This window comes from Bradyrhizobium sp. HKCCYLS3013 (genome assembly GCF_051167615.1).
GTDB lineage: Bacteria > Pseudomonadota > Alphaproteobacteria > Rhizobiales > Xanthobacteraceae > Bradyrhizobium.
Genome location: NZ_JBNPTK010000011.1, coordinates 1 through 112,066, shown reverse-complemented (window position 1 = coordinate 112,066; position 112,066 = coordinate 1). Strand labels below are relative to the sequence as shown.

General features: G+C 66.4%; 111 protein-coding genes, 2 pseudogenes and 1 riboswitch (1 of these 114 cut by a window edge). Of the genes and pseudogenes, 54 read left to right on the top strand and 59 right to left on the bottom strand.

From position 1 onward, the window contains the following. Positions 1-747: the 5' portion of an outer membrane protein gene (locus tag ACQR1F_RS20370; protein ID WP_316217483.1), read on the bottom strand. Its footprint begins 96 nt before the window's first position; only the first 747 of its 843 coding nucleotides appear in the window; its start codon is at positions 745-747; its stop codon lies beyond the left edge, outside the window. Positions 748-1,144: 397 nt separating this feature from the next. Beyond that, the gene (glmM, locus tag ACQR1F_RS20365) at positions 1,145-2,497 is read right to left on the bottom strand and encodes a phosphoglucosamine mutase (RefSeq protein WP_315803317.1); all 1,353 of its coding nucleotides are present in this window, start codon (positions 2,495-2,497) and stop codon (positions 1,145-1,147) included. A 404-nt stretch (positions 2,498-2,901) separates the two neighbouring features. Here glmM and ACQR1F_RS20360 point away from each other — a divergent pair, with 404 nt between their 5' ends. Continuing rightward, positions 2,902-4,038, top strand: a complete 1,137-nt coding sequence (locus ACQR1F_RS20360; protein ID WP_316237586.1) for an alpha-hydroxy acid oxidase — start codon at positions 2,902-2,904, stop codon at positions 4,036-4,038. A gap of 57 nt (positions 4,039-4,095) precedes the next feature. On the opposite strand, the gene ACQR1F_RS20355 is transcribed toward ACQR1F_RS20360, so the two are convergent. From ACQR1F_RS20355 to ACQR1F_RS20320, 8 genes are all read right to left on the bottom strand, one after another. Further along, positions 4,096-4,674, bottom strand: coding sequence for a hypothetical protein (locus ACQR1F_RS20355; RefSeq protein ID WP_316237658.1), 579 nt, complete (start codon positions 4,672-4,674; stop codon positions 4,096-4,098). Positions 4,675-4,818: 144 nt separating this feature from the next. Beyond that, a complete protein-coding gene (locus tag ACQR1F_RS20350; protein ID WP_316177613.1) occupies positions 4,819-5,661 on the bottom strand; it encodes a shikimate dehydrogenase in 843 nt (280 codons plus the stop codon). A gap of 117 nt (positions 5,662-5,778) precedes the next feature. Continuing rightward, the gene (locus ACQR1F_RS20345) at positions 5,779-7,542 is read right to left on the bottom strand and encodes a SulP family inorganic anion transporter (RefSeq protein WP_316177611.1); all 1,764 of its coding nucleotides are present in this window, start codon (positions 7,540-7,542) and stop codon (positions 5,779-5,781) included. Positions 7,543-7,635: 93 nt separating this feature from the next. Then, positions 7,636-7,938, bottom strand: coding sequence for a helix-turn-helix domain-containing protein (locus ACQR1F_RS20340; RefSeq protein ID WP_315757334.1), 303 nt, complete (start codon positions 7,936-7,938; stop codon positions 7,636-7,638). A gap of 203 nt (positions 7,939-8,141) precedes the next feature. Next, positions 8,142-10,190 carry an elongation factor G gene (locus ACQR1F_RS20335; RefSeq protein ID WP_434913725.1) on the bottom strand — a complete coding sequence of 683 codons (2,049 nt, stop codon included), beginning with the start codon at positions 10,188-10,190 and terminating at the stop codon, positions 8,142-8,144. A gap of 176 nt (positions 10,191-10,366) precedes the next feature. After that, positions 10,367-10,840 carry a DUF992 domain-containing protein gene (locus ACQR1F_RS20330; protein WP_315803312.1) on the bottom strand — a complete coding sequence of 158 codons (474 nt, stop codon included), beginning with the start codon at positions 10,838-10,840 and terminating at the stop codon, positions 10,367-10,369. 183 nt (positions 10,841-11,023) lie between these two features. Then, positions 11,024-11,548 carry a DUF992 domain-containing protein gene (locus ACQR1F_RS20325; RefSeq protein WP_315803311.1) on the bottom strand — a complete coding sequence of 175 codons (525 nt, stop codon included), beginning with the start codon at positions 11,546-11,548 and terminating at the stop codon, positions 11,024-11,026. A 121-nt stretch (positions 11,549-11,669) separates the two neighbouring features. Then, positions 11,670-12,872, bottom strand: a complete 1,203-nt coding sequence (locus ACQR1F_RS20320) for a pyridoxal phosphate-dependent aminotransferase (RefSeq protein WP_434913724.1) — start codon at positions 12,870-12,872, stop codon at positions 11,670-11,672. A 192-nt stretch (positions 12,873-13,064) separates the two neighbouring features. On the opposite strand from ACQR1F_RS20320, the gene ACQR1F_RS20315 reads away from it, so the two are divergent. From ACQR1F_RS20315 to ACQR1F_RS20295, 5 genes are all read left to right on the top strand, one after another. Further along, positions 13,065-14,297, top strand: a complete 1,233-nt coding sequence (locus tag ACQR1F_RS20315) for a glycosyltransferase family 87 protein (protein WP_434913723.1) — start codon at positions 13,065-13,067, stop codon at positions 14,295-14,297. Positions 14,298-14,490: 193 nt separating this feature from the next. Beyond that, a complete protein-coding gene (locus tag ACQR1F_RS20310) occupies positions 14,491-15,141 on the top strand; it encodes a glutathione S-transferase family protein (RefSeq protein ID WP_315803309.1) in 651 nt (216 codons plus the stop codon). A gap of 194 nt (positions 15,142-15,335) precedes the next feature. Beyond that, the gene (locus ACQR1F_RS20305) at positions 15,336-15,587 is read left to right on the top strand and encodes a hypothetical protein (protein WP_434913722.1); all 252 of its coding nucleotides are present in this window, start codon (positions 15,336-15,338) and stop codon (positions 15,585-15,587) included. A gap of 67 nt (positions 15,588-15,654) precedes the next feature. Further along, complete coding sequence (locus ACQR1F_RS20300) at positions 15,655-15,855, top strand: hypothetical protein (RefSeq protein WP_316217490.1); 201 nt, start codon at positions 15,655-15,657, stop codon at positions 15,853-15,855. A 61-nt stretch (positions 15,856-15,916) separates the two neighbouring features. Continuing rightward, positions 15,917-16,378 carry a GNAT family N-acetyltransferase gene (locus ACQR1F_RS20295; RefSeq protein WP_434913721.1) on the top strand — a complete coding sequence of 154 codons (462 nt, stop codon included), beginning with the start codon at positions 15,917-15,919 and terminating at the stop codon, positions 16,376-16,378. 263 nt (positions 16,379-16,641) lie between these two features. Here ACQR1F_RS20295 and ACQR1F_RS20290 read toward each other — a convergent pair whose 3' ends face one another. From ACQR1F_RS20290 to ACQR1F_RS20275, 4 genes are all read right to left on the bottom strand, one after another. Further along, complete coding sequence (locus tag ACQR1F_RS20290; protein ID WP_315803305.1) at positions 16,642-17,085, bottom strand: endonuclease domain-containing protein; 444 nt, start codon at positions 17,083-17,085, stop codon at positions 16,642-16,644. Between the two features lie 103 nt (positions 17,086-17,188). Beyond that, positions 17,189-17,509 (bottom strand): antibiotic biosynthesis monooxygenase family protein, encoded by a 321-nt coding sequence (locus ACQR1F_RS20285; RefSeq protein ID WP_316217492.1) that lies wholly within the window; start codon positions 17,507-17,509, stop codon positions 17,189-17,191. Between the two features lie 135 nt (positions 17,510-17,644). Then, positions 17,645-18,868, bottom strand: a complete 1,224-nt coding sequence (locus ACQR1F_RS20280; protein WP_434913720.1) for a DUF1501 domain-containing protein — start codon at positions 18,866-18,868, stop codon at positions 17,645-17,647. Further along, positions 18,865-20,376, bottom strand: coding sequence for a DUF1800 domain-containing protein (locus ACQR1F_RS20275; protein ID WP_434913719.1), 1,512 nt, complete (start codon positions 20,374-20,376; stop codon positions 18,865-18,867). Before ACQR1F_RS20275 ends, ACQR1F_RS20280 begins: the two co-directional genes overlap by 4 nt. Before the next feature lie 145 nt (positions 20,377-20,521). Between ACQR1F_RS20275 and ACQR1F_RS20270 the strand changes: the two genes are divergently transcribed. The 4 genes from ACQR1F_RS20270 (at position 20,522) to ACQR1F_RS20255 (ending at position 22,761) form a co-directional block, all read left to right on the top strand. Beyond that, positions 20,522-20,743, top strand: a complete 222-nt coding sequence (locus ACQR1F_RS20270) for a cysteine-rich CWC family protein (protein ID WP_315803301.1) — start codon at positions 20,522-20,524, stop codon at positions 20,741-20,743. Beyond that, positions 20,740-21,423, top strand: a complete 684-nt coding sequence (locus ACQR1F_RS20265; RefSeq protein ID WP_434873897.1) for an HAD family hydrolase — start codon at positions 20,740-20,742, stop codon at positions 21,421-21,423. The genes ACQR1F_RS20270 and ACQR1F_RS20265 overlap by 4 nt, the downstream gene beginning before the upstream one ends. Positions 21,424-21,765: 342 nt before the next feature. Further along, positions 21,766-22,263 (top strand): hypothetical protein, encoded by a 498-nt coding sequence (locus tag ACQR1F_RS20260; RefSeq protein ID WP_316217496.1) that lies wholly within the window; start codon positions 21,766-21,768, stop codon positions 22,261-22,263. A 15-nt stretch (positions 22,264-22,278) separates the two neighbouring features. Further along, positions 22,279-22,761, top strand: a complete 483-nt coding sequence (locus ACQR1F_RS20255; protein WP_316177588.1) for a hypothetical protein — start codon at positions 22,279-22,281, stop codon at positions 22,759-22,761. On the opposite strand, the gene ACQR1F_RS20250 is transcribed toward ACQR1F_RS20255, so the two are convergent. Further along, positions 22,736-23,365 (bottom strand): TetR/AcrR family transcriptional regulator, encoded by a 630-nt coding sequence (locus ACQR1F_RS20250; RefSeq protein WP_434899475.1) that lies wholly within the window; start codon positions 23,363-23,365, stop codon positions 22,736-22,738. The two genes, ACQR1F_RS20255 and ACQR1F_RS20250, sit on opposite strands and share 26 nt — an antisense overlap. Before the next feature lie 92 nt (positions 23,366-23,457). Here ACQR1F_RS20250 and ACQR1F_RS20245 point away from each other — a divergent pair, with 92 nt between their 5' ends. Next, positions 23,458-24,246 (top strand): crotonase/enoyl-CoA hydratase family protein, encoded by a 789-nt coding sequence (locus ACQR1F_RS20245; RefSeq protein ID WP_434913718.1) that lies wholly within the window; start codon positions 23,458-23,460, stop codon positions 24,244-24,246. On the opposite strand, the gene ACQR1F_RS20240 is transcribed toward ACQR1F_RS20245, so the two are convergent. Genes ACQR1F_RS20240 through ACQR1F_RS20230 form a run of 3 tightly spaced genes read right to left on the bottom strand, consistent with a single transcriptional unit; the run spans position 24,243 to position 25,977 of the window. Beyond that, positions 24,243-24,938 (bottom strand): glutathione S-transferase family protein, encoded by a 696-nt coding sequence (locus tag ACQR1F_RS20240; protein ID WP_434913717.1) that lies wholly within the window; start codon positions 24,936-24,938, stop codon positions 24,243-24,245. The genes ACQR1F_RS20245 and ACQR1F_RS20240 overlap by 4 nt on opposite strands. 30 nt (positions 24,939-24,968) lie before the next feature. Further along, complete coding sequence (locus tag ACQR1F_RS20235) at positions 24,969-25,208, bottom strand: hypothetical protein (RefSeq protein ID WP_434840248.1); 240 nt, start codon at positions 25,206-25,208, stop codon at positions 24,969-24,971. A gap of 7 nt (positions 25,209-25,215) precedes the next feature. After that, positions 25,216-25,977 carry a sulfite exporter TauE/SafE family protein gene (locus ACQR1F_RS20230; protein ID WP_316237597.1) on the bottom strand — a complete coding sequence of 254 codons (762 nt, stop codon included), beginning with the start codon at positions 25,975-25,977 and terminating at the stop codon, positions 25,216-25,218. Between the two features lie 90 nt (positions 25,978-26,067). On the opposite strand from ACQR1F_RS20230, the gene ACQR1F_RS20225 reads away from it, so the two are divergent. The 5 genes from ACQR1F_RS20225 (at position 26,068) to ACQR1F_RS20205 (ending at position 32,151) form a co-directional block, all read left to right on the top strand. Next, a complete protein-coding gene (locus ACQR1F_RS20225; RefSeq protein ID WP_315803292.1) occupies positions 26,068-26,991 on the top strand; it encodes a LysR substrate-binding domain-containing protein in 924 nt (307 codons plus the stop codon). Positions 26,992-27,057: 66 nt separating this feature from the next. Further along, positions 27,058-27,270, top strand: a complete 213-nt coding sequence (locus tag ACQR1F_RS20220; protein WP_315803493.1) for a hypothetical protein — start codon at positions 27,058-27,060, stop codon at positions 27,268-27,270. 203 nt (positions 27,271-27,473) lie between these two features. Next, positions 27,474-27,656 (top strand): hypothetical protein, encoded by a 183-nt coding sequence (locus tag ACQR1F_RS20215; RefSeq protein WP_315714095.1) that lies wholly within the window; start codon positions 27,474-27,476, stop codon positions 27,654-27,656. A 164-nt stretch (positions 27,657-27,820) separates the two neighbouring features. After that, a complete protein-coding gene (uvrB, locus tag ACQR1F_RS20210; RefSeq protein ID WP_434913716.1) occupies positions 27,821-31,225 on the top strand; it encodes an excinuclease ABC subunit UvrB in 3,405 nt (1,134 codons plus the stop codon). 140 nt (positions 31,226-31,365) lie between these two features. Next, positions 31,366-32,151: a DpnI domain-containing protein gene (locus ACQR1F_RS20205; RefSeq protein ID WP_434913715.1), complete on the top strand. Its 786-nt coding sequence runs from the start codon at positions 31,366-31,368 to the stop codon at positions 32,149-32,151. Between the two features lie 1,201 nt (positions 32,152-33,352). On the opposite strand, the gene ACQR1F_RS20200 is transcribed toward ACQR1F_RS20205, so the two are convergent. Both ACQR1F_RS20200 and ACQR1F_RS20195 read right to left on the bottom strand, forming a co-directional pair. Then, complete coding sequence (locus ACQR1F_RS20200) at positions 33,353-33,745, bottom strand: hypothetical protein (protein ID WP_315803285.1); 393 nt, start codon at positions 33,743-33,745, stop codon at positions 33,353-33,355. Between the two features lie 138 nt (positions 33,746-33,883). After that, the gene (locus ACQR1F_RS20195) at positions 33,884-34,105 is read right to left on the bottom strand and encodes a hypothetical protein (RefSeq protein ID WP_316217552.1); all 222 of its coding nucleotides are present in this window, start codon (positions 34,103-34,105) and stop codon (positions 33,884-33,886) included. A 327-nt stretch (positions 34,106-34,432) separates the two neighbouring features. Between ACQR1F_RS20195 and ACQR1F_RS20190 the strand changes: the two genes are divergently transcribed. The 6 genes from ACQR1F_RS20190 to ACQR1F_RS20165 all read left to right on the top strand — a co-directional run bounded on the left by ACQR1F_RS20190 (position 34,433) and on the right by ACQR1F_RS20165 (position 37,833). Continuing rightward, positions 34,433-34,879, top strand: a complete 447-nt coding sequence (locus tag ACQR1F_RS20190; RefSeq protein WP_316217508.1) for a nuclear transport factor 2 family protein — start codon at positions 34,433-34,435, stop codon at positions 34,877-34,879. A gap of 134 nt (positions 34,880-35,013) precedes the next feature. Then, a complete protein-coding gene (locus tag ACQR1F_RS20185; protein WP_315803283.1) occupies positions 35,014-35,280 on the top strand; it encodes a hypothetical protein in 267 nt (88 codons plus the stop codon). 192 nt (positions 35,281-35,472) lie between these two features. Next, complete coding sequence (locus ACQR1F_RS20180) at positions 35,473-35,913, top strand: nuclear transport factor 2 family protein (protein WP_315803282.1); 441 nt, start codon at positions 35,473-35,475, stop codon at positions 35,911-35,913. Positions 35,914-36,043: 130 nt separating this feature from the next. Beyond that, complete coding sequence (locus ACQR1F_RS20175) at positions 36,044-36,973, top strand: hypothetical protein (RefSeq protein ID WP_434913714.1); 930 nt, start codon at positions 36,044-36,046, stop codon at positions 36,971-36,973. 151 nt (positions 36,974-37,124) lie between these two features. After that, positions 37,125-37,538 (top strand): hypothetical protein, encoded by a 414-nt coding sequence (locus tag ACQR1F_RS20170; RefSeq protein ID WP_315714086.1) that lies wholly within the window; start codon positions 37,125-37,127, stop codon positions 37,536-37,538. A 157-nt stretch (positions 37,539-37,695) separates the two neighbouring features. After that, complete coding sequence (locus ACQR1F_RS20165) at positions 37,696-37,833, top strand: hypothetical protein (protein WP_315803280.1); 138 nt, start codon at positions 37,696-37,698, stop codon at positions 37,831-37,833. Positions 37,834-37,889: 56 nt separating this feature from the next. Here the strand turns inward: ACQR1F_RS20165 and ACQR1F_RS20160 are convergent, their stop codons facing one another. The 3 genes from ACQR1F_RS20160 to ACQR1F_RS20150 form a co-directional block, all read right to left on the bottom strand. Continuing rightward, entirely contained in the window at positions 37,890-38,039 is a 150-nt protein-coding gene (locus ACQR1F_RS20160) for a hypothetical protein (RefSeq protein WP_315714401.1), read from the bottom strand. Between the two features lie 109 nt (positions 38,040-38,148). Beyond that, complete coding sequence (locus ACQR1F_RS20155) at positions 38,149-38,628, bottom strand: MaoC family dehydratase (RefSeq protein WP_434847890.1); 480 nt, start codon at positions 38,626-38,628, stop codon at positions 38,149-38,151. After that, the gene (locus ACQR1F_RS20150; RefSeq protein WP_315803278.1) at positions 38,628-39,089 is read right to left on the bottom strand and encodes a MaoC family dehydratase; all 462 of its coding nucleotides are present in this window, start codon (positions 39,087-39,089) and stop codon (positions 38,628-38,630) included. The genes ACQR1F_RS20155 and ACQR1F_RS20150 overlap by 1 nt, the downstream gene beginning before the upstream one ends. Before the next feature lie 221 nt (positions 39,090-39,310). Between ACQR1F_RS20150 and ACQR1F_RS20145 the strand changes: the two genes are divergently transcribed. Beyond that, positions 39,311-39,601: a DUF4282 domain-containing protein gene (locus ACQR1F_RS20145; RefSeq protein WP_315714083.1), complete on the top strand. Its 291-nt coding sequence runs from the start codon at positions 39,311-39,313 to the stop codon at positions 39,599-39,601. A 14-nt stretch (positions 39,602-39,615) separates the two neighbouring features. Here the strand turns inward: ACQR1F_RS20145 and ychF are convergent, their stop codons facing one another. From ychF to ACQR1F_RS20125, 4 genes are all read right to left on the bottom strand, one after another. Continuing rightward, positions 39,616-40,713, bottom strand: coding sequence for a redox-regulated ATPase YchF (gene ychF / locus ACQR1F_RS20140; RefSeq protein ID WP_315803277.1), 1,098 nt, complete (start codon positions 40,711-40,713; stop codon positions 39,616-39,618). Positions 40,714-40,751: 38 nt separating this feature from the next. Further along, complete coding sequence (gene pth, locus ACQR1F_RS20135) at positions 40,752-41,357, bottom strand: aminoacyl-tRNA hydrolase (protein ID WP_316177557.1); 606 nt, start codon at positions 41,355-41,357, stop codon at positions 40,752-40,754. A gap of 72 nt (positions 41,358-41,429) precedes the next feature. Then, the gene (locus ACQR1F_RS20130; protein ID WP_315803275.1) at positions 41,430-42,119 is read right to left on the bottom strand and encodes a 50S ribosomal protein L25/general stress protein Ctc; all 690 of its coding nucleotides are present in this window, start codon (positions 42,117-42,119) and stop codon (positions 41,430-41,432) included. A gap of 195 nt (positions 42,120-42,314) precedes the next feature. Further along, entirely contained in the window at positions 42,315-42,605 is a 291-nt protein-coding gene (locus tag ACQR1F_RS20125; protein WP_315714079.1) for an accessory factor UbiK family protein, read from the bottom strand. Positions 42,606-42,861: 256 nt separating this feature from the next. Between ACQR1F_RS20125 and lgt the strand changes: the two genes are divergently transcribed. The 5 genes from lgt (at position 42,862) to ACQR1F_RS20100 (ending at position 47,509) form a co-directional block, all read left to right on the top strand. Then, complete coding sequence (gene lgt, locus ACQR1F_RS20120; RefSeq protein WP_315803274.1) at positions 42,862-43,719, top strand: prolipoprotein diacylglyceryl transferase; 858 nt, start codon at positions 42,862-42,864, stop codon at positions 43,717-43,719. Then, complete coding sequence (locus ACQR1F_RS20115) at positions 43,716-44,843, top strand: class I SAM-dependent methyltransferase (RefSeq protein ID WP_434840239.1); 1,128 nt, start codon at positions 43,716-43,718, stop codon at positions 44,841-44,843. The genes lgt and ACQR1F_RS20115 overlap by 4 nt, the downstream gene beginning before the upstream one ends. A 20-nt stretch (positions 44,844-44,863) precedes the next feature. After that, on the top strand, positions 44,864-45,610 hold the full coding sequence (gene pgeF, locus ACQR1F_RS20110; protein ID WP_434913772.1) for a peptidoglycan editing factor PgeF: 747 nt from the start codon (positions 44,864-44,866) through the stop codon (positions 45,608-45,610). Between the two features lie 126 nt (positions 45,611-45,736). Next, entirely contained in the window at positions 45,737-46,369 is a 633-nt protein-coding gene (locus tag ACQR1F_RS20105; protein ID WP_316177552.1) for a hypothetical protein, read from the top strand. A gap of 186 nt (positions 46,370-46,555) precedes the next feature. Then, positions 46,556-47,509: a ribose-phosphate pyrophosphokinase gene (locus tag ACQR1F_RS20100; RefSeq protein ID WP_315803270.1), complete on the top strand. Its 954-nt coding sequence runs from the start codon at positions 46,556-46,558 to the stop codon at positions 47,507-47,509. Between the two features lie 1,052 nt (positions 47,510-48,561). Here ACQR1F_RS20100 and ACQR1F_RS20095 read toward each other — a convergent pair. Then, a pseudogene (locus ACQR1F_RS20095) lies at positions 48,562-49,092 on the bottom strand (REP-associated tyrosine transposase). A gap of 241 nt (positions 49,093-49,333) precedes the next feature. On the opposite strand from ACQR1F_RS20095, the gene ACQR1F_RS20090 reads away from it, so the two are divergent. The 5 genes from ACQR1F_RS20090 (at position 49,334) to ACQR1F_RS20070 (ending at position 55,128) form a co-directional block, all read left to right on the top strand. Further along, complete coding sequence (locus ACQR1F_RS20090; protein WP_434913713.1) at positions 49,334-50,563, top strand: benzoate/H(+) symporter BenE family transporter; 1,230 nt, start codon at positions 49,334-49,336, stop codon at positions 50,561-50,563. 124 nt (positions 50,564-50,687) lie between these two features. Beyond that, positions 50,688-52,007: an ABC transporter substrate-binding protein gene (locus ACQR1F_RS20085; protein WP_434913712.1), complete on the top strand. Its 1,320-nt coding sequence runs from the start codon at positions 50,688-50,690 to the stop codon at positions 52,005-52,007. Beyond that, entirely contained in the window at positions 52,004-52,939 is a 936-nt protein-coding gene (locus ACQR1F_RS20080) for a carbohydrate ABC transporter permease (protein ID WP_434913711.1), read from the top strand. The genes ACQR1F_RS20085 and ACQR1F_RS20080 overlap by 4 nt, the downstream gene beginning before the upstream one ends. Further along, positions 52,936-53,760 carry a carbohydrate ABC transporter permease gene (locus ACQR1F_RS20075; protein ID WP_434840237.1) on the top strand — a complete coding sequence of 275 codons (825 nt, stop codon included), beginning with the start codon at positions 52,936-52,938 and terminating at the stop codon, positions 53,758-53,760. The genes ACQR1F_RS20080 and ACQR1F_RS20075 overlap by 4 nt, the downstream gene beginning before the upstream one ends. A 273-nt stretch (positions 53,761-54,033) precedes the next feature. After that, a complete protein-coding gene (locus ACQR1F_RS20070; protein ID WP_434913710.1) occupies positions 54,034-55,128 on the top strand; it encodes an HWE histidine kinase domain-containing protein in 1,095 nt (364 codons plus the stop codon). 6 nt (positions 55,129-55,134) lie between these two features. On the opposite strand, the gene ACQR1F_RS20065 is transcribed toward ACQR1F_RS20070, so the two are convergent. The 8 genes from ACQR1F_RS20065 to ACQR1F_RS20030 form a co-directional block, all read right to left on the bottom strand. Continuing rightward, the gene (locus ACQR1F_RS20065) at positions 55,135-55,950 is read right to left on the bottom strand and encodes an XdhC family protein (RefSeq protein WP_434913709.1); all 816 of its coding nucleotides are present in this window, start codon (positions 55,948-55,950) and stop codon (positions 55,135-55,137) included. A gap of 214 nt (positions 55,951-56,164) precedes the next feature. Next, complete coding sequence (locus tag ACQR1F_RS20060) at positions 56,165-57,370, bottom strand: vWA domain-containing protein (protein ID WP_316217520.1); 1,206 nt, start codon at positions 57,368-57,370, stop codon at positions 56,165-56,167. Next, a complete protein-coding gene (locus ACQR1F_RS20055; RefSeq protein WP_316217521.1) occupies positions 57,367-58,236 on the bottom strand; it encodes an AAA family ATPase in 870 nt (289 codons plus the stop codon). The genes ACQR1F_RS20060 and ACQR1F_RS20055 overlap by 4 nt, the downstream gene beginning before the upstream one ends. Positions 58,237-58,515: 279 nt before the next feature. After that, positions 58,516-60,936 (bottom strand): aerobic carbon-monoxide dehydrogenase large subunit, encoded by a 2,421-nt coding sequence (locus tag ACQR1F_RS20050; protein WP_434913708.1) that lies wholly within the window; start codon positions 60,934-60,936, stop codon positions 58,516-58,518. Then, on the bottom strand, positions 60,933-61,433 hold the full coding sequence (locus tag ACQR1F_RS20045; RefSeq protein ID WP_008961550.1) for a (2Fe-2S)-binding protein: 501 nt from the start codon (positions 61,431-61,433) through the stop codon (positions 60,933-60,935). The genes ACQR1F_RS20050 and ACQR1F_RS20045 overlap by 4 nt, the downstream gene beginning before the upstream one ends. Positions 61,434-61,718: 285 nt before the next feature. Then, entirely contained in the window at positions 61,719-62,582 is an 864-nt protein-coding gene (locus ACQR1F_RS20040) for an FAD binding domain-containing protein (RefSeq protein WP_434913707.1), read from the bottom strand. 328 nt (positions 62,583-62,910) lie between these two features. After that, positions 62,911-64,119: an MHYT domain-containing protein gene (locus ACQR1F_RS20035; RefSeq protein WP_316177536.1), complete on the bottom strand. Its 1,209-nt coding sequence runs from the start codon at positions 64,117-64,119 to the stop codon at positions 62,911-62,913. A gap of 296 nt (positions 64,120-64,415) precedes the next feature. Continuing rightward, on the bottom strand, positions 64,416-65,021 hold the full coding sequence (locus tag ACQR1F_RS20030) for a 6,7-dimethyl-8-ribityllumazine synthase (RefSeq protein WP_315803257.1): 606 nt from the start codon (positions 65,019-65,021) through the stop codon (positions 64,416-64,418). Between the two features lie 77 nt (positions 65,022-65,098). Further along, a riboswitch (FMN riboswitch) is annotated at positions 65,099-65,292 on the bottom strand. A 394-nt stretch (positions 65,293-65,686) separates the two neighbouring features. On the opposite strand from ACQR1F_RS20030, the gene ACQR1F_RS20025 reads away from it, so the two are divergent. Both ACQR1F_RS20025 and proC read left to right on the top strand, forming a co-directional pair. Continuing rightward, positions 65,687-66,187 (top strand): YbjN domain-containing protein, encoded by a 501-nt coding sequence (locus ACQR1F_RS20025; RefSeq protein ID WP_315714059.1) that lies wholly within the window; start codon positions 65,687-65,689, stop codon positions 66,185-66,187. Between the two features lie 163 nt (positions 66,188-66,350). Then, positions 66,351-67,178 (top strand): pyrroline-5-carboxylate reductase, encoded by an 828-nt coding sequence (gene proC / locus ACQR1F_RS20020; RefSeq protein WP_434913706.1) that lies wholly within the window; start codon positions 66,351-66,353, stop codon positions 67,176-67,178. A gap of 19 nt (positions 67,179-67,197) precedes the next feature. Here proC and ACQR1F_RS20015 read toward each other — a convergent pair whose 3' ends face one another. Both ACQR1F_RS20015 and ACQR1F_RS20010 read right to left on the bottom strand, forming a co-directional pair. Further along, the gene (locus ACQR1F_RS20015; protein WP_315803255.1) at positions 67,198-68,514 is read right to left on the bottom strand and encodes a TAXI family TRAP transporter solute-binding subunit; all 1,317 of its coding nucleotides are present in this window, start codon (positions 68,512-68,514) and stop codon (positions 67,198-67,200) included. A 309-nt stretch (positions 68,515-68,823) separates the two neighbouring features. Continuing rightward, a complete protein-coding gene (locus ACQR1F_RS20010) occupies positions 68,824-70,062 on the bottom strand; it encodes an MFS transporter (protein WP_434913705.1) in 1,239 nt (412 codons plus the stop codon). Positions 70,063-70,229: 167 nt separating this feature from the next. On the opposite strand from ACQR1F_RS20010, the gene ACQR1F_RS20005 reads away from it, so the two are divergent. From ACQR1F_RS20005 to ACQR1F_RS19965, 9 genes are all read left to right on the top strand, one after another. Further along, entirely contained in the window at positions 70,230-70,694 is a 465-nt protein-coding gene (locus ACQR1F_RS20005; protein WP_434913704.1) for a hypothetical protein, read from the top strand. Positions 70,695-70,764: 70 nt separating this feature from the next. Beyond that, on the top strand, positions 70,765-71,055 hold the full coding sequence (locus tag ACQR1F_RS20000) for a hypothetical protein (RefSeq protein WP_316177528.1): 291 nt from the start codon (positions 70,765-70,767) through the stop codon (positions 71,053-71,055). A 10-nt stretch (positions 71,056-71,065) separates the two neighbouring features. After that, a complete protein-coding gene (locus ACQR1F_RS19995; RefSeq protein ID WP_434913703.1) occupies positions 71,066-72,478 on the top strand; it encodes a TolC family protein in 1,413 nt (470 codons plus the stop codon). 13 nt (positions 72,479-72,491) lie between these two features. After that, positions 72,492-73,826: a multicopper oxidase family protein gene (locus ACQR1F_RS19990; protein WP_434913702.1), complete on the top strand. Its 1,335-nt coding sequence runs from the start codon at positions 72,492-72,494 to the stop codon at positions 73,824-73,826. 43 nt (positions 73,827-73,869) lie between these two features. After that, entirely contained in the window at positions 73,870-74,328 is a 459-nt protein-coding gene (locus tag ACQR1F_RS19985; RefSeq protein WP_434913701.1) for a cupredoxin domain-containing protein, read from the top strand. Between the two features lie 133 nt (positions 74,329-74,461). Beyond that, positions 74,462-74,758, top strand: coding sequence for a copper-binding protein (locus ACQR1F_RS19980; protein ID WP_434908240.1), 297 nt, complete (start codon positions 74,462-74,464; stop codon positions 74,756-74,758). Positions 74,759-74,922: 164 nt separating this feature from the next. After that, a complete protein-coding gene (locus ACQR1F_RS19975; RefSeq protein WP_434913700.1) occupies positions 74,923-75,216 on the top strand; it encodes a DUF1330 domain-containing protein in 294 nt (97 codons plus the stop codon). 356 nt (positions 75,217-75,572) lie between these two features. Beyond that, positions 75,573-77,804, top strand: a complete 2,232-nt coding sequence (locus ACQR1F_RS19970) for a tetratricopeptide repeat protein (protein WP_434913699.1) — start codon at positions 75,573-75,575, stop codon at positions 77,802-77,804. A gap of 350 nt (positions 77,805-78,154) precedes the next feature. After that, a complete protein-coding gene (locus ACQR1F_RS19965) occupies positions 78,155-79,324 on the top strand; it encodes a TAXI family TRAP transporter solute-binding subunit (RefSeq protein ID WP_434913698.1) in 1,170 nt (389 codons plus the stop codon). An 83-nt stretch (positions 79,325-79,407) separates the two neighbouring features. Here ACQR1F_RS19965 and maiA read toward each other — a convergent pair whose 3' ends face one another. Next, positions 79,408-80,079, bottom strand: a complete 672-nt coding sequence (gene maiA / locus ACQR1F_RS19960; RefSeq protein ID WP_316177508.1) for a maleylacetoacetate isomerase — start codon at positions 80,077-80,079, stop codon at positions 79,408-79,410. A gap of 33 nt (positions 80,080-80,112) precedes the next feature. Next, complete coding sequence (locus ACQR1F_RS19955) at positions 80,113-80,460, bottom strand: MerR family transcriptional regulator (protein ID WP_316177507.1); 348 nt, start codon at positions 80,458-80,460, stop codon at positions 80,113-80,115. A gap of 85 nt (positions 80,461-80,545) precedes the next feature. Between ACQR1F_RS19955 and ACQR1F_RS19950 the strand changes: the two genes are divergently transcribed. Beyond that, positions 80,546-81,556, top strand: coding sequence for a zinc-dependent alcohol dehydrogenase family protein (locus ACQR1F_RS19950; protein WP_316177505.1), 1,011 nt, complete (start codon positions 80,546-80,548; stop codon positions 81,554-81,556). A gap of 225 nt (positions 81,557-81,781) precedes the next feature. On the opposite strand, the gene ACQR1F_RS19945 is transcribed toward ACQR1F_RS19950, so the two are convergent. Beyond that, entirely contained in the window at positions 81,782-82,297 is a 516-nt protein-coding gene (locus tag ACQR1F_RS19945; RefSeq protein ID WP_434913697.1) for a cytochrome family protein, read from the bottom strand. 1,256 nt (positions 82,298-83,553) lie between these two features. Between ACQR1F_RS19945 and flhA the strand changes: the two genes are divergently transcribed. Next, positions 83,554-85,686, top strand: coding sequence for a flagellar biosynthesis protein FlhA (gene flhA / locus ACQR1F_RS19940; RefSeq protein WP_434874740.1), 2,133 nt, complete (start codon positions 83,554-83,556; stop codon positions 85,684-85,686). A gap of 359 nt (positions 85,687-86,045) precedes the next feature. Beyond that, positions 86,046-86,246, top strand: coding sequence for a hypothetical protein (locus ACQR1F_RS19935; RefSeq protein ID WP_315803233.1), 201 nt, complete (start codon positions 86,046-86,048; stop codon positions 86,244-86,246). Positions 86,247-86,377: 131 nt separating this feature from the next. On the opposite strand, the gene ACQR1F_RS19930 is transcribed toward ACQR1F_RS19935, so the two are convergent. From ACQR1F_RS19930 to fliI, 4 genes are all read right to left on the bottom strand, one after another. After that, the gene (locus ACQR1F_RS19930) at positions 86,378-87,427 is read right to left on the bottom strand and encodes an anti-sigma factor (protein ID WP_316177500.1); all 1,050 of its coding nucleotides are present in this window, start codon (positions 87,425-87,427) and stop codon (positions 86,378-86,380) included. A 53-nt stretch (positions 87,428-87,480) separates the two neighbouring features. Continuing rightward, positions 87,481-88,029: a sigma-70 family RNA polymerase sigma factor gene (locus tag ACQR1F_RS19925; protein WP_315714037.1), complete on the bottom strand. Its 549-nt coding sequence runs from the start codon at positions 88,027-88,029 to the stop codon at positions 87,481-87,483. 153 nt (positions 88,030-88,182) lie between these two features. Beyond that, positions 88,183-88,602: a flagellar export protein FliJ gene (gene fliJ / locus ACQR1F_RS19920; protein WP_315714036.1), complete on the bottom strand. Its 420-nt coding sequence runs from the start codon at positions 88,600-88,602 to the stop codon at positions 88,183-88,185. Positions 88,603-88,711: 109 nt separating this feature from the next. Next, positions 88,712-90,034, bottom strand: a complete 1,323-nt coding sequence (fliI, locus tag ACQR1F_RS19915) for a flagellar protein export ATPase FliI (RefSeq protein WP_434913696.1) — start codon at positions 90,032-90,034, stop codon at positions 88,712-88,714. Positions 90,035-90,474: 440 nt separating this feature from the next. Between fliI and ctrA the strand changes: the two genes are divergently transcribed. Next, a complete protein-coding gene (gene ctrA / locus ACQR1F_RS19910) occupies positions 90,475-91,176 on the top strand; it encodes a response regulator transcription factor CtrA (protein ID WP_012046382.1) in 702 nt (233 codons plus the stop codon). A gap of 1,180 nt (positions 91,177-92,356) precedes the next feature. On the opposite strand, the gene ACQR1F_RS19905 is transcribed toward ctrA, so the two are convergent. The 6 genes from ACQR1F_RS19905 to ACQR1F_RS19880 form a co-directional block, all read right to left on the bottom strand. Then, the gene (locus ACQR1F_RS19905; protein ID WP_434913695.1) at positions 92,357-94,483 is read right to left on the bottom strand and encodes a phospholipase D-like domain-containing protein; all 2,127 of its coding nucleotides are present in this window, start codon (positions 94,481-94,483) and stop codon (positions 92,357-92,359) included. A 526-nt stretch (positions 94,484-95,009) separates the two neighbouring features. Then, a complete protein-coding gene (gene hydA / locus ACQR1F_RS19900) occupies positions 95,010-96,413 on the bottom strand; it encodes a dihydropyrimidinase (protein WP_434913694.1) in 1,404 nt (467 codons plus the stop codon). A gap of 19 nt (positions 96,414-96,432) precedes the next feature. After that, entirely contained in the window at positions 96,433-97,161 is a 729-nt protein-coding gene (locus ACQR1F_RS19895) for a maleate cis-trans isomerase family protein (RefSeq protein WP_316177496.1), read from the bottom strand. Positions 97,162-97,501: 340 nt separating this feature from the next. Next, the gene (locus tag ACQR1F_RS19890) at positions 97,502-98,272 is read right to left on the bottom strand and encodes an ABC transporter ATP-binding protein (RefSeq protein WP_434913693.1); all 771 of its coding nucleotides are present in this window, start codon (positions 98,270-98,272) and stop codon (positions 97,502-97,504) included. 2 nt (positions 98,273-98,274) lie between these two features. Next, positions 98,275-99,084, bottom strand: a complete 810-nt coding sequence (locus ACQR1F_RS19885; RefSeq protein ID WP_434913692.1) for an ABC transporter permease — start codon at positions 99,082-99,084, stop codon at positions 98,275-98,277. A gap of 1 nt (position 99,085) precedes the next feature. Beyond that, on the bottom strand, positions 99,086-100,087 hold the full coding sequence (locus tag ACQR1F_RS19880) for an ABC transporter substrate-binding protein (RefSeq protein WP_434913771.1): 1,002 nt from the start codon (positions 100,085-100,087) through the stop codon (positions 99,086-99,088). A 204-nt stretch (positions 100,088-100,291) separates the two neighbouring features. Between ACQR1F_RS19880 and ACQR1F_RS19875 the strand changes: the two genes are divergently transcribed. From ACQR1F_RS19875 to ACQR1F_RS19850, 6 genes are all read left to right on the top strand, one after another. Beyond that, a complete protein-coding gene (locus ACQR1F_RS19875) occupies positions 100,292-101,047 on the top strand; it encodes a GntR family transcriptional regulator (RefSeq protein WP_434881236.1) in 756 nt (251 codons plus the stop codon). 69 nt (positions 101,048-101,116) lie between these two features. Beyond that, positions 101,117-101,521 (top strand): DUF350 domain-containing protein, encoded by a 405-nt coding sequence (locus ACQR1F_RS19870; protein ID WP_315757399.1) that lies wholly within the window; start codon positions 101,117-101,119, stop codon positions 101,519-101,521. Between the two features lie 2 nt (positions 101,522-101,523). Further along, the gene (locus ACQR1F_RS19865) at positions 101,524-101,919 is read left to right on the top strand and encodes a hypothetical protein (RefSeq protein WP_434913691.1); all 396 of its coding nucleotides are present in this window, start codon (positions 101,524-101,526) and stop codon (positions 101,917-101,919) included. A gap of 369 nt (positions 101,920-102,288) precedes the next feature. Then, entirely contained in the window at positions 102,289-103,449 is a 1,161-nt protein-coding gene (locus tag ACQR1F_RS19860; RefSeq protein WP_434913690.1) for a glutathionylspermidine synthase family protein, read from the top strand. Positions 103,450-103,557: 108 nt separating this feature from the next. Further along, positions 103,558-103,950: a hypothetical protein gene (locus tag ACQR1F_RS19855; protein ID WP_316237634.1), complete on the top strand. Its 393-nt coding sequence runs from the start codon at positions 103,558-103,560 to the stop codon at positions 103,948-103,950. A gap of 36 nt (positions 103,951-103,986) precedes the next feature. Next, on the top strand, positions 103,987-105,099 hold the full coding sequence (locus ACQR1F_RS19850) for a DUF2252 family protein (RefSeq protein WP_316237635.1): 1,113 nt from the start codon (positions 103,987-103,989) through the stop codon (positions 105,097-105,099). A gap of 31 nt (positions 105,100-105,130) precedes the next feature. Here the strand turns inward: ACQR1F_RS19850 and ACQR1F_RS19845 are convergent, their stop codons facing one another. The 8 genes and pseudogenes from ACQR1F_RS19845 to ACQR1F_RS19810 form a co-directional block, all read right to left on the bottom strand. Beyond that, positions 105,131-106,618 (bottom strand): HWE histidine kinase domain-containing protein, encoded by a 1,488-nt coding sequence (locus ACQR1F_RS19845; protein WP_434840207.1) that lies wholly within the window; start codon positions 106,616-106,618, stop codon positions 105,131-105,133. 11 nt (positions 106,619-106,629) lie between these two features. Further along, entirely contained in the window at positions 106,630-106,926 is a 297-nt protein-coding gene (locus ACQR1F_RS19840) for a circadian clock KaiB family protein (protein WP_315803219.1), read from the bottom strand. Continuing rightward, positions 106,923-108,677, bottom strand: coding sequence for a circadian clock protein KaiC (gene kaiC, locus ACQR1F_RS19835; RefSeq protein ID WP_434913689.1), 1,755 nt, complete (start codon positions 108,675-108,677; stop codon positions 106,923-106,925). The genes ACQR1F_RS19840 and kaiC overlap by 4 nt, the downstream gene beginning before the upstream one ends. Before the next feature lie 222 nt (positions 108,678-108,899). Continuing rightward, entirely contained in the window at positions 108,900-109,769 is an 870-nt protein-coding gene (locus ACQR1F_RS19830; protein ID WP_316237638.1) for a CheR family methyltransferase, read from the bottom strand. Next, a complete protein-coding gene (locus tag ACQR1F_RS19825; RefSeq protein WP_316177476.1) occupies positions 109,766-110,956 on the bottom strand; it encodes a protein-glutamate methylesterase/protein-glutamine glutaminase in 1,191 nt (396 codons plus the stop codon). Before ACQR1F_RS19825 ends, ACQR1F_RS19830 begins: the two co-directional genes overlap by 4 nt. A 74-nt stretch (positions 110,957-111,030) precedes the next feature. Next, the gene (locus ACQR1F_RS19820; protein ID WP_006613312.1) at positions 111,031-111,396 is read right to left on the bottom strand and encodes a response regulator; all 366 of its coding nucleotides are present in this window, start codon (positions 111,394-111,396) and stop codon (positions 111,031-111,033) included. A 68-nt stretch (positions 111,397-111,464) separates the two neighbouring features. Next, the gene (locus ACQR1F_RS19815; protein WP_315714012.1) at positions 111,465-111,935 is read right to left on the bottom strand and encodes a chemotaxis protein CheW; all 471 of its coding nucleotides are present in this window, start codon (positions 111,933-111,935) and stop codon (positions 111,465-111,467) included. A gap of 26 nt (positions 111,936-111,961) precedes the next feature. Next, positions 111,962-112,066, bottom strand: a pseudogene (locus tag ACQR1F_RS19810) (response regulator); the annotation flags it as partial.

The following is a 112,066-nucleotide window of genomic DNA, read 5'->3' as shown; positions in this document are numbered from 1 at the left end:
GAACTTGAAGACGTTGCCGGTGGTGTTGCCGACATAGTCGGACAGGACGCCGGTCTGGCCTTGGCCGAGATCGACGTAGCTGTAGGCCAGCTCCAGCACCAGGTTGGGATTGACGTTGTAAGCCAGACCGGCATGGGCCGCCCAGGCGAAATTCCATTTCGAGGAGGTCGGCGCCGTTGCGAAACTGGTGGTCGTGAACGGCAGGTTGTTGATGCCCGTGTCGGTGAAGTTCGAGACCGTCACCCGCGCACCGCCGACGCCCGCGCCGATGAACGGCGTCACGCACCACCAGGTGCCGAGGTCGACATAGGCGTTGGCGAGCACCAGCCATTCCGACTTGCTGCCACTGTAATTGTCGATGCCGCTATAGGGCACGCCGCCCGCCGTCGCATTGAAGCGGTCGGTGGCCTTGAAGTTCGAATTGCCGCGATACTGGCCGGTCACGTCGGCGCGGAACCAGCTGTTGAAGCGATAGCCGACGCCGACGCCGTAGATGCCCGCGGTATCGAACGCCGAGGTCTGATTGAACGACGTCATCGGCGTATAGGCCGACTCGCGCGAATAATGGACGTCCTTGACCTTCTGATTGCTGAAGCCGATGTCGCCGCGCAGATACCAGCCGCCGAAATCTGCCGCCGGCGGCGGCGCGTAGACCGGAGGCGGCATGATGGGCATGTCGGCCGCAAAGGCCAGAGTGGAAAACAGAGAGGCCGCTCCGGCGGCGATCAAAGACATAACGCTACGCATTGGCTTCGTCCCTTTGGCCGGTGAGGCAATCGAGAACCTGGCCCCACATCACAACTGACGGCCCTACAATCGCACCAAATGCTTAAGCGGCGCTTAACCCTAATAATTAAGGTTGATTTTCCATGAGCGAGTGGGAACCGTTAACGGCCGAACAACTCATCCTAACAGATCGTTAGCGGCTGCGCCGGGCGATGCAGGCAATGCGAACTAATTAGTCGACCGACCCGGCTCATGGCGAAGCCATGCCTTCCAAATACCGATCCGCCGTACGAAATGGTTGAACGACGCGATCAGAAGCATCCTGGCGACGTACTCGGACGCGAGAAGATCGTGAGCCAGCAAAAAGGCCTGCCATCTGACGATGACAGGCCACAATCGAAAATATGATCGCCGGTGATCAGGCGGCAGCAGCAGCCGCATTGCCCACCGCGGCCACGATCTCGTCGACGACCTCCTCGACCAGGTCGCGGTCGTCGCCCTCACCCATCACGCGGATCACCGGCTCGGTGCCGGAGGAGCGCACGAGCAGTCGGCCATGGCCGTTGAGGCGCTTCTGTCCGGTATCGATCGCCGACTTCACCTCGTCCGCGTCGAGCGGCTTGCCGCTGCGATAGCGCACATTCTTGAGGATCTGCGGCAGCGGATCGAAGCGGTGGCAGACCTCGGACACCGGACGGCGCAGCCTCTGCACCGTCGCCAGCACCTGCAGCGCGGCGACGAAGCCGTCCCCCGTGGTCGCGTAGTCCGAGAGAATGATATGGCCCGACTGCTCGCCGCCGAGATTGTAGCCGTCGGCCAGCATGCGCTCGAGAACGTAGCGGTCGCCGACCGGCGTGCGCACCAGTTCGAGCCCCTGCCCCTGCAGGAAGCGCTCGAGACCGAGATTGGACATCACGGTCGCGACGATACCGGCGCGCGCCAGGCGGCCGTCCTCCTTCCAGCTCTGCGCGATGACGGCAAGCAGCTGGTCGCCATCGACGATGTGGCCGCGCTCATCGACCAGGATCACGCGATCCGCGTCGCCGTCGAGCGCGATGCCGATGTCGGCGCGCATCTCACGCACCTTGCGGCACAGCGCCTCCGGCGAGGTCGAGCCGCATTCCTTGTTGATGTTGAAGCCGTCCGGATCGACGCCGATCGAGATCACGTCGGCGCCGAGCTCCCACAGCGCCTCGGGCACGACCTTGTAGGCCGCGCCATTGGCGCAATCGACCACGACGCGCAGGCCGTCGAGCGAGAGGTCGCGCGGCAGGGTGCGTTTGGCGAATTCGATGTAGCGATCGTGCACGCCGTCGATGCGGCGGGCGCGGCCGAGGCTCGCGCTCTGCGCCAGCTTCTTGTCGAGCGATTCATCGAGCAGTTGCTCGATCTGCCTCTCGACATCGTCGGACAGCTTGAAACCCTGCGGCCCGAACAGCTTGATGCCGTTGTCCTCGAACAGATTGTGCGAAGCCGAGATCATGACGCCGAGATCGGCGCGCATCGACTTGGTGAGCATCGCGACCGCCGGCGTCGGCATCGGGCCGACCAGCAGCACGTCCATGCCGACCGAGGTGAAGCCGGCCACCATGGCGTATTCGATCATGTACCCGGAGAGGCGCGTATCCTTGCCGATCACCACGCGGTGGCGGTGCTCGCCGCGCTGGAACAGAAGACCTGCGGCCTGCCCCACCTTGAGCGCGAGTTCCGGCGTGATCAGGCCGTTGGCGCGGCCACGAATCCCATCGGTCCCGAAATAGTTACGGCTCATATGACCCCCAGCAACGGCTTCTGGATTTCGTTACCGGCGGGTGCGAATCACGGGAGCCGCCCTGCCGGTCAGCCCGCGGGTTATAGTCGCCTTAAGGCTAAGATGGCTTCAAAAAATATGATGAATCATTACCACGAAACCGCCATAGCCTCTGTAAGCCGTTGTTAAGGCTAATTTTTCATTCGACCTGACGGCTCCGGAGGGCTCGCCCGCCGGAGCCCGCCGCAGCCGGAATGTGCTCGCTCCGGCAGCCCCGACGTCGTGTTGCGTGACGCGCGCAGTTTGCCCTGCCTTGCCCAGACGCCGTTGCGGTTCCCAAGTTGGATTTGGCAGGCGCCGCAAAGATGCTAGATGACTGCCCCAGCCTTAAGAAACGAGACGCCGGTGGGGAGCCGAAGACCGCGATGAAACACGTCACCTGCATTGAAGACCTGCGCCTGCTGCACAAGCGCCGCGTGCCCAAAGCCTTCTTCGACTACGCCGATCGCGGCTCCTATGCCGAGGAGACGCTGCGCGCCAACCGCGACGATCTGCAGAAGATCAAATTCCGCCAGCGCATCCTGGTCGACGTGTCCAAGCGCGATCTGTCGACGACGATCCTCGGCGAGCCCGCGTCGATGCCGCTGATCCTGGCGCCGGTCGGCCTCCTGGGCATGCAGCATGGCGACGGCGAGATTCACGCCTGCCGCGCGGCGCAGGCCGCCGGCATCCCGTTCACGCAGAGCACGATGTCGATCTGCTCGATCGAGGACATCGCTGCTAGCGTCGAGAAGCCGTTCTGGTTCCAGCTCTACGTCATGAAGGACCGCGGCTTCATTAAGGCCCTGGTCGAGCGCGCGATCGCCGCGAAGTGCAGCGCACTATGCCTGACCGTCGACCTGCAGGTGATCGGCCAACGTCACCAGGACATCAAGAACGGCATGAGCGTGCCGCCGGAATGGACGCTGTCGAAGCTGTTCGATTTCGCGATCAGGCCGGCCTGGGTGCAGGGCGTGCTGCAGGGCAAGCGCCGGACGTTCGGCAACATCGCCGGCCACGTAAAGAACACCGAGGATCTCACCAAGCTCTCGGCCTGGACCGCGGCGCAGTTCGACACCTCGCTGAACTGGAAGGACGTCGACTGGATCCGCTCGATCTGGCCAGGCAAGCTGATCATCAAGGGCATCCACGACATCGAAGACGCCAAGCTCGCGGTCGAGACCGGCGCGCAGGCGATGGTCGTCTCCAACCACGGCGGCCGCCAGCTCGACGGCGCGCCGTCCTCGATCCACGTGCTGCCCGGCATTGCGGAAGCAGTCGGCGACAAGATCGAGATCATGTTCGATGGCGGCATCCGCTCCGGCCAGGACGTGATGCGCGCGCTCGCGCTCGGTGCCAAGTCCTGCATGCTCGGCCGTGCCTATGCCTACGGCCTCGGTGCCGGCGGCCAGGCCGGCGTCGCCAAGGCCATCGACATCATCCGCAACGAGCTCTTGACGACGATGGGCCTGTGCGGCGTTAACACGGTGGCCGAGATCGACCGCAAGGTGCTGGCGGATTAGGCGGAGTTGGGTCGAGGGTCTAAGGGGAGAGGGAGCGCACCGTGCTCGCGGCGCCGCCTACATCGGCGGCGTCAGCCCGTCGCGGCCGACGCTGACGCGGCTGGTCTCGAGCGAACCATCAGGCAACGGCTTGACGATCGCAATCACCTTGGCGCCGGCTTTCAGCTCGGTCTTGTCGCCCGGCACGAAGGTGACGATCGGCGTGTCCGGCGCGATGTCGACGCGCTTCTCGCCGCCCTTGTACTTGACCAGCAACGTATGACCGTCGGTCGAGACCGAGCTTTCGGATACGGTGGCGTTGGTCATGCTCGAGTTCGGCTTCAGGTCCCACGACCGCGAGCCTTCGCCCGTGCCGCGCATGTCCTCGGGAAAAATGTGGATCTCGACCGCCTTCGGCGCGCCGTCCGGACCGGGCACCGTGGTGGCGCCGATGAACGAGCCCAGCTTGATGTCGGAAAGCTGCGCCTTGACGACACCCGAGACGCGCAGATCACCGGCCATGCGGAGCTTGAAGATCTCGCCGCTGCGGGCTTTCACCGTCATGGTATCGGCGTCGACGCTTTCGATGGCGCCGCGCACGCGCGTCGGCACTGGCGCCTGCTGCGCGATGGCGGTCAGCGACGCCGCCGCAACCATTGCGAGCGCGGCGACCGGACGGATCAGAACGAGACGGGCAGACATGCTGAAAACTCCGAGGGCTCGAGAGACGCGTTCCGCGCTCGTATCGGAGACGCGGGCATCTGACGAGTGAAACGCCGGAGAGGGCCGCTCATTCCACACTCAAGCCCTTGTGAGATCAGCCTCGACCAACGCGCGCAGTTCGGGCGTGACCTGGGGGCGGCGGTGGAACCACAATTCGAAGCCGCGCACCGCCTGGTGCAGCAGCATGCCGAGCCCATCGGCGGTGCGCAGGCCCCGCGATCGCGCGGCGCCGAGCAATCGCGTCTCCAGTGGCACGTAGACGAGGTCGGCGACCACGGCGTGCGGCGACAGCAGATCGACGTCGAGCTCGAGCGGCGGCTGGCCGTGCATGCCGAGCGAGGTGGTGTTCACGAACAGGCCCGCGCGCGGCAGCAGCGCGCCGACGCGATCCCAGCCTTCGGCAACGACCCGGTCGCCGAACTGATCGGCCAGCGCCTGCGCGCGCGCAGCGGTGCGGTTGACCACATGGACGCGGCCGATGCCGCGCTCGAGCAGACCGAACACGACGGCCCGCGCCGAGCCGCCAGAGCCGAGCACCAGCGCCTCGTCGGTGCGGTCCCAGCCCGGGGCGGCGGCATCCAGGTTGCCAATAAAGCCTTCGACGTCGGTGTTGGTGGCCCGCAGGATGCGGTCCTCGTACCACAACGTATTCGCGGCGCCGACGGCACGGGCGCGCGCGTCCGGCTCGGTCAGCTCCAGCACGCGCTCCTTGTGCGGAATGGTGACATTGGCGCCGACGAAGCCGCGGCGGTCGAGATGCGTGACGAAATCCGCAAGCTCTTCCGGCGGCACCGCCTCGATGGTGTAGCCGCCGGCAATGCCGAGCTCGTGCAGCCAATGATGATGGATCAGGGGCGAGCGCGAATGCGCGGCAGGCCAGCCGATCAGGCACGCGGCGCGGGGTTTGGCGGCGACGGTCATGGCCGTGACATCGGACAAGCTCCGGCCGGAGTCAATGCTGCGGGCCGGTCGAACCGGCCGCGACGACGAAGCCGGCCGTCGGTGCGCCTCGGTGGAGACCGGCGCGCGAGGCCGGACTCAGCTCGCCGCCAGCCCGTCGGAGATGTCCTCCTGCGGCGTCTCCTTGCCCTTGATGTCGGCGACCGCGCGCTCGATGGTCTCGCGGAAGCGCACCAGCGGCGGCCGCACGCCGTGGGTCAGCAGCGCCCGGCGCACGGTCGGTGATGCGCCGGTGATGAACAGGCGGATGCCCTGGCGCCTGGCCTTGGCGGCGACGCGGCTCATGGCGTTGGCGGCTGTCGAATCCAGGAACGGCACCGCTGCGAAGTCGACCACGAAGGCCTTGCGGCGGTCCGCGATCGAGTCGAGCACGGTGCCGACGGTCGAGGCGGCGCCGAAGAAGAACGCGCCGGTGATGCGATAGACCAGCACGTCCTTGTCGGCGCTGAGCTTCGGATTGTACGGCACCCGCGCCTCATCCTCGAAGTCGGCGCGGTCCTTTGCGGCCAGAGGCGACCCGCCCTCGACGCCGGTCATCTGCGCCATGCGGTTGATGAACAGCACGGCGCCGAGCGCGAAGCCGACCAGGATGCCCTCGGTGAGATCGCGGAAGATCGTCAGCCCGAAGGTTGCGAGCAGCACCGTGGCATCGCCCCAGGACGATCGGATCAGGGTGGCGAACTCGTGCTTCTCGGCCATGTTCCAGGCGACAACGACGAGCACCGCGGCAAGCGCCGACAGCGGGATGTAGCTCGCCAGCGGCGCTGCGATCAGCATGAACACCAAAAGAAACAGCGAATGCAGCATGCCCGACACCGGCCCGCGCGCGCCGGCGCGGACGTTGGTCGCGGTGCGCGCGATGGTTCCGGTGACGCAGATGCCGCCGAACAAGGCCGAGCCGATATTGGCAAAGCCCTGCGCCACCAGCTCGCAGTTGGAGCGATGGCGGCGGCCGGTCATGCCGTCGGCGACCACGGCCGAGAGCAGCGACTCGATCGCCCCGAGCAGCGTGAAGGCAATCGCATCGGGAAACACCGCCTGGATCTTGGCAAGCGAAAACGCCGGCAGCGCCGGTGCCGGCAGCTCGCGCGGGATGCCGCCGAAGCGGGTGCCAATGGTCTCGACGGGAAGCTGCAACGCGTAGGTGATGATGGCGGCGACCACGACCGCGATCAGGATGCCGGGCCAGGTCGGCCGCAGATGCTTGAGGCCGACGATGATCGCGATCGACAGCGCGGCCGTCGCGACCGCAGGCATGGTCGCGGTCGGCGCGCCATGCGCGAGCGCCGCGAGCTTCGGAATCAGCTCGCCCGGCTCCTTGCCCGCAAGCGTGATACCGAACAGATCCTTCAGCTGGCTGGCAAAGATGATGACGGCGATGCCCGCGGTGAAGCCGACCGTGACCGGATAGGGAATGAACTTGATGTAGGTGCCGAGCCGCAGATATCCGGCGATCACCAGCATTACGCCGGACATCATCGCCGCGATCAGCAGGCCATCGAGACCCTGGCGATCGACCGTCGCAGCGACCAGCACGATGAAGGCACCCGCGGGACCGCCGATCTGAAAGCGGCTGCCGCCGAGCAGCGAAACCAGGAAGCCGCCGACCACGGCGGTGTAGAGGCCGCGCCCCGGCGAGACACCGGAGGCGATCGCGATCGCCATCGACAGCGGCAGCGCCACGATCGCTACCGTCAGGCCCGCCAGCGCGTCGGCACGAAAGTCGCTGAGGCCGTAGCCCTCGCGCAAGACCGTCAGGAGCTTGGGGGAATAAAGCTCGGCGAAGGTCGGCTCATGATGTCCGACCCGCCCGTGCGAACGGTGTTCGTTTGCGATGCTCATGCCGACCACGCTCCCGTCGCCTCATCGGACCGCGGCGCAGCCGACGATGCGTCCCACACGAAGCGCTCAGGAGCCCCGTGGCGCGCGATGAGCCTAGCTCGCGTCATCGCGCACAATGTCAGTTTGACGGCCCATGCGGCGAGGCGGCCCCGGGTCCTTCAGGCGAACACCACGCCCGCCATTCTCACTGCGGGAATGCTCACCGATCAGATCCACGCCCGCACGATTGAGCGCATCGACGACCTTGGTCAGCGAGTCCACCACGCCGCGGACGTTGCCCGTGGAGGCTTCCATCCGCTGGATCGTCGGCAGCGACACGCCGGCCAGCTCGGCCAAGGTTCTCTGATCTATCCCGAGCAGCGCTCGCGCTGCCCGCATCTGGAACGACGTGATCACAATGGCCTCACGTGGGAGACACCATAAATGATGTCTGAAACAAAGACAATGATGTAAAATACATCATAAATCGATTTCGGGCGCAAGCTGGAACCCGACCTTCGCCGTTGTTCCCTGCGCGCGAGCGGAGGCCGTGACGCAATCCGGCCCGCCATCCTGAGAGAGGATGACGGGCCGGTGCTGTTCGGCGCGGTGCGTTCCGCTCAGGCGGCGTCGCGGTGGGACGCGATGATGTGATCGGCGGCGCGGCCGGTCACCTCGGCCATATGGTCGAACTGGCGGGTGAAGCTGCCGGCGCCGGCGGTGGCCGAGCGCAGTTCGACGATCAACTCGCCGATCTCCGCCTCCGGCATCATCGCCCGCACGCAGTCCCAGCCCGGCCAGCCGTCACGGGTATCGAAGGACAGGATCTGGCCGCGCCGCGCCGACAGGATCGCGTTGATCCTGGCGGTCGCTTCCGTCGGGCAGACGATCTCGACGGTATGGATCGGCTCCAGCAGCACCGGCGCGCATTGCGGCAGGCCTTCGCTGACGCCGGCCCGCGCCGCGGTGCGGAACGCGAGGTCGGACGAATCGACGCTGTGATAGGAGCCGTCGGTGAGCGTCACCTCGACGTCGATCACCGGAAAGCCCAGGGGGCCGCGGGCCATTGCGTCGACGACACCCTCCTCCACCGCCGGGATGTAGTTGCGCGGCACCGCGCCGCCGACCACCTTCTCGGCGAAGCGGAAGCCTACGCCGCGCGGCAGCGGCTTGATGTCGAGCACGACGTCGCCGAACTGGCCGTGCCCGCCGGACTGCTTCTTGTGGCGGCCGCGCTGCGTGATCGGCTTGCGGATGGTCTCCTGATAGCCGATCGCGGGCTGGTGCGATTTGACGTTGACGCCGAAACGGTCGCGCAGCCGCTCCAGCGCGACGCGCAGATGCATCTCGCCCTGCCCCCACAGCACGGTGTCGTGGGTGCGCGGGTTCTGCACCATGGTCAGCGACGGATCCTCCTCATGCAGCCGCTGCAAGGCCTGGCCGAGCTTGACGTCGTCCTTGCGGTCCACGGCGGCGATCGAGAGCGCCAGCACCGGCGGGCACGCCTCCACCTTTGCCAGCGGCGGTGGCGCCGTCTTGCCGGTCGCAACCGTATCGCCGGTCTTGACCGCATCGAGCTTGCCGAGCGCCACCGTGTCCCCGGCCTCGGCGCCCGCGCGCTTGCTGTCATAGGCGCCGGTGGCAGCCAGGATGCCGGACACGCGCGCCGCCTCGCCCGAGGCGGCATGCAGCGTCGCGCCGTCGTCGAGATGGCCGGACAGCACCCGCGTCAATGACAGCTTGCCGCCATGCTGCAGATGCAGCGTCTTGAAGACATAGCCGAGCGCCTCCTTGGTGTCCTTCACACCGAGCCGCCGCGCGGTCTCGGCGATTCCGGGCGCCTCGTGGCGCAGCGCCTTCATCAGCCGCAGCACGCCGTTCTCGCGCAACGCCGAGCCCAGCAGCACCGGGCAGATCAGTCCCTCGCGCAATTCGCGCGCGAGATCATCGAACACGGCGTCGCGCGGCGGCGGGATGTCCTCCAGCAGCTGCTCCATCAGCGAATCGTCGTGATCGGCGAGCTTCTCCAGCATCGAGAAGCGCGCCTCCTTCTCACGGTCGAGATCGCCGCCTTCGAGCGCGATCACCTCGCTGGCCTTGTGCTCGCGATAGATGAAGGCGCGCTCCAATGCGAGGTCGACGAAGCCCTCGATCAGCTCGCCGTTCCAGATCGGGATCTGGCGCAGCACCAGCGGCACGCGCGAGGCCGGCTGCAAGGTCGCGAGCGTCTCCCTGATGCGCGCATTGGCGCGGTCGATCTTGTTGAGGAACAGGAAACGCGGGATGCGCAGCTCCTCGAGCTCGCGCAGGATGATCTGCAATTGCGGCAGCTTCTTCTCATCGGCCTCGCAGACCACGATCGCGGCATCGACCGCCGGCAGCGCGGCGCGCATGTCGTGGATGAACTCGATCGAGCCGGGACAGTCGAGGAAGGTGTAGCTGTCGCCCATGAAGGTCGTCGTCGCCGCCGTCATGGCGACGCTCATCTTGTGCTGGCGCGCCTCCGGGCTGGCATCGCCGACGGATGTGCCGGCGTCGACGCTGCCCGCGCGCGCGATCGCGCCCGTCCGCGCCAGGATCGCCTCCAAGAGAGTGGTTTTACCGCTTTGGAAAGGGCCCACCAGCGCGATGCACCGTGGACCTCGGGGACTTCTCAGGTCTTGTCCCATTCGCCGCCTCCTCGTTGTGGAGCTCGGCCCTTGATTGGGTCGGCAAAGCCGAATGCTCTGCCTCGGCTGCCGCTTTGGCAAGCAGGCGGCCTGCGAAAAACGTTGCTGCAGTGCGGGGGATCCCACCGTCTTCCCGCACGATGGCGGGAAGAGCGCTGTTCACGGCAAAGGGAAGATCACCGACCCGGGCGCAATTCGAGGCTTTGCAGCCCCGCCGCGACGCTGATGCCGACCTGGCCCTGGACGCTGAGCGGCTGCAGCGCGATCGAGTTGGCGGAGCCGCCGACCAGCACGTTGCCGCCGACACCGACGCCGACCGCGGCCGAACCCTGCGCACCGGCATAATCGCCGGAGAGATCGCCCGGCCCGAGCCGCGCGACCGGCGCATAGACCACCCAGGCCAGCAGCGATTCCTGGGTGATGCCGAGATCGAGGCCGACCTTGCGGATGGTCGCGACGTAACGATCCTCCGGCAGCCCGTCGGCGCGCAGCACGCAGCCGAGATGGGTGACCGAGCCGACGATGAAGCCGACGCTGGCGCCGCCGCGGCATTCGAGGACGCCGACCCGCACGCGATCTTGCGCCTGGGCAGCGCCGCCGATGCAGAGGACGGCCGCAGCGGTGAGCCCGGCGAGGATGGTCGAGCGCATGAATAAAACTCCGGCTGAAATGAACATGTGATGCGGCGCTCGGTGATCGGGACTGATGATCACGAGCCATCACATCTATGCCACAAGGCTTACAGCCGCACCAGAAGCGGCGCGCCGTTCATCTGGCTGAACGACTCACGGCCTCGACCAGCGCAGCGCGGCTGCGAGGCATTGTCGCCGTGCTCAGCGATAGTAGCGCGAGAAGTAGGACGAGGGCTGGCTCGGGCTCGGATGGATCGGCAGCAGCGGCACCAGCTCGACCTCGGTGATTCCCGCGGCGAGGTTCATGCCGGTCTGCCCCTGCAGGCTGATCGGCTGCAGTTGGGTGGCGCGATCGGTGTCGCGCACCAGGAAGCTGCCGCCGAAGCCGACCAGCGCGGCGGCGTTGGCCGACAATCCGCCATAGCGCCCGCGCAGCTCGCTGCGGCCGAAATCGTTGACCGGCGCGTACACCGCCCACGCCATCCGGGTCTGATCCGTCAGTCCGAGATCGAGACCGTAGCGGCGGACCTTGGCGACATAACGCTCCGGCGCGCGGCCCTGGCTGCGGAAGACGCAGCGCAGACGGGCCTGTGACATCACGAGCTTGCCGGCCGTCCGGCGGCCCTCGCACTCCAGAACCCCCGCACGCATCGGGCGGCCCTGATGGGCCTGCGCGAGCGGCACGAGCATCACCATCGCCACGATCGACAGCACAAGCAGCCGCATCGAACTCCAACCTTACGCCACGCAACTTGATCCCGGACAAAAGAAAGGCGCCATGTTCAAAACATGGCGCCTTTCTGTGCGGAAATTGACCTTTAGAGATTCAAAGGTCGCTGTTGCCCGATTACCTCAAATTGCCGCAGAAGCGCTGGATGCGCTTGCAGGCGTCCTCGAGGTCGGAGGTCTTGGTCGCGTAGGAGATGCGGAATGCCGGGCCGAGGCCGAATGCCGAGCCGTGCACGACAGCGACGCCCTCGGTCTCCAGCAGCTCGGTGACGAAGGCCTCGTCATTGTCGATCACCTTGCCCGACGGCGCGGTCTTGCCGATCGTGCCGACGCAGGACGGATAGACGTAGAACGCGCCCTCGGGGCGCGGGCATTCGATGCCGCTGGCCTGGTTCAGCATCGACACCACGAGGTCGCGGCGCTCCTTGAACACCTTGTTGTTGGCCGGGATGAAGTCCTGCGGACCATTCAAGGCTTCGACGGCAGCCCATTGCGCGATCGAGCACGGGTTGGAGGTCGACTGCGACTGGATCGTCGCCATCGCCTTGATCAGGTGCGCCGGGCCGCCGGCATAGCCGATGCGCCAGCCGGTCATGCAATAGGCCTTGGAGACGCCGTTCACGGTCAGCGTGCGGTCGTACAGCGACGGTTCGACCTGTGCCGGCGTGGTGAACACGAAGTCGTCATAGACCAGATGCTCATACATGTCGTCGGTCATGATCCAGACATGCGGATGCTTGACCAGCACCTCGGTGAGCGCCTTCAGCTCGGCCTTGGTGTAGGCCGCGCCCGTCGGGTTCGACGGCGAGCACAGGATCAGCCATTTGGTCTTCGGCGTGATCGCCTTCTCCAGCGCCTCCGGCTGCAGCTTGAAGCCATGCGCGGCTGTGCAGACCACCGGCACCGGCTCGCCGCCGGCGAGCGCCACCATCTCGGGATAGCTGACCCAGTACGGCGCCGGGATGATCACCTGGTCGCCGGGATTGATGGTCGCCATCAGCGCATTGTACAGCACCTGCTTGCCGCCGACGCCGACGATCACCTGGTTCGGCTTGTAGGTCAGGCCGTTCTCGCGCTGGAACTTGCCGATGATGGCTTCCTTCAGCTCGGGGATGCCGTCGACCGCGGTATACTTGGTTTTGCCGTCCTGGATCGCCTTGATCGCGGCCTGCTTGATGTTGTCGGGCGTGTCGAAATCCGGCTCGCCGGCGCCCAGCCCGATGACGTTGCGCCCCGCCGCTTTGAGGACGCGCGCTTTGTCCGTGACCGCGATGGTCGCGGACGGCTTCACACGGTCGAGCGCAGCGGCGAGAAAGGACATCATCAGCTCCTATGCAGGCGTCGTGGATCACCCTTTTCGGGCCACGACCAGTCATGTCAGGGAAACGCCTGCTTTTAAGGCCCCGGGCGCTGCATCGCAAGAAGCTTGGGCACATGGCTCCCAAGACTTTAGGGAACGTTAAAGCGGCCCCGCTAGCGTAGACCCCACGATTGTCCAGAGTTTCAGGCCGAAATGACCAATATCGGGTACGCCCTGCGATCCGGCGACTGGCTGACGGCCACGCGGATCAAGTCCTACAGTTGGATTCTGCTCGCGGTCACGATCGCGGCCATCGCCGGCTGGATCGCGCTGGCCGATGGCCTGATCGACCGCAACGGCAAGCCGATCGGCACCGACTTCTCCAACGTCTATGCGGCAGGCGTGCTGACCCTTCAGGACAAGGCGGCCGACGCCTATGATCCGCCGCTGCAGCATGCGATGGAAAAGGCGGTGTTCGACGGCCGCGACGTGCCGTTCTTCGGCTGGCACTACCCGCCCTTCTTCTTCGCGATCGCCGCCATCACCGCCCTGCTGCCCTATGCCGGCGGGCTCGCGCTCTGGGTCGTGTCGAGCCTGCTCGCGTACCTCGCGGTCATGCGCGCGATCCTGCCGCGTTCCGAGACCCTGCTGGTCGCAACCGCGTTTCCCGCCGTGTTCGTCAACATCGGTCACGGCCAGAACGCATTCTTCACCGCGGCGCTGCTCGGCGGCGCGCTGCTGTCGATGGAGCGCGGCCGGCCGTGGACGGCCGGCATCCTGATCGGCCTGCTCGCCTACAAGCCGCAATTCGGCGTGCTCATTCCCGTGGCGCTGCTCGCAGGCGCGCGCTGGCCGACGGTTGCTGCGGCAACCGCCACGGTGGCCGCGCTGGTCGCGATCAGTTTCGCCGCGCTCGGCAACGACGTCTGGCACGCCTTCTTCCAGTCGATGACCTTCACACAGAGCGTCGTGCTCGAGCAAGGCGGCACCGGCTGGGAGAAGATCCAGTCGGTGTTCTCGGCCGCGCGTCATTGGGGCGCCGATATCAGATCCGCCTATGCGCTGCAGAGCCTGCTGGCGCTGTCGCTCGCGGCCGGACTTGCCTGGCTGTGGCAGAGCGAGGCGGCGTTCGATCTCAAGGCATCGGCACTGGCGAGCGCGAGCCTGCTGGCGACGCCCTATGTGCTCGACTACGACCTCGTCGTCGTTGCGGTCGCGATCATCTTCTTCGTCCGGCACGGCCTCGCGAACGGCTTTCGCGACTACGAGCTCAGCGTGCTCGCGGCCGCCTGGATCGTGCCGCTGCTCTCGCGCAGCGTCGCCGGGCTGACGACGATACCGCTGGGCCTCATCGTTCTGATGACCCTGTTCGCGCTGACCTTGCGCCGCGCACTCACCGATCGCGCGGTCGAGATCGGTGGAAAGGCGCGCATCGCGCAGGCGTGATCTCGATTGTTTGAACCTATTGGAAAGTTGTTATTCGAGAGTGCAGTGCAGTAGCGCATTTCGACTTTTTCCATCCGCCGGCTCTTGCAGCCTGCGCCCATCGGCATCATTGTCTGGCCGCATTGCGGGACGATCTGGCGTCCGGATGCGCGATGCGTCCAACCCTTGATTCCTCGAACTCGAAACCGGCCGGATGTACAAGCTCTATTCGATGCAGCGGTCAGGCAACAGCTACAAGGTCCGCCTTGCGCTCGCGCTTCTGAACGCGCCCTATCAGGCGATCGAGATCGACATCCTGCGCGGCGAGAGCCGCACGCCGGATTTTCTCGCCAAGAATCCCAGCGGCCAGGTGCCGCTGCTGGAGGTCGGCGAGGACCGCTTCATCGCCGAATCGAACGCGATCCTCTGGTATGTCGCCGGCGGCACGCCGCTGGTGCCGGAGCAGCGCATCGAGCGCGCCGAAGCGCTGCAGTGGATGTTCTTCGAACAGCATGCGCTTGAGCCGAACATCGGCGCCGCCTATTTCTGGCTGCTGCTGGTCAAGGGCGGGCGCGACCTGCAGACCCATGCGCTGGAGGACTGGATGGAGCGCGGCTATGCCGCGCTGCAGGTGATGGAGAATCATCTCAAGAGCAACGACTACTTTGCCGCGAAGCAGCTGACGGTCGCCGACATCGCGCTCTACGGCTACACCCATGTCGCCGATCGCTGCGACTTCGATCTGTCGACCTTCCCGAAGATCCGCAGCTGGCTGCGCCGCGTCGAGCAGACGCCCGGCTTCGTCGCGATGGACTGGCAGCCGGCGCTGATCGATTCGGCAGGCATCGCCGCCGATTACGGGTGAGGTCTTCACCGTAAGACTACCGACTGCCCGTAGAACAGCGGGGAAAATACACGCGATGGCGGGAACGATCACCGCCAGCGCCATGTTTGCGCCTTTTTTTCCGATTTGCCGCCGCAATCCTGCCCAGCGCGACCTTAGAATTTACCTCTGCGAGTGATTCGCTCGCGGATGTATGGGTAAGGGATTTCGACTTCATGTCCGGGTGGCGTCTTGCTTCCGTTCCGAGGTTCAGTTGGGTCCGCGGCCATGCATCGCCGCAGCCGTCGGACCGTCGTCGAGGGCTCCTCACGCCGATCAGCGGCTTTCATGACGACGCGACGCTCACCCTTTCGCCCAGCCTGACCACTGCCGTGGTCGCAACGATCGCGGCCAGCACGCTCTCATTGGGTGTCAGCGTCACCATCGCGGTGGTGTCGATCCGCGCCCTCTTGTCGATGCCCGCTTAGCAGGAAGCCATTTTGACAACCCTTCGCGGTTTTCGCGACAACAGGCGATGATTGTCTCGCGCACAAAATGGCGATGAAATCAACGGTCGTAATCGTTGCCGTGACCCTGGCACTCGCGATCCTGCTGGCGGCGTCACTGCTGATCCTGATCGAGCGGCGGGGCGAGCTTTCGTTCTCGCCGCTGACCGAGGAGGATCGGTCTGTCTATGTCGAGCTGGTGCGGCCGCCCGCCGCCGAACCGGTGCCGCCGCTGACCGTCTCGGATTGATCGCGAGCGCGGCTGCGCGTATCGAAGGTCCGTCGAGATTCAAACGGACGGCGAAGCCTTCATGCACGAAGCCCTCACTGTGCGCGCCATCGCGCGCGACGATCATGATCGCTGGTTGCCGCTCTGGGACGGCTACAACGCCTTCTACGGCCGTTCGGGGCCGACGGCGCTGCCGAGCGAGGTGACCGCCGTGACATGGTCGCGCTTCTTCGATGCCGACGAGCCGGTGCATGCCCTGGTCGCCGAGAGCGGCGGCGAGCTGATCGGCCTGGCGCACTACCTGTTTCATCGCGCCACCACCACGATCGGGCCGCTCTGCTATCTCAACGACCTGTTCACGAGCGAGGCCGCCCGCGGCAAGGGCGTCGGCCGGGCGCTGATCGAGGCGGTCTACCGCGAAGCGCGTCAGGCCGGTGCGCCGCGGGTCTATTGGCAGACGCATGAGACCAACACCACGGCACAGGCGCTCTACGACAAGATCGCCGAGCGCTCGGGCTTCATCGTCTACCGCAAGACGCTGTAACGGGCGGTGTCACGCCGCCGTCACGGGGCAGGCCTACGCTCCATCGAGCGCCTGATCATCCCCCGTCACCGGTCACGCGTTTCAGCGGTCCCCGTCAGTCGCCGTCTCTGACCGGGGCCGCATTTTTTTGGCGTGGCCACCTCTGAGAGCGGAAAGCGAGATGCTGCCGTGCGATCGGTGGGCTCCCTCTCCCCGTTCTTCACGGGGAGAGGGCTGGGGTGAGGGGCAGCGGATCGGGCGGTGCAGCCTTGCCAGAGCGCCCACTACGCACGCGTCAGCTCATCTTGAATCAGCGTCAGAACGCCTTCGATATTTCCTAGGACATCGTTGTTCCAAAAGCGAAGAACCCGATAGCCTTCCTCCGCTAAACGGCGATCGCGAACAACATCCTGCTTAGACTCGCTGTGTTGTCCCCCGTCAATTTCAACGATGAGGCGCCTCTCTCGACAAACGAAGTCGCAGATATATTCTGCGACCGGGAGCTGCCGAACAAACTTGTGACCATCCAGCCGACGGCTGCGTATCTTATCCCACAGCGTGTTCTCCGCGTTCGTCTGGGCAGTGCGGAGCCGCCGAGCAAGACCGACGGATTTCAGATCTGGTCCTCGCATGTGCCGTACCTCATCGCAGGTCTTCATCGTGCTGAAGCCGTTGAGACTGCAATACAGCACGAGCTGACGAGACCGGGCGAGCGCGACGACCACCACCCGTGCCGCTGCCCCTCACCCCAACCCTCTCCCCGTTCTTCACGGGGAGAGGGAGCATACCGGCTACGCAGCGGCAGCTCGAATCCAAATCCCGAGCAACGTCCTACTTCTTCCCACCCACCGTCTGCCTCACCTCGAAGCCCTCGAACTGCGGCGGGCCGAGATAGAGCGGCTTGTTGTCGCCGGCGCCCTTGTGGGCCATGCGGAAGGCTTCGGACTTGGTCCAGTCCTCGAACGCCGCCTTCGACGCCCAGATGGTGTGCGAGGCGTAGAGCGTATGGTCCTCGGCTTCCGGTCCCTTCAACAAGTGAAACTCGACGAAGCCCGGCACCTTGTCGAGATGGCTGTCGCGCGACAGCCAGACCTGCTCGAAGGCGGCCTCCGAACCCTTGGCAACGCGAAAACGATTCATGGCGATGAACATGCTGATCTCCTGAGGGATGAATGCCGCAGGCCAGGGAGTAGCAGACTTCGCGATGCAATGCGCCTGCGGCAATCGCCGCTGATGCCGCGATGTTGAACGCTGCGGGACCCGATCAGGACATGGCGCGAGCGAGCCCTACGCCACGAGCCCCTTGATCGGCTTCACGGCCGCGCTGTCCGGAAACACCGCGCGGCCGAGGGCGTGCTCACCGATGCCGAGATGATCGGCGAGCACGCCCTTGAACACCGCGCGCAGATCCGTGGTCGGCGCAAGATCGCGTCCCTGGTAGAGGCTGGCCATCTTCAGCGTCGGCCAGTCGGCGATCACCCGCCCGCCCTTCACCGCACCGCCGGCGAGCAGGGCGACGGTGCCGGTGCCATGATCGGTGCCTTGCGTGCCGTTGATCTTCGCGGTGCGCCCGAACTCGGTTGCGACCATCACGACCGTATCGCGCCAGCGCGGGCCGAGCCCGCTCTCGAACTCGGCGAGCGCACCATCGAGACCCGACAGGAGTTGCGCCAGCCGGCCGACCGCGCCGCCTTCATTGGCATGGGTGTCCCAGCCGTCGAACGCCAGCGCCGCGATGCGCGGACCATCATCCGCCGCGATCAGCTTCGCCGCGCCGCGCGCGACCTGGCGCATCGCCGCGATCTGGTTGCCGCCCGGCTTCGGCTTCATGTCGTCGCCGAACGCGACCTTGTCGAGCTTGAGCCCCTGCGACAGCGCAGCCGCCAATGCGGGATCGCGATGCGCATAGAGGTCCACCAGCCGCGTCGCGGTGTCGTCATCGGCCTGCGGCAAGGTCACCGGCGCCCAGCCGACGGTGGGCGCTGCGCCGCGTAGCACCAGCGGTGCCGTCGGACCGACCGCGAGCGCGCCCGTGACGCGGGGGCCGCGTGGCAGAGCCTCGACTGCGCGGTTGAGCCAACCCGATTGCACGCGGCCGGGACCGGCGAAGCCGCTTTCGAGCACGTCCTGGCCATCGAAATGCGAGCGTTCGCGATACGGTGTCGCGACCGCGTGAACCACCGCCGCCTGCTTGTCGCGATACATGCGTGCGAATTCCGGCATCGCCGGATGCAGCGCAAAGAACGAGTCGAGCGGCAGCGCCGGATTCGGTCCCGCCGTCGTCAGCGCAATCGCGCCATGCAGCCCGGCGTAGTCGGGATCGCCGACCGGCGCCACGGTGGCGAGCCCATCGAGCGCGCCGCGCAGGATCACGACGATCAGCCGTGGATCACGCCGATCGGCGGCCCGCGCGAATTTCGGCAGATAGCCCCAGGCGGCAAAGGACGCGCCTGCCAGCAGCAGGTGGCGACGCGAGGTCAACAGCGAGGTCGCGATCCGGTCCATCGTCATCTCCTCTGGAATTCCGGCGACATCAGCAGCAGCGCCAGCGCCTGCTGGCGCGATTCCGCACGCTCGATCGTGCGCCGCGTCTCCGTCGAAGTCGCGTCTCCCGCGGCGAGATCGAGCAGATCACGGGGATCGAGATTGTTGCCGAGACGCGCGGCGAGTTGCGCGGAGATGTCCAGCCGCAGCTTCATGCCCTCGGGGGCGGCCCACATCGCGATGGTATCGGCGAATCCGTTCGGCCCTGCGGGCGCCCACAGCGGCTGTCCCAGCATGTTCAGGGAATTGAGATAGAAGCCGGGATCCTCGGGCACGCGCGCCAGCAGCCGGCCGCCCGCGACCAGGAACTCATAAGGCGAGCGGATCTTGGCCAGCGGTGCCGACCAGGCTTCATCGGCATCGACGAGCGCCAGCGTCACCGCTCTCAGATCGCCGTCGCTCTTCTTGAATACGGCCTCGAGCCGCGCGACCAGCGCGGGCGGCGGATCATCGGCGACGAAATGGCGCGCGAGCTTGGTGGCGATGAACTTCGCAGTCGACGGATGCCGCGCGATGTCGGCGAGCGCAGCCTCGCCCTGGGCGAGGCCATCATCCCCGTAGACCTTGCCGAGCAGAGTCTGCGGCCCCGGCTGATGCGCATTGGCATTGAACACGAAGCTGCCGGGCGCCGCGTTGCGGGCGGCGAAGCTCCAGCCGGTGATGATGCGCGCCAGCGACGTCACGTCCTCCTGGCTATAGCCGCCGCCGACACCCAGCGTGTGCAGCTCCATGATCTCGCGCGCGAGATTCTCGTTGAGGCCGCGCTTGCGGTTCTGGCCGGCGCGCGAGTCCGGTCCGAGCGATTCCTGGTTGTCGAGAAAGAACAGCATCGCCGGATGCTGCTCGACCGCCTTCAGCATGTCGGCGAAGCGCCCGAGCACGTGCGGCCGGATCGCCTCGCGCTCGAACGCGCCAGCCCACATCCGCGCCAGTTCGCCCTTGCCCGCGGAGATGCAGAAATGATTCGACCAGAACGCCACCAGCCGCTCGGTGAAGCCGCAATCGGCGAGCACGGCGCGCTGCAGCCGCGCCAGCGCTTCAGCACGGAACGTCTTCTGGACGACGTTGGGCGGCTGCTGAGCCTGCGCGGGCTTTGCCGGCGCTCCCTGCATCGCGGGTGCGGGGTCGGCACCGGCCGCCGGGGCTGCCGAGGGCGGCGCGGCCATGGCTTTGTCCGCGCCGTTCGTGGACAAGCCGCGCGTCTGACTGGATGGCTCCTGCGGCGCGGCCTCGGACTTCGCGGCCTCGCGCGCGCGCTTGACCTCGTCCTGATAGGCAAAGACGGCAGCGGCGAGCGCTGATGTCGGCTGCAGGCCCGGCGTCTCCAGCAGCGCTCCGCTGGGACGGCCGAGCTCGGCCTTGACGAAGCCGCGCGGGTCTGACGCCGCATTGACGAGATCGCCCGAGGCGCCGCCACGCGCGCCGAAGCCGAAGCGATTCAATGCGACAAGAGCCGCCTGGGCATCACGCGCCATGCCTCATCCTCACCAGCGGCCCGTCATCACGGGAGCTCCCGAAGCAGTTTGCTGCCGCGACCGCAGACTGCGATGGCGCGGCAGATTGTCACGCACTATACTTGCCCGCGCAGATGAACCGGACATGAAAAGAGGTGGATCGGACGTGGTTCCGAAGGTGACAAATCGTTTAGCAGACGTGGCCGCGCGGCAACTCATCTGCGAGTCGTGCGGCGCGGAGTTCAGCTGCGATCCCGGCGGCTCCTGCTGGTGCTTCGAAGAGGCCGTGCGCCTGCCGCTGCCCGAGACCGGACAGACCCGGTTCAAGGACTGCCTGTGCATCAATTGCCTCAAGAGGCTGGCCGGCGAACCGGAGCCGGGCTCGTGACACGCTGGCACGTCGAAGCCGTCCTGCTCGACATGGACGGTACGCTGCTCGACACCGAGAAGGTCTATCTCGAAGCGGCAATCGCAGCGCTGAATGCGCTCGGCTATAGTGATGGCGTCGTCGAGCTCTGTCACGCGATGATCGGCATTCCCGGACCCGACAACGAGCAGACCCTGCGCGACCATTTCGGCGACGATTTTCCGCTGCTCGAAGTCAACCGCCTGTTCGCGGCCAAGACCATCGAGATCCTGCAGGCGGGCATGCCGCTGAAACCCGGCGTCATCGCGCTGCTCGACGCGATCGACGCGGTCGGGCTGCCCAAGGCCGTCGTCACCTCCTCCTCGCGCCGCACGGCGGCGGAGCATCTTGGCCTCGCCGGCATCGACCACCGCTTCGATGCGGTGCTGACGCGCGACGACGTGACCCGTGCCAAACCGCATCCGGACCTCTATCTGCTCGCCGCGGAACGGCTACGGACGCGTGCGCCGGCCTGCGTCGCGATCGAGGATTCCAATCCCGGCGTCGCCTCGGCGCACGCCGCCGGCGCGATCACCTTGATGGTGCCGGACATCGTGGCGCCGAACGATCATTCGCGGGCGAATGCGGCGGCCGTGCTGCCGGATCTCGACGCCGCCATCGCGCTGCTCGCACGCCGTTCGGTGCTGCCCGCCAGGATGTGACGTCAGATCCGCGGCCTGTGAAACGGCCGTACAGCTTTGCCATTGTCTTCAAACGCGACCGAACATGGTCACAATCGGTTCACGTCGTTGCGCCGGTGCCCACGGCCCTATCGGATACATTAACCCGCACGCCCTACCGTGCACGGCGTTGGTGGATGGGCTTATTTCATGTTGCGATTCATTGGCGCCGCGGGTGCGGCATTCTTGGCTGCGTTCGCTGGTGTGAGTTGGGCGGTCAGGGGGTTTCCGCTTCCGGATGGACCGTGGCGGGGCATGATGCAGACAGCTTCGATTGAAGCCGCATCAAATCTCGCTGCGCCGACGCCCGGGACCGTGGCGGTCGTGGCTCCCCTCTCCCCGACGGTCGACAGGACCTTCGGCGGCCCAGAATCGAAGGAGTTCGAGCGCAAGGCGTGGCTCGCGCAGCACACCTCGCAGAGCGACAAGAATCCCAAGCTGGACGTTTTGCGCATGGACGCGTTGCAGGCCGCGACGGCCTACAAGCTGTCGCCCTGCGACACAACCATGAAGCAGAACCTGGTCGACGCACTGACGGCCTACACGCGGGCCTATGTTGCCAAGCTGGACTGCAAGCGGCAGTTCTGGGGCGCGAAAATCTGCACCGACAAATCGCTTCGGGAGGCGGCCGACAGCGTCGGCACGCCGCTCGATCAGCGCGTGAAGGAGGCGTTGTTCGAAGCCTTCGAGGAGAAGGGCATCACCAAGGCGGACTTTCCGGCTGATGTGCGCGAGGAGGTCCCGCACTTCGCCGGACCCGCTTTCTGGTCCGACGAGTCGGCGGTGTGCCGGACGAGGCAGGCGCAACGGGACCGGCGATAGCAAACGGGCGCTGCCATGAACCGGCTGATCTTCATCATTGCGGCCATCGTCGTCTGGCAGGTCGGCGGACGGCTGTTCCTGACAGACGCGCCGACCGCGGCGGCGTTTCCGCCCGTCACCGGCGCGGAGTTTCAGGACCACGAGAAATACACCGAGGACGCCCGGCGCTCGCAGCGCGAAGACGCGCTGAAGTCGCTCGACCTCGCCTGGAGCGACCGCTGCGGCGCCAAGCGCGACAACTTCATCAGCGGCCTCAACCACTACTACTATCATCGGCAGAACCAGAACGAGCGCTACCCCGAGACCTATGGTCCGGCCGGCGCCGCCTATATCGCCGGCGTATGGACGACCGCCGAGGATCGAAGGATCGAACGGCTCACGCAGGAAGCCTACGCCGCCGGCTACATCAAGCCATCCGATTTCGACGGCATGGCGAGCCAGATGGTCGCCACGGTCGTCCGCGGTGAACAGGTCAGGGGACGCGGCTGCGCCGGCTGACGGTTGCGCGCGACGCGGATCGCTTGCCCTTCGGCAGGGCCGCGGCGACCAGCGTCCGTGCCGCCGCGCCCGCGGTTTCCATGTAGCTGGCGTCACGATGCAGCAGCACGACGGCGAACGCGCCGTCGAGCAGCAGCAGCATCTGGCGGGCGAGCACGCCCGCTTCGGCAATTCCCTGCTCTGCGAAGATCGCCTGCAGCCAGGCCTCGAACTTCTTCTTGTGGGCGGCGCCGATCCTGATGGCGGGATGGCCGGGCAGATTGGCGAGCTCCGCGGTGGTGCGCAGGAAGCCGCAGCCGCGCCATTTCGGATGCCGCGCGGCGCGGGCGAGCTGGTTGAAGATCCCGGCGATCTTGTCGGGCAGCGCGCCGTCGGTCTCATCGAACCAGCGCTTGAACAGCGCCAGGTTCGGCTGGTCGCGCGCGGCGAGATAGGCCGCGACGAGATCGTCCTTGCTGCGGAAATGATAGTACAGCGTCTTCTTGGTGACCCCCGCCTTCTCCGCCACCGCATCGACGCTGACGGCGCGGATGCCCTCGGCATAGAACAGCCGGCTCGCGGCGGCGACGATGCGGGCGGGCGTGGGATCGGAGGAACGGGGCATGGCGGCGTCCAATGTATACTAACCAGTGAATATACCTCGGCGGCCGCGGCGCCTAGTCTCCGCCTGCTCCACCCTTCAGCCTGCGAGACGCCATGACCGACCTCATCCTGCTCGACATCTCCGACCGCATCGCCGTGATCACGCTGAACCGGCCGCAGCGGCTGAACGCGCTCAGCTACGCGCTGATCGACCGGTTGATGGCCGCGCTCGACCGCATCGAGACCGATGCCGGCGTCAGGGCCGTGATCCTCACCGGCGCCGGGCAACGCGCCTTCTCAGCCGGCGCCGACATCGACGAATTCACCGCGAGCGTCCGCCAGGGGCGTGCCGCGGCGCTGCGCGACTTCGTCCGGCGCGGCCAGGCGATGACGGCGCGGCTTGAGGCGTTCCGCAAGCCGGTCATCGCGGCGGTCAACGGGCTCGCCTTCGGCGGCGGCTGCGAGATCACCGAGGCGGTGCATCTGGCGGTGGCGAGCGAGCGCGCCAGCTTCGCCAAGCCCGAGACCAGGCTCGGCATGCCGCCGACCTTCGGCGGCACGCAGCGGCTGCCGCGGCTGGTCGGCCGTAAGCGCGGGCTCGAGCTGCTGCTGACCGGCGATTCTGTCCCGGCGCAGCGCGCGCTGGAGATCGGGCTCGTCAACGCCGTCGTGCCGCATGACGAGCTGTTGCCGGCGGCGCGGGCGCTGGCACAGCGCATCATCCGCCATGGGCCGGACACGGTCGGGAGCATCATCACCGCCGCGACGCGCGGGCTCAACATGACGATTGGCGAAGGGCTGCAGGTCGAGAGCGAGCAGTTCGCGAGCCTGGTCGGCAGCCGCGATCTCGCCGACGGGCTGGCGGCCTGGCGCGAGCGCCGGCCGCCGCGGGTCCCCAGCTAGACCGGATGGCCGGGCGACTTGCGCGCCAGCCCGTCGAACGCATCGAGCAGCCGCTCGCGCCAGGCATGGACGCTGTCGCTCTCCTCGAGCAGCCGGAACGGGCTCACCACGCGCGCCCACTGGAAGCCGCCGAACACGATGTAGTCGGCATAATCGGGCGCATCGCCGCCGATGAAGGCCTGCGTCTTCAAGGTCTGGCGCAGCGGCTCCAGCGACCTGCGGAAGCCGATGACCGCCTGGTCGCGTGCGGCCATGACCTCCTCGAGGCTCTTGCCGAACCGCGCCTCGCGCGACTTGCGGAAGTAGTCGGCATCCGCGGCGGCAAGGTTCTTCGGGATGTCGGCGATGATCAGCGGAAAGATGCCGCCGACGATGGCGATGTCGCCCCAGGCATTCATGAAGCGCGCCATCGCGCGGCCGCCGGCGCCGCCGAACAGCGACGGCCGGTCCGGATAGGTGTCCTCGAGGTAGTTGGCGATCGCCCAGGAATCGGCCACCGCGCGGTCGCCGTCGAGCATGACCGGCACCTTCTCAGAGCCATGCGGCGCGATCGCGCCCTTCTCGGTGAAGCGCCACGGAATCGTATCGGTGCTCAGCCCCTTGTGCGCCAGCGCCATCCGCGTACGCCAGCAGTACGGGCTGAACGGGCGGCCCGCATCGGTCCCGACGAGTTCATACAGCTTCACGGCCATTCCCGGTCCTTCCTCCATCTCCGGCCCGTTCTAGCGCACGACGCGGCCGTTGTCGCGCAGCAGCTCCGCGCCGGCATCGGTGGCTACGATGAAGATGCCTGCGCCCGCGATCGCCTCGCGCGTGACGTAGCCGAGATCGGCGGCATCCTCCCACACCGTCAGCCGCGGGCAGCTCGTCCGCCAGGTCGCCACCACCTCGGCATGGCTGCGCGGCGCGCGCGCGATCCACTCGACGAAGTCCAGCACCAGGGGATCTGCCGATCCGGCCATGCTCGCCTCACTCCGCCGCCGAGCTCTGCGCGGCCAGCAGCAGCCAGCCGCCATAGAGGATGTAATAGCTCGCCACCGCCGTGATGATGCGGTTGGCCCAGGTGCGGAACTGCTGCTCGCTCATCGCCTCCAGGAGCCGCCGCGCCAGGCTGGTGCCGAGCATCGACGCCCCGACGGCGACGAGCGCGAGCACCGGATCGAGACCCGCGGCCTGGTCGATGATGCCGCCGAAATAGATCAGCTTGGTGAGATGGCTCGCGACCTGGCACGTCGCCTTGGTGGCGACGATCGACCTGCGATCGAACCGCGCACCGAGAAAGAACGTGTCGAGCAGCGGCCCGGACACGCCGGTCATCAGCATCAGCCCCATGCAGATCGTGCCGTAGATCGCGCCCTGCCAGACACTGTCCGGATCGGGCTTCAGGCTCGGCGGCATCAGCCGCGCCATGAACGGCGTGATGCCGAGCAGCAGCAGCGCCATCGGCGTGTCCGGCACGTAGCGGATCAGCGACCACAGGCCGAGCGCCAGCGCGCAGCCGACCAGATACACCGCGACCGGCCGCCAGCGGATGTGCCGGCGCCACAGCACCGCGCGCCAGCCGTTCGACGCCATCTGCGTCGCCGCGTGCAGCACCATCGCCGCCGGCAGCGGCATGATCGCCAGCAGCACGCCGATCAGGATCAGCCCGCCCGCCATGCCGAACAGGCCCGACAGGAACGCCGTCGCCACCATCAGCAATCCGAGCGCTGCAATCAGGGCGGGTGTCATGGCTGAGCTCCTCGCCATGCAATTTGTCGCACTGGCGATATCGGCACAAACCGAGTTATCTTGCCCTCCATCAGTTTTCCTGAGGGCGCGATGAGACGGCTGCTGTTCCTCAACGGCATCAAGGCGTTCGAGGCGGCGGCGCGCACCGGCAGCTTCGCCGCGGCAGGCAGCGAGCTCAACGTCTCCGCGGCTGCGATCAGCCGCATGGTCAACCTGCTCGAGCAGCGGCTCGGCGTGGTGCTGTTCGAGCGCAAGGCCAACCGGCTGGCGCTGACCGCCGCCGGCCGCGCCTATCAGAGCGGGCTGACGCCGATCTTCGACGCGCTGTCGAGCCTGACCGCGCAGATCATGGCGCCGTCGTCGATGCGGGTGCTGACGCTCGGCGTCGGGCCGACCTTCGCGATGAAATGGCTGATCCCGCGGCTCGCCGATTTCAGCACCGAGCAGCCGGACATCGAGGTGCGCATCACCACCGGCGGAGCGGCGGTGCCGTTCGGCGACGATTGGAGCTGCGGCATCAAGCTCGGCGACGGCGCCTGGCCGGGCCTCGTCGCCGAGCCGCTGTTCGCCGCCGATCTCGTGCCGGTGTGCACGCCGCGGCTCGCCGCGACCTTGAAGAAGCCGGCGGATCTCAAGGGACCGAGCCTGCTGCGGGTGTCGCACGCCGCCGAGGACTGGGCGCTGTGGCTGAAGGCCGCGGGCATCACGCGCGTCAGCGCGCGCGGCACCGAGTTCCAGTACTATGGACATGCGCTGCAGGCCGCAATCGACGGTCTCGGCGTCGCCATGGGCATCCGGCCCTATATCGACGACGATCTCGCCGCGGGACGCCTGGTTGCACCGTTCGCACTGACCGTCCCGAAAGGCGAGCGCTGGTATCTTGTCTACCGACATTTCCAGGCCGGCCAACGTGATTTCGCCGCGTTCCGGCGCTGGATCATGCGCGCGGCGTCACAGCCCGCGACCCGGAATTCTCAACGCAGGGACGCGATCAAAAAAGACGCGGACGTGTGAACCTGTTCACAAATGATCGGACCAATTCATGCTGTCGTTGCCGTTCGGGACATCCAGGACTGCGCAATGACGTATTTGTACGAGGACTTCGCCATCGAGCCGTTCGAAGCAGGACGCGGCTTGTGGCACGCGCGGATCCGCCGCGCGGACATGACCCCGGTGGTGATCAATGGCGTTTCGTTCCCCTCGCTCGAAGTCGGCTTCGCCTGGTCCGATGCGGACATGGCGATTGCCGACGCGAAAAGCCATATCGACCGCTTTCGCAAGCGGTGGGGCTGACACCTGCAAACCGATTCGGCGCACTTTGAGGCACGCGACGGAGGATATCGACCGAACCCCGGGAAAAGACGGATAGCGCGACGTGGAACAATCTCCGAGAGTGAAGTCCCCGAGAGTCCACCCGCGCGGCCAGACGGTTCCAAGCCAACATTCCAAACGCCAATTCGAAATGCCGAGTGTATTCGTAATGCGGACTGCAATTCATGGCTGAGCCTGCCGTCAAACACCTCGCTTTTTCGGTGCGTACGCGATGCCCGGACTGCGATGCAGAGCTGAGCGTCCTGAGCGTCATCAACGGCCGCGGCGGTTCCGAGTACTGGGCCCTGCAATGCGTCGCCTGCCACGGCGTGCATCTCGACATCGTCGAGCAGCCGACCCGGCATTGACCGTCGGCACGGCGTCGCGGGAACGCCATCGCGCTCATTGAACGCGCGTGGTCGTCCGCGCGCATGCGCATCGCCGCGTCCTGCTGCCACCATGCTGTCAGCAGGGCTGGAGGGGGCGCCCGATCACTCTTTCAAGTCGGCCTCATCCGTCCCATATTCGGGCGATGGCGAAGACCCCCGACACCCCCAAGAAGCCCGGCCGAACTCCGAAATCGAAAGCGCACCGGCCCGACGTGCAGCCGATCGGGCCCGCGCTCGCCGAGCTGCTCAATCCCGCCATCAACCGCGGCGAGAGCGGCATCGGTTCCTCAACGGGACTGCAGCCTCCGCCGGATAATTCCTGGGACCGCCGCAGCGGCGGCGAAGCCGCCGCGCACCGCGCGCGGGCGTCGACGAAGGGCAGGAGCGCCGAGGTCGCGACGGGCGACGCCTCGGCGCGACCCATGCCGCTGCGGCCGAATCCGCAGCCGGCGGGGGGGCGGTCGTCCGTCCGTGACACGTCACGAGCTTCAGCCCAGCAGGACGCTGCGCTCCCTCCCCCCTTGTGGGGGAGGGCTGGGGAGGGGGGTGCCCCAAGCAACACTGCCCGTGAGTCCACCCCCGCCTCCTCCCCGCAAGGGGGAGAGGAGGAGAGCGTGGCAGCGCGACCTGCGCCGCCTCCCGCGCTGGCTGACGACTCAGACACAGCTCGTGCCGGAGTGCCCCCCTCCCCACCCCTCCCCCACAAGGGGGGAGGGAGCGCCGCAGCGCAAGCGGACGCGCCCTTTGACAACGCTGGCGAGTCAGGCCTCGCCGAAGCGCCGCAAGCCAATTACGGCACCGCCGCCACCATCCCGACGCTCGATCCCGAGCTGGCGCGGCAGCTCGGCCTGCCCACCGCCGAGGACGACGAGGAAGCGCTCGCCCGTCCGCCGCGCAGCAAGATGGAGGCGCTCGGCGTCAAGGCCACGGCGGAAGCGTTGGAGTCGCTGATCCGCGAGGGCCGTCCCGAGTTCCGCAAGGACGACGGCTCGCTCAAGGTGTGGACGCCGCACCGGCCGCCGCGCCCGGAGAAGTCCGAAGGCGGCGTCCGCTTCGAGATCAAGTCGGCCTATGAGCCGAAGGGCGACCAGCCGCAGGCGATCAAGGAGCTGGTCGAGGGCATCCAGCGCAACGACCGCACCCAGGTGCTGCTCGGCGTCACCGGCTCCGGCAAGACCTACACCATGGCCAAGGTGATCGAGGCGACGCAGCGCCCGGCCATCATCCTGGCGCCGAACAAGACGCTGGCCGCGCAGCTCTATGGCGAGTTCAAGAGCTTCTTCCCCGACAACGCCGTCGAGTACTTCGTCTCCTATTACGACTACTACCAGCCCGAGGCCTACGTCCCACGCACCGACACCTATATCGAGAAGGATTCCTCGATCAACGAGCAGATCGACCGCATGCGCCACTCGGCGACGCGGGCGCTCTTGGAGCGCGACGACGTCATCATCGTCGCCTCGGTGTCGTGCATCTACGGTATCGGCTCGGTCGAGACCTACACCGCGATGACCTTCGCGCTGAAGAAGGGCGAGCGCATCGACCAGCGCCAGCTCATCGCCGACCTCGTCGCTTTGCAATACAAGCGCACCCAGCACGATTTCACCCGCGGCACCTTCCGCGTCCGCGGCGACGTCATCGACATCTTCCCGGCGCACTATGAGGACCGCGCCTGGCGCGTGAACCTGTTCGGCGACACCGTCGAGAATATCGAGGAGTTCGATCCGCTCACCGGCCACAAGCAGGACGAGCTGGAGTTCATCAAGGTCTACGCCAATTCGCACTATGTGACGCCGCGCCCGACCCTGGTGCAGGCGATGAAGTCGATCAAGTCCGAGCTGAAGGTGCGGCTCGACCAGTTGCACGCGCAGGGCCGCCTGCTCGAGGCGCAGCGGCTGGAGCAGCGCACCACCTTCGACTTGGAGATGATGGAGGCGACGGGGAGCTGCGCCGGCATCGAGAACTACTCGCGGTATCTGACCGGACGCCTGCCCGGCGAGCCGCCGCCGACCCTGTTCGAATACGTCCCCGACAACGCGCTGGTGTTCGCCGACGAGAGCCACGTCACGGTGCCGCAGATCGGCGGCATGTTCCGCGGTGACTTCCGCCGCAAGGCGACGTTGGCCGAATACGGCTTCCGCCTGCCGTCCTGCATGGACAACCGCCCGCTGCGGTTCGAGGAGTGGGACATGATGCGGCCGCAGACCGTGGCGGTGTCGGCGACGCCCGGCGGCTGGGAGCTGAACGAGGCCGGCGGCGTGTTCGTCGAGCAGGTCATCCGCCCCACGGGCCTGATCGATCCTCCCGTCAACATCCGGCCCGCCCGCACCCAGGTCGACGATCTCCTCGGCGAGGTCCGCGCCACCGCGCAGGCGGGCTATCGCTCGCTGATCACGGTGCTGACCAAGCGCATGGCCGAGGACCTCACCGAATATCTGCATGAGCAGGGCATCCGCGTCCGCTACATGCACTCGGACATCGACACCATCGAGCGCATCGAGATCATCCGCGATCTCCGCCTCGGCGCCTTCGACGCGCTGGTCGGCATCAACCTGCTGCGCGAGGGCCTCGACATTCCCGAATGCGCGCTGGTCGCCATCCTCGACGCCGACAAGGAAGGTTTTCTGCGCAGCGAGACCTCGCTGATCCAGACCATCGGCCGCGCCGCGCGCAACGTCGACGGCAAGGTGATCCTCTACGCCGACCAGATGACCGGCTCGATGGAGCGCGCCATCGCCGAGACCAACCGCCGCCGCGAGAAGCAGGTCGAGTACAACACGATCAACGGCATCACGCCGGAGAGCGTCAAGAAGTCGATCGGCGACATCCTCAACTCGGTCTATGAGCGCGACCACGTCCTGATCGAGACCGGCGGCGGCACCACCACCGACGACGTCATCTCGATCGGGCACAATTTCGAGGCCGTGCTGGCCGACCTCGAAACCCGCATGCGCGAAGCCGCCGCCGATCTGAACTTCGAGGAAGCCGCCCGCCTCCGCGACGAGGTCAAGCGCCTCCGCGCCACCGAGCTCGCCGTCGTCGACGACCCCACCGCCAAGCAGCGCACCGTGCAAGGCAAGGCCGGCGCCTACGCGGGCGCGAAGAAATACAGCGACGCCGCCAATTTGCCGACGGCGGCCTTGAAGGGCCGGGGTGGCTCCAGCCGCAGTTCATCAAGCCGCGCCGGCGGTCCCTCCGTTCCCTCCCCCCTCGTGGGGGAGGGTCAGGGAGGGGGGCCCGCGAGTCGCGGCGGTCGTGGCGGCGCAAAGTCTCGCGACCACGATCCACTGCTGCCCTCGGTCGACGAGATCACCGGCGGCGCCTCACGCAGCACCAGCTCCAAAGTCCACAAGCCCCATCTTGACGAGATGCACGGCCCGGAATCCCTGCCCTACCGCCCCAACGCCAAGCTGCCGGCAAAGCCGTTCGGCAGCAGCAGCAAGATCATCCAGCCGACCAACTCCCGCGAATCCGGACCCGAATTCGGCCCGGCCCCACGCTCGACCGGCGGCGCGCCGGGGAAGCGGGGCGGGTGGAAGAAGCGGTGAGGTGTAAATCTTTTCGCCGCGTCGTTGCGAGGAGCGACAGCAACGAAGCAATCCAGTCTCTGCACTTGGTCTGATCTGGATTGCGTTGCTTCGCTCGCCATGACGTCTGGTTTGCGATCTCAACTGGAAAACGTATCTTGTTGAGCTACTCTGCTCACATGAAACTCGGCTTCGAAGAACCTCAAACCGCCTACACCAGCGGCACGCAGAAGGCGCGGGCGTGGACCGAGGCCTGGGTCGGTGCGCAAGCCTATTGTCCGAACTGCGGCCGATCGAACATGGCGCAGTTTCCCAACAACAGCCCGCTGGCCGACTTCTTCTGTACGAGCTGCCGCGAAGAGTTCGAGCTGAAGAGCCAGAAGAAGGCATTCGGCGCCAAGATCGCCGATGGCGCCTATGGAACGAAATGCGAGCGGCTCGCCGCCAGCAACAACCCCAATCTCCTGCTGATGAACTACGACCGTGACACCCGGTCGGTCATCAACCTGTTCGTCGTGCCGAAGCACTTCTTCATCCGCGACATCATCGAACAGCGCAAGCCGCTGGCGGCGACCGCGCGCCGCGCCGGTTGGATCGGCTCGAACATTCTGCTCGACCGCGTTCCCGAGTCGGGCAAGATTCACATCGTCCAGAATCGCGTCGTCCGCGCCAAGGAGCTAGTGCTGCAGGAATGGCGCAGGACGCTCTTCCTCCGCAAGGAAACCCTAGATGCACGCGGATGGCTGATCGAGGTCTTGAAATGCGTGGAGTCGCTCGGCAGAGCGGAATTCACGCTCGATGATGTCTACGCCTTCGCCCGCCATCTCAGCCAGCTCTATCCCGGCAACCAGAACGTCCGGCCCAAAATCCGCCAGCAGCTCCAGTTCCTGCGCGACCAGGGCTTCCTGGAGTTCGTCGCGCGCGGCCGCTATCGTTTGAAGACATGAGGTCCGGCAATGGCGTGGTTCTTGAACTTCTATCGCTGTGAACGCTGTGCTCACGCCTGGACCGACGAATGGTCGTGCATGTGCGACGACGAGTGTCCTCACTGCGGCGCCCGCGACATGTCTCCGTCCCGAAGCGATGACCTGACGGAGCTGATCCTGAGCAACGAGGATTGCTTCGTCGTCCTCCGCTCGCCTGATGACGCAGAGGACGAGCCTGCCTATGAAGAGCTCGGGCGATTCTCGAGCCGAGCCAAGGCGGAGGAATTTCTTGCGGCGTCCGCTCCCAGTTAGGTCGGCATCGACGACGACGATCTTCGGCTTTGCGACGCGCATAGCCCTCAACCAGTTGCTCGTCATGCCAGCAGAGAGCCTGCCTGACAGCGCGTGAGACGCAGTATTCGTTCCGAAAAATAAAAACATCTTGCGCTTTATCGGAAATCATGATTATCTCCCCCGCATCCCGCCTCACCGCAGAGGGGCGTAGCGCGCGATCGTCACGACACGCGAGGCGGGGATGCGATGGCCGCGATCAAGCCGCAGCGTGTCTTCGGATGCGCCGACGAACGGCGGGGCCGCGGACGTGAAGTCGCAGCGTCCTGATACCCCGACGCTGGTATCAACCTGGCGCAATGCTAGCGCATTGCGCTGGGGATGGTGGCCAACAAGCCCGGCGCACCAGGGAGACTGCGTATAAGCGTGAAGACCGTCGCGCAGGGAATGCCGGTTGAATCGGCTTTGCCTGTGGTACCTGCCGCCTGCACTTTTTTCGCAGGCGGGCCATGGGTGAGGCCTTCAACCGGCATTCCCTGCGCCCTCTGCATGATTTGCGAGGGACGTGTTCGATGCATCACTCGGGCGAATCTCGCCGCGAGATCACGTCCTCATGTCTTCAACTCGATCGCTGTTTGAATCGTAAATCCGCCAAACCCACCGCTGTCGTCCCGGACAAGCCGTGACGCGCGCCAGCGGGTCGCGGCGCCGATCCGGGACCCATACGCCGCGGCGGACGTGATGGGCAAAATGCCCATGACCAATTTGCCTCAAACCGCTCCCTGGGGGTATGGGTCCCGGCGTTCGCCGGGACGACGATGGAGTTGGTTGAGACAGACACCCGCTATCCTCGCCGACGTGTCGGACGAGCCGCGGCGCACACGAGCGCTGCGCCGAAGCTGACGCCATGCTTCGCGAGACGGCGCCCGCCTCACCCCATCGCCAGCACCGCGACCGACAGCAGCGCCAGCATCACCGTCGAGCTCAGCAGCTGCAGCGATCCCTCCGGCTTGATACGCCAGCGCAGCACCTTGTCGGCGAGGCCGAGCGTTGCGTCGTAGAACTCCGCCGCGTAGGCCTGCCTGAGCAGGCGCTGAAAGCGCGGGCCTGCCGCCGAGGTCATGAGCACGTGGATGATGGTCGCGCTCGCGACGAAGCCGATGATCCCCGGCCGCAGCGCGGTGCTGTGCGCGAGCTTGAGGATCAGCGCGGCGCCGGCGTAGGTCGGAATGGCCTGGAACAGCGCGGTCAGCGCCATGCCTTCGAGCAGATTGAGCAGCGCCGCCTTCGGCGCGGAGGTGCTGGGGGAGGCGACGGTGAGCATGGCCTGGACATCCGGTTGCGGCGGCCCTCGGCGAGGACCAGACCGCTCCCGTCTAGCGGACCGTGAGACCTGTCACGCCGGGCACCGTCTCCGGGCCGAGGCGGAGGCACGCCGCAGACGAGCGGCGCGCCGCATCGACTAGGTCCGGCCCTGCCCGTTGACCTGGCCCTGCTGCTGCTGACGCTCCTGCTCCTTGGCGCGGTGACGGCCGTAGAGGCAGCCGGCGGCGGCGCCGAGCACGCCGTGATGACCGGCATAATGGCCGGCGACGCCGCCGACGATGGCACCCTTGATGCACCCCTTGGCCTCGGCGTCCTGCGTCGACAGCAGCGCCAGCGCTGCGACGGAGGCGGCCAGCATGGTCTTCGTGATCGACATCGTCATGATCGAGCTCCGCTTGGATTGGTGCGGGGTAACGGCGACGCGGCGGGGCGGTTCCCGGCTCGCAACCGGCATGACGCGTTGCGCGAACCTTATCGCGCGCGGTGATGACCCAGGAGCTGAGAGATCAGCTGGATGAGCTGAGAGATGCCCCCAGACATGATCGTGACGCGATCACCCGCCAAGCTTCCGTTCACCGTACCGGCGCATAGAGCTGGCCGACGGTTACACAGGTGGTTGACGGCCGCGCGCCGGCATCTCCAGAACGACATCGCCGACGCGGGTAGTCCCGTCAGTGGAGACAGGATGATCGAGCACATCAACAAGCAGCGTGTGCGCAGGCTGCTCGAGGCCCATGCCGCCGGTGATTTCGACAGCGTGCTGGCGCATTGCACCGACGACCTCGAGCACTTCGCGTCCGCGCCGATCGACATCTTTCCCCATCTCGGCGGCCGCCGGGGCAAGGCCGAGGTGCGGCAGATGTGGGAGACCGCGCGCAGCCGCTATGCCGACGTCCGGCATGAGATCAAGACCATGATCTGCGAAGGCGACCAGGTCGCCGTCGATCTCCGCATCTTCCTGCGCAAGCGCGACAACGACCGCATCGTGCAGTACGACCTCGCGGCGTTCTATACGCTGCGCGACGGCCGCGTCGCCCGCATCCGCGAGATCATGGACACCTACGACCTGGTGCAGCAGGTGCTCGAATGCGATCTCAGCCGGCTGCTGATCGCGGGTGCCGCCCGGCCCTGAGGCCGGCACGGCCGTCGCGGACTAGCGCCCGGACCGGCCGATCACGCAAACGTCACCGACGGCGGCCTCATTGCCTTGAACCTGTGGCCCCGGCTCCGCACCCCATCAGCGGTGGTATACGGGGCATTGGTGACATGAGAATAGCATTCCTGGCGATGGCCGGACTGGTGATGGGCGTCGTCGGCGGCGCGACGATCGGCATCGGGCTGGGGCTGGCCTGGATCGAGCTGTTCAACACCAGCGAATTCGAAGGCTATGCGGGCATGCTGGTGTTCTTCACCTTCATGCCGCTCGGCGCCCTGATCGGCGGTCTCGCCGGCGCCACCCTGTTCGGCCTGGCCGCCTTCCGAGAGCACGAGGTCGCGATCGCGCAGCAGCGGTTGCAGCACGAAGGACGCTGACGGCCCCGGCGCCCGCGCGCGGGACCGGTAGCGGCGCGCATTTGTGCAATGCAAAAACAACCGTTGCGCGCGCAGGTGGTTGATTTATGTGAGGCGTAAGAGAGATAGATTCGGCGCCCCGGCGCGACGTCGTTTCGACGTCGCCTCAAGGCCGGCGCGCCCCCTCGCAAGCCAGTTCAGGATCCCGACCCGATGACGGAGCACAGCCTCTGGCGTCTGTCGCGCGCATTGCATGGCGCGATCAACGACCGCCATTTCGACGATTTCGCCGCGCTTCTCGACGACGACATCGACTGGGCCATCTACGGCCCGATCGACATGTTTCCCTTCCTCGGCGCCCGGCACGGCCGCGCCGCCGTGCTCGACGCCGTCAGGCAGATCGCCGAGCATGTGAGCATCCGGCGGATCGAGCGCGAGACCCTGATGCTGGACGAGACCAGCGCGGCGACCATGGTCCGCTGCGCGATGACGGCGCAGGATTCCGACAAGCCGATCACGGCGCGGCTCGCGCAATTCATGCAATTCCGCGCCGGCAAGCTCGCCCGGCTGCGGATCCTGATCGATACGTTCGACCTGGTCGAGCAGACGCTCGGCCGCCCGATCGACCTGCCGCGCATCGGCAGCTTCGCCTGAGCCGCCCTGCCTGTTGGATTGTGGTCACAGTCACCGGCAACCCAACACATCGTGACTGGCGCAGCCATAATTTTGCGCCAAGATTCCACCATATTCCGGCACACAGGTTCGGGCGGCGGGGGTTGCTCTCATGACATCGTATGGTTGCGCGCTGGCGGTTTTCACGGCCGGCTTCGGGCTTCTTGCGTCCGCCGCCGATGCCCAGTCGCTGATGCAGGCGCCGCAGCCGCTGCAGATCGCGCCGTGGCAGCAGATCGCGCCGGAGCCCGAGGACGAGGACAAGTCCGAGGACCAGGTGGCGGCAGCCGACCCGATGCAGGACATCGACGTCGAGAAGCTCGACTGGAGCCAGCTCGCGATCGACGACACCACCTTTCTCGACCGTCCCGAGGCCGCTGCCGCGGCGAAGCGCAAGGCCGCCGCCGAGAAGGCCGCCGCGCTCGACTGGTCGAACCAGAACAAGGGCAGCCTTGCCTCGGGCGTGTCGGTCAAGCAGTCGGTGTCGCCGTTCTGGGACGCCCGCGTCGGTGCCGACATGACGGTCTCGCGGCAGCCGACCACGATGTCGGAATTGCTGGCGGAGAAGGCCGAGAACGGCGGCAATGCTCCGGAGTCCGGCGGCTCGGCCTGGGCGGCCGTCACCGCGCCGGGTGCCGGCGCGATCTGGGACAAGACCGCCATCGAGGCCCGCGTCGATCCCGGCTCGGATCAGAGCCGGCTCGGCACCACCATCACCAAGGCGGTGCCGATCGATCACTACAATCTGACCCTGCAGAACGGCTATAACGTCACCCAGCAGGGCATGGTGCCGATTCCCGGCGCGGCGCCGAAGACCAGCCGCAGCTTCGACACCGAGCAGTCCGCCAGGCTCTCCATCGGCGACACCGGCACCAGCGTCACCGCAGGACAGACCTTGTCGTCGGGCGACGACAAATGGCTGCGCAAGGTCGGCGCCGAGCAGAAGCTGTCGGATGGTCTCAGCGTATCCGGCTCGGTCAGCGAGACCGCGCAGGGCGGCACCAGCAAGAGCATCTCGGCCGGCTTCAAACGGAGCTGGTGACGTTCACCATTGCGGCAGCCCGCCACGAATGATCGAACGATCGCCGCAGCTTCGCCGCGGTGCGGCCCAATTTGGCCGCACTGATAGGCTTTGAGAAGTTCGTCGTGCGGGGACACCGCGCTCGCTTGAACGCGAAATGAGGAAATAGCCGATGAATGTCATTCGTCCGGACAAGATCGATGGAACTGAAGCCGAGCTGGATACGGATCTGGCCGCGGTCTCCGAAGTCGAGGCCGGCATTCGTGATTTCGTCCGTAACGATATCGCCTATCTGCGCCGCCCCAATGCGGCCGCCACGGCCGAGGCCTCGATCGACGCCGATGCAGCGGTGAACAGCGTCACCACGCTGATCCAGCGCGTCGCCGGCACCTCGCTGTCGGAGATCGAGAACCTGATCGGGGAGCTCGAGAGCCTGCGCGAGCTGCTGCATGCCGAGGGCCAGCGGGTGCAGCGCGAGATCGCGAGCTATGCGCAGCTCAGCCAGGCGGCGATGAAGTCGACCCGGGCCATCGCCGAGAACGTGACGCAGTGGAAGCGCGCCGCCGACGGCCTGCGCAGCAGCTGATCGTTCTTTCCGGACCTTGAAGCGGACCGCCGTGCGAGCCATCGCGCGGCGGTTTTCGTCTTTGCAGCGCCACGTCCTTGAACGCGCCGCGGCCCTCCCGCGACCAACTCCCGCCGCTCTCGCGGCGGGCAGGTTGCGTCAGGGGGGTGTCGCTTTCATGGAAACGATCCGGCCAGACAACACCGATCCGATTCCCCTGAGGCCTGAGCCTCAGCGGATCGGGATCATCATGGTCCGCTTCGTCGGATTGCTGCTGGTGGCCATGGCGGTCATGGTGCTCATCTGGAGCCGCTAGACCGCCTCTGCGAACAGGACCGCCCGGTCCGTTCTGGTTAACGAGTAGTTAAGCCGTCACTCGTTGATCGTCGCAGACGTCTCGAGCGAATACGAGCCGTCGGCATAGCCCTTCACGACCATTCCCGTCGCGAGCATCACCGCGAGCGTCACGCTGGCAAAGATAAAGCCGAGGAGTTTCAGACCACCGCGATCTGCCATACTCATCCCCCACATCCTGATCCCTGATTGGCTGTCTTATAGAGTCCGAGTTCAGAATGCGTTAGCGCGAACTTCGTTCCGTGCCGACAATCCTACGAAGCGTGACCTTTTCGCCTCAACCGTTGTTCCGCCTCGGGACAAAGGCCGACGCAAGCACCGAGAACACCAGCTCGCCGCGCTGATTGATGCCGGTGTTGCGCGCTTGCAGGATGCCCCATTCGGGGCGCGAGGCCGACTCGCGAAGCGAATCAATCTCGCTCGAGAAGCTGATCGTATCGCCTGCAAGCACCGGCTTGTGCCAGCGCAGCTCACGAAAGCCGGGAGAAGGACCTCCGAGAACGACCGGCTCGCCGCGCGAGCGCGCGATCTCCAGGAGACGCTGGTTGTCTGCGACGATCAGCTTCATGCAGACGGAGCCGACGTGCCATCCCGATGCCGCGAGCCCGCCGAACAGCGATCGGCGCCCCTCTTCCTCGTCGAGGTGAAAGCGTTGCGGATCGAATTGAACGGCGAAGCGCTTAATCTCATCGGCCGTGAACGTGTAGGAGCCGAGCTCGCGGCGCTGGCCAACCTGAAGATCCTCGAAGAAGCGCATCAGCCCACCTGCTCGCGGCTCTCGCGGCGCTCGACGATGATCGGAGAGACCATCTCGCAAAGTCTCAAGCCCGCCTCGTTGCGCACGCTGCACTTGAAGGTGACGATCCCCGTCGACGGACGGCTCCGCGACACCCGCGCTTCCAGAACCTCCACATCGAGCATCAGCTCATCGTCAGGACGCAACGGCGACAACCACCTGACCTCGTTGACGCCCGGCGAGCCGAGCGAGGCGGTGCGGCCGATGAAGCCGTCGAACATCATGCGCATCATCAGCGAGCAGAGGTGCCAGCCCGAGCCGGACAGGCCCTTGAGCATCGACTGCGAGGCGGCCAGTTCGTCCAGATGCATCGGCTGCGGATCAAACTCAGACGCGAAGGCGATGATCTCATCGCGGGTGACGTGTCGCGGGCCGAAGCTGCCGAACGGGCCTTGCGGAAAATCTTCGAAGGTGAGGGTCATGAGGTTGGGAATGGCTGAAAGAAGCCCGATTGTGGCCGCACTTTGCAGCAATCACAACCGGGCCGCTCGCATGGCTGACGCCCGGTCCAGTCGCAAGAGAGTGCCAGAAGGCGCCATATACCGGAATGAATTCGGCTGCCGCCGATGCCGTCTGGCGCGCAATTCGAGCACGACTTAAAGACGGATTTGACGACCGATTCGGACGTGGCCGGGGGATCAGGATGTTGGAATTTCGCGATTTGTTCCAGTGGGACCGCTTCATCACGCCCACCATCATCAAGACGTTCTATTGGCTCGTGATTGCGCTGATCATCCTGTCGGGAATTCGCGGCATTTTCACGGGCCTCTCCGAAATGGCGATCAGCCCGTTCGGCGGTTTCCTGATGCTGCTGTCGTCGCTCGCCGGCATCATCGTCGGCATGGTGTTCTCGCGCATCATCGCCGAGTTCGTGCTGATCGTCTTCCGCATCAACGAGCACCTCGGCGCAATCCGCGAACAGGGGCGGATGTAGCCGCCCATGCGGCCTTAGTTGTTGAAGCGGAAGTGCATCACGTCGCCATCGGCGACGACATACTCCTTGCCTTCGAGGCGCAGCTTGCCGCCCTCGCGCGCGCCAGCCTCACCGCCGAGCGCGACATAGTCGGCATAGGCAATGGTCTCAGCGCGGATGAAGCCTTTCTCGAAGTCGGTGTGAATGACGCCAGCCGCCGCCGGCGCCTTGGTGCCGCGGTGAATGGTCCAGGCGCGCGCTTCCTTCGGACCGACGGTAAAGTAGGTGATCAGGTCGAGCAGCTGATAGCCGGCGCGGATGAGCCGATCGAGACCAGCCTCTTCGAGCCCGAGCGTCTCCAGGAAATCCACCCGCTCCTCGCGCGACAGCGTCGCGATCTCGGATTCGATCTTGGCCGAGATCACGACCGCGACCGCCCCCTCTTCCTTGGCGCGCGCGAACACCGCCTGTGAGAAACTGTTGCCGTCCTTGGCCGAGCCTTCCTCGACATTGCAGACGTAGAGCACGGGCTTGGAGGTGAGCAGTCCGAGCATGCCGAAGGCGCGCTCCTCCTCGGGCTTGCGCTCCAGCAGCCGCGCCGGCTTGCCGTCGCGCAGCAGCACGAGAGCGCGGGTGACGAGCTCGTACTGCTCCTTGGCGTCCTTGTCGCCGCCCTTTGCCTTCTTGGAGAGGTTGTCGACCCGCTTCTCGAGGCTGTCGAGATCGGACAGCATCAGTTCGGTCTCGATGGTCTCGATGTCGGCGAGCGGGGCGATCTTGCCCTCGACGTGGGTGATGTCGGAATCCTCGAAACAACGCACCACATGGGCGATCGCATCGACCTCGCGGATATTGGCGAGGAACTGGTTGCCGAGTCCTTCACCCTTGGAGGCACCGCGCACCAGGCCGGCGATGTCGACGAACGTCAGCCGCGTCGGAATGATCTGACCGGACTTGGCGATCGCCGCGAGCTTTTCCAGCCGCGGATCGGGAACGGCGACCTCGCCGACGTTCGGCTCGATGGTGCAGAACGGATAGTTCGCCGCCTGCGCGGCCGCCGTCTCCGTCAGCGCGTTGAACAGCGTCGACTTGCCGACGTTGGGCAACCCGACGATCCCGCATTTGAATCCCATGACCCGTCCCGCATCCTTTCGGACAACGCCCGAAGCGCTCACGCGGCGCCGGCGTCGCCCTTGTCCAGAAAACCTTTGGCCTGCAGCGCCAGATGCACCTTGTTGGCGAAGGTGGAGTCGCGCTTGCCGGTCAACAATTCAGCATTGTCGGCCACCGCCTCGCACAACGCCTCGACCCACGGCATGTCGGACTTGGCGAAGTCCGACAGCACGTGCCCATGCACCAGCTCCTTGACGCCGGGATGGCCGATGCCGAGCCGGACGCGGCGGTAGTCGTTGCCCAGATGCGCCGAGATCGAACGCAGTCCGTTATGACCAGCAATGCCACCGCCGACCTTCACGCGCAGCTTGCCCGGTTGCAGTTCGAGCTCGTCCTGAAACACGGTGACGTCGCCGACGCCGAGCTTGAAGAAGCTGGCCGCTTCCTGCACCGCGCGGCCGGATTCGTTCATATAGGTGGTCGGCTTCAGGAGAATGACGCGCTCGGAGTCGAGTGTGCCTTCGGACGTCTCGCCTTGAAACCTGCGCCGCCACGGCGAGAAGCGGTGACGCCGCGCGATCTCGTCAACGGCCATGAAGCCGATATTGTGCCGGTTGCGCGCATATTTCGCGCCGGGATTGCCGAGGCCGACAAACAGCAGCATGACGCGGCATCCGCACCCGCCGTCGCTTCGGGAAGCACGGGACCCGCCCGCGCTTCCCAGAAGCGGAACGGCTTACTTCTTCTTGTCGCCGCCAGCCGGCGCCTTGGCCGCGGCCGCGGGAGCCTTCGCAGCGGCAGCCGGAGCAGCAGCGGCGGGAGCCGCGGCAGCGCCAGCAGCAGCCTTCTGCTCCTCGCCATAGCCCGACGGCGGCACGATGGTGACGAGCGTCGCGTCGTCGCGCGACAGCGTCTTCACGCCAGTCGGCAGCTTGACGTCGGAGATGTGCAGCGAGTGGTTGATCTCGAGCGCGCTGACGTCGGCCTCGATGAACTGCGGGATGTTCTCCGCGAGGCACTCGAGGTCGAGCGTGTGGGTCACGATGTTGACGGTGCCACCGCGCTTGACGCCCGGCGCGCCTTCCGAGCCCACCACGTGCAGCGGCACGCTGACGCGAATGGTCGCGCCCTGGCCGAGCCGCATGAAGTCGACGTGGATCGGGAAGTCCTTGACCGGATCGAGATGGAAGTCGCGCGGGATCACCCGGTGCTTCTTGCCGTCGAGGGTGACGTCGAAGATCGTGGTCAGAAACCGGCCTGCGAGGATGCGCTGGCGCAGCTCGCGGTCTTCCACCGAGATCGGCAGCGGGGGCTGGTTGTCTCCATAAATCACTCCGGGCACTCTCCCGGCGCGACGCTCTGCCCGTGCGGCCCCCTTGCCGACTGACGGACGGGCGGTCGCCTTCAGTTCTCTGACGGTCGCCATCGTGTTAAGTCCTTGTTTTAAAAAGTTAAAGGCCGCGATGCGGCCCGTTGCTGGACGTCCTTCGGCAAGCCTCCAGGGGTGCGGGGGCCGCGGACGTGGCGGCGTTCTAGCGGCAAACCCGGGAAATGACAAGGAAATGAAGGGACCGGCGGCCCCTTCATCCCACCAACTCTCCGGAGGTATTTCGCGCGCGGGTCAGCCGTCCGCGCTGCCGGCGCCCGGCGGCGTGCCGGCCGCGCCACCCAGCTTGGCCTCCAGCGCCGCGATCCGCGCCTTCAGCGCCTCGTTCTCCTCGCGGGCGAGCCGGGCCATGTCCTTGACCGCCTCGAACTCCTCGCGCTTCACGATGTCCAGATCGTTCAGGATCTTTTCCGCCTGGTTGCGGATGACGGAATCGACCTCCCGCTTCATGCCCTGGGCGGCACCTGCGGCATCGTTCATCAGGCGGCCGAGTTCGTCGAAAAACCGGTTGTTGGTCTGAGTCATGTGAGAAACTCCGCGTCCCGCGACGAGCACGATGATGGAAGACAGAATGGCGATCCCTGTCGCCGCCCGCAAGATGGGCCGTCTTGTCATGCCTTGGTTTCCTTGTCATCGTACTTGTTGCGCCGGCCCGCGGCGCTGGTATGAGCAGCCCTGAGATCACATCGCGCCGCGCCCGTTCATGTGGCGGAGCTCGTTCGAAGCCCGCATCGCCCGCGGGCTTCCGGAAGCGGGACGCCGTGCCCACGAAAGCCAGTGAATGACGCCTCTCCTCATCGATTTCCCCGTGTTCGATCCGGTTGCGATCGCCATCGGCCCGTTCGCGATCCGCTGGTACGCGCTGGCCTATATCTGCGGCATCGTCATCGGCTGGCTCTACGCGCGCTCGCTGCTCAAGAAAGAGCGGCTGTGGGGCGGCCCGGCGCCGGTGTCGCTGGTCCAGCTCGACGACTTCATCCTGTGGGTCACGATCGGCATCATCCTCGGCGGCCGCACCGGTTACGTGCTGTTCTACAACCTGCCGTTCTTCATCGAGCACCCGCTGGAGATCTTCCAACTGTGGAACGGCGGCATGTCGTTTCATGGCGGCTTCATGGGCTGTGTGCTCGCCGTGATCTGGTTCGCCCGCCGCAACGGCCTGCCGATCATCTCGCTCGGCGACGTCACCACCGCGGTCGCGCCCATCGGCCTGCTGCTCGGCCGCATCGCCAATTTCATCAATGGTGAGCTGTGGGGCCGTGCCGCCGATGCAAGCGTTCCCTGGGCGATGATCTTCCCGCGCGATCCGACCCACCTCCCGCGCCATCCGAGCCAGCTCTACGAGGCCGGCCTCGAAGGCATCGTGCTGTTCATCGTGCTGGCGATCATGATCCGGTTCGGCGCGCTGAAACGGCCCGGCCTGATCCTCGGCAGCTTCATCACCCTCTACGGCGTGGCGCGCATCACCAGCGAGCTGTTCCGCGAGCCCGACAAGCAATTGGGCTTTCTCTGGGGTGGCCTGACCATGGGCATGGTGCTGTCGGTGCCGATGCTGATCATCGGCGCCATCCTGGTGGCGCGGGCGCTCCGCAGGCCTGAGAGTCGTCAAGCCACTCCCCCGCTGCAGGCCAATCCGTGATCGAAACCTCTCCGCTCCACACCGAGATCAAGCGGCTGATCAAGGCATCCGGCCCGATGCCGGTCTGGCGCTACATGGAGCTGTGCCTGATGCATCCGGAGCACGGCTACTACGTCTCGCGCGATCCGCTCGGACGCGAGGGCGACTTCACCACCGCCCCCGAAGTGAGCCAGATGTTCGGCGAGCTGCTCGGGCTGTGGGCGGCCTCGATCTGGAAGGCGACGGGATCGCCGCAGCAATTCCGGCTGATCGAGCTGGGACCCGGCCGCGGCACCATGATGTCGGATGCCCTGCGGGCGCTGCGCGTGCTGCCGCCGCTGTACCAGACGATCTCGGTCCACCTGGTCGAGGTCAATCCTGTCCTGCGCGAAAAGCAGAAGGCGACGCTGACCGGCCTGCGCAACATCAACTGGCACGAGAGCTTCGACGAGGTGCCGGAGGGCCCCAGCGTCATCTTCGCCAACGAGTATTTCGACGTGCTGCCGATCCACCAGATGATCAGGCGCGAAACCGGCTGGCACGAGCGCGTGGTCGAGCTCGACGAGGAGGAGAACTTCGTCTACGGCGCGGCCGCGGATCCAACGCCCGGCTTCGAGCTGCTGCTGCCGCCGCTGGTGCGCGCCGCGCCGGCCGGCGCGATCTTCGAATGGCGGCCGAACATGGAAATGATGGCCATCGCCAGGCGCATCCGCGACCAGCGCGGCGCCGCCGTCATCATCGATTACGGCCATGTGCGCAGCGACGTCGGCGACACCTTCCAGGCCATCGCCCGTCATAGCTTCGCCGATCCCCTGAAGACACCGGGGCTTGCCGACATCACCGCCCATGTCGATTTCGACGCGCTGGCGCGGGCCGCGGAAGCCGTCGGCGCGCGCGTTCACGGCCCGGTCACGCAGGGCGAGTTCCTGCAGCGGCTCGGCATCGAAACCCGCGCGCTGACCCTGATGCAGAAGGCCTCGCCGGAAGTCTCGGAGGACATCGCGAGCGGGCTGAAGCGCCTGACCGGCGGCGGCCGCGGCGGAATGGGGTCGCTGTTCAAGGTGCTCGGCATCTCCGATCCGGCCATTCCGGTGCTGGCGGGCATCAGCGACGAGCACACCAACGAGAAGACGGGAGGCGCGTGATGCTGGTATCATCGGATGTGATGTCCGCGGTCCCTGGCCTGCGCCACGCCTTCTTCACCCGCGAGGGCGGCGTCTCCGACGGCATCTATGCCGGCCTCAATGGCGGGCTCGGATCGCATGACGTGCCGGAGAAGGTCCGGGAAAACCGCCGCCGCATGGCCGCCCATCTCGGCGTCGCGCCCGACCAGTTCCTCAGCCTGCACCAGATCCATTCGCCCGACGTCGTGGTTGCGACCGGGCCCTGGGACAGCCCCGTCAGGCCGAAGGCCGATGCGCTGGTGACCGCGACGCCGAATCTCGCGATCGGCGTCACCACGGCCGATTGCGGGCCGATCCTGTTCGTCGACCCGCATAAGCGCGTCATCGGCGCGGCGCATGCCGGCTGGAAAGGTGCGCTCACCGGCGTGCTCGAAGCCACGCTGCAGGCGATGGAGGAACTCGGCGCAGAGCGCGGCCGGATCATTGCCGCGATCGGCCCCCTGATCCGCCAGCCGAGCTACGAGGTCGGCGCCGAGTTCGTCACGCGCTTCCTCGACGACGACGCCGAGCACGCGCGCTTCTTCCTGCCGTCGGCGCGCGACGGCCACGCGATGTTCGACCTGGCCGGCTTCATCCGGATGCGGCTGGAAAACGCCGGCGTGCTGCTGATCGACGATATCGGCCTCGACACCTATGTCGACGAGCGCTTCTTCAGTTACCGCCGCTCGGTCCATCGCAACGAGCCGGACTATGGCCGGCACGTCCATGCCATCATGCTCGAAGGCTGAAGCTGGGCGCGATTGTGGCCGCATGTGGATTGCTTAACCCTTTCTGTACAACTGAATGCACTCTGTCCCAATCTGTGGCAGCCGCGACCTAGACGTTAATCGATTTTAACGATATCGCTCCCGACGATGAGGGGAGCGCCGACACCACTTCGACGGATCAGCCGCGCTGCGCAGCACGCCTGCGTTGCCGTTTTGCTGATCACGTCCGCTGCAGCGCTCGGCGGCTGCGCGACCAGCGGTGGTCCGTCCAACGCCTACGCGATGGCGCCTGCATCGGATAACGCGACGATCGCCTTCGAGCAGATCGACGGCCCGCCGCCGCAAATCTTCGACCGCATGGTCAGCGTGCTCGACAGCGAGTCCAAGCTGCGCAGCCTCGCCATCGTGTCGCGCGAGGCCCCTGCAGCGTATCGTGTCCGCACCTATCTCTCCGCCCAGGTCGTCGGCGGCAAGGGCGTGATCGCCTGGGTGTTCGACGTCTACGATCGCAATCAGCAGCGCGCGCTGCGGCTGTCGGGCGAAGAGCCGGTCGGACGCGGCGGCCGCGATCCGTGGAACAATGTCGACGACATGGTGCTTCGGAAAATCGCGCAGGCCGGCTTCAGCGGACTTTCGAACATGCTGAACGGCACCGCGCCCGTCGACGGCGCGCCCCCGGTGGCACCGGCCACCCGCGGCCCTGCGGTCGCCGTGGCCGAGCCCGCATCGCCGGCGTCCGGCGGCACCAGCGTCGCGGCCCTCGGCTACACCGACCGTTAGGCAAGGAGGCGCATTTTGCGCCGTTTTTGACCGGGAAAAACAGCCGTTTGACCGGGAAAAACACTTGCGGCGGGTTGCCATGCGCGCGGTGTCCTTGATATCACCTCGCCCGTGCAAAACTGCCGGTTCCATGGATCGCCCGATATGCTGAACAAGGTCTCCAGCGAGACGCGAGGAGAATTCACGATGTCGGCCAAGAACGGCTCCATCAAACTCGTCGCCGGCAACTCCAATCCGGCTCTCGCCGCCGGCATCGCCGCTGAGCTCGGGCTGCCGCTGACGAAGGCGGTGGTTCGGCGCTTCGCCGACATGGAGATCTTCGTCGAGATCCAGGAGAACGTCCGCGGCTCCGACGTCTTCATCATTCAATCGACGTCCTATCCGGCGAACGACCTGCTGATGGAGCTCCTGATCATCACCGATGCGCTGCGCCGCGCCTCCGCGCGCCGCATCACCGCCGTGGTGCCCTATTTCGGCTATGCGCGGCAGGATCGAAAATCTGCCTCGCGCACGCCGATCTCGGCCAAGCTCGTCGCCAACCTGATCACCCATGCCGGCGTCGACCGCGTCATGACGCTCGACCTGCATGCCTTGCAGATCCAGGGCTTTTTCGACATCCCGGCCGACAATCTCTATGCTTCGCCGCTGATGGTGCGCGACATCAAGGATCGGTTCGATCTCTCCAACCTCATGGTCGTATCGCCCGACGTCGGCGGCGTGGCGCGCGCGCGTGGCCTCGCCAAGCGCATCAACACGCCGCTCGCCATCGTCGACAAGCGCCGCGAGCGTCCCGGCGAGTCCGAGGTCATGAACGTGATCGGCGAAGTCTCCGGCCACACCTGCATCCTTGTCGATGACATCGTCGACTCCGGCGGCACCCTGGTGAACGCGGCCGATGCGCTTCTCAAGCACGGCGCCAAGGACGTCTACGCCTACATCACCCACGGCGTGCTCTCCGGTGGAGCGGCGAGCCGCATCACCTCCTCGCGCCTGAAGGAGCTCGTCATCACTGACTCCATCATGCCGACCGAAGCCGTCCGCAACGCGCCGAACATCCGCACGTTGCCGATCGCGCCGCTGATCGCCGAGGCGATCGGGCGAACCGCTGCCGAAGAGTCGGTGTCGAGCCTGTTCGACTGATATCGTCTCTCGTACGGCAAGAACGTCATCATCAAATTCCACTGTCATTCCCCGCGAAAGCGGGGAATCCAGTACGCCGCGGCGCCTCGATCAATCACAGCCATCTCCCTTTACTGGATCGCCCGGTCCCGTCTTCGCCTTCGGCTTTGACGCGGCCAAGAGCACTTTGGGCGCGCCGCAGCTTCAGCGAAGGCGGCAAGCCGGGCGATGACGCTGGTGTTTGGGCAAAGGGCCTGCCCCACACTCCCGTCATTGCGAGGAGCGCAGCGACGAAGCAATCCAGACTGCCTCCTCTGAAGGATCCTGGATTGCTTCTCTCCGCTCGCAATGACGCCTGTGGTATCTTTCATCAGGACAATATCCGACAGGCCTTCCGCATAAGCCTCCGCGATCTCGCGGCGCGTGTTGCGTCCGAGCTTTGATCACAGCATCGCCCTCTTGGTGGAGGGCGCAAGGAAGGCCGGGCGCTGGCCGCGCCCGTGGCCCGCCTGCGAAAAAAATGCAGGCGGCAGGTACCACAGGTCTGGCCGAACACACCCGGCCCTCCCTGCGCGATGGCTTTACGGCTGCTTCGCAGTCTCCCCGGTGCACCGGGCTTTCTGGCCACCGTTGCCCGCGCGGCGCGTGAGCGCCGGCACAGGCGTGACACCAGCGTCGGGGTGTCAGGACCGTGCGACTTGACCGTGCGTGCCGGATCGTTCGTCGGCGCGGCATCCGCCACGCTGCGACCCGACCCGCCCATCGCATTCCGCTGCCGACGTCCGTGACGACCGCGATACGTCCCCTTCCGACGCAACGGAACGAGCGGGACCATACTGCTGATTTTGCGAAACCTCCAGCGATTTATTTTTATCCGAAGGGCTGGACAGGATTTGCGGAGAGAAGCGTGATTTGGGCGACGGGCACGCGCTGGACCGAACGGACACTGACGCGGAGAGACGCGGCGGATTACGGCTTCGCCTAATCCGCCCTACGCTCAAACCCGTAGGGCGGATTAGCGCAGCGTAATCCGCCGTTGTCCAGCGCGAGAGTTTCAAGACAGCCTGATCCGGTCAACGCTCGCCGTAAGTCCCGTTCACATCGACATCGCCAGCCCAATCTGCGGAAATACTCCTTCACGCACGTCTCGGTGGAAGGACGAATGCGGCCAGTCCTCCACTCGACTTACCAGGCGAATGCTTCACCGGATTGATGTAACAATACTCCACGTGCCGGGCATAATCTTCCTCGTCGCGAATGAGATGCTCCCAAAACCGGCGCTGCCAGATGCCGCGTTCCTGGTTCGCTATCCGAGCGGCGCTGAGGTACTCCGTCTTTGGAAGCGCTCGTGCGAAACGGCTTTTGATCAAGCGCCAACGCGTTGAAAAATCCGCATCTTCGGGAGGCAAAGTCCAGACCGCATGAAGATGATCCGGCATGACGACGAAGGCATCGATTTCGAATGGAAAACGGCGCCTGGTAGCGGCGACGGCAGACCGCAGGACGTCGATGTGCTCGATCAGCAGAGCTTGACGTCGGTCGAGAAGGTTCACGGTGAAGAACCAGGATCCGCCCGGAACGAATGCGCGTCGATAGTTGGGCATGGAGCATGGTCCGCGTCGAGATGACCGACGTAAGCCTACTCGCTGAGGATGTATGGATTCAAGATTTGCGGCGGATTACGGCTTCGCCTAATCCGCCCTACGCTCAAAACCCGTAGGGCGGATTAGCGCAGCGTAATCCGCCGATCAGCCCAACGCCTTGCACAGCTCGTCCCGTTCGGCCAAAACATCCCCTACGACGCCAAGGACAACAACAAGAACACACACCGAGCCCCGCCCCTCCATGTTCAGCGCCATCGAACGCCCCGCGGCCCCGCCGCCCGGCCTCGGCCAGATCATCAGCGATTTCGGCCCGCTGTATGCCTCGCACGGCTTCATCGGCTGGCTGTTCGCGATTACCGGGCCGGTCGCCATCATCCTGTCGGTCGGCGCCAATGGCGGGCTGTCGCAGGAGATCGCGTCGTGGATCTTCGGCGTGTTCTTCATCAACGGGCTGATCACGCTTGCGCTGTCGTGGCGCTATCGCGAGCCGTTGGTGCTGTTCTGGACCATTCCGGGCACCGTCCTGGTCGGCCAGTCGCTGACGCATCTGAGCTTCCCGCAGGTGGTCGGCGCCTTCTACGGCACCGCGCTGTTGATGCTGGTGCTCGGGCTCACCGGCTGGGTCAAGCGCGCGATGCAACTGGTGCCGATGCCGATCGTGATGGGCATGGTCGCTGGCGTATTCCTGCGCTTCGGCCTCGATCTCGTCCGCGCCGTGTTCACCGACTTCGCCATCGCCGGGCCGATGGTCGTGCTCTGGCTGCTGCTGACCGCACTCCCTGCGCTGGGCCGGCGCTGCCCGCCGATCATCGGCGCGCTCGTCGTCGGCACGCTCGCGGCTCTCCTGTTCGGCAAGTATGATCAGAATGCCTCGCTGCAGATCGCGCTGATCCATCCGGTGATCCCGACGCCATCCTGGTCGCTCGCGGCCATGATCGAGCTGATCGTGCCGCTCGCGGTCACCGTGCTGGTGGTGCAGAACGGCCAGGGCTTTGCGGTGCTGACCGCTGCCGGCCACAAGCCGCCGGTCAATGTGGTGACCGTCGCCTGTGGCATCGGCTCGGCGCTCGCGGCGATGGTGGGCGGCGTGTCGACCTGCCTGACCGGACCGACCAACGCCATCGTCGTCTCCGGCGGCGAGCGCAAGCGCCACTATACCGCGGCGATGGTCGTCGGCGTGCTGGCGCTCGGCTTCGGCCTGCTGGCGCCGACCTTCACCACGCTGCTGCTGATCGCGCCGAAATCATTGATCACCGCGCTGGCGGGCCTCGCCATGCTGCGCGTGCTGCAGACCGCGTTCGTGACCGCGTTCAGGACCAACTTCTCCCTCGGCGCGCTGATCGCCTTCCTCGTCACCGTGGCCGACGTGCCCCTGCTCAATATCGGCGCGGCGTTCTGGGGACTCGTGGCAGGCTTTGCAATCTCGTGGCTGCTGGAGCGGGCGGATTTCACCGCCGCATCGGGCGCATAACGGATTGCCGCGGCGCACCACGCGCTGTCGTCGCATCCCCAGCCGAACGGGCACCATGCTGTTGCAGCGTCGCTGGATCGCGCTACACTTCACGACCAAACAAAAAGTCTTCTGGGAGGATATGATGACCGCGATCACGCGCCGCAACATGCTTGCGGGTACGGCAGCAGCAGGCGCGCTTGCGCTTACCGGCCAGCCCGCCTGGTCGGAGCCGCAGTGGAAGAAATATGCCGGCACCAGGCTCGAGGTGATCCTCGCCAAGGGGCCGCGCGGCGACAATCTGCAGAAGAACATCAAGGAATTCACCGCACTGACCGGCATCGAGGTGGAATCCGAGCAAATCCCGGAGCAGCAGCAGCGGCAGAAGGTCGTGATCGAACTGTCGTCGGGCAAGCCGAGCTTCGACGTCGTCCATCTCAGCTATCACGTGCAGAAGCGGCAGTTCGAGAAGGCCGGCTGGCTCGCCGACATCACCGACATGATGAAGGATCCGAACCTCACCGCGCCGGACCTCGTGCAGAGCGATTTCTCCGCCGCCGGCCTGAGTTACGCCAGCAACGACAAGGGCCGCATGTTCTCGCTGCCGTGGTCGGTGGACTACTTCATCCTCTACTACAACAAGGAGCTGTTCGCGAAGAAGGGCGTCGAGGTGCCGAAGACGCTCGACGAGATGGTCACGGCGGCACAGAAGCTCACTGATGCCAAGGACGGCACGTTCGGCTTCGTCGGTCGCGGCCTGCGCAACGCCAACATGACGTTGTGGACGAACTTCTTCCTCAACTATGGCGGCGAGTTCCTGGACGCCAAGGGCAACATCCTGACCGACGGCCCGGAAGCCATCGAGGCCACCAAGCTGTACCAGAAGCTGCTGACGACCTGCGCGCCTCCGGGCGTGGCCGGCTTCAACTGGATGGAGTCGATGGCCTCGTTCACGCAAGGGCGCTCGGCGATGTGGATCGACGGCGTCGGCTGGGCGCCGCCGCTTGAGGACCCCAACGCCTCGCGCATCGTCGGCAAGGTCGGCTACACCGTGGTGCCCGCCGGACCGAAGGGACAGTACTCGGCGACCTATGGCGACGGCATCGGCATCGCGGCGGCGAGCAAGAACAAGGAAGCCGCCTGGCTGCTGTGCCAGTGGCTGGTCTCGAAGCCGCAGGGCGCCCGCCTGGTGCAGGCCGGCGGCGGCGTGCCGTTCCGCAACTCGGTGCTCAACGACCCCGGGGTCCAGGGCGGCGTGAAGATGCCGAAGGAGTGGCTGCAGTCGGCGATCGACTCCGGCAAGATCAGCAAGCTCGGCCTGCCCGTGATCATCCCGGTCGCCGAATTCCGCGATCTCGTCGGCGCGGCGCTGACCGCCACGCTGTCGGGCGCCGATCCCGCGACCGAGCTGAAGAAGGCGCACGAGCAGTTCCGCCCGATCCTGGAGCGCAGCGAGAAAGCGTGAGCACGATCGTCGAACAGGCCGGCGCGGCGGCGGAGGCCGCTGCGCCGGAACGTGCGTTGCGGCCGCCGTCGTACTGGCCGTTCGTGGTCCCGGCGCTGGTGACCGTGCTCGCGGTCATCATCTTTCCCTGGCTGTTCACGATCTGGATGAGCTTCCAGGAGTGGAAGGTCGGTTCGCCCACGACTTTCGTCTGGCTGTCGAACTATGCCCGGCTGCCGGCCGACCCGCGCTTCGTCGAGTCGGTGGGACACACGCTGTCCTACACGGCGCTCTCCGTGCTGCTGCCGCTGGTGCTCGGCACCTTCGCGGCGGTGATCTTCCATGCGCGTTTCCCCGGACGCGGGCTGTTGCGCGCGCTGTTCATCATGCCGATGATGGCGACACCGGTCGCGATCGCGCTGGTGTGGACGATGATGTTCCACCCGCAGCTCGGCATCCTGAACTATCTCTTGTCGCTCGTCGGCCTGCCGCCGCAGCTCTGGGTGTTCCATCCGGCCACCGTGATTCCGTCGCTGGTGCTGGTCGAGACCTGGCAATGGACGCCGCTGGTGATGCTGATCGTGCTCGGCGGCATCGCCTCGCTGCCGACCGAACCTTACGAGAGCGCACAGATCGACGGCGCCAGCACCTGGCAGATGTTCCGCTACATCACCCTGCCGCTGATCATGCCGTTCCTGTTCATCGCCGCGATGATCCGCGCCATCGACGCGATCAAGAGCTTCGACATCATCTTCGCGATCACGCAAGGCGGGCCCGGCTCGGCGTCGGAGACCATCAACCTCTATCTCTACAGCGTCGCCTTCGTCTATTACGACCTCGGCTATGCCTCGGCGATCGCGGTGGTGTTCTTCGCGCTGATCGTGGCGCTGACCGCACTGTTGCTGGTGCTGCGCCGGCGCGCGCAGTGGAATGCGCTGGGGAGCGACACATGAGCGCGCAGACCATCCTCGGCCGGCTCGCCCTTGCGCTCGGCGTATTCCTCATCGTCTCCCCGGCGATCCTGTTCTTCCTCTGGATGATCTCGCTGTCGGTGAAGTTCGAGGTCGACAACGCCGCCTATCCGCCGGTGTTCTGGCCGGAGCATTTCGCCTGGAAGAACTATGCCGACGTGCTGTCGTCCAACCGCTTCTTCACCTACTTCAGGAACAGCCTGCTGGTGACCGGCGGCGCGACGGCGCTGGCGATGCTGGTCGGCGTGCCCGCCGGCTACGGCATCGCCCGCATGGCCGCGCACAAATCGGCGATCGTGATCCTGATCGCGCGCATCACGCCGGGCCTGTCCTATCTGATCCCGCTGTTCCTCTTGTTCCAGTGGCTCGGCCTGCTCGGCACGCTGTGGCCGCAGATCATCATCCATCTCGTCGTCACCGTGCCGATCGTGATCTGGATCATGATCGGCTATTTCGAGACCACGCCGATTGAGCTCGAGGAAGCCGCACGTATCGATGGCGCGACGCGCTGGCAGATTTTCCGTCACGTGGCATTGCCGGTGGCGAAGCCCGGCCTCGCCGTCGCCTTCATCCTCGCGGTGATCTTCTCCTGGAATAATTTCGTGTTCGGCATCGTGCTGGCCGGGCGCGAGACCCGCACCCTGCCGGTCGCGGTCTACAACATGATCTCGTTCGATCAGCTCTCCTGGGGGCCGCTCGCGGCGGCCGCGCTGATCGTGACCCTGCCGGTGCTGCTGCTGACCGTGTTCGCGCAGCGGCAGATCGTGGCCGGCCTGACGGCGGGTGCGGTCAAGGGCGGCTGACGGGTATAATGCATACCAAAGAGAACCGCGACGGAATGCCAAACTTGCCTTGGTCAGGCCATAGTCTGCCACTTGGTTACCTGCGTGGAACCGGGATTCGCCCCGCGCCTGCGGCGCGGCGGTGACCGCGTTGACGGTTTCATCTCGTCTCCGTGCCGGCTTCGTTCCAGCCGAATACCACTGCGCCGCACGATCGACCGGCTCCGGATTTGCGCTCCGCCCGGCCCGTCGTGCAATCCATCACCGGCTGAACGCCAGACCGACGAAAGCTGCATGACGTCCGATCGCGACGCCTCCGCGCCAGACCGATTGACTGCCCTGTTGCAGACCGAGCTGCTCGACTCGCCGCCGGAGCCGGGCTTCGATCGCGTCACCCGTTTGACCTCGCGGCTGCTGCAGGCCCCGGCGGCGATCATCGCGCTGGTGGATCGCGACCGGCAGTTCTTCAAGAGCTCGGTCGGCCTGTGCGAGCCGTGGGCGTCGCTGCGCGAGACGCCGCTCAGCCACTCCTTCTGCCAGCACGTCGTGACCTCGGCGCAGCCGCTGGTGATCAGCGACGCCAACGAGCATCCGCTGGTGAGGGACAATCTCGCGGTGCCGGTTCTCGGCGTGATCGCCTATCTCGGCGTCCCCCTGCGGCTGCCGAGCGGCGAGGTGATCGGCGCGCTCTGCGCCATCGATCACGAGCCGCGGCCGTGGAGCGACGACGACATCGCCCAGCTCACCGAGCTCAGCGAGATCGTGATGGACGAGATCGCGCTGCGCACCGAGAATGCGCGGCGGCGCACGGTCGAGCAGCATCATCGCGTGCTCGTCCATGAGCTCAATCACCGTGTCAAGAACACGCTGGCGTTGGTCGACAGCGTGATCGCGCTCAGCATCCGCGCCGATTCGGCGCTGGCCGAGTTCGGCGAGGTGCTGCGCGGCCGCATTGCCGCGCTGACGCGCAGCCACGCGCTGGCGCTGGATCGCGGCCGGGAGGCGATCGCGCTCGATGAGCTGGTCTGCGCCGAGCTGGCGCCGCTGCAAGGCGACCGTGTCGCGGTCGACGGCCCGGCCGTGCCGCTTGCGCCGGGCGTCGCGCTGTATCTGTCGATGGGGCTGCACGAGCTCGTCACCAACGCGGTGAAATACGGCGCGCTGTCGAACGATGCAGGACAGGTGACGCTGAGCTGGACCCATGCCGACGGACAGCTCAAGCTGTCCTGGGAGGAGAACGGCGGGCCGCAGGTCTCCCCACCTGCGAGCAACGGCTTCGGCTCGCTGCTGTTCGAGCGCATTCTCGGCGCCGCGCTGAAGGGCGAGGTCACGCGCGACTTCGCGCCGGATGGGCTCAGGGTCTCGTTCGACCTGCCGCTCGCGCCATGACGGAATTCAGCCGCGCTGGCCGCGCCGGCGCACCTGCGTGATCTCGGCCAGGATCGACATCGCGATCTCCTCCGGCGTGATGGCGCCGAGATCGAGCCCGGCCGGCGCCTTGACCTTGTCGAGCAGCCCGGCGTCGATGCCGTCCTTGATCAGCTTGTCGCGCAGGCTGTCCATCTTGCGGCGGCTGCCGACGAAGGCGTGGTAGGCCGCATCGCAGGCGAGCGCGGCGCGCAACGCCGCCTCGTCGCCCTTGCCTTGCGTCGACACGACCACGAAGCGGCTGCTCCCGGCCGGTTGGCCTAGCGCGAAGCCATCGATCAGCACATCGGCCTGCGGTGTCGTGACGAGATCGGACGCCGGCGCCGCCAGCGTCACGTGATAGCCGAGCGGCCGGGCCTGCGCGGCGAGCGCGACCGCGACCGGGCTCGCGCCGAGAATGACCAGCGCGGGATGCGGAAGCACCGGCTCGACGAAGATATCCATGGTGCCCTTGCTCGGGCACATGTTGGCGGCGAAGCGCACGCCTTCCTTGGTTTCGCCCGGCTTGACGCCGAGCTCGGCGAGCAGGTTCTCAGGCTGCACCGAGACCATGCGAGGGATGCCGTCGGCGAGCGCCTCACGCGCCGCCTTCAGCACCGCGCCGCGGGCGCAGCCGCCGCCGATCCAGCCCGCGACGATGCTGCCGTCGGGGCGGATGATCGCCTTGGCGCCGGCCTTCGCGGCGGTCACCGACACCGTGCGGACGACAGTGGCGAGCACGAAGCTCTCCTCGGCGGCCTTGAGCTGCGCGGCGAGATCGAGCAGTTCGACAGTTGCCGTCATGATTGCCTCCTGTGTCGTCGTGAGAGGCGCGGTGCAACCGCGAGGGCAGTCTGTTCCCTCCCCCCTTGTGGGGGAGGGCTAGGGAGGGGGGCGGCTGGCACCGGTGCCCGTGGTACCCCCCTCCCCAGCCCTCCCCCACAAGGGGGGAGGGAGCGCACTGCCGATGCCGTAGCAGAGTGCCTTATGGTCAGATCGATCAGGCTATTCGCCATCCTCACAACCTCGCCAGATACGGCTCCAGTGCGGCCAGCGAATTCAGCGTATGCGCGGGCGCGTAGAGATCGACGAACGGCAGCGCGGCCTTGATGCCGCGTGCGTCCGGCGCGTAGCCGTCCCAGCCGAGCATCGGATTGAGCCAGACGATGCGGCGGCAGCGGCGGCTCAACTGTGCCATCTCACGGCCGAGCAAGGCGGGATCACCGGTGTCGTAGCCGTCGGAGACGATCATCACGCAGGTCCGCGAATGGATGACGCGCGGCGCGTGCCAGCGATTGAAGGTCTGCAGGCTCTCGCCGATCCGCGTCCCGCCGCCGGCGCCCTGCGCCATCATCGAGAGACGGTCGAGCGCCCGCGCGGCGTCCTTCTCCTTCATGGCGTCGGAGACGTAGGCGAGCCTCGTGTGAAACAGGAAGGCCTCGGCCTCGCGAAAGGCGTCGAGCACGCCGTGGATGAAGCGCAGAAACACCGCGGTGTAGGGGCTCATCGAGCCGGAGGCGTCGAGCAGCACCACCAGCCGCAACGGCTTGTGCTTGCGTCGCCGGTGCACCAGCGCAATCGGCACGCCGCCATGGCTGATATTGCGGTGGATGGTGCGGCGCAGGTCGAGCCGCTCGCCCGACTTCCGCTGCTGATCACGCCGGGTCAATCGCGTCCGCATCGCCTTGGCGAGCCGCGCCGCGGCCTCATGCGCCAGCGCGACCTGGTCGGGATCGGCGAGCTTGCGGAAGTCGGTATCGCTGATGGCGGCGACGCGCGAGGCGCCTTCGCGCACGCCCTCGCCGCCCGCGTCGCGCGGGGTTTCGTCAGAGGGAATCTGATCGGTCGCGCCGTGAGGCTCCGGCTGAGCGGCATTCGTATCCTGCAGACTCTTCAGGGACGGGCTGTTCGCTCTCGCCGTCGAGCCGGAGACCAGTGAGCGCGAGCGCACGCGCCTGCCGAGCCAGAAGGCGTCGAACAGGCCGTCGAAGCGATCCCACTCGCTCTTGCGCGCCGAAAACAGATGCTTGAACGCCGAGCGCAGCAGGCCGGGCTTATCGGCATAGCCCGCACGCATCACTGCCGCCGCGTCCTGCCCTTCCGCCAGGCCGACCGCAAAGCCGTTGTCGCGCAGCGTCTTGAGAAACGCACCGAGACGGCCCGCGACGAGCCGCGCCACCGCGTCCATGTCCTCGTGGTCGGGTGTGGCGCCACAGCAGCTCATGCGACCTTCCCCAACAGCCGCGCCGCGACCTCGCGGGTGATGCGCGCGCGGTCCTCATGCGTCTTGAGCAGGCACATCAAGGTGTCATGCACCATCTCCGGCTGGTCCTTGAGATCGCGTACGTCGAGCCCGACCAGTGCCGCCGCCCAGTCCAGCGTCTCGGCGACGCCGGGCACCTTGCGCAGTTCCTCCTTGCGCAGGGATTCGACCATGCGCGCGATCTGCAGGGCGAGCGAGGCGGAGGCACCGTCGATCCTGGTCAGGATGATGCGCGCCTCGCGGTCGACATCGGGATAGTCGACGTAGTGGTAGAGGCAGCGCCGGCGCAGCGCATCCGATAGCTCACGGGTTCCGTTCGAGGTCAGCACCACATGCGGAATGCTGATCGCCTTGATGGTGCCGAGCTCGGGGATCGAGACCTGGAAGTCGGACAGCAGCTCCAGCAGGAACGCCTCGAACTCGTCGTCGGCGCGATCGATCTCGTCGATCAGCAGCACCGGCGGCTTGGCGCGGCGGATCGCCGCCAGCAGCGGCCGCTCGAGCAGATATTTCTCGGAGAAGATCTGATCCTCGATGGTGTCCGGCTGGCCGCGATGCGCCTCGATCGCCAGCAGCTGGCGCTGGTAGTTCCACTCGTAGAGCGCGGAGCTCTGGTCGAGGCCTTCATAGCATTGCAGACGGATCAGCTCGGTGCCGTGCACGCAGGCGAGCGCCTTGGCGACCTCGGTCTTGCCAACGCCGGCTTCCCCCTCCAGCAGCAGCGGCCGCTTCAACAGCTGCATCAGCGCGATCGCGGTCGCCAGCTCGCCGTCGGCGATATAGCCGCAGGCGGCGAGAGATCGGGCGATGTCGTCGCGGGTTTTCATACCGGTTTGTTTCTCGATCTCGCCGCGAAGTCGGTGTGTTCCCTCCCCCCTTGTGGGGGAGGGTTAGGGAGGGGGGTGCCCCGCGCGAGACTGCCGCCGGAGACCCCACCCCCGACCCCTCCCCGCAAGGGGGAGGGGAGCGCACCGGCGATGCGGTTACAGCGCCGTCTCTCTCGGCGTCATTGCGAGCGGAGCGAGGCAATCCAGGGTGATGGACGGGACTCTGGATTGCTTCGTCGCTTCGCGCCTCGCAATGACGAAGGTGCTCTTGGACTTCGTCTATGCAACCGCGCCCAAATTCTTCGCGGCCTGCCAGTTGCGCCAGAAGTCGTGGGGCATCTGGATGTGCGTCGCGCCGAGGAACGAGAACGCGTCGTTCACCGCGTTGGAGAACGCCGGCACGCCACCGACATTGGGGCTTTCGCCGACGCCCTTGGCGCCGATCGGATGATGCGGCGAGGGCGTGACCGTGAAGTCGGTCTCCCAATGCGGCGTCTCGACCGCGGTCGGCATGAAGAAGTCCATGAACGAACCGGTCACGACATTGCCCTCGGCATCGTAGCGGATCTCCTGCCCCATCGCGATGGCGAAGGCTTCGGTGAGGCCGCCATGCACCTGGCCCTCGATGATCATCGGGTTGATGCGGGTGCCGCAATCGTCCAGCGCGTAGAAGCGCCGGACCTTGTACACGCCGGTATCCACGTCGATGTCCATCACGCAGAGATAGGCGCCGAACGGATAGGTCATGTTGGGCGGATCATAGTAGCTCACCGCCTCCAGCCCCGGCTCCATGCCCGGCGGCACGGAGTTGTAGGCCGCCCAGCAGATGTCCTTCATCGACATCGCCTTCTCGGGCAGGCCCTTGACCCGGAAGCCGTCGATGTCCCATTCGAGATCGTCCTCGTGGACCTCGAGCTTGTAGGCCGCGATCATCTGCGCCTTCGCCTTGATCTTGCGCGCCGCCATCGCGATCGCAGCACCCGCGACCGGCGTCGAGCGCGAGCCGTAGGTGCCCAGGCCGTAAGGCGCGGTGTCGGTGTTGCCCTCCTCGACCATGATGTTATCGGCGGGTATGCCGATCTCGCTGGCGATGATCTGCGCCCAGGTCGTCTCGTGGCCCTGGCCCTGGCTCTTGGTGCCCATCCGCGCGATGCCGGCTCCGGTCGGGTGCAGGCGGATCTCGCAGGAGTCGAACATCGCGATGCCCAGGATGTCGCAATTTTTCGACGGACCGGCGCCGACGATCTCGGTGAAGAAGGAGACGCCGATGCCCATGATCTCGCGGGTCTCGCCGCGCTTAAACGCGGCGCGCTTCTCGGCCTGCTCCTTGCGCAGCCCCGCGTAGTCCACGCTCTCCATCATCTTGCGCATGGCGGTGTGATAGTCGCCGGAATCGTATTCCCAGCCGAGCGCCGAGTGATAGGGAAACTGCTCCGGCTTGACGAAATTCTTCAGCCGCAGCTCGGCCGGGTCCATGCCGAGCTTCTGCGCGAGAATGTCCATGCCGCGCTCGATGCAATAGGCCGCCTCGGTGACGCGGAACGAGCAGCGATAGGCGACGCCGCCCGGTGCCTTGTTGGTGTAGACGCCATCGACCGCGAGATGCGCGACCGGGAAGTCGTAGGAGCCGGTGACGATGTTGAAGAAGCCGGCCGGCCATTTCGACGGGTCGGCGCAGGCGTCGAAGCCACCGTGGTCGGCGAGCACATGGACGCGCAGGCCGGTGACCTTGCCGTCCTTGGTCGCCGCGATCTCCGTGGTCATGTGATAGTCGCGCGCGAACGCGGTGGCGGTCAGATTCTCGATGCGGTCCTCGACCCATTTCACCGGCTTGCCCGTCACGATGGAGGCGACGGCGGCGCAGATGTAGCCGGGATAGGCGCCGACCTTGTTGCCGAAGCCGCCGCCGATGTCGGGCGCGATGACGTGGATCTTCTGCTCGGGGAGTTTCGCGATCAGCGACACCACGGTTCGGATGACATGCGGCGCCTGGAACGTGCCCCAGATCGTCAGCTCGCCCTTGATCTTGTCGAACGAGCAGACGCACTGGCAGGTCTCGAGCGGCGACGGATGGGTGCGGTGATAGGAGATCATCTCCTTGATCGTCACATCCGCCTTCTTGAACGCCGCGTCGGTCAGCTCCTTGTCACCGACGCTCCATTCGAAGATGTGATTGTGATGCTTGCGCGGGCCGTGTGCGCCAGAGGTCTTGCCGGCGAGGTCCTCGCGCAAAACGGGAGCGTCCGGGTCCATGGCCTTGAACGGATCGACCAGCACCGCCAGCGGCTCGTACTCGACGACCACCTTGGAGACGCCGTCATCGGCGGCGTAGCGGTCGGTCGCGACGACGAACGCGACCTCCTGGTTCTGGAACAGCACCTTGCCGTCGGCGAGCACCATCTGCACGTCGCCGGCCAAGGTCGGCATCCAGGCGAGGTTGACCGTCTTCAGCGTCTCGGCGGTGATGACCGCCAGCACGCCCGGCACCTTCAGCGCCTCCTCGGTGTGGATCGCCTTCACCCGCGCATGCGCATGCGGCGAGCGCACGAAGTCGCCGTGCAGCATGCCAGGCAGCTTGACGTCATCGACGTAGTTGCCCTTGCCTTGCGTGAAGCGAATGTCCTCGACGCGCTTGCGCCGGCAGCCCATGCCTTCGAGGGCGGCTTCGCGTTGTTCCCGCGTGGGAGTCATGTCGTTCATTCCGCGGCCTCCTGGAATTCCACGCCGTTGATCTTGGCGGCGGCGTATTGGATCGCCTTGACGATGTTCTGATAGCCGGTGCAGCGGCAGATGTTGCCGGAGATGCCGGCGCGGATCTCGGCTTCCGTCGGCTGCGGATTCTCCTTCAACAGCCGATGCGCGCGCAAAATCATGCCGGGCGTGCAGAAGCCGCATTGCAGTCCGTGCATCATGCGGAAGCCTTCCTGCAGCGGCGACAAGGTGCCGTCGGCATTGGCCATGCCCTCGATCGTGGTGATCTCGGCGCCATTGGCCTGCACCGCGAGCATGGTGCAGCTCTTCACGCTCATGCCGTCGATATCAACAGTGCAGGCGCCGCAATGGCTGGTCTCGCAGCCGATATGCGTGCCGGTGAGCTGCGCCTGCTCGCGCAGGAAATGGACCAGAAGCGTTCGCGGCTCCGCGAGGCCTTCGACCTCGCTGCCGTTCACCTTCATCGTGACGTGGGTTTTGGGCATTCGGTGCTCCCTGAAGAACGTCTTTGAATTTTCGGCCGAGCTACCAGCCGCGATCTCGATGCGCTCCCCTCCCCCTTGCGGGGAGGGCAACCGGCCGCATTCGCGGCCGGCTTTTTTGAAGAACGCCGAAGCAAAGCTTCGGCTGCGGGTGGGGGTCCACGGCGGCAGTCTCGCCTGGGGCTACCCCCCTCCCCGCCCCTCCCCCACAAGGGGGGAGGGAGATGAGAGAGCTCGCCGCATGGCGAGGTTGCACCGCGTGCGGGGCCGCGGCGTCAGCAAACGCGGCTACTTCGCCCGGCTCGCCGCGCGCTGCAGGGCGCGCATCACCATGATGCCACCGACATGCTTGCGGTACTCGGCCGGGCCGCGCGCATCGGACGCCGGCTGCATGATCGCGCGCGCCGCCGTCGCGGCGGCCTTTAGCGCGGCATCGTCGAGCGCCGTGCCGATCACGGCGTTCGCCGCGTCGGTCGCGAGCAGCGGCGTCTCGTGCAGATTGGTGAGCGCGATCACGCAGCTCGCCACCTTGCCGCCGGCCATGGTCAACACGACGGCCGCCGCGGCGGTCGCGTAGTCGCCGACCTTGCGCTTCAGCTTATCATAGGCATAGCCGTGTCCCGCGGGTGGAACGGGAATGCTCACACCAGTCAGGATCTCGCCCGGCTCCAGCGCGGTGAAATAGGCCCCCTGGTAGAACTCCCGCGCGGCGACCTCGCGGGCGCCGTTCGGACCTTCGAGCCGGTAGGTCGCGTCCAGCGCCAGCATCAGCGCCGGCATGTCGTTGCCGGGATCACCATTGGCGACGTTGCCGCCGAGCGTGCCGCGGTAGCGCACCTGCGGATCGGCGATCGACAGCGCGGTCTCGTGCAGGATCGGCAGCGCCGCGCCGATATCGGCCGACGCCAGCAGCTCGGCCTGCGTGGTCATCGCGCCGATGACGATGCGTTCGCCCTCGCGGCGGATGCCCTTGAGGCCGGCGATGCCGTGCAGATCGATCAGATGAGCTGGCGTCGCCAGCCGCAGCTTCATCATTGGCAGCAGGCTGTGGCCGCCCGCGAGGGGGCGCGCATCGTCGCCGAGGTCGGCGAGCAGCTTGATCGCATCGCCGACGCTCGCCGGCCGGTGATAGTCGAACGGGCCAGGAATCATGACGTGTCCTCTCCTGTGCTGGCCTGCCTTGCCGGCAAGGCCGTCGCGTTGTTGCGGCGGGCGTTCGTGCTGCGAGAGCGAAGTGCGAACGCGGACGCATCGCGGATTGGCGCGGAGCGTCGATCGTGACAGCCGGCCGCGCAACGAAGCCGGCACGGAGAGCGGCGAAATCGCACGAAATGCGGCTGGCCGCGCACGAATTGCGTCAGCGAGCGCGACCCAATCGCGCGAGTGACGGCATGCGCGGCCGCGCGAGACGCGCGCCCGGTGTTGGATGCGTTGCGAAGAATGGCGGCGCTCTGTTGCGGCCGCGAAATGAACGCTGAGCTCAGGCCGGCCGCCGCAGCCCGAGCCGCGCCTTGACCTCGGCGACCTTGGCGCGGCTCACCGGCACGCGCGGCTTCGAGGGGCCATCGAGCTCGATGATCGCGCCCTCGCCCTCCCGGCCGACATAGATCACATGCTCGATCGCGACGATGTGGCTGCGGTGCACGCGGATGAAGCGGCCGGGATCGAGCTGCGCCTCAGCCTCGGAGATCGACCAGGGGCACATCCGCTCGCGGGTGCCGTCGTGGATCCGGGTGTAGTGCGCATCGGCGCGCACGCTGCGCACGTCCCCGGCATCGATGAAATGGGTGCCGTTGGCGCCCTCCAGCGGCAATCGCGCCGCGGTCGCGCGCGGCGGCTGGCCTATGCCCCCCAGCGGCGCGGCCGTTGCCCGGCTCATGGCGGCGACCTCGACCACCGACTCGGCCGCCGGCGCGGCCGGTTCCGGCGCCAATTGAGGCGCAGCCTCGGCAACGGCCGGCATGGGCTGCGATTGACGGCGCGGGTCCGGCACCAGCGACAGCAAAAATCCGGCGGCGATGACGAAGCACAGCACGGCGACGACGATCGCGAGCGCTTGCGGCGACGCAGCAAGTCCTGGTGCGGCGTGATGATGTCCCTCGCCCATCGGCACGACATGCATTCCCAGCATCGCCGTGTAATGCATGCCGGACACGGCGATGCCGAACGCAACCGCACTGATGGCGAGCCGCAGGCCGTCCTGCCGCGCCAGGAAGATGCGCAGGCCGCCATAGGCGGCGCCGATCGCAATCGCCACCGACAGCGCCACCAGCGCCGGATCATGCGTCAGCCCGAACGAGCCGGACAGGCCGTGCATGCCGACATAATGCATGCTGGCGATGCCGGCGCCGAGCAGCAGCGCGGAAGGAACGACGCGCCGGGGCGAGGGATCGCCGATGCTGACGAAGAACAGCGAGATGCCGATCACGAGCGCGCAGATCAGGAACGAGATGATGGTCGGCAGCACCAGATAGACGGCATCGGCCGGCAGCGGCGCCGCCATCATGCCCACGAAATGCATGGTCCAGATGCCCACGGCCAGAATGCCGGCGGCGCCGGACAGCAGCACGCGCGCGTTCTCTCCCGGCCCGCTGCGGATGCGCGCGGTGAGACTGAAACCGGTATAGCCACCCAGGCTCGCGATCACGACCGAGAGCGCGACGAGATAAGGATCGTATCCTTCGATCATCCTTGCCGGCCGCCCGTCGCCACGGGCCAGCCTCCTCCCGCGGATGTTTTACAGGTGCGGCGAGGAAATTGACAACACAAGGCGGGGAGCGGGAGGGGGCGTGATGTCGCTGGGGTTGCGTGAGCGCTGAGCGCCTAGCGACCCTTCCGCGACTGTGAGATGCGGGACTCTTACCGCAACGGCGGTGGGCTCCCCTCCTCCTTGCGGGGAGGGGAGCCGACTGCCGTCGCGGTGAGAGCTGAGTTCGAACGTCGAATCAGGTGTGGCCGGCGTCAACCGGCCACACGTCGTCAGCCTCAGATGATCCCCGCCGCGACCTGGCCGCGCAGCCGCTCCAGGCTCAGCAAGGTCTCGGCACAGGCGGTCGCCACCTCGATGCCCTTGGTCGCAAAGTGCTTGCGGAAGAACTCGAAATGCGCCTGCGTCTCGTGGAATTGCTGCGGCGTCAGCACCGCGGAGAACACCGGCACCTCGGTGCGCAATTGAACGTCCATCAGCGCCTTGATGACGGTGTCGGCGACGAACTCGTGGCGGTAGATGCCGCCGTCGACGACGAGACCGGCCGCGACGATCGCGGTGTAGCGCCGCGTCTTCGCCAGCAACTGCGCATGCAGCGGGATCTCGAACGAGCCCGGCACCTCGAAGATGTCGACGCGGTCGCGCGGGATATTCCGTGCTTCGATCTCGTCGAGGAACGCCACCCGGCATTCGGCGACGACGTCGCGATGCCAGGCCGATTGCACGAAGGCTATGCGCTGCGGCTTGCTGAAGCGCGGATGCGACGGCGCCGGTGGCGACTCGTCGGGCGGCGACGCGGCCGGCATGTCCGCCGGCGGCGACGTAGCTGCGGTGAGGGTGTCGGTGGGAGTATCGGTAGGCGCGTCTTGCAACATCTGATTCATGGTTATCCTCGTCAGAGACCAGAATCAGGGCATACGGAACGACGACGCCCCCACGCTGACATGCGCGGGGTGCCGGGACCCGTTCTCTTTCATCCGGACTGTGACCGTCGGCTTCGGAATCGCACCGAATCTGCTGACCCTTCTCTGCGCGGCGCGTTCCGGAGAACAGAATTCTCCAGACCGAGCCTTGCCGAGAAGGCGCTCGCGGGCTCGCACTCGACCGGGAACGCTTACCGCCGGTGGGGAATTTCGCCCCGCCCTGAGAACATCGGCCGCCCGGGATGGACGGCCTGAACGAACTATGCAGGCGGCCGGCGGCTGCGGCAAGGCCTCACGCCCGCAGTCCGCGACGGGCGGCCATGCAGTCGCCCGCGGCCGTTCCCACGGCCGGATCGGCCCGGACGGAGCGGCTGCGGCGAATCCGATTCCGTTTTGTTCTCATTCGGCGATGATTCCACAGGCCGGACAGGAGTTGTGGACGAAGCGGTGTTTGGCTGTGGACGGACTCGCCCCCCCGTTGCGCAGATTCCGCAAATCACATCAGTTTGTCCTCGCACGCCCGGGTTACCTCCGGGACTGCAAGCCGGGTCTCGAAGCGCCGCGAGGGCGTGGGCCGGGTCGCCGCGTATGTACCAACGAGATCAAGAAGACGAGGTCGAGACGGCATGTCCCTGCTCGAAAGCACTATCGATTCCGCCGATCATCCGCTGAGCGTGGTCGAGACCATTGCGGCCGACAACAACTGGATGTTCGAGCGCTCCGGCGAGGACGAGATCACGATCGCCTCCAAGGGCCAGTGGACCGACTACCAGCTCTCCTTCACGTGGATGGCGGAGATCGAGGCGCTGCATCTGGCCTGTGCCTTCGACATGAAGATTCCCGAGGCCCGCCGCGCCGAGGTGCAGCGGCTGATCGCAGCGATCAACGAGCAGCTCTGGCTCGGCCATTTCGACATCTGGACCCACACCGGCATGGTGATGCACCGTCAGGCCCTGGTGCTGCCGGGCGGCATCACCGCGTCGGGACTGCAATGCGAGAGCATGCTGGCCGGCGCCATCCACGCCTGCGAGCGCTATTTCCCGGCCTTCCAGTTCGTGGTCTGGGCCGGCAAGTCGACCCAGGAAGCCATGGCCGCGGCGCTGTTCGATACGGAAGGCGAGGCGTAAGCCGCCGTGGCCTCGACACACTCGGTGTCGTCCCGGCGAACGCCGGGACCCATACCGCGTGATGCATGTGTGAGCCGAGACGCTTGTCGCTCTGCCCTCGCCCCACTAGAACCGCCGGTGGTTATGGGTCCCGGCGTTCGCCGGGACGACAGTGGAGTTCGTCGTGACATCAGCGGACAACAACCTGCTTCATCAGCTCACCGGCACCATCGTGCTGGCCGGCGCCGGCAAGATGGGCGGCGCGATGCTGACCGGGTGGCTGGCCGGCGGCCTTGATCCCGCGCGCGTGGTCGTGATCGAGCCGATGCCGTCGGCCGAGATCACGGCGCTGAAGGCCCGGGGCGTCCGCCTCAATCCGACGACGGCCGCGCCGGCCGAGGTCGTCATCGTCGCCGTCAAACCGCAGATGTTCCCCGACGCCGGCCCCGCCTTGAAGCCGTGGGTCGGCGACGCGACGCTGGTGCTGTCGATCATGGCGGGCATCACGATCGCCGGCCTGCAACAGACGATCGGCGGCGCGGTCGTGCGCGCAATGCCGAACACGCCGGCCGCGATCGGCCGCGGCATCACCGTGGCGGTGCCGGCCGGCAACGTCAGCACCGCGCAGCGCATGCTGACGGACGCGCTGTTGCGCGCCACCGGCGCGGTGGAATGGGTCGACCAGGAGGCGCTGATGGACGCGGTGACCGCCGTGTCCGGCTCGGGTCCCGCCTATGTGTTCCTGCTCGCCGAGGAGCTCGCCCGCGCCGGCGTCGCCGCCGGCCTGCCCGAGCCCCTGGCGACGACGCTCGCGCGCCACACCGTGTCGGGCGCCGGCGAGCTGCTGCGCCAATCGGACCTGCCGTCCGCCACGCTGCGCCAGAACGTCACCTCGCCCGGCGGCACCACCGCCGCGGCGCTGTCGGTGCTGATGGCAGCCGACGGATTCCAGCCGCTGCTGACCAAGGCGGTCGCCGCGGCCACGGCGCGCTCGAAAGAGCTCGCGAAATAGACAACGGCGAGCTGACAGCTCAGCGCGATGGCGTCGGCGGCCCGCCATGCTGCTGGCGCCATTGCAGGAACTGGCGGAACAGGGCACTGCGCTCGGTTGGATCGTTCGACAGCTGTCCGCCGCTCTGGCGCACGAAGCTTTCGAACTGGGTCTGCTGCACGTCGGCGACCTGCGGCCGCGGCACCATGTTGTGCGCCAGCAGCCAGTCTTCCGCGGCCTTGAACCGCTTCCAGTTCGGGATGGCGGCGACGATGCTCGACTCCCGCCATTTCGGATGCCGCGGCGGCTTCATGAACTCGTCGTAGTTGGCGAAGAACGCGTCGACGAAGCGCGCCACCTTGCGGTAGCGCTCGGTATGCTCCGGCCAATTGTAGCTGACGAGCAGCATGCCGATCGCCACCGTCTCGATCGTCTCGCCGGGGTTGAGCAGGTTCGGATATTCCTCGGAGGACAATGTCGTCGGCAGATAGAGGTCCTGCAGCCGGCGGTCGTAGGGGATCGTCACAAGGTGCAGCGCGCGGTTGTCGTTCCTGATGTTGCGGGCGAGCTGGAACACCTTGCCGGTGGAGACGATGTAGGCGTCGGCGTCGCCATCGATCAGCTTCTGGATCGATTTGGCGTCGTCGGTCGCGTAGTCGAACGACGCCGTGAGGCCGAGACGGTGGAAGATCACGCGCGCGGAATAGAAGCCGACATCGGTCGGCGCGATGATGCGCTTGCCGTTCAGATCGAAGATCGAGCGGATCGAGGACCGCGCGATGACATGGATCTCGTTGTGATAGAGCCGCGCGATGTAGCGGAGCTGCGAGGTGATGTCGGGGATGCCGTATTGCAGGCGGTAGAATTCGGGCACGTCGGCGGCGACCGCGCCCATGTCGATGCTCTTCAGGAATAGAATATCGGAGACGTTGCGCACCGGTCCTTTGCCGAGCACCGGCAGAACGCGGACGTTGGTCTGGTCGTCGAGGACGCGCGCCATGTCCGAGCCGAACACGGAGGTGGCGCCGCCGGCCGGCGCCGTGATGATGGTGACGGTGCCGTCGTTGACGTCGGTCGGGTTGGGCAGCCGCCACACGTCCGGCCCGCTGCCGGGCGCGGGCGACAGCGACGCCGGCAGGCCGGCGGGACGTGGCGGCGCCGGAATCACGGGCGCGCCGTTCGGCCGGGCGGCCGGCGCCACCGGCACGATGATGGAGCGGGTCGCTGCCGGGCGCGGCGGCTGCGGCGGTTGTTGTTGGAGCTGCGGCCACGCCTGCGCGGACACCTGGCTCATCATGAGTCCGGCTGCGAGCGCGGCGAGCGCGACTTGCGAAGCTGCCTTCGAAACGATGGACATAGCGCAACGGCCTCCTGCACCATCGCGATGCCGCCGCAGCGTTCTCGACCGGTCCGGAGCATTCACCTCGAGGCCTGCCTGCGTCAGGCATGCGACGGGCGACCGCGGCCTCGGCTGAGACCTCGCGACAACCAACCTCGCGATGCGGAGCGCGCCCGAGGCCAAATGGCCACGATCGGCTCCGATCGAGGTCGATAGTTGCGGGAGGTGATTCGATGGATTTGCGGCAGCCGCCGGGATTTTGTATGACGACGTGCATATAAACCGGATATCGGACTCCGGCTGTGGCTCCCGTGCAACGCGTTGCGTTCAGGCCGCCAACCGGTGTTGCCGCCGCGCCAGGATCAGCAGCGTCACGACGATCGCCAGGTTCAGGCCATTCCACGCGATGCCGTTGGCGAAGGCCGCTGAATAGGACCCCGTGGCGTCGAAGATGACGCCCGAGACCCAGCCGCCGAACGACATGCCGAACACCGAGGCGAAGATGATGATGCCGACCCGCGTGGCGGCCTCGCGCGCCGGCATCGCCTCGCGCACGATGATCGCATAGCTCGGCACGATGCCGCCCTGGAACAGGCCGAACATGCCCGAGATCAGATAGAGCGACGTCAGGCCGTCGAAGAACAGATAGAACAGAAGCGCAAAACCCTGCGCCACCGAGCCGATCAGGAGCGTGCGCATGCCGCCGATGCGATCGGCGAGAAAGCCGGAGCCGATCCGGCTGACGATGCCGAGCGCCATCATCAAGGACAGCATCTGCGCGCCGACGGCGACGCCGTAGCCGAGATCGCCGCAATAGGCGACGATGTGCACCTGCGGCATCGCCATCGCCACGCAGCAGGCGATCGCGGCGATGCTGAGCAGCACAGTCAGCGCATTGGTGGAGATCGGCAGCTCCAGTAGCGGCGGCGCCGCGCCGGCATGGTTCTGCGCGCCGGCACCGTCCATGCGGGCGCGCAGCACCAGCAGCAGCGCGCTCATCGTCACCGCGCAGAACACGCCGAGCGCGACATGGCTGGCGCGCCAGCCGATCTGCTGGACGCCCCAGTTCACCAGCGGCGGCCACACCGTGCCGGCGACGTAATTGCCGGAGGCGACGATGGTGACGGCGAGGCCGCGATAACGCACGAACCAGTGCGACGCCTCCGCCATCAGCGGCGCGAAGGTGACGGATGAGCCGAGACCGATCAGGAAATACACCGCCTGAAACTGCCACAGCGTCACCGACGCGCCGGCGAGCAGATAGGCCGCGGCGGTCGTGGCGATGCTGAGCGCCATCGCGGTGACGATGCCGAAGCGGTCGGTGATGCGGCCGACGATGACGCCGCCGAGGCCGAAGCCGAACATCGTCAGCGTGTAGGCCAGCGAGACCGCGCCCCGGCTGGCGGCGAACTCGGCCTGCACGACCGGCAGCACGACCACCACCGTCCACATCCCGGCGCCGCCGATGGAGCCGATGACGAGCGCAAGCGCCAGCCGCGCCCAGGCCTGGCGCGAGTCAGGAATGAAGTGAGGCGCTTCCTCGAATCTTGTCTGGGGTCCGTGCACGATTCCTGCAACTTCGTTGCCGCACCGCATCAGGTCAAGCCACATTGCTGCGGCATTGGGCATGCAGAAGCAGCGCAACAGGAGGGACCTGTGCGGTCAGGGTTCGGCCCTCTTGGCGGCGCGACACTTTGTCATTAGGTTGCGCTCGATTGGAGAGATTTGCGCGGATGTCATTGGGACTGACCCGGAAGATGCTGCTGGCGGCAGGACGGTTGCTCGTCCTGGCCTACATCATCTGCGTGGTCAGCCCGGGTGTGGCGCTCGCGCTCGGCAACGCGGCGCCCTGTCTCGACGAGCCCCCCGTTGCCGCTGTGGTCTCCCCTCATGACGCGACTCGCCACGAGATGGTCATGACGGCGATGCCGCAGACCATGGCGGCGCACGCCCATCATCATGATCACCCTGTCGCCGACGTCGCGATGCATGCTCCAGCTCCCGCGCCGTCGCACCACGATCATGGCAAGATGCCGGGCCCCTGCTGCGCCATGATGTGCGCGGTGGGTCTGGCTGCCGCGCTGCCGGCGGTCGCCCTCCCCGCCTCGCTCGCCGCCACCAGCGTGACGCCGCGCGACGAAGGCCTGCCCGGTCGCACGCCGCAGCGCCTGTATCGCCCCCCCATCGTCCTGGTCTGAGCGAAAAACGCCGGCTTCGCGCCCAGGTGGCGCGGCCGCTCGCGATTCATCGACAGACCAAGGATACCTCATGTTGTCGCAATCCATGGCGACGCCCGCTGCCGCATGTCCGGCGCGGCGCATCCTGCCATTCTCCATCGTCGCCAGCGCATTGACACTGCTTGTCGCGACGAGCCTCGCCGCCTGCCAGCCGCGCACGATCGCATTGGCCGGGGCTGATCCGGCCGATCCGGCGGCGAGCGTCGCGCCGGTGCGCGTGTCGGGCGTCGTCGGACCCTACACGCCGCTGCGACCGGCCGCGCCGGCCGCCTGGGGCCAGCGCACCGACCCCGGCGCATCGCGCCCCGAGCCGAGCCGCTAGGGAGCGCCACATGCAGGGTATCATCAGGCTCGCGGCGCTCGCTGCAGCACTTGCGCTCGCAGGCTGTGCCTCGTTCTCGCCGGACGGCGGCATGGGCGCGGTCGCGGACATCACCGGCCATACCACCGGCAAGGAGGTCGCCTCCGTGAGAGGCGATGACGACGCCGAGCGCGTCCGCGCTGCGACGCGCCGCCTGCTCGCCCGGCCCTTGTCGGCCGATGCCGCCGTGCAGGTCGCTCTGTTCAACAACAAGGGCCTGCAGGCCGCCTACAACGCGCTCGCGCTCAGCGAGGCTGACATGGTCGAGGCCAGCCTGCCGCCGAACCCGACCTTCTCCCTGATGCGCATCAGCGGCGACGGCGCGCTGGAGGCCGAGCGCCAGGTCGCCGGCGACATCCTGGCGCTCGCCACCCTGCCGCTGCGCTCGGAGATCGCGCGCGAGCGCTTTCGCCAAGCCCAGTTGAAGGCGGCGCTGGCGACACTGCGGCTCGCCGCAGAGGTGCGCCGCGCGCATGTGCGCGCCGTCGCCGCCAACGAGCTGGTGGCGCTGCTGGTCGAGGCGCAATCGGCCGCGGAGGCGACCGCGAAGCTCGCCGCGAAGCTCGGCGAGACCGGTGCGCTCAACCGGCTCGATCAGGCGCGCGAGCAGGTGTTCTATGCCGAGACCACGGCCGAGCTCGCCACCGCGCGCCGCGCGGCGGGAAGCGCGCGCGAGCGGCTGATTCGGCTGATGGGCCTGTGGGGCGACGATCTCGCTTTCCGCCTGCCCGACCGGCTGCCCGCGCTGCCGCGCCGCCCGCTGAGTCAGCCCTTCGTCGAGGCCGATGCCGTCGGCCATCGCATCGATCTGCAGATCGCCCGCCTCGAGCTCACGGCGCTCGCAGCCTCGCTGCAGCTCACCGACGCCACGCGCTTCGTCACGCTGCTCGACCTCGCCGGCCTCGACCGCAAGACCGTCGAGCCGGACGGCCGCGTCATCCGCGAGCGCGGCTACGACGTGCAGTTCCAGATCCCGATCTTCGACGGCGGCGAGGTGCGGGTGCGGCAGGCGGCGGAGAGCTACAACATCGCCTTCAACCGTCTCACCGAGCGCGCCGTCACCGTCCGTTCCGAGGCGCGCGACGCCTATCGCAGCTACCGCGCGGCCTTCGACATCGCCGGCCACTACGCCCGCGAGGTGCTGCCGCTGCGCCGGATCATCAGCGAGGAGATGCAGCTGCGCTATTCCAGCATGCAGGTCGACATCTTCGCCCTGCTGCTCGAGGCGCGGCAGCGGCTGGCGTCGCGCCGGGCCGCGATCGACGCCGTCAGGGACTTCTTCCTTGCGGAAGCCGAGCTGTCCGCCGCCGTCAATGGCGGCGGCACCGGCGGCGAGGACACGACACAGCAGACCGCGAGCGCGCTGGCGCCGGGCAATGACTGACAGGAGAGCCAACATGTTGTCACGCCGAACCCTGCTCGGCTCCGCGGCGCTGGCCGGCGCCTCCGCCGTCTCCGGCCGCGTCCAGGCCGCCGCCATTCCCGAGGCGCCGACCATGGACAAGGCGGTGATGCAGCCGCCGCTGCATCCCGCGGCGGGGCCGGACTATCAGCCGGTGGTCACGCTCAACGGCTGGTCGCTGCCGTTCCGCATGAACGGCGACTGGAAGGAATTTCATCTCGTCGCCGAGCCGGTCACGCGCGAGTTCGCGCCCGGCATGACCACGCATCTGTGGGGCTACAACGGCCAGTCGCCGGGCCCGACGATCGAGGCGGTCGAGGGCGACAAGCTCCGCATCTTCGTCACCAACAAGTTGCCGGAATACACCACCGTGCACTGGCACGGCGTGATCCTGCCCTGCGGCATGGATGGCGTCGGCGGCCTGACGCAGCCGCACATCAAGCCCGGCAAGACCTTCGTCTACGAGTTCGAGATGAAGCATGCCGGCACCTTCATGTACCACCCGCACGCCGACGAGATGGTGCAGATGGCGATGGGCATGATGGGCATGATCGTCGTGCATCCGCGCGACCATGTCCCGCCTCCGGTCGACCGCGACTTCGTGTTCGTGATGTCGACCTACCGCATCGAGCCCGGCAGCTATCTGCCGAAGGTCAACGAGATGACCGACTTCAACATGTGGACCTGGAATGCGCGGGTGTTTCCCGGCATCGACCCCTTGCCGGTGCGGCTCGGCGATCGCGTCCGCGTCCGCATCGGCAATCTCACCATGACCAACCATCCGATCCATCTGCACGGCCACAAGTTCAAGGTGATCGGCACCGACGGCGGCTGGCTTCCGGAAACGGCGCAACTGCCGGAGACGACGACCGACGTGCCGGTCGGCGCGGTGCGCGTGTTCGACTTCATCGCCGACAATCCCGGCGACTGGGCGTTCCACTGCCACAAGTCGCATCACACGATGAATGCGATGGGCCACGACATGCGCAACCTGATCGGCGTGCCGCGCAAGGAGCTGGCCGCCGCTGTCGGCAAGCTCGCGCCCGACGGCATGGTAATGGGCAACACCGGCATGGCGATGGGCAACATGGAGATGCCCTCGCCCGACAACACGCTGCCGATGATGACCGGCAGCGGCCAGTTCGGGCCGATCGAGATGGGCGGCATGTTCACGACCGTGAAGGTGCGCGAGGGCCTCGCCCGCGACGACTATCGCGATCCCGGCCCTTATCAGTTCCCCAAGGGCACCGTGGCCTACGAGGTCGCGAACGCGCCGGAGCCGCCGCAGCGAACCGGGAGCGCTGCAACGCAGATCCGAACACAACGCTGAATTCACCAGGCACTGCATCAACCCACACCATCAGGAGATCTCCATGAAGACTGCATTCGCGATCAGCGCAGTGGCGGCGGCCGCGTTGATCGTCGCACCGGCCCGTGCCCACGAGGCGCACGGATCGCGCGGCTATTCCGCCGGCGAGCCGGGCGATCCCAAGCAGCCGTCGCGCACCATCGAGGTGCTGCTGAGCGAGATGGAGTTCACGCCGGCGCGCATCGAGGTCAAGCGCGGCGAGCAGATCCGTTTCGTGCTGCGCAACACCGGCAAGGAGGACCACGAATTCCTGCTCGCCACGAAGAAGGAGAATCTGAAGCACGCCGCCGTGATGAGGAAGCACCCGCACATGGAGCACGACGAGCCGAACGGCGCCCGGCTGGCGCCGAACAAGACCGCGGAGTTGCTGTGGCGGTTCACCAAGCCCGGCACGTTCGAATATTCATGCCTGATCCCCGACCACCGCGAGTTCGGCATGACCGGCCACGTCACCGTCAAGTGACGGCAGGTTCGTAGTTCGTAGGGCGGATTAGCGAAGCGTAATCCGCCATTCGGCACCCCCTCAGAAACGCGGCGGATCACGCTTCGCTGATCCGCCCTACGCATCGAGTCAATTGAAGCAGAAGGAACGACACATGAAGACATTCGCTCAGCTCACGACCGCTGCCGCGCTGGCCCTTGCGCTTGTTGCCCCCGCCTTGGCCGCCGAGGCGATCAGCGGCGACGTCAAGAAGGTGGACGAGGCCAACGCCAAGATCACGCTCCACCACGGCCCGGCCAAGAGCCTCGGCATGGACGAGGCCATGACCATGGTCTACCGCGTCAAGGACGCCGCGCTGCTGAAAGGCCTCAAGGCCGGCGACAAGGTGAAGTTCGAGGCGGTCGAGGACGCCTCCGGCTACACGGTGACCAAGATCGAGAAGGGCAAGTAGGCGGCAGCGATTCGAGCCATCCCTCTCTCCACCGCCATTCCGGAGCGCGCGCCAGCGCGAGCCCGGAATGGCCTGCGGAGGGATCCGGTCACGCACCGGCGGGCGGATGGGTTTGCACTCCAAGTTTGGATCGTATGATCGCAGCTCCCTGCGTGGAGCATGTCATGAAAGCCTATCTCGTCCTCGATCTCGCCGTTCACGACTTCCCGGCGTTCAAGACCTACATGGAGAAAATCCCCGCCTTCATCGCTAGGCATGGCGGCCGCTACATCGTCCAGGGCGCGGTGCCAACGCCGGTCGAAGGCGGCTGGATGCCAGAGCGCATCGTGATCCTGGAATTCCCGTCGCGCCAGAACGCCACCGACTTTCTCGTTGATCCGGAGATCCAGGACCTGTTCGCGATCCGGCACCGCACCACGACCAGCCGGCTGGTGCTGGTCGATGGGTGCACCGAGTGAACGCGCATTGCAATGTTGTGCCGGACGGCAGTGCCCGGCTAGGGCGGCGCCTTCTCGTCGGCGTGACATCGGCAGCGGGCGGATGACGCGGCGCTGATCCGCCCTGCGCGACCTGCCACCGTCGTTCTCCGGGCATTCGCGGGCGCAAAGGCTCCTCCCCGCCACCCCGTTAACCATTTGCTAACCATGGCGCGGGCAAGCTTTGCCGCGTCGCGCCTGCGCGTGGCCGGCGACCGGACGACCACAGGACATCCTGGGCTTTGCTGCCGCCGGGCATGGCGGCGGCCCGGTTGCCGGCCGCAGCGCGTCGCTGCATCCGACGCCCTGCCGTCCTGTCTGTCCGGAGACCCAAGTCCTTGAGCACCGTCGGTTCGCGCGCCTTCCAGAAGGCACGGCAGGAAAAGAAGCAGAAGAAGCTCGTCGAGACGCAGTTGGCGGCGGCGTACAAGGCGTTCCAGGCCGGGCGCCAGGCGGAGACGCAGGTGCTGTGCGCGCAGCTGCTGCAGGAAGTCCCCGGCTGCTTCGATGCGATGCATCTGCTCGGCGTGTCGCTGGTGTCGTCGGCGCGCTTCGCCGAGGCCACCGCCTTCCTGACCCAGGCCGTGGCGATGGAGCCGAATTCCGCCGACGCGCAGTCCAATCTAGGCTGGGCGCTGATCAATTGCGAGCGCTACGCGGAGGCGCGCGCCGCGCTGGAGCGATCACTGGCGCTGCGGCCGAACGCGCCGATCACCCTGCGCAACCACGCCATCGCGCTGCTGCGGCTCGGACAGGGCGAGGCCTCGCTCGCCGCCGCGACACGCGCCCTCGAGCTCAAGCCCGACGACGTCGACGCCTGGTGCAATCGCAGCGTCGCCGAGCTGATGCTGCGGCGCTGGGACGCCGCCGCCGCCAGCGCCGAGCGCGCGCTGGCGTTCAATCCGAACCATTTCGAGGCCACGGTCAACAAGGGTCTCGCGCATCTCGAGTTGCACCATTACGAGCTGGCGGAAGCGACCTTGAATGCGGCGCTGGCCGCACGCCCGGCCCATGCCGAGCTGCGGGCGCATCGCGGCCGGCTCTACATGATCTCCGGCCGCACGGCGGAAGCCGAGGCCGATTTCGATGCCGCCGTGACGCTCGATCCTCATCTGCAGATCGGATGGCAGGGCAAGGCGCAGATCTGCATCCTCAACGGCAACGTCGCGCAGGCGATGGCCGCCTGCAAGCGCGTGCTCGACACCAATCCGAAGGCGCAGGTCGCGCTCACCCTGCTCGGCGCCTGCCGCGGCCGGCTCGGCGACGTCACCGGCGCCATCGCGCAATTCGACCAGGCGCTCGCGGTGCAGCCCGACTATGACGAGGCGATCACCAAGAAGATCTTCTATCTCGACTTCCTGCCCGGCGCCGATTTCGCCGTCCAGCAGGCGGCGCGGCAATATTGGTGGATGGCGGTCGGCTCGAAATTCCCCCGCCGCAAGCTTGCGCCGCGCTCGCTCGATCCCGACAGGCGCATTGTCGTCGGCTACGTCTCGGCCGATTTCCGCATGCATTCGGCGGCCTTCGCCTTCCTGCCCGTGCTGCGCGGCCACGACAAGACGCAGGTCCAGGTCAACTGCTACTCGACCTCGCCGCGGCACGATTCCTACACCGCGACATTCCAGTCGATTGCCGACGTCTGGGTCGAGGCCTCCAGCCTCTCCGACGACGAGCTGGCCGACCGCATCCAGGCCGACGGCGTCGACATCCTGGTCGATCTCTCCGGCTACACCACGGGCACGCGCATGCCGGTGTTCGCGCGCAAGCCGGCGCCGATCCAGGTCACGGCCTGGGGCAGCGGCACCGGCACCGGCCTTGCCACGATGGACTACTTCTTCGCCGATCCGGTCACGGTGCCCGAGAGCGTCCGGCCGCTGTTCGCCGAGCACGTCCACGACCTGCCCTCGGTGATCACGATCGATCCGGTGCGCGACGTTCCGCTGTCGCCGCTGCCGATGCTGACGAACGGCCACGTCACCTTCGGCGTCTACAACCGCATCGACAAGATCTCCGACTCGGCGATCGCGCTGTGGGCACGGCTGCTCGCCGAGATCCCGGACGCGAAGCTCGTCATCAAGCATCTCGCGCTCAACGATCCGGCGGTGCGCGACGGGCTGCTCGCCCGCTTCGTTGCCCAGGGCGTGCCCGAGGCGCGCATCCTCTGCCTTGGCGCCAGCGAGCGCGTCGAGCATCTCAAGTCCTACGAGCGCATCGACATCTCGCTCGACCCGTTCCCGCAGAACGGCGGCATCTCGACGTTCGAATCGCTCTACATGGGCGTGCCGGTGGTCGCCAAGCTCGGCGCCGGCGCGGCCTCTCGCGCCGCGGGCGGCATCCTGACGGCAGCCGGCCTCGCCGACTGGGTTGCCGACGATGACGACGGCTACATCCGGATCGCCAAGAGCTTTGCGGCGCAGCCCGAGCTGCTGGCGAAGCTGCGGCCCGAGCTGCCCGGCCTTGTCGCGCGCTCGCCGGCCGGCGACGTCGCCAACTACACGCGCTGCGTCGAGGCCGGCTACCGGCAGTTCTGGCGGGACTATTGCGCCAAGGCAGGCAAGCCCGGCGCCTGATCGCGCCGGCATCGCCGAGGCCAGCATCTCGCAGCAGGCCGGGAAGCCCCGACCGCACGAACGTCCGGCGACGAACGCCCCCACAACCGCAAGCTGCATCGATTTCCACTGTGCCATTTTGGCCGCGTGCAATCAGGCGCCACTCGCGAACTGATACCGCGGCGTTTCTCCGTCCAGACCGAGGCGCAATCAAGCCTATGGCTTTTTGGTGGCGATGATGCGCCTCGCAGCAGACCCGGCTGCGACCAACCAGCGAGTAGTAGACCTCATTCGCCAACCAAGGAGATAATACGCCAAAATCGGCCGTGCCTCACGATCGCCGTGTGGCCGGCAACGGAGGAATTTGGGGCATGCGGGTCGCGGTGTTGAGTTGCGTCGTTGCGGCGGGATTGAGTCTGGCGGCCCCGTTGCTGCCAGCCACGGCACAGACGGCGCGGACCGGAAGGCCGGCGGCGGCAACGGCCGTCGCGGCCGGCGAAGGCGGCAAGCTGCAGGAGTCCAACGAATGGACGGTCGGCGTCGCCGGAGGCCTGCTCGAAGGCACCAACATCCGTTTTGCCGCCGAGATGGCCAAGGTGCTCGACGACCGCCCGAACCTGCGCGTGCTGCCGATGGTGACCTACGGCGCACTCGGGAACATCGAGGACCTGCTCTATCTGCGCGGCGTCGACGTCACCATCACCTCGGCCGACGTGCTCGACGAGTTCGTCCGCAACGGCACGCTCGCCAACATCAAGAGCCGGATCCGCTACATCTGCTCGTTCTACATCAACGAAATGCATGTCTACGTCCGCCCGGAGATCAGGACGCTGGAGGATCTCGCCGGCAAGAAGGTCTCCTTCAACACCGTGGGCAGCGCCGCCAACCTCACCGGCGGCATCGTGTTCGACCGGCTCAAGATCGACGCGGAGAAGGTGTTCATCAACAATTCGGTGGCGCTGGAGAAGATGCGCAGCGGCGAGATCGCCGGCGTCGTCCACGTCACCGGCAAGCCGACCGATCTGTTCACCAAGTTCAAGCCCGAGCCGGGCTTCCACTTCCTGCCGATTCCGTTCGCGCGCAGCCTGCAGGACTACTACGTGCCGACCAAGCTGACCTCGCAGGACTATCCCAATCTGCTCAAGCCCGGCGAGAGCGTCGAGACGATCGGCGTGCCGCAAGTCCTGGCGGTCTACAACTGGCCGCCGGAGACCGAACGCTACCGCCGCGTCGCGCGCTTCGTCGATTATCTGTTCAAGCGGTTCGACCAGTTCAAGCAGCCGCCGTTCCACCCGAAATGGAACGAGATCAACCTCGCCTCCTCGCTGCCCGGCTGGACCCGCTTCCGCGCCGCGGAGGAGCTTCTGGCCAGCACGCGCCCGCCGCAGGCCGACGGCGCCGCCGTCAAGCAGCAGTTCGACGCGTGGATGAGCACGCGGGCGCCGACCGGCGGCCGGCGGATGAGCGAGGACGAGACCAGGGTCCTGTTCGAGCAGTTCCGCGACTGGATGAAACGGGACGGCAGCCAGCCGGCGCGATAGCGCTGCTGGTGGTGGCGTAGAGCATGATCCGGAAAAGTGGAAACCGGTTTTCCGAAAGGATCATGCTCAACAAAGAGAGGAGGCTACGACGCCGCCGGCTTGCCGCGCAGCGCTGCCGGCGTGTCCGGCTGCGCCAGCGGATGGGCGGAGGCGAAGGCCGGCAGCGCCATCGCCGCCTCGAACACGCGCTGCACCGTCGGCGTCGCGCCGAGGTCGAGGCCTTGATTACGCGCGAAGACGGCGTGGCCGGCGAGGCAGATGTCGGCCATCGTCGGCGCATCGCCATGGCAGAACCGGCCGGTCGCGGCATGGCCGGCGAGCTGGGCCTCGACTGCGGCCAGCATCTCCGCGGCCCAGTGCCTGAGCCAGGCCGCGCGCGCCGCGTCGTCCAGGTGCAGCACCTCGGTGAGATAGCGCTGCACCCGCGGCGTCGTCAGCGGATGCGCGTCGCAGGCGATCATCGCCGCCAGCGCCCGCACCCGCGCGCGCCCCTTGGCGTCGCCAGGCAGCAGCGCAGCGCCAGGACAGGCCTCGTGGAGATAATCGAGGATCGCCAGCGACTGCGTCAGCACCGTGCCGTCATCGAGCACCAGCGCCGGCAGCGCCATCTGCGGGTTGAGCGCGGCATAGCCGCCGCCACGATGCTGCTGCCGGTCGATATCGACCGCCACCTGCTCGTAGGCGACGCCCTTCAGGTTGAGCGCGATGCGGACGCGAAAGCTCGCGAGCGACCGCCAGAACGAATAGAGCTTCATACGGGCTCTCCTGGGCAGGCGGGTGAATGGCGATCAGTTCACGCTCGATAGAAAGCCTGCGAGGACCGTCCGACTCTGGCTGAGCGCCGCGATGCGTTGATCGATGAGGCCGACCTGCTGCGCCAGCACGCGTCGCAGATTGTCGCAAGGCCGGAAGTCCGGACGGGTGTTGCGCACGCACGGGAGCAACTGCTTGATCGTCTCGAGGGTCAACCCGGCGGCGCCGAGCAGTTTGATCCGGCGCACGGCTTCTTCGTCCGCCGGACCGTAGTCGCGATAGCCGGACGCGGTCCGTTGCGGCGCAAGCAAGCCCTCGTCCTCGTAGTATCGCAGCATCCGGATGCTCACTCCCGTCCTCCGGGAGAGTTCGCCGATCTTCATCTGAAACCCTCTTGACCCTGACAGTGCTGTCAGACCTTACAGATCGTGCTCATCCAAGTGGAGTCCACTTGTGAAGGGAGCAACGATGAAAGCCTATCATTTGAAGGGCCATGCGGGCGCGGGTCGCCTGGTGCGCACCGAAATCATCAAGCCCGAACCCGCCAGCGGCGAGGTCCGCATCCGGGTCGAGGCGGCAAGTCTCAACTACCGCGACCTCCTGATCCTGGACCGAGCGGGTGAAGGCGGCTTCGACGGCCGCGTTCCGCTGTCCGACGGCGCAGGCGTCGTCGATGCCGTCGGCTCCGATGTCGATCGATGGCGCCCGGGCGACCGCGTGGCCGCATCGTTCTTTCGCGATTGGATCTCCGGGCCGTTCAAGGCGAGCTACGTTCCGTCGTCCCTGGGCGGCAGCACGATGGATGGCATGCTGGCGGAGTACGTGGTGCTGCCGGCGACGGCGCTGGTCGCCGTGCCGGCGCACCTGACGTCGATCGAAGCCGCGACCCTGCCCTGTGCCGCCGTGACGGCCTGGCACGGCCTCGTCACCCGAGGCGGGATGGGCAAGGGCGACACGCTGCTGGTCCAGGGAACCGGCGGCGTCGCCCTGTTCGGCCTTCAGTTCGCCACCGCGCTGGGCGCCCGCGCGATCGTCATCTCGTCCTCGGATGAAAAACTCGCCCGCGCCAGGGCGCTCGGCGCCTCGATCCTCATCAACTACCGCGACACGCCCGATTGGGATGTCGCGGTGACGACAGCGACGGATGGCGAAGGCGCCAGTCATGTCCTCGAACTCGGCGGCCCCGGCACCTACGACCGCTCGCTGCGGTCGGTCGCGTCAGGTGGCAAGATCGTCCAGATCGGTGTCTTGACGGGGTTCGGCCCCAAGCCCGATCTCGCCCGCCTGCAGTGGGAGAACGCCGACATCATCGGCGTCACCGTCGGCTCGGTCGAACATTTCACGGCGATGAATCGCTTCCTGTCCGAACACGCGATCCACCCGATCGTCGATCGGATCTACGACTTTGATGACGCTCCCGAAGCGTTCGCCCATCTCCAAACCGCCTCGCACTTCGGCAAGATCGTTTTGAAACTATGAGCGAGAGGATGTGAGCGCTGCGCCGATCTGCGACGCCGGAAAGCGCATCGCCGCGGAGTTGCCACCTGCCGACAAAGACCGGCCGGAAATCTCTTCCGGTCAGCCTCAACCCAGGCGACAAACCGAGAGGGGGATCACGCTTCGCTGATCCGCACGCGCGTCCCTTGGCCCCCGGCCGGCAGCAACGCCGGACGACTCTGATCCTGTCTCACTGTCCGCCCGCGATCACTCCGAGCCGGGCGTGAAATCCTGGTCGGCAACGCTGGCGGTCTGCGGCACCTTGATGACCACGGCGGCGCGATTGAGCGCCTGGTGGCACGAATTGCAGGCGGCCGTAAGGTCGGCATAGGAGCGCTCGAAACGGCCGATGTCCTTCTGCTTGATGGCCTGCGCCAGTTCGTTGAACGGCTGCTGCGTCACGGCCGTCGTCATGTCGGCGAACGAATTGCCCTCGACCAGCGGCTGCGCCCGGCCGACGCGATTGAACGCGCCCTTGAGATTGCCGAGCTCATAGGCACTGAACGCCCAATTGCCGCTATGGCCGGCGATCCAAAGCCTGAGGTGGCGCGGCTGGATGGTCGCGATCATCAGGTCGCTGATGGTCGGGAGGTAGGCCGGCGCTGGGGGAGGTGTCGGCGTCTCCGCCTTGGGCGCAGCGACCCCGATGAGCGATGCAAGCCCGACGAGGCCAGCGGCTGTCACTGTAAGCCGCAGACGACGGCGGAGCTTCGTTGGATGCATCTTCGGTTCTCCTGAATTTAATTTAGAAGACTTCTAAAGAGCGATGTGCCTCACCGCCAATCGCAAACGCTGATCGCAGCGATCAGAAAAGTTTGATGCCGCCCCCCGTGCCACCCGCACGATACGGCCACATTGCTTTGCGCGACGCGCGCAGCCGTCCCACGCGCGAGCGCGGAGCTCTACCGGGTGAACCCGAAAACCTGAATTTCGATTTGACGAAATATTCCTCTTTCATTTTTTCCGAAATCATGTATATCTCTCCCCGTCCTGCTTCCGCCGGAGGGGCGTGTCGCGACCGTCACGAGACGTGGGAGGTGGGATGCGATGGGCGCAGCGAATCGCAGCGTGGCCTCGTGCCGCGCGGACGAACGGTTCGTTGCGCACGGCGAAATCGTGCGGTCCTGATACCCCGACGCTGGTATCAACGTGGCGCAATGCAAACGCATTGCGCCAGGGATGGTGGCCAACAAGCCCGGCGCACCAGGGAGACCACGTATAAGCCGTTCCAACCGTCGCGCAGGGAAGGCCGGGTGTTCCGGGCCAGACCTGTGGTGACTGCCGCCTGCTTTTTTTTCTGCAGGCGGGCCACGGGCGCGGCCAGCGCCCGGCCTTCCCTGCGCCCTCCATTTGTTTCGAGGGCGGACCTGATGCACAGCTCGGGCGCGATGCGCCGCGGGAGACGATCGCTCATGTCTGCGAGAACACGCTCATTCGTGCAGCTTGGTGTCGGGCGCGGCGGGGGCCTCATGGTTCGAGACGCCGCTGCGCGGCTCCTCACCATGAGGGTCTGGCACCAAAGGCGGTGCTGCACATTGACCATGAACACGCTCACAGCATCTTCATGGAGAGGGGTGAGCTCCGAGAGCGGCGCTGGACATCGACCGTGCTCAGCGTGCGCTTGGACCGGAGCTTGTCGGCGGGCGTGCAGCCTGACAGCGCCTCCCCTCACCCTGAGGAGCCCGCCGAAAGGCGGGCGTCTCGAAGGGCGAGGCCCCCGACCGCGGCGGCCCATCGAAGATGCGGCGGGAGAGCCCATCCCCTCCCGCAACCTTTTGTTAACCGCCATTAACCGAACGCTAACCATACGCCGGGCAAAAATTGCCGGGTGGAACGTGCGTGTCGTGGGCGGGTGCAGTTGACGGAGGAGAGCTTCCGTGGACGCCGGCGCGGTACCTCAGGTTCGGAACGGCGGCCCGTCGGCCGCCGCGCAGTCGTTTGGGGCCAGCTCACGCGGCCCGCGGGAAGGGGCGAAAGCCATGGTCGACGTCACGGCGGGTCAAGGCGCGGGGTCTCCGGCCGGCGGGTTCTCATTCGACGATCTCAAGACGGTGATCCTGCGCGGCGACATCGCGCTGGCGCTCGGCATCCTCACCATCCTGGTGGTGCTGATCCTGCCGCTGCCGTCGCTGGTGCTCGATCTTTTCCTGGCGATCTCGATCACCCTGTCGATCCTGATCCTGATGACCGCCCTGTTCATCCAGGCGCCGCTGGAATTCTCGTCCTTCCCGACCATCCTGCTGATCTCGACGATGCTGCGGCTGTCGCTCAACCTGGCCTCGACCCGGCTGATCCTGTCGCGCGGCCACGAGGGCACCGATGCCGCCGGCCACGTCATCGAGGCGTTCGGCAACTTTGTGATGGGCGGCAATTTCGTCATCGGCATCATCGTGTTCGCGATCCTGGTGACGGTGAACTTCGTCGTCATCACCAAGGGTTCGGGCCGCATCGCCGAAGTCGCGGCGCGCTTCCACCTCGACTCGATGCCCGGCAAGCAGATGGCGATCGACGCCGACCTCTCCGCCGGCCTGATCGACGAGAAGGTCGCCAAGGTCAGGCGCAAGGAGCTGGAGGACGAAAGCGGCTTCTTCGGCGCCATGGACGGTGCCTCGAAATTCGTCCGCGGCGACGCCGTCGCCGGCCTGCTCGTCGTCTTCATCAACATCATCGGCGGCATCATCATCGGCGTCGCCCAGCAGGGTCTCGGTTTTGCCGAGGCCGCCCGCACCTACACCACGCTGACGGTCGGCGACGGCCTCGTCACCCAGGTGCCGGCGCTGATCGTCTCGACCGCCGCAGGCCTGCTGGTCTCCAAGGCCGGCGTCAGCGGCGCCGCCGACAAGGCGCTGATCAAGCAGTTCTCCGGCTATCCGCAGGCGCTCGGCATGTCCGCCGCGGTCATGCTGGTGCTGGCGGCGCTGCCGGGCATCCCGACCATTCCGTTCCTGGCGCTCGGCGGCGGCGCCGCCGCGCTCGCGTTCAAGGCGCGCAAGCAGAAGCAGGTGGCCAAGGCGGAGGAAGCCGCCGCAGAAGCTGCGGCCCCTGCCGCCGCCGCCGCAGCAGCCGCGGCCGCCGAAGAGCCGATCTCCGCCGCGCTCAAGATCGACGACCTCAAGATCGAGCTCGGCTACGCGCTGCTGCCGCTGGTCAACGCGCCCGACGGTACCGACCGACTCACCGACCAGATCAAGGCGCTGCGCCGGTCGCTGGCGATCGAGATGGGTTTCGTGATGCCGTCGGTGCGCATCCTCGACAACGTCCAGCTCGAGGCCAACACCTACATCATCAAGATCAAGGAGGTCGACGCCGGCTCCGGCAAGATCTGGCCGAGCCAGTTCATGGTCATGGACCCCGGCGGCAACCAGGTCGCGGTGCCCGGCATCCACACCACGGAGCCCACCTTCGGCCTGCCCGCCACCTGGGTCGACGCCGGCCTGAAGGAGGAGGCGACGCTCAAGGGCTACACGGTGGTGGACGCGGCGACCGTGCTGTCGACGCATCTGACCGAGCTGCTGAAGGCCAATATGAGCGACCTGCTCTCCTACGGCGAGGTGCAGAAGCTCCTGAAGGAGCTGCCGAAGGAGCAGAGCGAGCTGGTCAAGGACATCGTGCCGACGCAGATCACGATCTCCGGCATCCAGCGCGTGCTGCAACTGCTGCTGTCGGAGCGGATCTCGATCCGTGATCTCTCGACCATCCTCGAAGGCATCGCCGACGCGCTCGCCTTCTCGCGCAACCCGGCCACGATCGTCGAGCATGTCCGCGCCCGCTTGGCACGCCAGATCTGCGCGCAGAACACCTCGCCGATGGGCTACCTGCCGCTGATCGCGCTGTCGGCGAAATGGGAGCAGGCGTTCGCGGAATCGCTGATCGGCCAGGGCGAGGAGCGCAGCCTCGCGATGCAGCCGTCGAAACTGTCGGAGTTCATGACCGCCACGCGCGACGCCTTCGAGCGCGCCGCACGCGAGGGCGAATCGCCGGTGCTGGTGACGTCGGCGGCGATCCGCCCCTTCGTCCGCTCGCTGGTCGAGCGCTTCCGGGCCCAGACCACGGTGCTGTCGCAGGCGGAGATTCATCCGCGGGCGCGGTTGAAGACGGTGGGCAGCGTGTGACGGAACCGAGGATTCCCCAACGCGTTTCATCCGGGGAGCCGGCGTCAGGCGCCGGCTTCTGCCGTTTTTACCGGCAGATCACCCCTTGCTTTACCGCCACAGGCAAACGTTTTCTTAATTTTGCGTTAGGTGGCTGAAGTTTCATCCGCACACCGAACAATCTATCAAATCATTGATAAAGCTATATAAAGTGACGTTTGTCGAATTTCGATCGCGAAGCATCACGCATTATCACGTACTTGTGATGCGGTCTACGAAACAGAATTGAGGTTTCCTACGTTAGTCGACGCGAGACGATGAACCGGAACGCTCCCGGCTCACACGAATCAGCGAAGGACGGAAGACGGCAGGAGGCTTCCATGAACCACTCGATTTACAGCGCGGATCGGACGACCCACCTTAAGATCGTGGTGGTTGCGCTCGTGGCTGGCATCGCGGTGGCCGGCCTCGGCATCTCCGCCCGATTGAATGCGGAGCCGAACTACACGCAGACGGCAAAGGTCATCAAGGCCGGCAAGCCGATTGCGGTGACGAGCTCGGAGACCTCTCTGGTTCGCTGACAGGAATTCCCGGAATTCACGCGGTTCTCACAGCCCCCCAACTGGCCGCGTGGATATGTAGTAGACCCAACCCCAAGTCGACTACTGAAAACGCCCGCTCCCCACGGGCGTTTTCTTTTTGGCCGCTTGCCTCAACGCGCCGGCGGCACGGTCTCGATCAGCTTGCCGGTAAACACGATCGGCCCGGTCGCCTGCCCGGTCGGCGACCCGCCCTCCGGCTCGACCGTGACCGCGTAGGTCGCGCGACTCACTGTGTCCGCGTCGTAGGACGAGAGAACGGGACGGCTGGTGAAGTCGCTGCCGCCGATCACGCCGAGCGAGCGCGGCTTCTGCAGCTTGTCGGACACGAGCCACAACTCGAAGCTCTTGCCCGGCTCCGGCGCGGCACCGACCCGGCGCACGGTGTAGCTCTTGCTGGCGGCATCGACGGTCAAGATGAACGCCGGCGACGCCGCGTCCTTTTGCAGGAGCGCAACGAACTGGGCCGAGGGCTGCACGGCCGGCACCTTGACCTCGACGGTCTGGATTCGCGGCTTCGGCTGCAATGGCCGCGGCAGCAGGTCGGGGCGGTAGACCTGGACACCGACCAGCGCAAGCAGCACGGCGGCGATCGCGGTCATGATGTTGGCGACCGCGCGCAACTGCCGGACCTTGGACGAGAGGCGAACGATGTTCGCGTTGTCGTTCGCAACCTCGTCCGTCGCAGGCGCATTTCGCCGGGCTGCGATGGCCGGGGCTTCGACACCGATGTCTTGCGGAGCGACCTGAATCGCGGGAGCGCCGATCTTCGCGGCTTCGATCTCGGCAACCTCGACGGTTGGCGCCTCGAGCTTGGGTACATCGGCCGGCGGAGCTTCGGCGACGAGCGCTGGAGCCTCGGCAGTTTCCGGCTCCGGCGGAGCGACGACGACCGGAACCTCGACAACCGCCGCAGGCTCGGCCGCGGCGTTCGCGCGCAACTGCGCGATCTCGGCCTTGATGCGCTCCCACAGCTCGGGGCGCGGCTCGACCAGCCCGACCATCTGGTTGAGCGGACCGAGACGGAATTCCCACGCCTGGACCAGCGCGACAAAATCGGTGTCGACCGCCATCATGGTCTCGACCTGCGCCCGTTCGGCGGCGTCGAGCGTCCCGAGCGCATATTCCGCCGCCAGCGCGATATGGTCTTCGCTATACGCCATCACAGGTCCAGATCACGTCACCTACAAGATCTCTCGCCGGCTCGAACAGCACCTCATCCGAGACCGAGACATTGGCGGATGTCCATCATGCTCCGCCGCAGCCAGGTCTTCACCGTGTTCACCGGCGCCTCGAACTTGGTCGCCAATTGCTCGCGGCTCCAGCCGTTGTAGTAGGCAAGCAGCACGAGCTTCTGGCGGTCGGGCTCGAGCTGGCCGACGCATTCCAAAAGACGCTTGAGCTCCTCCGACATCTCGCGGCGCGCCAGCGGGTCCGGCGTCTCGGCAGCCACCTCGAGCGCGGAGGGCTCATCCTCCAACGACAGCTCGCCGCGCTTGCGCACCAGATCGATGGCGCGGTTGCGGGCGATGGCGGCCATCCAGGTGATCGGGGACGACACGGCCGGGTTGAACTGCGCGGCGTTGTTCCAGACCTTCACATAGGTCTCCTGGACGACCTCCTCGGCGAGGTCCTGTCGGTGCAAGATACGGAGCACGACGCCATAGAGTTTCGCGCGCGTCGCCGCGTAGAGGCGCTCGAAGGCGGCCTCGTCCCCTTTGGCAACAGCGGCAAGCAACCAGACCAGCTCTGCCGGCGTCAGCATTCAGCGTCCCCGAAAATCGCCCCACTCCCTCGTTCGAGCCTACGTCCTCCCGTAGCACAAGTCCTGGGCAACTCTCCACCGGGGCGGGCGCGACGAAAAACCCGGACCTCGCGGCCCGGGTTTTCGAAAGCTAAAGCCGTGACGGCGACGGGCTCAGGCGATGACGCCGAGCCGGGCGCGCATCAGGCCGATCGAGTCCATGTCCGCCTGCTCGCGGGCGCTCTCCTCGGCCTTCTCGCGGGCCTGGTCACGCTCGTCGAGCAGCTCGACCTTCTTCATCTCCTCGAACGCCTCGGACAACGCGGCCTTGGCGTCCTCGAGCTGGGTGCGCAGCTCGTCGGCGGAGCGCGTCAGGTTTTCCCGGCGCTGGATCGCGGCCTTGGCGTAGGTCGGATAGGCAAAATGGGTCGGGTCGTTGATGCCGGCCCGCTCCTGCTCGGTCTGGATCTCCCGCTCGAGCTCGGCCGACATGCGCTGGAAGTCAGCGATCATGCCCTCGATCTGCGTCACCCGGCGGCGTTTCTCATCCACCTGAAATTTCTTCAGACGGATCAGCGTTTCGCGCGACTTCATCGACTCATACTCCCCAGAAGTCCCGTATACGGCGCGGGACAGGGCCGGCCGCCCGTGCTGGGCTCGCCGACTAGGCTCGTTACATGGAGGGGATGATTACCCGACAAAGTTAGCTTTCCGTTTCCAAGCGCCCCAGGATCTGTTCCAGCTCCCGATACCCGCTCTGCAGCGTCGAGACCTCGTCCTTGCGCTGGCGCAGGAACGCCTCCAGCGGCTCGTGCAGCCGGATCGCCTCGTCGACCTCCGGGCTGGAACCGGCGCGATAGGCGCCGAGCCGGATCAGCTCCTCCATGTCGGCAAAGGTCGCCATCACCTGGCGCGCCCGCATGATCGTCGGCAAGAATACGGGGTCGGCCGATTTCGGCATCGTCCGCGACACCGATTTCAGGACGTTGATTGCCGGATAGCGGCCGCGTTCGGCGATCGAACGCTGCATCACGACGTGGCCGTCGAGAATGCCGCGGACCGCATCCGCCACCGGCTCGTTGTGATCGTCGCCATCGACCAGCACCGTGAAGATTCCGGTGATGGTACCCTCGCCGCTGCCCGGCCCCGCCCGCTCGAGCAGTTTCGGCAGCTCGGTGAACACGGTCGGCGTGTAGCCCTTCGCGGTCGGCGGTTCGCCGGCCGACAGCCCGATCTCGCGCTGCGCCATCGCAAAGCGCGTGACCGAGTCCATCAGGCAAAGGACATCCTTGCCCTCGTCGCGAAAATATTCGGAGATCGCGAGCGTCAGATACGCCGCCTGCCTTCGCATCAGCGCCGGCTCGTCCGAGGTCGCGACCACCACGACGGAGCGCGCGAGGCCCTCATCGCCGAGATCGTCCTGCAGGAACTCCTGCACCTCGCGGCCGCGCTCGCCGATCAGCCCGATCACCGACACTGCCGCATCGACGTTGCGCGCCAGCATCGACAGCAGCACCGATTTGCCGACGCCGGAGCCGGCGAAGATGCCGAGCCGCTGGCCGCGGCAACAGGTGAGAAAGGTGTTGAGTGCGCGAACGCCGAGATCGAGCGGCGCACCGACACGCCGTCGCGAATGCGCCGGTGGCGGATTGTTCCGATAGGGAACCGGCGAGGCGCCCTGCGGCAGCGGCCCCTTGCCGTCGATCGGTTCGCCCATCGCGTTGATCACGCGGCCGAGCCAAGCCGGCGACGGCCGCACTTGATTGGCGGCGTTGGCGATCACGGCGCGGCAGCCGCGGCGCACGCCCTCCAGCCCGGCGAACGGCATCACCACGGCATTCTTGCCGGAGAACCCGATCACTTCGGCAGGGATGTAATTGTTGCCGGTCTCGATCACGATGCGCGCGCCGACCGACATGGCATGAATCGGCCCGGCGATCTCCACCATGAGTCCCTTCACGCCGACGACACGCCCATAGGTGTTCACGGCGTCGATGTCGCTGATCTGCTCGGCCAGAGCCTTCATTGCGGAAGAGCCTTCATTGCCAAACCGCCTTCATTGCGAGAGCGAGGGCATTGCACCAGAGCCTTCATTGCGAAAACCTTAAGTAGGGGCAGATTCGCGTCGTCGGTTTAACTCTGTGTTTACTCGCATCATTAATCATTACGTCATGGTCTGGAGTGACTGACGTGCTTCGCTTTGCCGCCCTCAAAAAGCGGTGAGATCCGAGAGTCGGTTAGGTCCATCTCTTAACATGGAGCTTGAACGAGAGCGGCTAAGAAAAACTGCTTCATCGCAACACCTTACGGCGATTCGATAAAAATTGCACGGATAGAGCTTGCGGAGGGGAATCAGGATTTGTTAACCATCTCTCGTCAGGATCCGAATCAGTTGTTCAAAGGCGTTTTGAGTGCCGCAGATGGCGGCCGACCTGACGCCCGGAGCGGCGACTATGGGGAACTGGCATGCGCGTTTTGCTGATTGAGGATGACAGCGCCGTCGCGCAGTCGATCGAACTGATGTTGAAGTCCGAAAGCTTCAATGTCTACACGACTGACCTGGGCGAGGAAGGCGTCGACCTCGGCAAGTTGTACGACTACGACATCATCCTTCTCGACCTCAATCTGCCCGACATGTCCGGTTACGACGTGCTCAAGCAGCTGCGCGTGTCGAAGATCAAGACGCCGATCCTCATTCTGTCCGGCCTCGCCGGCATCGAGGACAAGGTCAAGGGTCTCGGCTTCGGCGCCGACGACTACATGACCAAGCCGTTCCACAAGGACGAGCTGATCGCCCGCATCCACGCGATCGTCCGCCGCTCCAAGGGCCACGCCCAGTCGGTCATCCAGACCGGCGACCTCGTCGTCAACCTCGACACCAAGACGGTCGAAGTCGGCGGCCAGCGCGTGCACCTGACCGGCAAGGAATACCAGATGCTGGAGCTGCTTTCGCTCCGCAAGGGCACCACCCTCACCAAGGAGATGTTCCTCAACCATCTCTACGGCGGCATGGACGAGCCCGAGCTGAAGATCATCGACGTCTTCATCTGCAAGCTGCGCAAGAAGCTGGCCAACGCCTCCGAAGGCCGCAACTTCATCGAGACCGTCTGGGGCCGCGGCTACGTGCTGCGCGAGCCGCACGACATGGACGAGCGCATTCCCGCCTGATCTTTCACTGGGTCCTCCGGCAGGCCTCACGGCTTGCTCCTCCCAGACTGGGCCCCGCCGCAAATGGCGGGGTTTTTGTTTGTGGGGGGTGTCGTTTGAGGCACGCTCTTGCGATGCCGACGGTGAGCTCCCCTCCCCTTGCGGGGAGGGGGAAGGGGGTGGGGTTTTGGGGGGCCCAGGAAAAGGTCTGCACGAGACTCACCCCACTCCACCGGACTAAGCACTGATCCCGCCGCTCGTATCGGCCCATGCCCCAAACTTCGTCCTGAGCAAGAAACCCCCACCCCCAACCCCTCCCCGCAAGGGGGAGGGGAGCGCACCGCGATCGCCGCGCTTGCACGCCTCAAACGACCAGACACGGCCGCCCTCGCCTTTCATCAGGCAAGGGGCGCCTGGCCCACGCGCACCATCGCCGCCATCGATCTCTCCAAAATCCATCATCCCATGTCATCGCGATCTCGCAGCGCCCCGCGCCCGAGTGATGTGCCATTCTCACCGCCCTCTACCTAACTGAGGGCGCAGGGAAGGCCGGGCGCTGGCCGCGCCCGTGGCCCGCCTGCAGAAAAGAAAGCAGGCGGCAGTCACCACAGGTCTGGCCGTAACACCCGGCCCTCCCCGCGCGATGGCTTTACGATTTATACGCGATCTCCCTGGGGACCGGCTGTCTTGCCCCCATCACCCGCAGGCTGCGCTTGACCGCAACGCCCACGCGCTTGGCCTCAGCACCGGGAGGCCAGGACCACGCGATTTCACCGTGCGCCGGGGATCGTTCGTCGGCACGGCCAAGCCATGCTGCGATCTCCAACGCCCATCGCATCCCACACCCGACGTCCGTGACGACCGCGAAGCGTCCCCTCGTTGGGGCGGGACGGAGCGAGTAAAACACAAATTCTGCAAAAGCGAAAGAAGAATTTTTGAGAAGCCGAAATTCGTCCGGTCGAGCACGAAATGACAGGCTTGCGTTGGGGTCAGCGCAGACCGCAAGCCGTGTCCGCGAAAGTTTCCTGCCGGTTTTCGCTGCATCGGCCCATGTGCAGAAGACTCATCGGCGTCGGAAGCAACCTTTCACCCGACGCCGAAGTGGGAACAGCTTACGAGAAGGCCGACGGCAGCATCGAAGCCAAGGAGCCGGTCGCAAGGATCGAGATGGTCGGCACCTCGCAGCGCAGGCCGAGTGCCATCAGCGCCCCTTCCTCGCCCCGCTCTTCGTTGCTCGCTTAGCGCTCTTTGCCGTCTTCTTCTTGGCCGCCTTCTTGCTGGCCTTCGCTTTGGCCTTCTTTCCGGCGGCCTTCTTCGTCGTCTTCTTGACAACTCGCTTGGTCGTCTTCTTGCGGCCCGCGCTTGTCTTTGCCGCAGCAGCCGCTTTCTTCGCGGTCTTCTTCGCCGGCTTGGTTGACGGCTTTGCAGGCTTGGTCGTCGCAGCCGGCTTCTCGGCAGGCTTGGCCGTACCGCCCGGCTTCTTCGGCGTCGCGCCGCCGCTGCTGCTCTCGCCGCCGCTCGCAGTCGCCGCCCCGCCCGCCGCCGACAGCCAGAACCGCAGCTCCGGTGACTTCTCGTCCGCGCCCTTGATGTAGCGGTCCTGCCAAGTGTCGTCGCCTTGCAGCGGCTTGCCGAAGATCTCCGGGTGCTGCTGCAAGAGGAAGCGCCAGGCGTAGTGGTCGTAGAGGTCGAGGACGTGGCAGGCATAAGCCTCGGCGAGGCCGCGGTGGCCGCGGATGATCAGCATGTTCTCGTCGTTGTTGTGCGAGGCGCGGAAGCCGAGATTGTGCGAGCCGGTGACGACGACGCAGTCGTCGCTGAACGGATCGATCACCACGATCTTGCTGTGGATGATGGCGAAGCCGTATTTGCCGAGCTCCCGCTCCCACTTGCCGAACGCGTCCTGCACCGCGCCGGCCGGCACCGCACGAAAATCGATGCTGCCCGTGGCGCCCGGCTGCTTCGGCTTGCCGGCCTCGCCGACCACCGTCACCTGGGGCGCCGAGTCGTCCGCGCCCGCCTCCGCCGGACGTTCCGAATGACCGCCGGAATGCAGCGCGGCGGAGAAGTTCGTCGCGCGCACCGGGCTGGTCAGCGCGCCGCGCACGAACAGATCGGGCTTGTCCTTGAGCAACTGGCCGGCGACGTCGAGGATCGAGTTATTGCCGGGATCGAAGGCCAGGAACAGCACGGCGTGCTTGGCGCCCTTCATCAGTTCGAACACGCGGCCCATGTCACCGGGCGTATCGGGATTCTTGCCGAGCTTGCCGTGGGTGTTGGGCGAGAACATCGGCTCGACGGTGACGCCGTGGCCGAGGTCGACCGGTGCCTGGATCGCGTCGGCATTGTTGGCATGGGCGAAGTCGCGCAAGGTCTGCGACTGCAGTGCCGCCTTGTTGCCGGCGGCGGCGGCGACGTCGGCCTTCAGCGCGTTCCAATAGCCGAGATAGCGCTGCGCCAACACTGGGCTTTCCACCACCAGCGCATTGTTGGTCTGGGTGCACAGGCCGGTCGAGGTCCAGTTGGTCGAGCCTGAGAGCACCGCGCTCGGCTTGCCGTTCTCGGTGAGCACCATGAACTTGTTGTGCGGGATGCTGCCCTTGTCGAGGATGCGGTCGATCACGGCGACGCCGGCCGCCTTCAGATTGGCGCGGTTCTCGGCATCGGCATCGTCGGAGTCCTTGCCCTGCTCGTTGCCGAGGATGACGCTACGGCTCGCCGGGTTCTGGTGGAGCTGCTTCTCCAGGCCGTCGGGATCGTTGAGCTCGTAGAGCGCGGCATGAATGGTGCCGCCGCCGGCATCGGCGCGCGCCAGCAGTGAGGTCAGGCCGTCCTGGAGCTGGCCCATCAGGCGGATGCGAATGGGATCGGCGGGATCGAGGATGTGCGGCGCCAGCGCCGACACGCTCGGCTTGTCGTTCAGCTCATGGCTCAGCGCCTGGGTCGCGGTGATGCCGCGGTTGAAATAGACGTGGAACGGCGGCCGCTCCGGCGTCAGCGTGACCGCATTGCTCTCCAGCGGCGCGACGCCGGCGAGCGGCGTCAGCGTCTGGCCGGGCGTGCCGCCCATCGGCACGATGCGATATTTGTAGGTGCCGCCACGCCTGGCATACAGGTCCTTCCACCAGAACTTCTGCACTGGCGCCTGGTCGGTGGCGAGCCTGTCGGCGGTCTGCCCGGCAAACCGCGCCAGCGCCGGCAGCACCGTGTCGGTGTTATCGGCGCTATCGATGCGATGAATGGCGAAGCCCAGGCAGCCGTCGAGGCGGCGGTCGAAGGTCCAGGCGACGACGGCGATATCGTTGTTGGAAAATGCAAGCGCGGGCATGGCGGCACTCCTCGTCTGACAAGGATATGTCGCCGGGTTGCATCAATGGTTCGATGCATCCGGGGCAGGAAAGGGAAATCGAGGGCACGGCAGTGCGGTGCGGGAGGGCGAGGATCGTGACCTGCGAGCTCACGCGGCACGCGAGGTCAGCTCCCCTCCCCCCTGCGGGGAGGGGGTTGGGGTTGGGGGTCCGCCAGCGCTGAAGGTCATGGGACGCGCTATGGATCCCGGTGTTCATGTGGAATGCTGACGGCGCTTGCACGACACGTGCTCTCACCGAGAGAGCGGAATGCGTGGACCCCCACCCTCGACCTCTCCCCGCAAGGGGGGCGCACCGACGCTGCCGCGAGAGTTTGGCGCCAGACGGCGATGAGTTCGGCGCGATCCATCCTCGCGTCATTGCGAGGAGCGAAGCGACGAAGCAATCCAGGGCTACGCCCGCGACACTGGATTGCTTCCGCCTTCGCTCTGCGAGCTACGGCCCACAAATCGCTTCGCTCGCGACGACGCGAGGATCGAGCGTGCGTTAGGCCACGGCGCCGGGCTTGCCGCGGCTGACGTAGCGGCCGTCGCCCTTGGCGCCGACCAACTCGCCGTCGCGCACAACGAACTTGCCGCGCAGCATGGTCGCGACCGGCCAGCCGGTGATCTCGATGCCTTCATACGGCGTGTAGTCGGAGCCGTGGTGCAAACCGGCCTGGCTGATGGTCGCCGTCTTGTTCGGGTCCCACAGTGCGATGTCGGCGTCGTAGCCAATGGCGATGGAGCCCTTGCCCTTCAGGCCGTAAGTCTTGGCGTGGTTGGTCGCAGTAAAAGCGACGAACTGGTTCAGGGTGATGCGGCCCTTGCTGACGCCTTCGGAGAACAGGATCGGCAGCCGGGTCTCGACGCCGGGGATGCCATTCGGCACCCAGCGGAAGCTGGTGCGGCCCTTCGGCGTCAGCTTGCCGGCCTCGTCGTCGTAGCGGAACGGGCAGTGATCTGACGAGAACAGCGAGAACACGCCGGTCTGCAATCCTTCCCAGCACGCCTGCTGGCTGGCGTGATCGCGCGGCGGCGGCGAGCAGACATATTTGGCGCCTTCCATGTTGAGGCCCTGCATGTCCTCCTCGGTCAGCACCAGATATTGCGGGCAGGTCTCGCCGTGGATCTTCAGGCCGCGCGCCTGCGCGCGACGGATCTCCTCCATCGCCTCGCGGTTGGAGACGTGGACGATGACGATGGGAACGTCGATCAGCTCGGCCAGCGAGATCGCGCGATGGGTCGCCTCGCGCTCGACCGGAATTGGCCGCGACTTGCCGTGATAGTATGGCGCGACCTTGCCGGCGCGCTCCAGCCGGTCGGTGAGGAAGCGGATGGCGTCGTAGTTCTCGGCGTGGATCTGCACCAGGGCGCCCTGCTCGCGCGCGACCTGCAGCACGCCGAGGATCTCGTAGTCGTTCAGTGCGAGACCCTCATAGGTCATGAAGATCTTCAGCGACGAATAGCCGTCGGCGACCAGCGCCGGCAGCTCCTGGCCGAGCACGGCATCAGTGGGATCGGCGATGATGAGGTGGAAGGAGTGGTCGACATAGCAGGCCTGCTCGGCCAGCGCGTGATAGTCCTTCAGCGCCGCGCGTAGCGGCTGGCCCTTCTCCTGCAGGCAATAGGGCATCACGAAGGTGTTGCCGCCGAACGCCGCGGCGCGCGTCGCGCTCTCGAAATCGTCGGCCATGACGATGCCCGGGCCGGACGGCTGGCTGATATGGACGTGGCTGTCGATGCCGCCGGGCAGCACCAGCAGGCCCGATGCATCGACGATCTCATCGGCATCGGTGATGGCTTCGCCGATCGCGGCGATGCGGCCCTGTTTGATGGCGACATCCGCCTGATACGTGTCGCTCGCGGTGGCGACGGTGCCGTTGCGGATGACGGTGTCGAATGCAGCCATGTGACGCGCTCTCCCAATCTCAGGCGAATCTCTGAAACAGCGATCCCCACCCGCTAACGCCGCGGGGATCCGTACCCGCCAATTTCAGCGACTTCCATACCACGGTGGCGATGGTGTCGAGGATCGGAATGCCGGTCTCCAGCTCGAGCCGCGCCGCCAGCGGCGCGGCGCGCATGTTGGTGCAGACCACCGCGATGGCATCCGGCTTCTCGCGCGCCACCTCGCGGATCATGGTCTCGATCTCCGCGGGCGTCACCTCGGCGAAGGAGAAATTGTCCTGCAAATTGAGATGCCGGTCGCCGCGGCAGGCAATGCCGAGCTTTGCATAATTGGCGATGATGCGCGCCTGCACGTCGTCTCGATAGGGGGTGACGAGGCCGAGCGACGTGGCGTTCGATGACGCCAGGATCTCGTTCAGCGCCAGCATCGAGGTGGTCGCGGGAATGCCGGTCGCGGCCGTGATCTGCTCGCACAGGCGGACGTCGGTCTCGAAGCCGAGCCAGCCCGAGGAGGTGCCGTTCCAGCCGATGACGTCGACCTTGGCATGGGCGAGCAGCTCGGCGGCACGCAGGATGTTGCTGATGTCGAACTGCGCCAGCGCGTCGGTGGACAGCGCAATCTCGGTGACCTTGAAGCGGGAGAAATGCGCCGAGACGTTGGGCAGGCTCGCGACCATCGCCGAGGTGATCGGCTCCAGCGCGGTGTTCGACGACGGCGTCAGCATGCCGAGAAGCGTGCGTTTGGTCATGGGTGAGTGAATCCCTTTGCCATAGCCAACTCCGGCCCATCGGGAAATACTTGAACAGCAGAAGCGGGCGATCCGCCGGTGACTATGCCCTCTCCCCTTGTGGGAGAGGGCATGCACGAACGTGCAGCGGCCTCGCTCGGGTGAGGGGTCTGCCTCGACAGATGAGACCGCGGAGAGAGACCCCTCACCCGGTTTCTCACTTCGTGAGAAACCACCCTCTCCCACAAGGGGAGAGGGTGCACCGCCCGTGCCGCGACAGCACGCGTCATCGGTGATGCGGCGGTTCGGCGCCACTGTGAGAGTAGGTTCAGAATCTCCGCACCATGGAGACAGGCGCCAATCATGCCAGCGCCCTCTCCCGCTCCCCGCGCAGCAACGCGAGAATATGCCGCTTGAGCGCGTTGAATTGCGGGCTGGTGATATCCCGCGGGCGCGGCAGATCGATCGGGATGATCTCGACGATGCGCCCGGGGCGAGCGCTCATCACCGCCACATGGGTGCCCAAGGTCAGCGCCTCGTCGATGCCATGGGTGACGAACACGATCGTGCCCTGGTGCTGCTGCCAGATCCGCACCAGCTCGGTCTGCATGTCCATGCGGGTCTGCTCGTCGAGCGCACCGAACGGCTCGTCCATCAGGATGACCTGCGGGTTCATCAGCAGCGCCCGCGCGATGCCGACACGCTGGTTCATGCCGCCCGACAGCTCGGACGGATAGTGGTTCTCGAAGCCGGTGAGCCCGACCATGTCGATATAGACCTGCGCGCGGGCGCGGCGCTCAGCCTTCTGGCCGCCGCCGAGCAGCAGATGGAAGGCGACGTTCTCCCACACCGGCAGCCACGGCATCAGATTGGCGTGCTGGAACACCACGCCACGGTCGGCGCCGGGCGCGGTGACCGGCCGTCCGTCGACCGTGACGCTGCCGGCGCTCGGCTGCTCGAATCCGGCGATCATGTTGAGCAGCGTGGACTTGCCGCAGCCGGAGGGCCCGAGCAGGCAGACGAATTCGTTGCGGGCGATGGAGAGGTCGATCTCGCTCAGCGCGGTGACGTCCGCATTGCGCTTCCTGTCGGTGAATATCTTTGAGACGCCGGAGATGTCGATCGTCGCCATGCTCACTCTCCGCCGCGCAGGGTGGTGTTGCGCTGCCAATGCAGCACCCGCGCCATCACGGTGCGGATGGCGAGGTCGCTGCAGAAGCCGAGCAGGCCGATGCTCGCCATCGCCGCCAGCACCAGATCGTAGCGCAGGAAGTAGTAGCTGTCCCACAGCACGTAGCCGAGCCCGCTCTTCACCGCGACCATTTCGGCCGTGACCGTCAGCATCCAGGCCGAGCCGATGCCGATGCGCAGGCCGGCAAAGATGCTCGGCATCGCCGCTGGGACCACGATGTAGCGCAGCAGCTTGCGCTCGCTGCCGCCGACCATGGCGCCGGCGCGGATCAGATTGCGGTCGCAGGTCTTCACGCCGTGGATGGTGTTGAGCAGGATCGGAAAGAACGCGCCAAGAAACACCAGGAAGATCGCCGGCTTGTTGGCGATTCCGAACCAGATGATGGCGAGCGGGATCCACGACACCGGCGGGATCGGTCGGAGCATCTGCAAGGTCGGCTCGATGATGAGCTCGGTCTTGCGCGACCAGCCGATGGCGACGCCGAGCGCGACGCCGAGCACCGTGGCAATGGCGAAGCCGGCCGCGACGCGCGACAGACTGGCCAGCATGTCGGCCAGCCAGTGCGCGCTGTAGGTCTGGGTGTTGCCGTCGGTACCGACCAGCCAGTCCGCCCACGCCCACACCACCGTCGACGGCGCCGGCAGCAAGGCTGCCGGCAGCGTCCCCGAGCGCGAGAACGCCTCCCAGCCGGCGAGCACCAGCACGGGAACGATGGCGCGGTCGAGCTTCCTGAGCTGGGCGAGCGCCGTCATCTCAGTAGCCGAGCTCGGTCTTCGGCTTGCCGGTGGCCGCCTCCAGGAAGCGGTAGTCGAGATTCTTCTCGACGGCGGCCGTGACGTCCGAGTTGATGTATTTCAGGTCGCGCATCATCGATGCGATCGCGAGCGCCGAGGCGCGGTACATCTTCGGATCGGGATCGAGGTTTTCGACCGCGCCGGTGGCGATCGCCTTGTCGAGGCCGGTGACCTTGGAGATCACCTCGATCAGCGCCGGCTTGTCGGCGGCGATGTGCGCGTCGACCTTGACCACCGCGCGCACCACGCCTTCGAGCGCCCTCGGATTGGAGGCGATGACGTCGGAGCGGGTCAGGATCAAATTAGTCAGCTTGCCGGCGGCCTGATCATAGGGGAAGCCGAAGAACTTCGCCGCCTTGGCCTGCATGATCTGGGTGGCGAACGGCTCGACCGTGCAGATCAGCTCGACCTCGCCGCGGCGCAGCGCCTGCAGATGATCGGACGGATTGGGAATGTTGACGAACTGCACGTCCTTGTTGATGTCGATGCCCTGCTTGGCGAAGGCGCCGCGCATGTGGATGTCCTGCGCATTGCCGCGCGAGGCGGCGACGCGGAACGGCTTGCCGTCGGCCTTGTACTTGGCAATCAGCGCCTTCAAGGCGCCCCAGTCGCCCTGCGGAATCTCGATGTCGTTGGCGAGCAGCATCGCCGAGCCGCCATTGACCTGGCCGGAGATGGCGACGACGTCGAAGCCTTTGTCGAGCGCGATGGCGTAATGCAGATAGGTCACCTGCGCGACGTCGATATTCTTCGACACCAGGGCGGTCAGCGCGTCCGTGCCGGTGTTGAAGCTGACGGCATCGATCGCGACGCCCTCCGCGAATTGCGGCGTCAGCGACATCGGCGTGCAATGCGCGCATTTGGCGTAGCCGAGTTTGATCTTGGGGGCGTCGTCGGCGAAGCTGAGCGAGGGCAGCGCCAACAGGGCAAGAATGAGCAGCACGAAACGTTTCACATCCATCTCCAGGGCAGGTCGATCCACGGGCTTGTCTCTCATGGCTTGGGCTCTCATCAGCAAGCGACGTGCCAACTGGATGCGATATGCAATGTTGATTTTATACAATAAAATCAGTATGTAATGACACTCAAATTTTGAAGAACCTGCCTGATCCGCGGGCGCATCGCCCGAATTTCAGGCATCTCGCAGCGGAGCAGCCGCGCCCCCATGACCCCACCGGCACCCCGGCCCAGACTGAAGACGCGCTTCAAGCCGGCCCGGCTGAAGCTGTCGTCCGACCACTCCAAGCGGCCGCTCGAGCGGCTGTCGCTGCACGATCAGGTCGTCGCCAGGGTGCGCGAGATGATCGTGGACGGCGAGCTCGCCGCCGGCGCTGCCTTGCCCGAGCGCATGCTGTGCGAGACCTTCGGCGTGTCGCGCACGCCGCTGCGCGAGGCCTTCAAGATCCTCGCCGCCGAAGGCCTCATCGAGCTGCGGCCGCATCGCACGCCCGTGGTGACGCCGATCGACGCAAACGAGATTGCCGAGATCTTTGACGTGATGGTGTCGCTCGATGCCGCCGCGGGCCGCGCCGCGGCCGCGCGTGCGACGGCGGACGACCTTGCCAGGCTCGACGCCCTACATGCCGAGCTGGTGGCGCTGCATCGTGCCGCCGAGCGCGCCGCCTATTTCCGGCTCAACCAGCAGATCCATGCCGAGATCACCAGGCTCGCCGGCAACGCCGTGCTGCTCAACATGTGGAGCACGCTGCACGCGAGCGTCTTCCGTGCCCGCGCCGTGGCCAACTACGACGCGCGGCGCTGGGACGAGTCGATCCGGGAGCACGAGGCCTTCATGGCGTTGCTGCGGGCCCGAGACGGCGCCGGCTTCGCGCAGGCGCTCTCCGAGCACACCCGCAAGACCGGGGATTCGGTGCTGCAGATGCTGGACCAGGCCAGGCAGGACCAGGCGAAGGGCGGATAGACTTTGTTCACGTCGAACCGGGCATGCTGGCATCGCGACAGATGAGAGCTCCTCACGCCTGGCCCGATCATGATCCTGCAATCGCTCGCCGGCCTGCCGGCCTTTCTGGTGTACTTCTGTACCGCGCTGGTCGCGGTGACGGCCTACCTGTTCGTCTACACCCGCGTCACGCCCTACAATGAATTCCAGCTGATCCGGGACAATCACCCCTCGGCCGCGATCGCGCTCGGCCTCAGCCTGCTCGGCTTCACCCTGCCGCTGGTCAGCGCCATCGCCCATTCCGCCAACGTGCTGGACTGCCTGATCTGGGCGCTGGTCGCGCTGATCGTCCAGGTGATCGTCTACTACCTCGTCCGCATTCCGGTGCCGGATCTCGCCCAGCGCATCGTCGCCGGCGAGTTGGCGTCGGCGATCTGGCTCGGCCTCGCGTCACTCTCCGCCGGCGCGCTGAACGCCGCCTCGATGATCATCTGACCATGGCCGAGAAACGCCGCGAATTCGGCAAGCGCCGGCCGATGCCGCCCCCGCCCGCGACGCCGCCGGTGAAGCGCTCCGGCCATGTTGCGCTGCTCTTGATGGGCACGCTCGCCGTCGGCAGCACGGCCTATGCGCTGATGCCGCGGCAGCAGAGCTGCCCGCAGCCAGGCGCCGAGACGCCGACGATGGCCGGCCAGCCGCAGACCGGCGAATGCACGACACGCCGCTCGAGCGGCGGCGGTAGCGGCAGCAGCGGCTCTGGCCGCTGGGGATTTTCCAGCAGCGACGGTGATTCCAGAAGCAGCGGCTCGGGCCATGTCGCCGAGGCCTCCTCCGCCCATGTCTCGCGCGGCGGCTTCGGCTCGTTCGGGCACGGCTTCGGAGGCGGCGGCTGATTTTCGTCGCGCCGGCGCCGTGAAAACACCGCGTTCATGCTGCTATCTTGGATTCGGATCTTTGACACAGACTCAAAATCATAAAAAACTGGCCTACCGACTCATCGGAAATGATCCGATGCAACGTCCGCACCGGGTGGTGCGGGCGACGATCAGGGCCGCGGTGACCGCCGCCGCCTTGCATCGTCTTGCTGGCAAGCGATCGCGTGGTCACCGACGCGGGACGGCGCCGGGACCGCGCGGGCGTGATCACGGCCGCATCATCGATGACGGCCGCGGCCGTGCTGCGCCCTGCTGCAACGGGCACGGCATGTTCCCTGTTGCCTTGTTCGCTGTTGCCTTGTTCGCTGCTTCCTTGGGCTGACGCTGATGCAGCGCATCCCCTGTCCCGAGCGTGACGACTGGCGCGAGACGGCGGCGCGGTGCGGATTCGACTTCTGCGAGCTCGACGGCGAGCGCTATTGGGACGAGCGCGCCTACTACGCATTCACGATCGCCGAGATCGAGCTCGGCATCGAGGAGCCGACGGCAGAGCTCGAGCAGATGTGCCTCGCGCTGGTCGCGCGCGTCGTCGGCGACGAGGCGCTGCTGCGCCGGCTGAAGATCCCGCAAGCGGTCTGGCCCCTGCTGGCGGAGAGCTGGCGCCGGAGGGACGGCAGCCTCTACGGGCGGTTCGACCTCAGCTATCAGGGCGGCCGTACGCCGGCGAAGCTGCTCGAATACAATGCCGACACGCCGACCTCGATCTTCGAGGCCGCGGTCTTCCAATGGACCTGGCTCGAGCAGGCGATCGAGCGCCGCATCCTGCCGGGGCGCGCGGACCAGTACAACTCGATCCATGAGCGCCTGATCGAGCGCTGGTGCGCCCTCGGCAAGCGGCGCCGCGTGCATCTGGCCGGGCTGACCGCCAACGCCGAGGACGCCACGACCCTGGCCTATCTGGCCGACACGGCAGCCCAAGGAGGCCTGACGACAACCATCCTTGACGTCGCCGACATCGGCTGGCGCGAGACCGGCGGCTTCGTCGATCTCGACGACGAGGACATCGCGCTCGCCTTCAAGCTGTATCCCTGGGAATGGATGTTTCGCGATGCGTTCGGCGCCAAGCTCGCGCAGGCGCCGACGCAGTGGATCGAGCCGCCGTGGAAGGCCATCCTGTCCAACAAGGGCATCCTGCCGCTGCTCTGGCAGATGCACGAAGGCCATCCGAACCTGCTGCCGGCCTATTTCGAGGACGATCCGAAGGCCGCCAGCCTCGGCCCGAGCTTCGTGCGCAAGCCGATCTACTCGCGCGAGGGCGCCAATGTCAGCCTGGTGTCCGACGGCGTCGCCGTCTCCGCGCAGGACGGTCCCTACGGCGCCGAAGGCTTCATCCGCCAGGCGCTGGCGCCGCTGCCGGATTTCGGCGGTGTGTTCCCGGTGATCGGCAGCTGGCTCGTCGACCATCAGCCCTGCGGCCTGTCGATCCGCGAGGACACGAGCCCGATCACCGGCAACCGCTCGCGCTTTTTGCCGCACGCCATCCTGTAGGATATTAACGACAGCCGGCGAAAACGCCTCGACACGCCGGTCGAGAGCATTAGATAGGACCGAGGGCGAATTCCCTGCGCGATTGGGCGCGCATGGCCGGGACGAGGCATGGCGACGGACAAGACCGAACTCGAAGGCTTGCGCATCCTGGTCGCCGAGGACGAGGGCCTGATCGCGCTCGAGCTGGAAACGGTGTTGCAGGGGTTCGGCTGCGAGGTGGTCGGTCCCGTCTCGCGCGTCGGCGACGTGCTGCGCGAGGCCGAGCGCGGCGGCCTGGACGGCGCGCTGCTCGACGTCAACCTGCGCGGCGAGCAGATCTTCGCCGTGCTGCCGCAGCTGATGGCGCGCGAGCTCAGGATCGTCATCACCTCCGGCTATGACGACGCGACGCTGTTTCCGCCGGAGTTCCGCGGCCTGGCCCGGCTCGCCAAGCCGTTCGACGAGCGCGCGCTGCGCGCGATGTGCGAGGCCACGTTCGTTCGCCGTCAACGCAACTCATAACGCTTCGCTCACGCCCCGTGCATCGGGAGGCATCGCGTGTCCATCATCGAGGATACCGTGGCCTACGAGGCCTGGCTTCGCAGCCAATGCAAGGTGATCGAGGACGACCTCCTCACCAAGCACCGGCGCATGCGAAAGTCGCCGTTCGCCCTGCTGCGCGCCAGCTACTATCGCTGGGCGCGGCGCATCGAGGAGATCTGCCCGGAGCTGGCCGAGGCTCCGGTCGCGCTGTGCGTCGGCGACATCCATCTGGAGAATTTCGGCACGTGGCGCGACGCCGACGGGCGCTGGGTGTGGGGTGTCAACGATTTCGACGAGGCCGCGAGGATGCCCTACGCCTTCGACCTGGTCCGGCTCACGACCAGCATCGAGCTCGCGCCCGACATGGCAATCGACAGCCGCGACGCCGCGGACGCGATTCTCCAAGGCTATCGCGACGGTCTCGAGAACCCGCGGCCGGCGCTGCTCGACGAGCACGAGATCTGGATCAGGCGCTACGTCAAATGCTCGGATGATTGCCGCCGCGCGTTCTGGAACGAGATCGACGGCCTCGCGGCCGCCGATGCGATTCCACCCGCGGTGCGGAAGCTGCTCACCGCCAGCCTTCCGGAGCAGGTGGAGACTGCCGCATTCTTCCATCGCTTCGCCGGCGGCGGCAGCCGGGGACGTCCGCGCTACGTCGTCGTCGCGACCTGGCGCGGCGGCCGCATCGTCCGCGAGGCCAAGGCGCTGGTCCCTTCGGCCTGGACCTGGGCCAAGAACAGGACGGAGAAGCCAAGGCCGGCGCCGCCACACAGATTCGTCGCGCTGTCGACCGGGACCTATCGCGCGCCCGATCCATTCCTGCACGTTCACAGAACCAACGACGGGGACTACGTGGTCCGGCGCCTGTCTGCGGACTCGCGCAAGATCGATCTCGGCAAGGAGGCCGGCGCCGATCTCAAGCTCGAGCTCCTGCGCGGCATGGGCACCGACCTCGCCTCCATCCATGCCGCCGACCGCCGCGCCGGCGCCGAGATCGCGGCGGACCTCGGGAAGCGCGGTTCCGGCTGGCTGCGTCGAGCTGCGCGCGCCGCGCGTGAGGCGACGGAAAGGGATCACGATGTATGGCGCCGCAAGGCGCCAGGCTCGATTCCGACCGCGCGCTGAGGCAGGGATCCGGACGCGACCGCTCAGGTCATCAGTCCGGCTGCACGGCCGATGCCGGCAGATGTTCGGGGGTCGTCTCCGCGGTCAGCGCAAAGGTCAGCGAGCAGCGAATTCCGGCGGGCTCGAAGTCCAGCAGGGCTTCGCCATCGAGATCGAAGCGGACGACGCGGTCGATCAGCGTGGTGCCGAAGCCGCGCGCTCCGCCGCCTTCGATCAGCGGTCCGCCGCGCTCCAGCCAGACCAGCTCGAGCCGGCGGCGATCGTCGCGCAGGCGCCAGGAGATCGTGACCCGGCCGTGGGGGGCGGACAACGCGCCATATTTGGAGGCGTTGGTCGCAAGCTCGTGCAGCACCATCGAGAGCGGCAGAACGAGCCGTGCCTCCAGCAGAACCGGCGGGCCGTCGATGGCGATGCGCCCTTCGCCGATGCCGTAGGGCGCCAGCACGGTGGTGAGCAACTCGTTCAGCCCGATGCCGATCCAGCGGGTCTGCGTCAGGATGTCGTGCGCGATCGAGACCGCCTGGATGCGCCCGGAGAACGCCTTGTTGAACGCCGGCAGCGACGGCGAGGTCCGCAAGGTCTGCCCCGCCACCGACTGCACGATCGCCAGGATGTTCTTCACCCGGTGATTGAGTTCGGCGACCAGCACGGTCTGCTGCTCCTCCGCGCGCTTGCGCTCGGTGATGTCGGTCAGGGTGACGATCGAGCCGACCGTCTCCTTGAGATCGTTCACCAGGGGTCCGCCGGACAGCAGGAACGACCGTCCCGACGCCTGCGGATTGCGCAAGGCGACCTCGACGCCATGGAAGGGCTTGGTCGCCAACGCCTGATCCAGGCTCTCGCGCGAGAACCGCGTCAACGTACTTTCCTGGCTGGCGCTCTGCCCGTCGAGCGGGAACGCCTCCGAAAACAACTGCCCGACCGGCGGCCGCTCGGCAAGCTGCTCGGCGACCCAGCTCGCATGGGTGATCCGGCCGTCGAGCGCCAGCACCACCACCGCATCGGTCGCCTGTTCCAGGATCGAGCGCGCGAAGCGCTCGGCATTGGCGACCTCCTCGGCGCGCCGTTGAATCGACATGTCGGTCAGCGTCACGAGCGTGGCGACGACGCCGCCCATCACCATCTGGCGCATCCACACCGACACCGGCAGCTGGCCGCCATCGGCGCGGCGCAGCTGTGCGTCGGTCATGGCATCGTCGGCGCGCTGCTCGGGCACCACTCCCGCGAACAGCGAGGCGAAGCTGCGTCCCACCAGCTCCTGTGCGTCGAGGCCGGTCAGCGCGCACAGCCTGGAATTGACGTAGACGATGCAGCCGTCGGCATCGAGCGTCAGCGCGCCGTCGCTCATGCGCTCGACCAGCACATGATAGGGCGCGTCCGCGCCCTGCAGCATGATGACCTGGGGTCCGGTCGGGCCCTGCACCACCACGGCATCGACGTTGCCGCGATGAATGGCCTCGACCGTCTCTTCCGCCTCGTTACGCGGCCGTCCCGCCTGCATCGCGTCTGTTGATGCCACGCGTCCTCCGTTCAGCTCGGTGCGATGTCCAGACCAACCAGCACCTTCTCCGCATTGGAGAGATCGCCGATGATGCGCTTGAGGGGCTCGGGCAGTTGACGGATCAAGGTCGGGATCGCGACGATCTGGTCTCGTTGTGCGAGGGCCGGATCCTTCATCAGGTCGATCACCTCGATGGTGTAGCGGCCCGGCAGATGCGTCTCGCACAGCTTCTTGAGATTGGCGAGAGCCGCCAGCGATTTCGGGGTCTGACCGGCAACATAGAGCCGGAGATTGTAGCCATCCTGTTCCATCGGAGCGGCCATCATTTGCTGGATCTCAGCGGGTTGGCTGGGGAGCTCGGAGCGGGCCTGGACGAGCGGCTCTCGACCTGGGCCATGCGAGCGGCTTCACGCTGATCGTCGCGAGCCGCACCTTCCAGATTGATGAGCGCCATCTCGCTTTCCTCGTTGGCCAGTTGAGCCTTGAGCGTCTCGATCTGCGCTGCGAGGTCGCGGCGGCGGCGCTCGCTCTCGCGCGCGTGACGTTCCAGATCCTGCATGCGCAGCAGGCGTTCGGCGCGGTCTCGCGCCTCTTGCGCCACCCTCGACGATCCCGTGAGCACGCCGTCCGGCCCGACATAGACCTCGCGCAGCGAGATGCCGTCGCTGCTCATCAGGAATTCGCGGACCTGGTTGGAATGCGCCATGCCGCGCGACTTCAGCAGATAGAGCTGGCGATTGTGCTCGCCATTGCTCTCGCGATTGTAGAGCAGCAGCCAGGTGTCTGTCAGTGACGAGATGTGCATCTCGGTGGTCGCCGTCTCCGCCGTGCCCGCGCCGAGATTGGTGAACAGCGCCGTGACTCCGCGCGCCTTCAGGAAGTCGATGAGGCGCAACGTCATCGAATGCACGTCGCCGGCAACGCCGGCGCCCATGAGTGCGGAGATGGGATCGACCACGACGGCTGCGGGATCGAACTCCTTGACCTCGCGATGCATCGCGGCGAGATGGGTTTCCAGCCCGTACAGATTGGGCCGCCGCGCGGAGAACCGCAGCAGGCCGCGATCGACCCATTGCTGCAGGTCGAGACCGACCGACTTCATGTTGCGGATGATCTGCTGCGGCGATTCTTCCATCGCGAAATAGATGCAGCGTTGCCCGCTCCTGCAGATCGAGTTGGCGAAGTGCGCCGAGACCGTCGACTTGCCGGCGCCGGCCATGCCCGAGATCAGGATGCTCGACCCCTTGTAGTAGCCCTGGCCCTCGAGCATCTGGTCGAGATCGGCGATGCCGGTCGACACCCGCTCGGTCCACGCATCATGCGCGAGGCCCGACGAGGTGATCGGCATCACCGTGATGCCTTCCTGGTCGATGATGAAGGGGTATTCGTTGGTGCCGTGCGCCGTGCCGCGATACTTCACCACGCGCAGCCGGCGCGTCGAGAGCTGGTCATGCACGCGGTTGTCGAGCAGGATGACGCAGTCGGCGACGTATTCCTCGAGGCCGTAGCGGGTCAGCGTGCCGTCGCCGCGCTCGCCGGTGATGATGGCGGTGACGCCCTTGCTCTTCAGCCATTCGAACAGCCGGCGCAGCTCGGAGCGCAGCACCGCCTGGTTGTCGAGGCCGCCGAACAGGGTCTCGATGGTATCGATCACGACGCGCTTGGCGCCGATCGAGTCGATCGCGAAGCCGATGCGGATGAACAGGCCGTCGAGATCGTAATCCCCCGCCTCCTCGATCTCGTTGCGATCGAGATGGATGTGGTCGACCACGAGCTTCTTCTGCTCGATCAGCCGCTCGACGTCGTAGCTGAGCGAGCCGACGTTCTTGATCAGGTCCTCGGGCTGCTCCTCGAAGGCAATGAACACACCCGGCTCGTCATAGGCGACCGCGCCATTGTAGAGAAACGTCATCGCGAACAATGTCTTGCCACAACCGGCCGCGCCGCACAGCAGCGTCGGCCGCCCCTGCGGCAAGCCGCCGAAGGTGACCTCGTCGAGACCGTCGATCCCGGTCGGCGATTTGGCGATGACAGGAAGATCCCGCGTCACAATCCGAGGACGCACACTCGTTTTCATCCAATCCCCCGCCATCAATCCAACACGCATGAGCCCACACAAAGGCATGAGTAGACGCGGCGGGAACCGAAAAGTTCCATGGGTCGACGAGATTTACTCCGGAAAGAGGCCTGCGGGCGCAGAAAAGGCTGGCCGCCCGCGCGGGACGGGTGCGCACGTGACGGAGTGGCCGACCGCCCGACCGCTCGAAGCGCCCTCGGTCACCGACCGCTCCGGCCGGCGTCAGCGCGCCGCAACCACCTTGAGGCCGGGCAGCAGCGCCGCGCCGCCGCGCGGGCTGCGCACCGGATTGATCTGGTAAAGACCCCGCCGCTCCTGGTTCGGCCGGAACGCGTCGGTGATGCCGACGACCGATTCGGCGGCTCCCAGCAACAGCGTGCCGTCCGGCTCCATCACCTTGGCCATTCGCTCGAAGATCGAGGCCTTGGTGTCCTGGTCGAAATAGATCAGCACATTGCGGCAGAAGATGATGTCGAACTTGCCGAGATGCGAGAAGTCCTGCAGCAGGTTGAGCTGGCGATGCTGGACCATGCCGCGAATGTCGGCGCTGAGCTGCCAGAGCTCGCCGAGCTGCGTGAAATATTTCACCAGCAGCTGGATCGGCAATCCACGCTGCACCTCGAACTGGCTGTAGAGGCCGGCCTTCGATTTCTCCAGCACCTCCTGCGACAGGTCGGTGGCGACGATCTCGATGCGCCAGCCGGCCAGCGCCGCGCCATGCTCCCGCAGGCACATCGCGATCGAATACGGCTCCTGTCCGGTCGAGCAGGCGGCCGACCAGATGCGAAGGGACCGACGATTGGCGCGCGACTGGATCAGCGCCGGCAGGATGCCCTCACGGAGATGATCGAACGGAATCTTATCGCGAAAGAAGAACGTCTCGTTGGTGGTCATCGCCTCGACCACCTGCGTCGTGAGCTGCTCCGCGCCGCTCTTGATCTTCTGCACCAGCTCCGTGATGCCCGGCAGGTTGGAGCGGCGGGCCAGCGGCAGCAACCGGCTTTCGACCAGGTACTGCTTATCGGCCGACAGATCGAGGCCGGAGCGATCCTTCAGGACCTTACGCAAGAACTCATAGTCCAGGGGTGTCACGAACGGTCTCCAGCAAACAGACGAACCAGCTTCGGTCCAATCTGATTCAAGGGAAGGACGGCCGCGCAGATGCCGGCATTGGCGGCTGCGCCCGGCATGCCCCAGACCACGCTGGTCGCCTCGTCCTGCGCGATCACGCTGCCGCCGGCGGCGACGATGTCCTTGCCGCCGCGCATGCCGTCGGATCCCATGCCGGTGAGGATCACGGCCAGGGTCGAGCCCTGCCAGACCTCGATCGCCGACATGAACAAGGGATCGACGGCGGGCTTGCAGAAATTGACCGGAGGACCGTTGTCGAGCGCGATCACCACATCGGCGCCATGGCGCGCCACACGCATGTGGCGGCCGCCGGGCGCAAGGTAGATCTGACCCGGCTTCACCACTTCACCGTCGACGGCCTCGTGGGCCGGCCGGCGGCTCGAGCGCGCCAGATGTTCGGCGAGGATGGTGGTGAAGGTCGGCGGCATGTGCTGGGTGATCAGCACCGGAAAGCGATCGATCACGGGGCCGAGCTCGGTCACCAGCGACATCAGCGCCTGCGGGCCGCCGGTCGACGATCCGATCAGCAGCACCTTCGGCATCTGCGAGCTGAATGAACGGCGCGCCAGCTGGGTCGGCACGGCGGGCGCCACGGGGGCGACCATCGGCCGCGCCGTGGGCGCAGGCCGGAGCCCCTGGACTTGCGGGACGATCGGCGAGGCGGCCGGCGCATGCGGAGCGGGAGCGGCGCGGCGCGCCTTGGCGCCGAGATTGCGGATCTTCTGAATCAGATCGTAGTGGAAATTGTCGGCCGCCGAGGCCTCGCGCGTGCTCTCGGGCTTCGGGATGTAGTCGGCCGCGCCGAGCGACAGCGCCTTGAAGCTGATCTCCGCGTTGCGGCGGGTCAGCGTCGACGCCATGATGACGGCGAGGTTCTTCTTCTTGGCAAGCAGCTTCGGCAGGGCGGCGATGCCGTCGAGCTCGGGCATTTCGATGTCGAGCACGGCGACGTCGGGATTGACGCGATCGATCTGGTTCACGGCTTCGAGGCCGGTGCGCAGCGACGCCGCCACGACCATGTCGGGCTCAGACGCGATCCAACGCGAGATCATGCCGCGGATGACCACGGAATCGTCCACGACCATCACCCGGAGAGGTTCCTGCCTGGTCGAACTTGGGATCGAAGAACTGGCCAACGCGACGCTCATAGTTCACCAACAGGACAGAGGCACGGGGTGACGGCAAGCCCGGATGACCACGGGACCGACGCACGCGACGGAGATCAGATCAGCCCGACTTCCTGAAACTTCGCGGTCACGATGTCCTTGTCGAAGGGCTTCATGATGTACTCGTTGGCCCCGGCGTGCAGCGCGCGCGCGATGTGCGCGACATCGTTCTCGGTCGTGCAGAACACCACCTTCGGCGCGTCGCCGCCCGGCATGCGCCGGAGGTTGCCGAGGAACTCGTAGCCGTCCATGACGGGCATGTTCCAGTCGAGCAGCACCGCATCCGGGAGGCCCCGCTTGCAGATCTCCAGCGCCTGCTCGCCGTCCTCCGCTTCCACGATCTGGAAATCCAGACCTTCCAGAATGCGGCGCGCCACCTTTCGAATGACGCTGGAATCGTCAACTACCAGACAAGTTCTCATTTCAGCCTCACGAGATCAGGGTCCAATGCAACGACGCCTGATGCGCCGCTGCCCTCACGTTGCAGTGTTCAGGCCGCCATCTTGTCGGCGGCGAGCTCGAGCACGCGATCGACGTCGAGAATGACCATCAGCTGGCCGTCGAGGCGGTGCACGCCGCCGGCAAGCTTCGCCATGCGCGGGTCGAGGTTGACGGGGTTCTCCTCCCGGCCCTCCTCGGGCAGCCGCAGCACCTCGCCGATCTGGTCGATCAGGAGACCATAGGACTCGCCGCGCAGATCGACGCCGACCGCCATCGGCGGCTTGCCGTCCTCGGCGCGCGCGAGGCCGAGCCGCGCCCGCATGTCGACGACGGTCACGATGCGGCCGCGCAGGTTCAGGACGCCTGCGATCTCCGCCGATGACAGCGGCACCCGCGTCACCCGCTCCGGCATGAACACGTCCTGGACCCGGGAGATCGGCAGGCCGAACAGCTGGCCGCCGATCATCGCGGTGACGTATTCGACGGCGGCGCCCTCGGTGGTTTCGATCTTGCTGCTCATCGCACGCTACTCCTGTCCGCTTGCTGTCACGCGGCCCGCCGGTTGGCTTCGGCGCGGGCCCGTTCCTCGATCTGTTCCTTCAGCGCCGCGATCAGGCCGGGCCGGTCGAACTTGGCGATGTAGTCGTAGAG

Coding starts and splice junctions, on each gene's coding strand:
- glmM (WP_315803317.1), bottom strand. CDS start 2,497: ATGAGCCGTAACTATTTCGGGACCGATGGGATTCGTGGCCGCGCCAAC.
- ACQR1F_RS20360 (WP_316237586.1), top strand. CDS start 2,902: ATGAAACACGTCACCTGCATTGAAGACCTGCGCCTGCTGCACAAGCGC.
- ACQR1F_RS20355 (WP_316237658.1), bottom strand. CDS start 4,674: ATGGTTGCGGCGGCGTCGCTGACCGCCATCGCGCAGCAGGCGCCAGTG.
- ACQR1F_RS20350 (WP_316177613.1), bottom strand. CDS start 5,661: ATGACCGTCGCCGCCAAACCCCGCGCCGCGTGCCTGATCGGCTGGCCT.
- ACQR1F_RS20345 (WP_316177611.1), bottom strand. CDS start 7,542: ATGAGCATCGCAAACGAACACCGTTCGCACGGGCGGGTCGGACATCAT.
- ACQR1F_RS20335 (WP_434913725.1), bottom strand. CDS start 10,190: ATGGGACAAGACCTGAGAAGTCCCCGAGGTCCACGGTGCATCGCGCTG.
- ACQR1F_RS20330 (WP_315803312.1), bottom strand. CDS start 10,840: ATGCGCTCGACCATCCTCGCCGGGCTCACCGCTGCGGCCGTCCTCTGC.
- ACQR1F_RS20325 (WP_315803311.1), bottom strand. CDS start 11,548: ATGCGGCTGCTTGTGCTGTCGATCGTGGCGATGGTGATGCTCGTGCCG.
- ACQR1F_RS20320 (WP_434913724.1), bottom strand. CDS start 12,872: ATGTCCTTTCTCGCCGCTGCGCTCGACCGTGTGAAGCCGTCCGCGACC.
- ACQR1F_RS20315 (WP_434913723.1), top strand. CDS start 13,065: ATGACCAATATCGGGTACGCCCTGCGATCCGGCGACTGGCTGACGGCC.
- ACQR1F_RS20310 (WP_315803309.1), top strand. CDS start 14,491: ATGTACAAGCTCTATTCGATGCAGCGGTCAGGCAACAGCTACAAGGTC.
- ACQR1F_RS20305 (WP_434913722.1), top strand. CDS start 15,336: ATGTCCGGGTGGCGTCTTGCTTCCGTTCCGAGGTTCAGTTGGGTCCGC.
- ACQR1F_RS20300 (WP_316217490.1), top strand. CDS start 15,655: ATGGCGATGAAATCAACGGTCGTAATCGTTGCCGTGACCCTGGCACTC.
- ACQR1F_RS20295 (WP_434913721.1), top strand. CDS start 15,917: ATGCACGAAGCCCTCACTGTGCGCGCCATCGCGCGCGACGATCATGAT.
- ACQR1F_RS20285 (WP_316217492.1), bottom strand. CDS start 17,509: ATGTTCATCGCCATGAATCGTTTTCGCGTTGCCAAGGGTTCGGAGGCC.
- ACQR1F_RS20280 (WP_434913720.1), bottom strand. CDS start 18,868: ATGACGATGGACCGGATCGCGACCTCGCTGTTGACCTCGCGTCGCCAC.
- ACQR1F_RS20275 (WP_434913719.1), bottom strand. CDS start 20,376: ATGGCGCGTGATGCCCAGGCGGCTCTTGTCGCATTGAATCGCTTCGGC.
- ACQR1F_RS20255 (WP_316177588.1), top strand. CDS start 22,279: ATGAACCGGCTGATCTTCATCATTGCGGCCATCGTCGTCTGGCAGGTC.
- ACQR1F_RS20250 (WP_434899475.1), bottom strand. CDS start 23,365: ATGCCCCGTTCCTCCGATCCCACGCCCGCCCGCATCGTCGCCGCCGCG.
- ACQR1F_RS20245 (WP_434913718.1), top strand. CDS start 23,458: ATGACCGACCTCATCCTGCTCGACATCTCCGACCGCATCGCCGTGATC.
- ACQR1F_RS20240 (WP_434913717.1), bottom strand. CDS start 24,938: ATGGCCGTGAAGCTGTATGAACTCGTCGGGACCGATGCGGGCCGCCCG.
- ACQR1F_RS20235 (WP_434840248.1), bottom strand. CDS start 25,208: ATGGCCGGATCGGCAGATCCCCTGGTGCTGGACTTCGTCGAGTGGATC.
- ACQR1F_RS20230 (WP_316237597.1), bottom strand. CDS start 25,977: ATGACACCCGCCCTGATTGCAGCGCTCGGATTGCTGATGGTGGCGACG.
- ACQR1F_RS20225 (WP_315803292.1), top strand. CDS start 26,068: ATGAGACGGCTGCTGTTCCTCAACGGCATCAAGGCGTTCGAGGCGGCG.
- ACQR1F_RS20220 (WP_315803493.1), top strand. CDS start 27,058: ATGACGTATTTGTACGAGGACTTCGCCATCGAGCCGTTCGAAGCAGGA.
- ACQR1F_RS20215 (WP_315714095.1), top strand. CDS start 27,474: ATGGCTGAGCCTGCCGTCAAACACCTCGCTTTTTCGGTGCGTACGCGA.
- uvrB (WP_434913716.1), top strand. CDS start 27,821: ATGGCGAAGACCCCCGACACCCCCAAGAAGCCCGGCCGAACTCCGAAA.
- ACQR1F_RS20200 (WP_315803285.1), bottom strand. CDS start 33,745: ATGCTCACCGTCGCCTCCCCCAGCACCTCCGCGCCGAAGGCGGCGCTG.
- ACQR1F_RS20195 (WP_316217552.1), bottom strand. CDS start 34,105: ATGCTGGCCGCCTCCGTCGCAGCGCTGGCGCTGCTGTCGACGCAGGAC.
- ACQR1F_RS20190 (WP_316217508.1), top strand. CDS start 34,433: ATGATCGAGCACATCAACAAGCAGCGTGTGCGCAGGCTGCTCGAGGCC.
- ACQR1F_RS20185 (WP_315803283.1), top strand. CDS start 35,014: ATGAGAATAGCATTCCTGGCGATGGCCGGACTGGTGATGGGCGTCGTC.
- ACQR1F_RS20180 (WP_315803282.1), top strand. CDS start 35,473: ATGACGGAGCACAGCCTCTGGCGTCTGTCGCGCGCATTGCATGGCGCG.
- ACQR1F_RS20175 (WP_434913714.1), top strand. CDS start 36,044: ATGACATCGTATGGTTGCGCGCTGGCGGTTTTCACGGCCGGCTTCGGG.
- ACQR1F_RS20170 (WP_315714086.1), top strand. CDS start 37,125: ATGAATGTCATTCGTCCGGACAAGATCGATGGAACTGAAGCCGAGCTG.
- ACQR1F_RS20165 (WP_315803280.1), top strand. CDS start 37,696: ATGGAAACGATCCGGCCAGACAACACCGATCCGATTCCCCTGAGGCCT.
- ACQR1F_RS20160 (WP_315714401.1), bottom strand. CDS start 38,039: ATGAGTATGGCAGATCGCGGTGGTCTGAAACTCCTCGGCTTTATCTTT.
- ACQR1F_RS20155 (WP_434847890.1), bottom strand. CDS start 38,628: ATGCGCTTCTTCGAGGATCTTCAGGTTGGCCAGCGCCGCGAGCTCGGC.
- ACQR1F_RS20150 (WP_315803278.1), bottom strand. CDS start 39,089: ATGACCCTCACCTTCGAAGATTTTCCGCAAGGCCCGTTCGGCAGCTTC.
- ACQR1F_RS20145 (WP_315714083.1), top strand. CDS start 39,311: ATGTTGGAATTTCGCGATTTGTTCCAGTGGGACCGCTTCATCACGCCC.
- ychF (WP_315803277.1), bottom strand. CDS start 40,713: ATGGGATTCAAATGCGGGATCGTCGGGTTGCCCAACGTCGGCAAGTCG.
- pth (WP_316177557.1), bottom strand. CDS start 41,357: ATGCTGCTGTTTGTCGGCCTCGGCAATCCCGGCGCGAAATATGCGCGC.
- ACQR1F_RS20130 (WP_315803275.1), bottom strand. CDS start 42,119: ATGGCGACCGTCAGAGAACTGAAGGCGACCGCCCGTCCGTCAGTCGGC.
- ACQR1F_RS20125 (WP_315714079.1), bottom strand. CDS start 42,605: ATGACTCAGACCAACAACCGGTTTTTCGACGAACTCGGCCGCCTGATG.
- lgt (WP_315803274.1), top strand. CDS start 42,862: ATGACGCCTCTCCTCATCGATTTCCCCGTGTTCGATCCGGTTGCGATC.
- pgeF (WP_434913772.1), top strand. CDS start 44,864: ATGTCCGCGGTCCCTGGCCTGCGCCACGCCTTCTTCACCCGCGAGGGC.
- ACQR1F_RS20105 (WP_316177552.1), top strand. CDS start 45,737: ATGAGGGGAGCGCCGACACCACTTCGACGGATCAGCCGCGCTGCGCAG.
- ACQR1F_RS20100 (WP_315803270.1), top strand. CDS start 46,556: ATGTCGGCCAAGAACGGCTCCATCAAACTCGTCGCCGGCAACTCCAAT.
- ACQR1F_RS20090 (WP_434913713.1), top strand. CDS start 49,334: ATGTTCAGCGCCATCGAACGCCCCGCGGCCCCGCCGCCCGGCCTCGGC.
- ACQR1F_RS20085 (WP_434913712.1), top strand. CDS start 50,688: ATGACCGCGATCACGCGCCGCAACATGCTTGCGGGTACGGCAGCAGCA.
- ACQR1F_RS20075 (WP_434840237.1), top strand. CDS start 52,936: ATGAGCGCGCAGACCATCCTCGGCCGGCTCGCCCTTGCGCTCGGCGTA.
- ACQR1F_RS20070 (WP_434913710.1), top strand. CDS start 54,034: ATGACGTCCGATCGCGACGCCTCCGCGCCAGACCGATTGACTGCCCTG.
- ACQR1F_RS20065 (WP_434913709.1), bottom strand. CDS start 55,950: ATGACGGCAACTGTCGAACTGCTCGATCTCGCCGCGCAGCTCAAGGCC.
- ACQR1F_RS20060 (WP_316217520.1), bottom strand. CDS start 57,370: ATGAGCTGCTGTGGCGCCACACCCGACCACGAGGACATGGACGCGGTG.
- ACQR1F_RS20055 (WP_316217521.1), bottom strand. CDS start 58,236: ATGAAAACCCGCGACGACATCGCCCGATCTCTCGCCGCCTGCGGCTAT.
- ACQR1F_RS20050 (WP_434913708.1), bottom strand. CDS start 60,936: ATGAACGACATGACTCCCACGCGGGAACAACGCGAAGCCGCCCTCGAA.
- ACQR1F_RS20045 (WP_008961550.1), bottom strand. CDS start 61,433: ATGCCCAAAACCCACGTCACGATGAAGGTGAACGGCAGCGAGGTCGAA.
- ACQR1F_RS20040 (WP_434913707.1), bottom strand. CDS start 62,582: ATGATTCCTGGCCCGTTCGACTATCACCGGCCGGCGAGCGTCGGCGAT.
- ACQR1F_RS20035 (WP_316177536.1), bottom strand. CDS start 64,119: ATGATCGAAGGATACGATCCTTATCTCGTCGCGCTCTCGGTCGTGATC.
- ACQR1F_RS20030 (WP_315803257.1), bottom strand. CDS start 65,021: ATGAATCAGATGTTGCAAGACGCGCCTACCGATACTCCCACCGACACC.
- ACQR1F_RS20025 (WP_315714059.1), top strand. CDS start 65,687: ATGTCCCTGCTCGAAAGCACTATCGATTCCGCCGATCATCCGCTGAGC.
- ACQR1F_RS20015 (WP_315803255.1), bottom strand. CDS start 68,514: ATGTCCATCGTTTCGAAGGCAGCTTCGCAAGTCGCGCTCGCCGCGCTC.
- ACQR1F_RS20005 (WP_434913704.1), top strand. CDS start 70,230: ATGTCATTGGGACTGACCCGGAAGATGCTGCTGGCGGCAGGACGGTTG.
- ACQR1F_RS20000 (WP_316177528.1), top strand. CDS start 70,765: ATGTTGTCGCAATCCATGGCGACGCCCGCTGCCGCATGTCCGGCGCGG.
- ACQR1F_RS19995 (WP_434913703.1), top strand. CDS start 71,066: ATGCAGGGTATCATCAGGCTCGCGGCGCTCGCTGCAGCACTTGCGCTC.
- ACQR1F_RS19990 (WP_434913702.1), top strand. CDS start 72,492: ATGTTGTCACGCCGAACCCTGCTCGGCTCCGCGGCGCTGGCCGGCGCC.
- ACQR1F_RS19985 (WP_434913701.1), top strand. CDS start 73,870: ATGAAGACTGCATTCGCGATCAGCGCAGTGGCGGCGGCCGCGTTGATC.
- ACQR1F_RS19980 (WP_434908240.1), top strand. CDS start 74,462: ATGAAGACATTCGCTCAGCTCACGACCGCTGCCGCGCTGGCCCTTGCG.
- ACQR1F_RS19975 (WP_434913700.1), top strand. CDS start 74,923: ATGAAAGCCTATCTCGTCCTCGATCTCGCCGTTCACGACTTCCCGGCG.
- ACQR1F_RS19965 (WP_434913698.1), top strand. CDS start 78,155: ATGCGGGTCGCGGTGTTGAGTTGCGTCGTTGCGGCGGGATTGAGTCTG.
- maiA (WP_316177508.1), bottom strand. CDS start 80,079: ATGAAGCTCTATTCGTTCTGGCGGTCGCTCGCGAGCTTTCGCGTCCGC.
- ACQR1F_RS19955 (WP_316177507.1), bottom strand. CDS start 80,460: ATGAAGATCGGCGAACTCTCCCGGAGGACGGGAGTGAGCATCCGGATG.
- ACQR1F_RS19950 (WP_316177505.1), top strand. CDS start 80,546: ATGAAAGCCTATCATTTGAAGGGCCATGCGGGCGCGGGTCGCCTGGTG.
- ACQR1F_RS19945 (WP_434913697.1), bottom strand. CDS start 82,297: ATGCATCCAACGAAGCTCCGCCGTCGTCTGCGGCTTACAGTGACAGCC.
- flhA (WP_434874740.1), top strand. CDS start 83,554: ATGGTCGACGTCACGGCGGGTCAAGGCGCGGGGTCTCCGGCCGGCGGG.
- ACQR1F_RS19935 (WP_315803233.1), top strand. CDS start 86,046: ATGAACCACTCGATTTACAGCGCGGATCGGACGACCCACCTTAAGATC.
- ACQR1F_RS19930 (WP_316177500.1), bottom strand. CDS start 87,427: ATGGCGTATAGCGAAGACCATATCGCGCTGGCGGCGGAATATGCGCTC.
- ACQR1F_RS19925 (WP_315714037.1), bottom strand. CDS start 88,029: ATGCTGACGCCGGCAGAGCTGGTCTGGTTGCTTGCCGCTGTTGCCAAA.
- fliJ (WP_315714036.1), bottom strand. CDS start 88,602: ATGAAGTCGCGCGAAACGCTGATCCGTCTGAAGAAATTTCAGGTGGAT.
- fliI (WP_434913696.1), bottom strand. CDS start 90,034: ATGAAGGCTCTGGCCGAGCAGATCAGCGACATCGACGCCGTGAACACC.
- ctrA (WP_012046382.1), top strand. CDS start 90,475: ATGCGCGTTTTGCTGATTGAGGATGACAGCGCCGTCGCGCAGTCGATC.
- ACQR1F_RS19905 (WP_434913695.1), bottom strand. CDS start 94,483: ATGCCCGCGCTTGCATTTTCCAACAACGATATCGCCGTCGTCGCCTGG.
- hydA (WP_434913694.1), bottom strand. CDS start 96,413: ATGGCTGCATTCGACACCGTCATCCGCAACGGCACCGTCGCCACCGCG.
- ACQR1F_RS19895 (WP_316177496.1), bottom strand. CDS start 97,161: ATGACCAAACGCACGCTTCTCGGCATGCTGACGCCGTCGTCGAACACC.
- ACQR1F_RS19890 (WP_434913693.1), bottom strand. CDS start 98,272: ATGGCGACGATCGACATCTCCGGCGTCTCAAAGATATTCACCGACAGG.
- ACQR1F_RS19885 (WP_434913692.1), bottom strand. CDS start 99,084: ATGACGGCGCTCGCCCAGCTCAGGAAGCTCGACCGCGCCATCGTTCCC.
- ACQR1F_RS19880 (WP_434913771.1), bottom strand. CDS start 100,087: ATGGATGTGAAACGTTTCGTGCTGCTCATTCTTGCCCTGTTGGCGCTG.
- ACQR1F_RS19875 (WP_434881236.1), top strand. CDS start 100,292: ATGACCCCACCGGCACCCCGGCCCAGACTGAAGACGCGCTTCAAGCCG.
- ACQR1F_RS19870 (WP_315757399.1), top strand. CDS start 101,117: ATGATCCTGCAATCGCTCGCCGGCCTGCCGGCCTTTCTGGTGTACTTC.
- ACQR1F_RS19865 (WP_434913691.1), top strand. CDS start 101,524: ATGGCCGAGAAACGCCGCGAATTCGGCAAGCGCCGGCCGATGCCGCCC.
- ACQR1F_RS19860 (WP_434913690.1), top strand. CDS start 102,289: ATGCAGCGCATCCCCTGTCCCGAGCGTGACGACTGGCGCGAGACGGCG.
- ACQR1F_RS19855 (WP_316237634.1), top strand. CDS start 103,558: ATGGCGACGGACAAGACCGAACTCGAAGGCTTGCGCATCCTGGTCGCC.
- ACQR1F_RS19840 (WP_315803219.1), bottom strand. CDS start 106,926: ATGATGGCCGCTCCGATGGAACAGGATGGCTACAATCTCCGGCTCTAT.
- kaiC (WP_434913689.1), bottom strand. CDS start 108,677: ATGAAAACGAGTGTGCGTCCTCGGATTGTGACGCGGGATCTTCCTGTC.
- ACQR1F_RS19825 (WP_316177476.1), bottom strand. CDS start 110,956: ATGAGCGTCGCGTTGGCCAGTTCTTCGATCCCAAGTTCGACCAGGCAG.
- ACQR1F_RS19820 (WP_006613312.1), bottom strand. CDS start 111,396: ATGAGAACTTGTCTGGTAGTTGACGATTCCAGCGTCATTCGAAAGGTG.
- ACQR1F_RS19815 (WP_315714012.1), bottom strand. CDS start 111,935: ATGAGCAGCAAGATCGAAACCACCGAGGGCGCCGCCGTCGAATACGTC.